104 protein-coding genes, 2 tRNA genes and 1 pseudogene are annotated in these 106,927 nt (G+C 66.0%); 48 read left to right on the forward strand and 59 right to left on the reverse strand.

Going from position 1 to position 106,927, the window contains the following annotated elements:
- From QMX85_RS04275 to QMX85_RS04285, 3 genes and pseudogenes are all read left to right on the forward strand, one after another.
- Positions 1-609: pseudogene (locus QMX85_RS04275) on the forward strand (aldehyde dehydrogenase (NADP(+))); the annotation flags it as partial.
- A 220-nt stretch (positions 610-829) separates the two neighbouring features.
- On the forward strand, positions 830-1,552 hold the full coding sequence (locus tag QMX85_RS04280; protein ID WP_282338963.1) for a hypothetical protein: 723 nt from the start codon (positions 830-832) through the stop codon (positions 1,550-1,552).
- Positions 1,549-2,457, forward strand: a complete 909-nt coding sequence (locus QMX85_RS04285) for a hypothetical protein (RefSeq protein WP_282338965.1) — start codon at positions 1,549-1,551, stop codon at positions 2,455-2,457. The genes QMX85_RS04280 and QMX85_RS04285 overlap by 4 nt, the downstream gene beginning before the upstream one ends.
- Before the next feature lie 76 nt (positions 2,458-2,533).
- Here the strand turns inward: QMX85_RS04285 and QMX85_RS04290 are convergent, their stop codons facing one another.
- A complete protein-coding gene (locus QMX85_RS04290; protein ID WP_282338966.1) occupies positions 2,534-3,538 on the reverse strand; it encodes an Ldh family oxidoreductase in 1,005 nt (334 codons plus the stop codon).
- Positions 3,539-3,679: 141 nt separating this feature from the next.
- Positions 3,680-4,564 carry a pseudouridine synthase gene (locus tag QMX85_RS04295; protein WP_282338968.1) on the reverse strand — a complete coding sequence of 295 codons (885 nt, stop codon included), beginning with the start codon at positions 4,562-4,564 and terminating at the stop codon, positions 3,680-3,682.
- A 183-nt stretch (positions 4,565-4,747) separates the two neighbouring features.
- Here QMX85_RS04295 and QMX85_RS04300 point away from each other — a divergent pair, with 183 nt between their 5' ends.
- Entirely contained in the window at positions 4,748-5,005 is a 258-nt protein-coding gene (locus tag QMX85_RS04300; RefSeq protein ID WP_090228731.1) for a hypothetical protein, read from the forward strand.
- A gap of 92 nt (positions 5,006-5,097) precedes the next feature.
- Positions 5,098-6,741 (forward strand): VRR-NUC domain-containing protein, encoded by a 1,644-nt coding sequence (locus tag QMX85_RS04305; RefSeq protein WP_282338969.1) that lies wholly within the window; start codon positions 5,098-5,100, stop codon positions 6,739-6,741.
- 188 nt (positions 6,742-6,929) lie between these two features.
- Here the strand turns inward: QMX85_RS04305 and QMX85_RS04310 are convergent, their stop codons facing one another.
- The 5 genes from QMX85_RS04310 to QMX85_RS04330 form a co-directional block, all read right to left on the reverse strand.
- The gene (locus QMX85_RS04310; RefSeq protein WP_282338970.1) at positions 6,930-7,919 is read right to left on the reverse strand and encodes an NAD-dependent epimerase/dehydratase family protein; all 990 of its coding nucleotides are present in this window, start codon (positions 7,917-7,919) and stop codon (positions 6,930-6,932) included.
- Between the two features lie 64 nt (positions 7,920-7,983).
- A complete protein-coding gene (locus tag QMX85_RS04315) occupies positions 7,984-8,799 on the reverse strand; it encodes a M48 family metallopeptidase (protein ID WP_282338971.1) in 816 nt (271 codons plus the stop codon).
- 91 nt (positions 8,800-8,890) lie between these two features.
- Complete coding sequence (locus QMX85_RS04320) at positions 8,891-9,505, reverse strand: SOS response-associated peptidase (protein ID WP_282338972.1); 615 nt, start codon at positions 9,503-9,505, stop codon at positions 8,891-8,893.
- 9 nt (positions 9,506-9,514) lie between these two features.
- The gene (locus tag QMX85_RS04325; protein WP_282338973.1) at positions 9,515-9,775 is read right to left on the reverse strand and encodes a DUF2007 domain-containing protein; all 261 of its coding nucleotides are present in this window, start codon (positions 9,773-9,775) and stop codon (positions 9,515-9,517) included.
- Positions 9,776-9,958, reverse strand: coding sequence for a CPXCG motif-containing cysteine-rich protein (locus QMX85_RS04330; RefSeq protein ID WP_282338974.1), 183 nt, complete (start codon positions 9,956-9,958; stop codon positions 9,776-9,778).
- A gap of 99 nt (positions 9,959-10,057) precedes the next feature.
- Here QMX85_RS04330 and QMX85_RS04335 point away from each other — a divergent pair, with 99 nt between their 5' ends.
- Positions 10,058-11,221, forward strand: a complete 1,164-nt coding sequence (locus tag QMX85_RS04335) for a 1-acyl-sn-glycerol-3-phosphate acyltransferase (RefSeq protein ID WP_282339055.1) — start codon at positions 10,058-10,060, stop codon at positions 11,219-11,221.
- Positions 11,222-11,285: 64 nt separating this feature from the next.
- Here QMX85_RS04335 and QMX85_RS04340 read toward each other — a convergent pair whose 3' ends face one another.
- Both QMX85_RS04340 and QMX85_RS04345 read right to left on the reverse strand, forming a co-directional pair.
- Positions 11,286-11,528 (reverse strand): hypothetical protein, encoded by a 243-nt coding sequence (locus tag QMX85_RS04340; protein WP_273233512.1) that lies wholly within the window; start codon positions 11,526-11,528, stop codon positions 11,286-11,288.
- Positions 11,529-11,869: 341 nt separating this feature from the next.
- Complete coding sequence (locus QMX85_RS04345; RefSeq protein WP_090228754.1) at positions 11,870-12,454, reverse strand: YajG family lipoprotein; 585 nt, start codon at positions 12,452-12,454, stop codon at positions 11,870-11,872.
- Positions 12,455-13,202: 748 nt separating this feature from the next.
- Between QMX85_RS04345 and mqo the strand changes: the two genes are divergently transcribed.
- Positions 13,203-14,720, forward strand: coding sequence for a malate dehydrogenase (quinone) (gene mqo, locus QMX85_RS04350; RefSeq protein WP_282338975.1), 1,518 nt, complete (start codon positions 13,203-13,205; stop codon positions 14,718-14,720).
- A gap of 356 nt (positions 14,721-15,076) precedes the next feature.
- Here mqo and QMX85_RS04355 read toward each other — a convergent pair whose 3' ends face one another.
- Positions 15,077-15,364: a PA4642 family protein gene (locus QMX85_RS04355; RefSeq protein WP_282338976.1), complete on the reverse strand. Its 288-nt coding sequence runs from the start codon at positions 15,362-15,364 to the stop codon at positions 15,077-15,079.
- Positions 15,365-15,506: 142 nt separating this feature from the next.
- Between QMX85_RS04355 and dauA the strand changes: the two genes are divergently transcribed.
- Complete coding sequence (dauA, locus tag QMX85_RS04360; RefSeq protein WP_282338977.1) at positions 15,507-17,234, forward strand: C4-dicarboxylic acid transporter DauA; 1,728 nt, start codon at positions 15,507-15,509, stop codon at positions 17,232-17,234.
- A gap of 222 nt (positions 17,235-17,456) precedes the next feature.
- On the opposite strand, the gene QMX85_RS04365 is transcribed toward dauA, so the two are convergent.
- Complete coding sequence (locus QMX85_RS04365; protein WP_273233519.1) at positions 17,457-18,014, reverse strand: hypoxanthine-guanine phosphoribosyltransferase; 558 nt, start codon at positions 18,012-18,014, stop codon at positions 17,457-17,459.
- 256 nt (positions 18,015-18,270) lie between these two features.
- On the opposite strand from QMX85_RS04365, the gene upp reads away from it, so the two are divergent.
- Together upp and QMX85_RS04375 are read left to right on the forward strand one after the other, a co-directional pair.
- The gene (upp, locus tag QMX85_RS04370) at positions 18,271-18,909 is read left to right on the forward strand and encodes a uracil phosphoribosyltransferase (RefSeq protein WP_090228767.1); all 639 of its coding nucleotides are present in this window, start codon (positions 18,271-18,273) and stop codon (positions 18,907-18,909) included.
- A 2-nt stretch (positions 18,910-18,911) separates the two neighbouring features.
- Positions 18,912-20,189, forward strand: coding sequence for a uracil-xanthine permease family protein (locus QMX85_RS04375; protein ID WP_282338978.1), 1,278 nt, complete (start codon positions 18,912-18,914; stop codon positions 20,187-20,189).
- A 45-nt stretch (positions 20,190-20,234) separates the two neighbouring features.
- Here QMX85_RS04375 and QMX85_RS04380 read toward each other — a convergent pair whose 3' ends face one another.
- The 4 genes from QMX85_RS04380 to QMX85_RS04395 all read right to left on the reverse strand — a co-directional run bounded on the left by QMX85_RS04380 (position 20,235) and on the right by QMX85_RS04395 (position 24,270).
- Positions 20,235-20,552: a YkgJ family cysteine cluster protein gene (locus QMX85_RS04380; protein WP_282338979.1), complete on the reverse strand. Its 318-nt coding sequence runs from the start codon at positions 20,550-20,552 to the stop codon at positions 20,235-20,237.
- Between the two features lie 190 nt (positions 20,553-20,742).
- Entirely contained in the window at positions 20,743-22,164 is a 1,422-nt protein-coding gene (gene phrB, locus QMX85_RS04385) for a deoxyribodipyrimidine photo-lyase (RefSeq protein WP_282338980.1), read from the reverse strand.
- 42 nt (positions 22,165-22,206) lie between these two features.
- The gene (locus tag QMX85_RS04390) at positions 22,207-23,175 is read right to left on the reverse strand and encodes a DUF523 and DUF1722 domain-containing protein (RefSeq protein ID WP_282338981.1); all 969 of its coding nucleotides are present in this window, start codon (positions 23,173-23,175) and stop codon (positions 22,207-22,209) included.
- 108 nt (positions 23,176-23,283) lie between these two features.
- Positions 23,284-24,270 (reverse strand): NAD(P)/FAD-dependent oxidoreductase, encoded by a 987-nt coding sequence (locus QMX85_RS04395; protein ID WP_282338982.1) that lies wholly within the window; start codon positions 24,268-24,270, stop codon positions 23,284-23,286.
- Positions 24,271-24,540: 270 nt separating this feature from the next.
- Between QMX85_RS04395 and hemH the strand changes: the two genes are divergently transcribed.
- Positions 24,541-25,557: a ferrochelatase gene (gene hemH / locus QMX85_RS04400; protein WP_282338983.1), complete on the forward strand. Its 1,017-nt coding sequence runs from the start codon at positions 24,541-24,543 to the stop codon at positions 25,555-25,557.
- Positions 25,558-25,693: 136 nt separating this feature from the next.
- Here the strand turns inward: hemH and QMX85_RS04405 are convergent, their stop codons facing one another.
- Both QMX85_RS04405 and QMX85_RS04410 read right to left on the reverse strand, forming a co-directional pair.
- Positions 25,694-28,756 carry an efflux RND transporter permease subunit gene (locus QMX85_RS04405; RefSeq protein ID WP_282338984.1) on the reverse strand — a complete coding sequence of 1,021 codons (3,063 nt, stop codon included), beginning with the start codon at positions 28,754-28,756 and terminating at the stop codon, positions 25,694-25,696.
- A 6-nt stretch (positions 28,757-28,762) separates the two neighbouring features.
- Positions 28,763-29,866 carry an efflux RND transporter periplasmic adaptor subunit gene (locus tag QMX85_RS04410; protein WP_282338985.1) on the reverse strand — a complete coding sequence of 368 codons (1,104 nt, stop codon included), beginning with the start codon at positions 29,864-29,866 and terminating at the stop codon, positions 28,763-28,765.
- 96 nt (positions 29,867-29,962) lie between these two features.
- Here QMX85_RS04410 and QMX85_RS04415 point away from each other — a divergent pair, with 96 nt between their 5' ends.
- The gene (locus QMX85_RS04415; RefSeq protein WP_282338986.1) at positions 29,963-30,610 is read left to right on the forward strand and encodes a TetR/AcrR family transcriptional regulator; all 648 of its coding nucleotides are present in this window, start codon (positions 29,963-29,965) and stop codon (positions 30,608-30,610) included.
- Here QMX85_RS04415 and QMX85_RS04420 read toward each other — a convergent pair.
- From QMX85_RS04420 to ppc, 9 genes are all read right to left on the reverse strand, one after another.
- A complete protein-coding gene (locus QMX85_RS04420) occupies positions 30,603-31,082 on the reverse strand; it encodes a carboxymuconolactone decarboxylase family protein (protein WP_282338987.1) in 480 nt (159 codons plus the stop codon). The two genes, QMX85_RS04415 and QMX85_RS04420, sit on opposite strands and share 8 nt — an antisense overlap.
- Before the next feature lie 136 nt (positions 31,083-31,218).
- Positions 31,219-31,995, reverse strand: a complete 777-nt coding sequence (locus QMX85_RS04425; protein ID WP_282338988.1) for a class I SAM-dependent methyltransferase — start codon at positions 31,993-31,995, stop codon at positions 31,219-31,221.
- Between the two features lie 160 nt (positions 31,996-32,155).
- A complete protein-coding gene (locus QMX85_RS04430) occupies positions 32,156-32,836 on the reverse strand; it encodes an extensin family protein (protein WP_282338989.1) in 681 nt (226 codons plus the stop codon).
- A 3-nt stretch (positions 32,837-32,839) separates the two neighbouring features.
- The gene (locus QMX85_RS04435; RefSeq protein WP_282338990.1) at positions 32,840-33,667 is read right to left on the reverse strand and encodes an isocitrate lyase/phosphoenolpyruvate mutase family protein; all 828 of its coding nucleotides are present in this window, start codon (positions 33,665-33,667) and stop codon (positions 32,840-32,842) included.
- A gap of 34 nt (positions 33,668-33,701) precedes the next feature.
- Positions 33,702-34,556, reverse strand: a complete 855-nt coding sequence (locus QMX85_RS04440) for a DUF72 domain-containing protein (protein ID WP_282338991.1) — start codon at positions 34,554-34,556, stop codon at positions 33,702-33,704.
- Positions 34,556-34,909 (reverse strand): hypothetical protein, encoded by a 354-nt coding sequence (locus QMX85_RS04445; protein WP_282338992.1) that lies wholly within the window; start codon positions 34,907-34,909, stop codon positions 34,556-34,558. The genes QMX85_RS04440 and QMX85_RS04445 overlap by 1 nt, the downstream gene beginning before the upstream one ends.
- A 152-nt stretch (positions 34,910-35,061) precedes the next feature.
- Positions 35,062-35,739 carry a tRNA (adenosine(37)-N6)-threonylcarbamoyltransferase complex dimerization subunit type 1 TsaB gene (gene tsaB, locus QMX85_RS04450; RefSeq protein WP_090228810.1) on the reverse strand — a complete coding sequence of 226 codons (678 nt, stop codon included), beginning with the start codon at positions 35,737-35,739 and terminating at the stop codon, positions 35,062-35,064.
- Positions 35,740-35,859: 120 nt separating this feature from the next.
- On the reverse strand, positions 35,860-36,507 hold the full coding sequence (gene adk / locus QMX85_RS04455) for an adenylate kinase (RefSeq protein WP_282338993.1): 648 nt from the start codon (positions 36,505-36,507) through the stop codon (positions 35,860-35,862).
- A 277-nt stretch (positions 36,508-36,784) separates the two neighbouring features.
- Complete coding sequence (gene ppc, locus QMX85_RS04460; RefSeq protein ID WP_282338994.1) at positions 36,785-39,421, reverse strand: phosphoenolpyruvate carboxylase; 2,637 nt, start codon at positions 39,419-39,421, stop codon at positions 36,785-36,787.
- 153 nt (positions 39,422-39,574) lie between these two features.
- Here ppc and QMX85_RS04465 point away from each other — a divergent pair, with 153 nt between their 5' ends.
- From QMX85_RS04465 to QMX85_RS04475, 3 genes are all read left to right on the forward strand, one after another.
- A complete protein-coding gene (locus tag QMX85_RS04465; protein WP_090228818.1) occupies positions 39,575-39,922 on the forward strand; it encodes a pilin assembly protein in 348 nt (115 codons plus the stop codon).
- 258 nt (positions 39,923-40,180) lie between these two features.
- Positions 40,181-40,585, forward strand: a complete 405-nt coding sequence (locus QMX85_RS04470; RefSeq protein ID WP_090228820.1) for a DUF4398 domain-containing protein — start codon at positions 40,181-40,183, stop codon at positions 40,583-40,585.
- A 36-nt stretch (positions 40,586-40,621) separates the two neighbouring features.
- The gene (locus QMX85_RS04475; RefSeq protein ID WP_282338995.1) at positions 40,622-41,404 is read left to right on the forward strand and encodes an OmpA family protein; all 783 of its coding nucleotides are present in this window, start codon (positions 40,622-40,624) and stop codon (positions 41,402-41,404) included.
- A 401-nt stretch (positions 41,405-41,805) separates the two neighbouring features.
- Here QMX85_RS04475 and groL read toward each other — a convergent pair whose 3' ends face one another.
- The 4 genes from groL to QMX85_RS04495 all read right to left on the reverse strand — a co-directional run bounded on the left by groL (position 41,806) and on the right by QMX85_RS04495 (position 45,325).
- Positions 41,806-43,449: a chaperonin GroEL gene (gene groL / locus QMX85_RS04480; RefSeq protein ID WP_282338996.1), complete on the reverse strand. Its 1,644-nt coding sequence runs from the start codon at positions 43,447-43,449 to the stop codon at positions 41,806-41,808.
- Between the two features lie 47 nt (positions 43,450-43,496).
- Positions 43,497-43,790, reverse strand: a complete 294-nt coding sequence (locus tag QMX85_RS04485; protein ID WP_273233547.1) for a co-chaperone GroES — start codon at positions 43,788-43,790, stop codon at positions 43,497-43,499.
- Between the two features lie 228 nt (positions 43,791-44,018).
- Positions 44,019-44,495, reverse strand: a complete 477-nt coding sequence (locus tag QMX85_RS04490) for an FxsA family protein (protein WP_282338998.1) — start codon at positions 44,493-44,495, stop codon at positions 44,019-44,021.
- 95 nt (positions 44,496-44,590) lie between these two features.
- Positions 44,591-45,325 (reverse strand): DUF2470 domain-containing protein, encoded by a 735-nt coding sequence (locus QMX85_RS04495; protein WP_282338999.1) that lies wholly within the window; start codon positions 45,323-45,325, stop codon positions 44,591-44,593.
- 98 nt (positions 45,326-45,423) lie between these two features.
- Here QMX85_RS04495 and QMX85_RS04500 point away from each other — a divergent pair, with 98 nt between their 5' ends.
- On the forward strand, positions 45,424-46,182 hold the full coding sequence (locus QMX85_RS04500) for an SDR family oxidoreductase (protein ID WP_090228836.1): 759 nt from the start codon (positions 45,424-45,426) through the stop codon (positions 46,180-46,182).
- Between the two features lie 182 nt (positions 46,183-46,364).
- On the opposite strand, the gene QMX85_RS04505 is transcribed toward QMX85_RS04500, so the two are convergent.
- Positions 46,365-47,375 (reverse strand): DUF481 domain-containing protein, encoded by a 1,011-nt coding sequence (locus QMX85_RS04505; RefSeq protein ID WP_282339000.1) that lies wholly within the window; start codon positions 47,373-47,375, stop codon positions 46,365-46,367.
- Positions 47,376-47,544: 169 nt separating this feature from the next.
- Between QMX85_RS04505 and QMX85_RS04510 the strand changes: the two genes are divergently transcribed.
- Positions 47,545-47,919, forward strand: a complete 375-nt coding sequence (locus tag QMX85_RS04510) for an MGMT family protein (RefSeq protein WP_282339001.1) — start codon at positions 47,545-47,547, stop codon at positions 47,917-47,919.
- Between the two features lie 33 nt (positions 47,920-47,952).
- Entirely contained in the window at positions 47,953-49,674 is a 1,722-nt protein-coding gene (locus QMX85_RS04515; RefSeq protein WP_282339003.1) for an AmpG family muropeptide MFS transporter, read from the forward strand.
- Between the two features lie 4 nt (positions 49,675-49,678).
- Here QMX85_RS04515 and QMX85_RS04520 read toward each other — a convergent pair whose 3' ends face one another.
- Positions 49,679-50,524, reverse strand: a complete 846-nt coding sequence (locus QMX85_RS04520) for a mechanosensitive ion channel family protein (RefSeq protein ID WP_282339004.1) — start codon at positions 50,522-50,524, stop codon at positions 49,679-49,681.
- Positions 50,525-50,631: 107 nt separating this feature from the next.
- Positions 50,632-51,111 (reverse strand): YajQ family cyclic di-GMP-binding protein, encoded by a 480-nt coding sequence (locus tag QMX85_RS04525; RefSeq protein WP_282339005.1) that lies wholly within the window; start codon positions 51,109-51,111, stop codon positions 50,632-50,634.
- Positions 51,112-51,258: 147 nt separating this feature from the next.
- On the opposite strand from QMX85_RS04525, the gene QMX85_RS04530 reads away from it, so the two are divergent.
- The 7 genes from QMX85_RS04530 (at position 51,259) to QMX85_RS04560 (ending at position 58,193) form a co-directional block, all read left to right on the forward strand.
- Positions 51,259-52,221 (forward strand): response regulator, encoded by a 963-nt coding sequence (locus tag QMX85_RS04530; protein ID WP_282339006.1) that lies wholly within the window; start codon positions 51,259-51,261, stop codon positions 52,219-52,221.
- A 13-nt stretch (positions 52,222-52,234) separates the two neighbouring features.
- Positions 52,235-53,146, forward strand: a complete 912-nt coding sequence (locus QMX85_RS04535) for a putative 2-dehydropantoate 2-reductase (RefSeq protein ID WP_282339007.1) — start codon at positions 52,235-52,237, stop codon at positions 53,144-53,146.
- Between the two features lie 44 nt (positions 53,147-53,190).
- Positions 53,191-55,206 (forward strand): ATP-binding protein, encoded by a 2,016-nt coding sequence (locus tag QMX85_RS04540; RefSeq protein ID WP_282339008.1) that lies wholly within the window; start codon positions 53,191-53,193, stop codon positions 55,204-55,206.
- Entirely contained in the window at positions 55,206-55,787 is a 582-nt protein-coding gene (locus tag QMX85_RS04545; protein WP_282339009.1) for a cob(I)yrinic acid a,c-diamide adenosyltransferase, read from the forward strand. The genes QMX85_RS04540 and QMX85_RS04545 overlap by 1 nt, the downstream gene beginning before the upstream one ends.
- A gap of 13 nt (positions 55,788-55,800) precedes the next feature.
- On the forward strand, positions 55,801-56,826 hold the full coding sequence (locus QMX85_RS04550; protein WP_282339010.1) for an ion transporter: 1,026 nt from the start codon (positions 55,801-55,803) through the stop codon (positions 56,824-56,826).
- A gap of 138 nt (positions 56,827-56,964) precedes the next feature.
- On the forward strand, positions 56,965-57,894 hold the full coding sequence (gene cbpA / locus QMX85_RS04555) for a curved DNA-binding protein (protein WP_282339011.1): 930 nt from the start codon (positions 56,965-56,967) through the stop codon (positions 57,892-57,894).
- Complete coding sequence (locus tag QMX85_RS04560; RefSeq protein WP_282339012.1) at positions 57,891-58,193, forward strand: chaperone modulator CbpM; 303 nt, start codon at positions 57,891-57,893, stop codon at positions 58,191-58,193. The genes cbpA and QMX85_RS04560 overlap by 4 nt, the downstream gene beginning before the upstream one ends.
- Before the next feature lie 43 nt (positions 58,194-58,236).
- Here the strand turns inward: QMX85_RS04560 and QMX85_RS04565 are convergent, their stop codons facing one another.
- From QMX85_RS04565 to secA, 4 genes are all read right to left on the reverse strand, one after another.
- Entirely contained in the window at positions 58,237-59,187 is a 951-nt protein-coding gene (locus tag QMX85_RS04565) for a Nudix family hydrolase (protein ID WP_282339013.1), read from the reverse strand.
- Positions 59,184-59,822 (reverse strand): glutathione S-transferase, encoded by a 639-nt coding sequence (locus tag QMX85_RS04570; protein WP_282339014.1) that lies wholly within the window; start codon positions 59,820-59,822, stop codon positions 59,184-59,186. Before QMX85_RS04570 ends, QMX85_RS04565 begins: the two co-directional genes overlap by 4 nt.
- 149 nt (positions 59,823-59,971) lie before the next feature.
- Positions 59,972-61,192, reverse strand: a complete 1,221-nt coding sequence (gene argJ, locus QMX85_RS04575) for a bifunctional glutamate N-acetyltransferase/amino-acid acetyltransferase ArgJ (protein ID WP_282339015.1) — start codon at positions 61,190-61,192, stop codon at positions 59,972-59,974.
- A gap of 113 nt (positions 61,193-61,305) precedes the next feature.
- Positions 61,306-64,050, reverse strand: coding sequence for a preprotein translocase subunit SecA (secA, locus tag QMX85_RS04580; protein WP_282339016.1), 2,745 nt, complete (start codon positions 64,048-64,050; stop codon positions 61,306-61,308).
- 223 nt (positions 64,051-64,273) lie between these two features.
- On the opposite strand from secA, the gene QMX85_RS04585 reads away from it, so the two are divergent.
- Complete coding sequence (locus QMX85_RS04585; protein ID WP_273233579.1) at positions 64,274-64,729, forward strand: DciA family protein; 456 nt, start codon at positions 64,274-64,276, stop codon at positions 64,727-64,729.
- Positions 64,730-64,845: 116 nt separating this feature from the next.
- Here QMX85_RS04585 and QMX85_RS04590 read toward each other — a convergent pair whose 3' ends face one another.
- From QMX85_RS04590 to hemA, 6 genes are all read right to left on the reverse strand, one after another.
- Positions 64,846-65,364: an acyloxyacyl hydrolase gene (locus tag QMX85_RS04590; RefSeq protein WP_282339017.1), complete on the reverse strand. Its 519-nt coding sequence runs from the start codon at positions 65,362-65,364 to the stop codon at positions 64,846-64,848.
- 94 nt (positions 65,365-65,458) lie between these two features.
- A complete protein-coding gene (murI, locus tag QMX85_RS04595) occupies positions 65,459-66,250 on the reverse strand; it encodes a glutamate racemase (protein WP_282339018.1) in 792 nt (263 codons plus the stop codon).
- Positions 66,243-66,998 carry a molybdopterin-synthase adenylyltransferase MoeB gene (locus QMX85_RS04600; protein WP_282339019.1) on the reverse strand — a complete coding sequence of 252 codons (756 nt, stop codon included), beginning with the start codon at positions 66,996-66,998 and terminating at the stop codon, positions 66,243-66,245. Before QMX85_RS04600 ends, murI begins: the two co-directional genes overlap by 8 nt.
- Positions 66,999-67,013: 15 nt before the next feature.
- Entirely contained in the window at positions 67,014-67,841 is an 828-nt protein-coding gene (prmC, locus tag QMX85_RS04605; protein WP_282339020.1) for a peptide chain release factor N(5)-glutamine methyltransferase, read from the reverse strand.
- A 52-nt stretch (positions 67,842-67,893) separates the two neighbouring features.
- Positions 67,894-68,976, reverse strand: a complete 1,083-nt coding sequence (gene prfA, locus QMX85_RS04610) for a peptide chain release factor 1 (protein WP_090228893.1) — start codon at positions 68,974-68,976, stop codon at positions 67,894-67,896.
- Positions 68,973-70,250, reverse strand: coding sequence for a glutamyl-tRNA reductase (gene hemA / locus QMX85_RS04615; protein ID WP_090228895.1), 1,278 nt, complete (start codon positions 70,248-70,250; stop codon positions 68,973-68,975). The genes prfA and hemA overlap by 4 nt, the downstream gene beginning before the upstream one ends.
- Before the next feature lie 209 nt (positions 70,251-70,459).
- Between hemA and QMX85_RS04620 the strand changes: the two genes are divergently transcribed.
- From QMX85_RS04620 to ychF, 8 genes are all read left to right on the forward strand, one after another.
- On the forward strand, positions 70,460-72,190 hold the full coding sequence (locus tag QMX85_RS04620) for a tetratricopeptide repeat protein (RefSeq protein WP_282339021.1): 1,731 nt from the start codon (positions 70,460-70,462) through the stop codon (positions 72,188-72,190).
- Between the two features lie 3 nt (positions 72,191-72,193).
- The gene (lolB, locus tag QMX85_RS04625; protein ID WP_282339022.1) at positions 72,194-72,829 is read left to right on the forward strand and encodes a lipoprotein insertase outer membrane protein LolB; all 636 of its coding nucleotides are present in this window, start codon (positions 72,194-72,196) and stop codon (positions 72,827-72,829) included.
- Positions 72,829-73,677, forward strand: a complete 849-nt coding sequence (ispE, locus tag QMX85_RS04630) for a 4-(cytidine 5'-diphospho)-2-C-methyl-D-erythritol kinase (RefSeq protein ID WP_282339023.1) — start codon at positions 72,829-72,831, stop codon at positions 73,675-73,677. The genes lolB and ispE overlap by 1 nt, the downstream gene beginning before the upstream one ends.
- 11 nt (positions 73,678-73,688) lie before the next feature.
- Positions 73,689-73,763 (forward strand) — tRNA-Gln (locus QMX85_RS04635).
- A gap of 96 nt (positions 73,764-73,859) precedes the next feature.
- Positions 73,860-74,801 (forward strand): ribose-phosphate pyrophosphokinase, encoded by a 942-nt coding sequence (locus tag QMX85_RS04640; RefSeq protein ID WP_090228905.1) that lies wholly within the window; start codon positions 73,860-73,862, stop codon positions 74,799-74,801.
- Positions 74,802-74,929: 128 nt separating this feature from the next.
- Positions 74,930-75,553 (forward strand): 50S ribosomal protein L25/general stress protein Ctc, encoded by a 624-nt coding sequence (locus QMX85_RS04645; RefSeq protein WP_282339024.1) that lies wholly within the window; start codon positions 74,930-74,932, stop codon positions 75,551-75,553.
- Between the two features lie 33 nt (positions 75,554-75,586).
- Entirely contained in the window at positions 75,587-76,171 is a 585-nt protein-coding gene (gene pth / locus QMX85_RS04650; RefSeq protein ID WP_282339025.1) for an aminoacyl-tRNA hydrolase, read from the forward strand.
- A 40-nt stretch (positions 76,172-76,211) separates the two neighbouring features.
- Positions 76,212-77,312 (forward strand): redox-regulated ATPase YchF, encoded by a 1,101-nt coding sequence (gene ychF / locus QMX85_RS04655; RefSeq protein WP_282339026.1) that lies wholly within the window; start codon positions 76,212-76,214, stop codon positions 77,310-77,312.
- A 90-nt stretch (positions 77,313-77,402) separates the two neighbouring features.
- On the opposite strand, the gene QMX85_RS04660 is transcribed toward ychF, so the two are convergent.
- A complete protein-coding gene (locus QMX85_RS04660; protein ID WP_282339027.1) occupies positions 77,403-78,101 on the reverse strand; it encodes a hypothetical protein in 699 nt (232 codons plus the stop codon).
- A gap of 346 nt (positions 78,102-78,447) precedes the next feature.
- Here QMX85_RS04660 and QMX85_RS04665 point away from each other — a divergent pair.
- Positions 78,448-78,524, forward strand: a tRNA-Met gene (locus QMX85_RS04665).
- Positions 78,525-78,548: 24 nt separating this feature from the next.
- On the opposite strand, the gene QMX85_RS04670 is transcribed toward QMX85_RS04665, so the two are convergent.
- The 6 genes from QMX85_RS04670 to QMX85_RS04695 form a co-directional block, all read right to left on the reverse strand.
- The gene (locus QMX85_RS04670) at positions 78,549-79,565 is read right to left on the reverse strand and encodes a tyrosine-type recombinase/integrase (protein WP_282339028.1); all 1,017 of its coding nucleotides are present in this window, start codon (positions 79,563-79,565) and stop codon (positions 78,549-78,551) included.
- The gene (locus tag QMX85_RS04675) at positions 79,562-80,803 is read right to left on the reverse strand and encodes a hypothetical protein (protein ID WP_282339056.1); all 1,242 of its coding nucleotides are present in this window, start codon (positions 80,801-80,803) and stop codon (positions 79,562-79,564) included. Before QMX85_RS04675 ends, QMX85_RS04670 begins: the two co-directional genes overlap by 4 nt.
- 91 nt (positions 80,804-80,894) lie before the next feature.
- Positions 80,895-81,260, reverse strand: coding sequence for a hypothetical protein (locus tag QMX85_RS04680; RefSeq protein ID WP_282339057.1), 366 nt, complete (start codon positions 81,258-81,260; stop codon positions 80,895-80,897).
- Positions 81,261-81,368: 108 nt separating this feature from the next.
- On the reverse strand, positions 81,369-81,758 hold the full coding sequence (locus QMX85_RS04685; protein WP_282339029.1) for a hypothetical protein: 390 nt from the start codon (positions 81,756-81,758) through the stop codon (positions 81,369-81,371).
- A complete protein-coding gene (locus QMX85_RS04690; protein WP_282339030.1) occupies positions 81,751-82,017 on the reverse strand; it encodes a hypothetical protein in 267 nt (88 codons plus the stop codon). Before QMX85_RS04690 ends, QMX85_RS04685 begins: the two co-directional genes overlap by 8 nt.
- Positions 82,010-82,291 (reverse strand): DNA-binding protein, encoded by a 282-nt coding sequence (locus QMX85_RS04695; RefSeq protein WP_282339059.1) that lies wholly within the window; start codon positions 82,289-82,291, stop codon positions 82,010-82,012. Before QMX85_RS04695 ends, QMX85_RS04690 begins: the two co-directional genes overlap by 8 nt.
- Positions 82,292-82,455: 164 nt before the next feature.
- Here QMX85_RS04695 and QMX85_RS04700 point away from each other — a divergent pair, with 164 nt between their 5' ends.
- The 6 genes from QMX85_RS04700 to QMX85_RS04725 all read left to right on the forward strand — a co-directional run bounded on the left by QMX85_RS04700 (position 82,456) and on the right by QMX85_RS04725 (position 90,150).
- Positions 82,456-82,728, forward strand: coding sequence for a DNA-binding protein (locus QMX85_RS04700; RefSeq protein WP_282339031.1), 273 nt, complete (start codon positions 82,456-82,458; stop codon positions 82,726-82,728).
- 54 nt (positions 82,729-82,782) lie between these two features.
- Positions 82,783-84,363: a hypothetical protein gene (locus tag QMX85_RS04705; protein WP_282339032.1), complete on the forward strand. Its 1,581-nt coding sequence runs from the start codon at positions 82,783-82,785 to the stop codon at positions 84,361-84,363.
- A gap of 744 nt (positions 84,364-85,107) precedes the next feature.
- Positions 85,108-86,043, forward strand: coding sequence for a LysR substrate-binding domain-containing protein (locus tag QMX85_RS04710; protein ID WP_282339033.1), 936 nt, complete (start codon positions 85,108-85,110; stop codon positions 86,041-86,043).
- Between the two features lie 161 nt (positions 86,044-86,204).
- Positions 86,205-87,659, forward strand: coding sequence for an FAD-dependent tricarballylate dehydrogenase TcuA (tcuA, locus tag QMX85_RS04715; RefSeq protein WP_282339034.1), 1,455 nt, complete (start codon positions 86,205-86,207; stop codon positions 87,657-87,659).
- Positions 87,646-88,803 (forward strand): tricarballylate utilization 4Fe-4S protein TcuB, encoded by a 1,158-nt coding sequence (gene tcuB / locus QMX85_RS04720; protein WP_282339036.1) that lies wholly within the window; start codon positions 87,646-87,648, stop codon positions 88,801-88,803. Before tcuA ends, tcuB begins: the two co-directional genes overlap by 14 nt.
- 45 nt (positions 88,804-88,848) lie before the next feature.
- Complete coding sequence (locus QMX85_RS04725) at positions 88,849-90,150, forward strand: MFS transporter (RefSeq protein ID WP_282339038.1); 1,302 nt, start codon at positions 88,849-88,851, stop codon at positions 90,148-90,150.
- Between the two features lie 120 nt (positions 90,151-90,270).
- On the opposite strand, the gene QMX85_RS04730 is transcribed toward QMX85_RS04725, so the two are convergent.
- Positions 90,271-90,522, reverse strand: coding sequence for a BrnA antitoxin family protein (locus QMX85_RS04730; protein ID WP_282339040.1), 252 nt, complete (start codon positions 90,520-90,522; stop codon positions 90,271-90,273).
- A gap of 450 nt (positions 90,523-90,972) precedes the next feature.
- On the opposite strand from QMX85_RS04730, the gene QMX85_RS04735 reads away from it, so the two are divergent.
- The 3 genes from QMX85_RS04735 to QMX85_RS04745 all read left to right on the forward strand — a co-directional run bounded on the left by QMX85_RS04735 (position 90,973) and on the right by QMX85_RS04745 (position 93,184).
- Positions 90,973-91,251 carry a hypothetical protein gene (locus QMX85_RS04735; protein WP_282339041.1) on the forward strand — a complete coding sequence of 93 codons (279 nt, stop codon included), beginning with the start codon at positions 90,973-90,975 and terminating at the stop codon, positions 91,249-91,251.
- A 200-nt stretch (positions 91,252-91,451) separates the two neighbouring features.
- Entirely contained in the window at positions 91,452-92,105 is a 654-nt protein-coding gene (locus QMX85_RS04740; protein ID WP_282339042.1) for a DJ-1/PfpI family protein, read from the forward strand.
- A gap of 86 nt (positions 92,106-92,191) precedes the next feature.
- Positions 92,192-93,184 (forward strand): GlxA family transcriptional regulator, encoded by a 993-nt coding sequence (locus QMX85_RS04745; protein WP_282339043.1) that lies wholly within the window; start codon positions 92,192-92,194, stop codon positions 93,182-93,184.
- A 3-nt stretch (positions 93,185-93,187) separates the two neighbouring features.
- Here the strand turns inward: QMX85_RS04745 and can are convergent, their stop codons facing one another.
- The 3 genes from can to otsB form a co-directional block, all read right to left on the reverse strand.
- On the reverse strand, positions 93,188-93,826 hold the full coding sequence (gene can / locus QMX85_RS04750) for a carbonate dehydratase (RefSeq protein WP_282339044.1): 639 nt from the start codon (positions 93,824-93,826) through the stop codon (positions 93,188-93,190).
- 77 nt (positions 93,827-93,903) lie between these two features.
- On the reverse strand, positions 93,904-95,313 hold the full coding sequence (gene otsA / locus QMX85_RS04755) for an alpha,alpha-trehalose-phosphate synthase (UDP-forming) (protein WP_282339045.1): 1,410 nt from the start codon (positions 95,311-95,313) through the stop codon (positions 93,904-93,906).
- Complete coding sequence (gene otsB, locus QMX85_RS04760; RefSeq protein WP_282339046.1) at positions 95,310-96,092, reverse strand: trehalose-phosphatase; 783 nt, start codon at positions 96,090-96,092, stop codon at positions 95,310-95,312. Before otsB ends, otsA begins: the two co-directional genes overlap by 4 nt.
- A 118-nt stretch (positions 96,093-96,210) precedes the next feature.
- On the opposite strand from otsB, the gene QMX85_RS04765 reads away from it, so the two are divergent.
- A complete protein-coding gene (locus QMX85_RS04765) occupies positions 96,211-96,744 on the forward strand; it encodes a phosphotransferase system, HPr-related protein (protein ID WP_282339047.1) in 534 nt (177 codons plus the stop codon).
- An 84-nt stretch (positions 96,745-96,828) separates the two neighbouring features.
- Here the strand turns inward: QMX85_RS04765 and rimI are convergent, their stop codons facing one another.
- Positions 96,829-97,284: a ribosomal protein S18-alanine N-acetyltransferase gene (gene rimI, locus QMX85_RS04770; protein WP_282339048.1), complete on the reverse strand. Its 456-nt coding sequence runs from the start codon at positions 97,282-97,284 to the stop codon at positions 96,829-96,831.
- 7 nt (positions 97,285-97,291) lie between these two features.
- Positions 97,292-98,086: an energy transducer TonB gene (locus tag QMX85_RS04775; RefSeq protein ID WP_282339049.1), complete on the reverse strand. Its 795-nt coding sequence runs from the start codon at positions 98,084-98,086 to the stop codon at positions 97,292-97,294.
- Positions 98,087-98,318: 232 nt separating this feature from the next.
- Between QMX85_RS04775 and mksB the strand changes: the two genes are divergently transcribed.
- The 3 genes from mksB (at position 98,319) to mksF (ending at position 103,193) form a co-directional block, all read left to right on the forward strand.
- On the forward strand, positions 98,319-99,557 hold the full coding sequence (mksB, locus tag QMX85_RS04780; RefSeq protein WP_282339050.1) for an Mks condensin complex protein MksB: 1,239 nt from the start codon (positions 98,319-98,321) through the stop codon (positions 99,555-99,557).
- Positions 99,558-99,711: 154 nt separating this feature from the next.
- Positions 99,712-100,389 (forward strand): Mks condensin complex protein MksE, encoded by a 678-nt coding sequence (gene mksE, locus QMX85_RS04785; RefSeq protein WP_282339051.1) that lies wholly within the window; start codon positions 99,712-99,714, stop codon positions 100,387-100,389.
- The gene (gene mksF / locus QMX85_RS04790; protein WP_282339052.1) at positions 100,386-103,193 is read left to right on the forward strand and encodes an Mks condensin complex protein MksF; all 2,808 of its coding nucleotides are present in this window, start codon (positions 100,386-100,388) and stop codon (positions 103,191-103,193) included. The genes mksE and mksF overlap by 4 nt, the downstream gene beginning before the upstream one ends.
- A 143-nt stretch (positions 103,194-103,336) precedes the next feature.
- Here mksF and QMX85_RS04795 read toward each other — a convergent pair whose 3' ends face one another.
- Genes QMX85_RS04795 through QMX85_RS04805 form a run of 3 tightly spaced genes read right to left on the reverse strand, consistent with a single transcriptional unit; the run spans position 103,337 to position 106,893 of the window.
- Positions 103,337-105,628 (reverse strand): MlaD family protein, encoded by a 2,292-nt coding sequence (locus tag QMX85_RS04795; protein WP_282339053.1) that lies wholly within the window; start codon positions 105,626-105,628, stop codon positions 103,337-103,339.
- The gene (locus tag QMX85_RS04800; RefSeq protein ID WP_282339054.1) at positions 105,621-106,244 is read right to left on the reverse strand and encodes a paraquat-inducible protein A; all 624 of its coding nucleotides are present in this window, start codon (positions 106,242-106,244) and stop codon (positions 105,621-105,623) included. The genes QMX85_RS04795 and QMX85_RS04800 overlap by 8 nt, the downstream gene beginning before the upstream one ends.
- Positions 106,231-106,893, reverse strand: a complete 663-nt coding sequence (locus QMX85_RS04805) for a paraquat-inducible protein A (RefSeq protein ID WP_282339058.1) — start codon at positions 106,891-106,893, stop codon at positions 106,231-106,233. Before QMX85_RS04805 ends, QMX85_RS04800 begins: the two co-directional genes overlap by 14 nt.
- Between the last annotated feature and the right edge of the window lie 34 nt (positions 106,894-106,927).

Raw genomic sequence — 106,927 nt, forward strand, 5'->3', positions numbered from 1 at the left:
CTGATGGGCGACCAGCCGGCGCAGACCATGCTCAATCCGGGCGGCCTGAAGAGCTACTGCCACGGCCTGGACAACCTGCACAAACATCCGGGCATCAGCCACCTGGCCGGCTCGACCCAGGAGGGCAGCCAGGCCCGGCCGCAGCTGTTCAAGGCCGACGTCAGCCTGCTGCTGAACGGTGACGAACTGCTCCAGGAAGAGGTCTTCGGGCCGACCACCATCGTCGTCGAAGTCGCCGACAAGGCCGAACTGGTCCAGGCGCTGCACGGCCTGCACGGCCAGCTCACCGCCACCCTGATCGCCGAGCCGGCGGACCTGGACGCCTACGGCGACCTGCTGGCGCTGCTGGAACAGAAGGCCGGGCGCCTGCTGCTCAATGGCTACCCGACCGGCGTGGAAGTCTGCGATGCGATGGTGCACGGCGGCCCGTACCCGGCGACTTCGGACGCGCGCGGCACGTCGGTGGGGACGCTTGCCATCGACCGCTTCCTGCGCCCGGTGTGCTACCAGAACTACCCGGACGCCTTCCTCCCCGAAGCGCTGCGCAACGCCAACCCGCTGGGCATCCAGCGCCTGGTGGACGGCACGCCGAGCCGCGAGGCGTTGTAACCCCCACGGCGGGCTGGGCAGAACGCCCGGCCCGCGCTGTTTCAACCGCATTGCCTTCGGGTTTCGTCCGATCCATTCGCGCTACACCTGCTGCGCGGAAGAACCGCTGGGCCAAATCCCGGCGGTTTGCGGTACTATCCGCCGCCGCGGCCAGCAATGTGCCATCAGCCGCATAGTCAGCGCTCCAGCGCTTATCAAGGATCGATAGAAGGAACGTCCAATGGACCGGATTCGCCGCGCCCTTTTTGCCCTACCCGTCATGTTCCTGCTCGTTCTCACCGGCTGCGCCACGCCGCAGGGACCGGTGCCCCTGGACCAGGCCTTCTGGGCCGATCAGCACGAACGCATCGGCATCGCCATCACCGAAGTACCCAAGCCACAAGCGCTGATGGCCGGCCAGCAGGGCCTGCTGGATGTCGCCATCAACACCGCCACTTCCGCCACGATGCGCAGCAAGGTCGAGACCTGGGACACCACCAGCCTGAAGGACTTTCCCAAGGAGGTCGCCAAGACGCTCACCGAGCGTGGCTACCAGGCGACGGTGCTGGAGCAACCGCTCAAGCTGGACGCACTGAAGCCCGTCAAGGGCGCCAAGCTGGGCTACTCCAAGCTCGACTACACCTCGTTCAAGGCCACGTATAACGTCGACAAGCTGGTGGTGTTCGCGGTGGCCAGCACCGGCACCTACCGCACCTACTACGGTTTCATCCCCACCAGCGCGCCGATTACCCAGGTGGTGGTTTCCGCCTACGTCATCGACCTCGACGACAACCGCCTGCTGTACTACCAGCCCTTCACCACCAATCGCGTCGTCGATGGCGAGTGGGACGAGGGCCCGGAATTCCCCAATCTGACCAACACCTATTACCAGGCGCTGGACCAGACGCAGCAGAACCTGATGCTGCCGTTCAAGGCGCAGCAGATTTCCGCCGTGCAACCATGAGCGCGCGCTGCAACCGCGGCCTCGCGCTGCTGATCGCCCTGACGCTGCTGGGCGGATGCGCGCCGTCCAGGTCGCTGAAGCCGAGCATGACCACGGAGCTGGCGAACAACCTCGACCAGCCCTTCCGCGTGCAGGTGGCGCCGGGCAGCGAACGGCTGGTAGGGGGCGAGCAGGCGCACGACGGCAGCGCCGCTGTCCAGAGCGGCCTGGGCACCGCCACCAGCATCGACATGGCCGCCCGCAACGCCGCAGCCAATGGCATGGCGGGCAATGGCAGCGGTGCCGGCGTGGCCGCGGGCGTGGTGCTGGGCAGCCTGATCGTCGCGCAGATGAACCAGAACGCGGTGCAGGGAAAGGCCAAGGCGGAAGCCGACAAGCGCGTGGCGGGCCTGCGCGAGGCGATTGCCGCGCAGAACCTGGAGGGCTGGTACGGCAATGCCTTCGCGGACGCGTTCGCCAACGCCGGGCGCCCCAGCAACCCGTCCGCGGCACTGACGCTGGACATCGCGCCCCAGGCGCTGCTCAGCCAGGACCTGCACAGCGTGCGGGTGATCAGCGAGGTACGGCTGATGCTCGGTCGCAGCGCGCTTTACCAGGGCCGCATCGAAGTGCACAGCGCCCCGCTCGCCTGTGAGGACTGCCTGGCCGACTGGGCCGCCGAGCAGGGCAAACCCTACCAGGCCGCGCTGCGGGCCGGCGTGGATGAAACCGTGCGGGTGCTGTTGCTGGACTGGAAGACCCGGCACTTCGCCAGCAGCAACAACCCGGAACGCACGCTGAGCTATCAGCTGGGCGACAGCCGCTACGTCGAGCGGGGACGCCTGGTGGATAGCCAGGCCGGGCGCAGCCTGTACCTGAGCTTGCGTGGCTGGGTGAAATCGGTGCCGGTGGCGATCGCGCCCTGATCGGCATCCCGCCCGGGAACCGTAAGGGGCGCCCTCGCCTGTCGGAGAAAGAACGCCTGCCCCGTCGGGGCGAGCCTTACGCCAGCAAGCCCTGCAAATCCTCGTAGAGCGCCTCGGGAATCTTCACGCCGTCTTGCAGACTGCGCTCGCGGGCCTCGTAACGGCGCTGCGAGGGCAGACGCGCGCCCTGGTCCTGGATGCCGTCGAACAACGCCTCGGCGCGGGCCAGGTGCTGGTCCACCGCGTCACCGAGGAAGCGCTTCGGGTCCAGGGCGATCAGCAGCTCGCCGTGGTAGGGCGAGGATTTGCTGCCGGCATCCCAGGCCTGCGATTCGACGCTGGTGAGGTCGCCGATCAGCGGCCCGGCGATCAGTTCCACCATCGCCGACAGCGCCGAGCCCTTGTGCCCGCCGAAGGTCAGCATGGCGCCGTTGAGTACGGCGCTGGCGTCGGTGCTCGGCTGACCGGCGGCGTCGATGCCCCAGCCCAGCGGAATCGCCTTGCCGGCGCGCTCGTGCAGCTGGATTTCACCGCGCGCGATGGCGCTGGTGGCGAAATCGAAGATGAATGGATGCTTGCCGGTGCGCGGCCAGCCGAAGGCGATCGGGTTGGTGCCGAACAACGGCTTGCTGCCGCCGGCCGGCGCCACCCAGGCGTGGCTTGGCGTGCAGGCCAGCGCCACCAGGCCGGCTTCGGTGAGCACTTCCAGCTCGGTCCAGAGCGCGGAGAAATGCACGCAGCGGTTGATCGCCAGGGCGGCGATGCCATTGGCGCGGGCTTTCTCCACCAGCACCGGCGCGCCGCACTCGAAGGCCACCTGGGCGAACCCGCCGCGGGCGTCGACGCGCACGATCGACGGCGCCTGGTCGATCACTTCGGGCTCGGCATCCGGCGAAACCTTGCCGGCGCGCAATGTATCGATACAGCCGAGCAGTCGCCAAAGGCCGTGGGAGGCGCATTCGTCGCGCTCACCGGCGAGCACCGCGCGGGCGACCGCGTGGACGTGGGGCTCGCTGAAACCATGGTGGCGAAGGATCGCCTCGGCCAGCTCTTGAACTTCCTGCAGGGACAAAGCGATCACGACGGGGCTCCTCTGGATGGGTTGCACGTGGGTAGGAAACCGCGCGACGGCGGTTCAGGAAAGCCTAACAGTGGCGTGTTCAGGCGCCGCGTTCTTGTCGGCAATCGGCCTGGGGGTCGACGAATTCGGCACAGCGATGCCTTACCAGTCGAGCCGCAGGCGACTCTCGAACGTCCGCCGCTCGCCGCTCAGCGGATCGTCGAAGGCCAGCGCCTGGGCCAGCAGCTTGAGCGGTCGGCTGTAGTCGTCGGTGGGGTACGGCGTGAGCTGCGGGTAGAACGGGTCGTTGTCGATGCCGGCGCCCAGCGCGGCGAGGTGCACGCGCAGCTGGTGCTTCTTGCCGGTCAGCGGATAGAGCCGGTAGCGCGCCTGGGCGCCCTTGCGTTCGAGCAGCTCAATGCGCGTCTCGCTGTTGGCTTCGCCTTCGCCCTCGCGCATCAGGAAGAACGGCTCGGCGGCGACCAGCCGGGTGCGCCGCAGCTGCGGAAACGCCACCCCGTCCGGCGCGGCGCCGATCGCCTCGTAGCGCTTGTGCATGCTGCGCTGGCGAAACAGCGCCTGATAGGCGGCGCGGCTGTCCGGGTTGGCGGAAAACAGCACCAGCCCGGCGGTCAGGCGGTCGATGCGATGGATCGGCACCAGCTGCGGATTGCCCAGGCGGCGGGTCAGCCGTGCCAGCAGCGTCTGCTCGACGTAGCCGCCGGACGGGATCACCGGCAGGAAATGCGGCTTGTCGGCCACCACCAGATGCTCGTCGACATGCAGCACCTGCTCCTCGAACGGAATCGCCACCTCCTGCGCCACCTCGCGGAAGTAGTGCACGCGCAGGCCCTCGCGATACGGATGCGCGGCGTCCAGCGGGAGTCCCTCGGCGTCCAGCACGCGGCCGCGGGCCATGCGCTCGAGCCAGGTCTGCCGGTCGATCGCCGGGAAGCGCTCGCAGAGACAGTCGAGCACGCTGCGCCAGGGGCCGGCCGGCAGATGCAGGACGCTGGAACCGGCCAGGGAAACGCGGGGAGCGCTCATTCGGGAAGCCTTGAACGACGTGGGCCGGCTATTAGGCCGCAGCCTGCCGCACCCGTCAAAACCAGGGTCCGGCACGACTCATCGGCGCAGCGATAACCACTATCGAACTGGATGATTTCTACCGCTTCGGAGCGGGCGTTAGCCTGTCACCACTCCAGAGACAGACCTTTCAGGTAAACCGCCATGAACGCATTCACTACTCCGCTTCTTCTGGTCGCCGCGCTCCTTCTCGGTGCCTGCAGCAGCCATCCGAACCCGGCCGAACGTCCCTACAGTGCCGCCGAAATCAAGCAGCTGGCACTCGAAGACCTGAGTCGCCGCAGCCTCTCGATGGAAGAGTACCTGCGCCGCTGGGACGCCATCATGAACCCGCAACCCGGCGAGACCTACAGCGCCGACGACCTTCGCGCCACGCTACGCCAGGCAGGTGGTTCGAGTTGATCGCCTCCGATCGGACCGGCATGGTCGAAGCGGACGAATGACTGTATAAACAGCCAGTCCATCGTCCACTTCGACCCTGTCCGTTCCGCCCCATGCCCACCCCGCTACCCGACCCGTTCTACTACCTGGCGAACTTCCAACGCGTGCTGGACTGGGTCGGCGCGCGCTATGCCGATCTGCTATGCAGCGCCGAACGGCACTTCATCGAAGCCTTCGCCGAACTGCCGCAGGCCTCGCGTGCGCTGCTGGTGCGCATGCTGATGCGCAAGGGCGAGCTGTTCCGCGCCAGCAAGCTGGCCTACGCCGAGATCGGCTGTCCGCACCAGGCCGCCGCACCGCTGCTCGGCCATGGTTGGCTCGACGACGCGCCCGTGCTGAGCCTGGAGCAACTGTTCGCCGTGCTGCGCAAGGCGGAGATCGCCGCGGCCTTCGGCGACTGCCTGCAGCGCGCGCACCTGATGAACAAGAGCGAGCTGCTGGCCTGCCTGCGCGAGCGCTTCGCCGACGAAAGCCGGCCGCTGCAGGCCTGGCATGCCGAAGCCAACGAGTGCGTCTACCGCGTGCTGATGGTCGAGCTGGGCGAACGCCTGCGGCTGATGTTCTTCGGCAACCTGCGCCAGGGCTGGTCCGAATTCGTCCTCGCCGACCTCGGCATCCATCGCTACGAGAAGGTCGAGTTTTCCACAGCCTCCCGCGCCTTTCGCAACCGCGAGGACATCGACGATTACCTGCGCCTGCAGCGTTGCCGCGATCACTTCGAGCAGGGCGAGGCGCTGGCCGAGGTCGTCGCCAGCCTGCCGGAACGACTGGATAATCCATGGATCGAGGCGCGCCGCGGCAAGCTGGTCTTCCGCATCGCCCAGCAATACGAGCGCCTCGGCGAGTTGCAGCAGGCGCTACGGATGTACGCCGGGTGCTGCCACGCCGGCGCCCGCCTGCGCACGATCCGCGTGCTGGAGCGCTGCGAGCGCATCGACGAGGCGCTGCAACTCGCCACGCACGCCAGCGAACAACCGGAAAGCGAGGCCGAGCGCCAACACCTGTCGCGCGTTCTTCCGCGCCTGCACCGCAAGGCCGGCTTGCCGGCCAGTCCCCGCCGCCCACCGCTGGCGCTGCAACGCCTCGACCTGCAGCTGGCGCCGCCGGCGATGCCGACCTCGGTGGAATTCGTGGTGCGCGATCACCTGACGCAAACCGACGCCCCGGTGCACTACGTGGAAAACACCCTGATCGGTTCGCTGTTCGGCCTGCTCTGCTGGCCGGCGCTGTTCGCCGCGCTGCCGGGGGCGTTCTTCCACCCCTTCCACGCCGCCCCGGCGGACCTGCTCGACGCCGACTTCGTGCGCCGCCGCCAGGCGCTGTTCGACGGCTGCCTGGCGCTGCTGGAGGACGACACCTATCGCCAGCGCATCCGCGACACCTTCGCCGCCAAGTTCGGCCTGCAGTCGCCCTTCGTCGCCTGGGGCCTGTTCGACGAAACGCTGCTGGAGCAGGCGTTGCAGTGCATACCGGCGCAGCACCTCAAACGATGCTTCGAACGCATCCTGCTGGACATCGGCGCGAACCGCAGCGGCTTGCCCGACCTGATCCAGTTCTGGCCGGCCGAACACCGCTACCGGATGATCGAAGTGAAAGGCCCCGGCGATCGCTTGCAGGACAACCAGATCCGCTGGCTCGACTACTGCCTGGCGCACGGCCTGCCGGTGGCCGTGTGTCATGTGCAATGGCTGGCGTAGCGCTGCTGCAGCAGACGAACGCAGTAGGGTGGGTTAGCGGCGAGTGCCGGATCGACAGATACCCCACCAGCCCCCCCGCCGCGTAGCCCCCCAGGCGGTGTTCGGCGATACCACGCCCGTCGGGTTGCGGCGCACGTGACACCGGCGCGCGACCGGCACATCGGGCGATGCGCCTGGCCCATCCTACGTCAGCCGCGCAGGTAGCCGTTCTCGCGGAACCAGGCGATGGCGCGGGCGAGGGATTTATGCAACGGCACGCGGCTCTGGAAGCCGAGCTCCTCGCGCGCCTTGCGGCCGTCGAGGAACTGCCCGCCGGCCATCACCGCGATGGCGGTATCGTCCAGCAGCGCCTCGTATCCGGTCAGCCGCTGGCGCAGCCGACCGAGACGGGCAATCGCCTTGGCGCGGACCAGCGACAGCGGCTGCGGCGCCTCGACACCCAGCGCAGCAGCGATCATCGCGGTCAGCTCGGCCATCTCGATGTCATGGCCGACGAGCAGGTAGCGCTCGCCGGCACGGCCCTTCTGCAGTGCCGCGAGAAGCCCTACGCCCGCCTCGCCGGCGTCGATCAGGTTGCGCCGGCCAGGAACGTACCGGCTCATCTCGCGGTTGCCGATGGCGGTGACGATGCGCCCGGTGGATGGGCCGAAATCGAACTCGCCGATGGCCATTCCGGGAATCCCGATGACCACCGGCAAACCGTTGCGCGCCTGCTCGCGGGCCTGTTCGTCGAGCGCCCATTTGCACATCAGATAAGCGTTGTGCCACGGCGGCAGCCCTTCGTAGAAGAGCCCTTCATGCCCGGGCAGACCCTGCGGATGCACCGGCATGGCGATCGCCGAGCCGACGTAGACGATGCGCGGCACCTGGACCTGGCGGCAGGCGGCGTAGAAGTGGCTGGTCTGGTCCAGCGCGCTGACCACCTCGTCCTGCCAGCGCCGCGGCCGTCCCGGATAGTGCCCGGCGCAGAAGATCACGCCGTCGAGATTATCCAGCGCGCGGCACAGCGCGGCGTGGTCGAGCAGCTCGGCGGAGCGCTGCTCCGGCTCGAGGTAGGCCACGCGCGCGGTGCGCGAGGACGGCCGGTTGATCACCACCAGCTCGTGGCCGGCCGCCCGTACCGCGCGCGCCGCATGGTGGCCGATCAGGCCGGTGGCACCGAAAATGGCGACTTTCAAGCGAACTCCCTTTCCCGCCGGGGACCGCGACGCGCGCGGTCCGGGTCGATGACCGTGTCGCGGCTTAGCCGCCCTTGGCCTGCTGATAGAACGGCATGACCTTCGGCACCGCGGCCTGCAACGAGGAGATCCGCGAGCTGGACGAGGGATGCGTGCTCATGAATTCCGGCGGCGCGCCTTCGCTGGCCTTGCTCATCTTTTCCCACAGGCTGATGGCGGCGTTCGGGTTGTAGCCGGCACGCGCCGACAGCTCCAGGCCGATCAGGTCGGCCTCGTTCTCGTTGGCGCGGCTGTTGGGCAGGGTCATCAGGTACTGCACGCCGGTGTTGGCCAGTTGCAGGCTGCCCTGGCCTACACCGAAGGCCGCGCCGAGCTGGCTGGCCATCTGCACGCCGTAGGCCTTGGACATCGCCTCGCGGCCGTGCTCGCGCAGCGCGTGGGCGATTTCGTGGCCCATCACCGCGGCGAGTTCGTCGTCGCTCAGCTTGAGCTGCTCCACCAGGCCGCTGTAGACGATGATCTTGCCGCCGGGACCGCAGTTGGCGTTCAGCTCGTCGCTCTTGATCAGGTTGATGTCCCACTGCCATTGCGCGGCATCCGGGCGGAACACCGGTGCCTGGGCGATCAGCCGCTTGCCGACCGCCTGCACGCGCTTGCCGATCGCCGAGTTGTTGTCCACCAGCCCCTTGCCCGACGCCTCGGTAAGGGTTTCCTGGTAGGACTGGGCATACATCTGGTTGACCTGCTCGGTCGACAGCATGCTGAACATGTACTGCTTGCGCTCGACGCCGACGGCGCCGCCGTTGGTGGTGTTCACCGCCTGGCAACCACTCAGCAGGAGCGCCGCGCACAGGCCGGAAAGGAAGAAGGGTTTGGTCATCGGGGTTCTCCAGAAAAGTGCCCGTATGCTAGGCCGCGGGTCGGTGCGCGGCAACCGAGCGGCATGTCGGTCGAGGGCGACATCGCCCGGTTCACGCAGGGGTCAGGCACTCGGGCGCGTCGACCTTCGGGTCGTTGACAATGCCGGCCAGGGCGCGTTCCCGCAGCGCCGTCGGCGGTTTGATCAGCAGCCCGCGCAGGGTCGTGTCGCTGCTCTGCGGATCGAGCCACTGCTGCTGCTCGGCGTCGTCCAGCAACAGCGGACGACGCAGGTCGGCGGCGGCCTGGGTGATCAGCGCCAGGCTCAGGTAGAGAATTTCGCCCACCGGATACGCCTCCCAGATCGCCGCCAGGTGCAGCACGCTGGCCTCGCCGGTGATCCAGTAGGGCCGCTTGCGCGCGCCACGCCACTCGTAGAAGCCGTTTGCCGGTACCAGGCAGCGGCGCTCGCGGAACGCCTCGCGGAACATCGGCTGCTCGGCCAGGGTTTCGCTGCGCGCGTGCGCCGGCGTGCGCGACAGGTCGGTGAGCCAGGCCGGCGTCAGCCCCCAGCGCGCCCGCGCCACTTCGCGCGAGCCTTCGCCCTGGCGCAGCATCAGCAGGTTGGCGCCCGGCGCCTGGTTCCAGTGCGGCCGGTGGTCGGCAGGAAAACCCGGAAGCGCCGCCAGCGCAGGCGTCCAGCGAAACAGGGCGATACGTCCAGACATGCGGTTATCTCAACACAACAGGGAGCCGGGAATGCTGTCCGGCTCGTCGGCAGCCAGCGGCTGCGCGGCATTGTACGCGGCGATCAAGGCCTGCGCGCGCAGCGCCTCGGCATCATCCACCAGCAGCCCAAGCAGGCCACCCAGGGGCAGCTCGCCGAGCGCGCCGACCAGATGCCGGCCGCTGAGGTGCACGGTGATGCCTTCGCTGGCGAGCATGCCGATGAGCATCTCTGCTTCGATCAGGTCCTGTGGTTCGTAGATTCGCCGCATTCATTCGTCCTCCCGCCGCACATCGAGACGCCAGTCAATGCCGTCGCTGCGCAGATCGAAAACAATCGGCCGGCAGCACACCGCGCAATCCTCGATGTATTGCTGGTCGCCCGCCGAGAGGTCGAGCAGCGACTCGACCGATTCGCCGCAGTAGGGGCACTGATATTCCTGGGATTCGAGCATCACGGTCTCCATGCGACTTGCAGGTATAATCGCCTTTTACTCCGGCAGCGCGACGCCTGCGCCAACCGTATTCCCATGACCCTTTCCATAGAGAACAAGATGGGCGAATTCGACGCCATCCGACCTTACGACGACGCCGAAGTGCCAGCAGTTCTGGCCCGCCTGTTCGCCGACCGGCAATTCCTCGACATCCTTACCCGCTTCCGCTTCCCGCGACTGGCCGGGCCGTTCGGCTGGGCACTCAAGCCGCTGATCGCGCGGCGCCTCAACAAGGAAGTGCGCGGCATCGAATCGGTCTCCGCGCTGCAGGACAAGATCGAGACCTACGTCGACCGCACCATCGAGCGCGCCACCGACGGTGTCACCTACTCCGGCGTAGAGCAGCTCAAGGCCGGTTGCAGCTATCTGTTCCTCGCCAACCACCGCGACATCGTGATGGACCCGGCCTTCGTCAACTACGCGGTGTACCACGCCGGCCTGCCGACCCCGCGCATCGCCATCGGCGACAACCTGCTGCAACGACCCTTCGTCAGCGACCTGATGCGCCTGAACAAGAGCTTCATCGTGCACCGCTCGCTGACCGGTCGCCGCGAGAAGCTTGCCGCCTACCAGTTGCTCTCGGCCTACATCAGTCACTCGATCCGCAACGACGGCCAGTCGATCTGGATCGCCCAGGCCGAAGGCCGCGCCAAGGACGGCGACGACCGTACCGATTCGGCGATCCTGAAGATGTTCCACATGAGCCGCAAGGACGAGGACTTCGCCGCGGTCATCGCCAGCCTGCGCCTGGTCCCGGTGTCGATCAGCTACGAGTATGACCCCTGCGATCAGGCCAAGGCGCGCGAGCTGTGCATTCGCGCGACCACCGGCGAGTACGTCAAATCGCCCGGCGAGGACGACACCAGCATCGCCCTGGGCATCACCGGCTACAAGGGTCGTGTGCACATCAACTTCGGCGAAGTAGTGGACAGCGGCTTCACCGACAGCAAGGGCCTGGCGCAGGAGCTGGACCGCCGCATCCTCGCCCATTACCGGCTGTTCCCGGTGCACTACCTGGCCTATTCGATGTGGGCCGAGCGCGACCCCGCGCTGGAAGTGCCCAGCGCCGAACAGGTGTTCCCGGCAGCGGAAGTGGCGCGCGCCCGGCAGGAATGGCAGAAACGCCTGGACTCCTGCCTGCCGGAGCAACGCCCGTACATGGTCCTGCAATACGCCACGCCGGTGCGCAACCAGTACCGCGTCAAGGCCGGCCTGCCGCTCTAGCGTCGGCGCGAGGCATGAAAAAAGGCGACCTCGGTCGCCTTTTCCTTGGTTCGCGGAGGCCGTGTTACAGACGTGTGCTTTCCCAGGAAACCACCAGCGCCACGCCCAGGCAGGCGCCGCCGAAGCGGTTGAAGAAGCGGTCCAGCCGCGCGCGCCGAGGCTCGGCCCCTTCAACGGCGGCGACCGGGCGCCACAGCGCACCGCGCAGCTGGGTGGCGATCAGCACCCAGCTGCCGGCCACGGCGAAGAACAGCGCCAGCAGGTTGATCGACTGCGCGGGATTGGAAAGCCAGAACGACAGGGACATCGAAACCTCGGCGAGAAAGCCACACGGGCATCAGCGAATACGGCGCAGGAGTCTACCCAACGCCACGCGACCGTAGCGGCTTTCCGACGAATGTCACAGCGCCAGCAGATCGCCGCTGGGTGCGCCGCAGCACCGCGCAGACCCGTGATGCGCATAGCGCACCGCGAAGGCGCCTGCCGATCACGGTAAAGCATCTGCCGCGGGTTGGTCCTTACACGCCCCCGCGCGCACCGTGGAGGCCCATGGTGCGCATGGCGCACCCTCCGCGAAGATCGCATCCCTGACCGGCAGGCGCCCACGAAAAAGCCCGGCGAACCGGGCTTTCTCGATCGACCGGGTGCTTACTGCGAAAGCATCTGGCCGATGGTCTGGTCCTTGAACACGCGGCTGAGCGCATCGCTCAGTACGTCGCTGACCAGCTTGGTGTTGGTCTGCTGGTTCGGCGCGCTGCCGAAACGCTGGTTCAGCGAAGCGCCGTAGCGACCGTTGTAGCTGCGCTGGCTGTTCTTCACTTCGGTGCGGAAGGTCGCGGTGATATCCGCCTCGGTGACGTACACGCCGTCCTTCGGCGACTGGTACTTCAGCTCGGAGAGGATGATGGTCAGCTGCGGCGCGTTGTAGGCGTTGGCCGACGGCGTGAAGCCGAGCAGGCGAACCGCGGCCTCGGCCTGGGTTTGCAGCTTGGGCACGACGCTGGTGCTCGCGACGCTGATGGTGCTGGTTTCGGCGTACAGGCCACCGCGGGTACCGAGCGACGGCGACGGACGCCCGTCCACCACGCGAACCACCACCGGCTGGCCGTGGCCAACGGGGTTGATCTGGGCATTGATCTTCGGATCCGGGTCGAGTTGCTGCGGGCTGAGGGCACAACCGGCAAGAGTCACGCTGGCGACAGCGAACAGACTCAGCAACAGGCGATTTCGCATGCTCTTCTCTCCTGGTGGGCATCGATGGGCGCGAGTATAACGAGCGTCGCGTGGCGCCGACAGCGGCCGGGAGCGGATTCTCGCGGGCCTTGGGCATATGACTGCGGGCGCGCCGATTCTATCGATCGAACGTCCCATCGTCCGACCTCGGAGCAGGCTTCAGGCGGGTGTCGCCGATCTGACCGGACGACGGAGGAAAGTCACAAGCGAGCAGCCACGATCGGGAATTCGCCGGTATAATCGCCCCCGATTATAAAAGGGCACCCCATGCCGACGGCCATCGCGCGACCCGCGCGCCACCGATCGGCGAGGAGAGTCGCCCAAGCGTGCTGCCCCGCCGCGCCGAGCTTCCACTAATTGCGTAGAGCAATTTGCCTGAAGGCGGCGTTTAATCGCCCCCGATCGGCGGAACCGGCAGCACCGACTTCGAGGTTCACGACTCCAAAAGAGCGTGGGATGACGGGTTTTCACAACTTCACGAGAGTGTGGCGAGCATGAACAGGTCTGTAACCAACAAGAAAGACAGCGCTTCCACCTGACCCACTGACGGCATTTGCGCCTTCCTCCTCGCGGAGACGGGCGAACAGCGCGCCGACTTGCCCCACTGGCCTTGCCTGGGCGATCGACGCGTGACCGGACAGGACGACCGGGTCGCGACTCCGATTGACGGAACTCGAGGCCCCTGCGGCTTTCAGCTTGAAAGGTCGTCTGCATTTCCTTTGACGATGCAGGTTTTGGAGAAGCGTTGATGGCGCAACACGAAAACGAAACGCTGGACGTGCTGCTGGTGGGAGCCGGCATCATGAGCGCGACACTGGCGGCCTTGCTCAAGGAACTCGACCCCAGCATGCGTCTGGAAGTCGTCGAGTCGATGTCCTCCGGCGCGGCGGAGAGTTCCAACCCCTGGAACAACGCCGGCACCGGCCACGCCGGCCTCTGTGAACTGAACTACACGCCACAGGCTGCCGACGGCACGATCAATATCGACAAGGCCGTGCACATCAACACCCAGTTCGAGGTGTCCAAGCAATTCTGGGCGCACCTGGTGGAGAAAGGCACCTTCGCCTCGCCGAAGTCCTTCATCAATCCGGTGCCGCACCTGAGCTTCGTCCAGGGCCAGGCGGGCATCGAGTATTTGAAGAAGCGCTTCGCCGCGCTGTCCGGGCACCACGCGTTTTCCTCCATGGAATACAGCGAAGACAAGGCCACCCTGGCGCGCTGGATGCCGCTGATGATGCCCGGCCGCCCGGCCGACGAGGCCATCGCCGCGACCCGCGTGGAGAATGGCACGGACGTCAACTTCGGCGCCCTGACCACCTCGCTGCTGGCGCACCTGGTCAGCCAGCCGAACAGCACTGTCACCTACAGCCAGAAGGTCACCGGCCTGAAGCGCACCGGCAAGGGCTGGACGGTCTCCATCAAGCACAACGAAAGCGGCGCCGAGCGTGAAGTCAACGCGCGCTTCGTGTTCCTCGGCGCCGGCGGCGCTGCGCTGACGCTGCTGCAGGCCTCGGGTATCGAGGAAAGCAAAGGCTACGGCGGCTTCCCGGTGAGCGGCCAGTGGCTGCGCTGCGACAACCCCGAGGTGGTCAGGCAGCACGACTCCAAGGTCTACAGCCAGGCGGCGGTCGGCTCGCCGCCGATGTCGGTTCCGCACCTCGACACGCGTGTGGTCGACGGCAAGAAGTCCCTGCTGTTCGGGCCTTATGCCGGCTTCACCACGAAGTTCCTCAAGCACGGCTCGTTCCTCGACCTGCCGCTGTCGATCCGCCTGGGCAACATCGGCCCGATGCTGGCCGTGGCGCGCGACAACATGGACCTGACCCGCTACCTGATCAGCGAAGTGCGTCAGTCCATGGGGCAGCGCCTCGACGCCCTGCGACGCTTCTACCCGCAGGCCAAGCCCGAGGACTGGCGCCTGGAGATCGCTGGTCAGCGCGTGCAGATCATCAAGAAGGACGCCAAGAAAGGCGGCGTGCTGCAGTTCGGCACCGAGCTGGTTGCCTCGCGCGACGGTTCCATCGCCGCGCTGCTGGGCGCCTCGCCGGGCGCTTCGGTGACCGTGTCGATCATGCTCGGCCTGATCGAGCGCTGCTTCGCCGAGCAGGCTCGCTCGGAGCAGTGGACGAGCAAGCTGCAGGAGATCTTCCCGGCTCGCGAGAAACAGCTGGAAAGCGACGCCGCGCTGTACCGCGAGGTCAGCGCACGCTGCAACGAACGTCTGCAGCTGGTCGCCCGTCAGGAAGTGGCGGAAGGCGTGATCTGAGCAGGCCCTGCGCAAACAAAAAACCGCCAGCGATGGCGGTTTTTTTATGGTCGCGGGCCAGGTCCGGAAGGCTTGGTAATTCGATGATCCCGCCGCTGGATGCGCCGCATCACCACGCGGTGCGCATGGCGCACCCTACGGCAACCAATCCGGCACTTCGGGGCTCAACGTAGGGTGCGCCGCGCGCACCGGCGAGATACGCTGCGTCGCCCGGCGGTGCGCATGCCGCACCCTACGGCGGTCAATCCGGCGCTTCGAGGCTAAACGCAGGGTGCGCCGCACGCACCAGCAGGGTCCACTGCATCGCCAGGCGGTGCGCATGTCGCACCCTGCGGCAGGCGGCTCGATGAAGAATCTCAGCGGCGCGCGGCTTCGATGATCTCGATATAGGCCTGGGCCATGCGCTGGTCGCGGATCAGCGCAACGAAGTCGTTGCCCTGTGCGTCCTGCGCGTCGAGGTCGTAGCCCGCCTCGACGAAGAAACGGACGAAGCGCTCGAAGTCGTCGACGCGCAGGCCGCGGTAGGCTTTGACCAGCTTGTGCAGCGAGGGCGGCGTGTCATCGGCCGGCTCCACCTCGAGAAACAGCTTGATCGGCTCGTCGCCGATTTCCTCACCAATCACCTGTTTCTTGTCTTTGCGCATTCTGGGCTCCAGCACAGCGAATTTCACGGGGCCGGCAGTGTACTCCGCGCGGCGCACGAGGCTCAACGCGGCGGACGCTTCAGGTCATGCGAAGCGCCTGGGACGCGCCGTATACTGGGCGGGCATCCGCCCTGGAGCCGTCATGTCGATTTCCTTTCCTCCGCTATTCGCCGCCTGGCGCCAGACCCGTCGCGCCGGTTATTCATGGAACGCCCTGCGCGGCGACATCGCCGCCGGCCTGACCGTCGGGGTGATCGCCATCCCCCTGGCCATGGCGCTGGCCATCGCCGTCGGCGTGCCGCCGCAGCACGGGCTCTACACGGTGCTGGTCGGCGCGCCGCTGATCGCGCTGTTCGGCGGCTCGCGCTTCAACATCTCCGGACCGACCGCCGCCTTCGTGGTGATCCTGCTGCCGATTACCCAGCAATACGGCATCGGCGGCCTGCTGTTGTGCACCCTGCTCGCCGGGCTGATCCTCGTCGCCCTCGGCCTGCTGCGCGCCGGGCGCCTGATCGAATTCGTGCCCTATCCGGTCACGCTGGGCTTCACCGCCGGCATCGGCATCGTCATCGCCACCCTGCAGATGAAGGATTTCCTCGGCCTGAGCCTGGACGGCCACCCCCAGCATTACCTGCAACAGCTCGGCGCATTGCTGCGCGCGCTGCCCAGCCTGCAACTGGGCGACGCGCTGGTGGGGATCACCTGCCTAGCGCTGCTGATCATCTGGCCGCGGGTCAGTCGCAAGGTGCCGGGCCACCTGGTGGCGCTGTTGCTCGGGGCGTGTCTCGGGCTGCTGCTTGAGCGCGTCGGTCTGCCGGTGGCGACCCTCGGCGAACGCTTCAGCTACCTGCAGGATGGCGTCAGTCATCCCGGGATCCCGCCGTTCCTGCCGGCCTTCGCCTGGCCCTGGAACCTGCCCGGCGCGGACGGCCAGCCGCTGGTGCTGAGCTTCGAGCTGATCCACCAGTTGCTCGCGCCGGCGTTCGCCATCGCCATGCTCGGCGCCATCGAATCGCTGCTCTGCGCGGTGGTCGCCGACGGCATGAGCGGCAGCAAGCACGACCCCAATGCCGAATTGATCGGCCAGGGCATCGGCAACCTGGTGGCGCCGCTGTTCGGCGGCATCACCGCCACCGCGGCGATCGCCCGCAGCGCCGCCAACGTCCGCGCCGGCGCCTTTTCGCCGCTGGCGGCGATCATCCACTCCGGCGTGGTGCTGGCGGCGATGCTGCTGCTCGCGCCCCTGTTCAGCTACCTGCCCATGGCGGCGCTGGCGGCGCTGCTGCTGATGGTGGCCTGGAACATGAGCGAGCCGCCGCACGTGCTGCACACGCTGAGAATCGCCCCGCGCAGCGACGTGCTGGTGCTGCTGACCTGCCTGGCGCTCACCGTGGTCTTCGACATGGTGCTGGCGGTGGGCGTCGGCCTGCTGCTGGCCGCCGGGCTGTTCATCAAGCGGATGAGCGAGCTGACCGACACCGCCGCCCTGCCGCGCGGCTTTCACCAGGCGCTGCAGGACCTGCCGGAACACGTCGCCGCCTACGCCATCCGCGGCCCGCTGTTCTTCGGCGCGGCGGAAAAAGCCCTCAGCGCGCTGCGCAAGTTCAGCCCCGGGGTGAAGGTGGTGATCGTCGAACTGAGCGCCGTACCGATGCTCGACATGACCGCGCTGGCGGCGCTGGAGAACGTACTGGGCGACTACCGCCGGCAGGGCATCGGCCTGGTCCTGGTCGGCACCCATCCGCGCGTGCGCCTCAAGCTGCGCCGCGCCGGCATCCATCGCCACGAAGGCCGGCTCGCCTACGTCCGCGACCTGCGCCAGGCGAGGGAGAAGGCGCTGCGCTGGATGGAGGGGGAGGTTCCACTGTAGCGATGCAGGGTGGATCGGGGCGCGTAGCTGACGCTCTTTTCACCCTCTGTCACACCGCCCGGTAGATCGGTAAGGCGCGATCCGCCCTACGCGGCGGACGGTGCGCGCGGCGCACCCTACAGATTCGCCACCGCAGGGTGCGCCATGCGCAACGAGGCAGTTGCTCGAGCCTCGAGGAGGTCATCCATCCCACTCGCTACGGTCGCGCGGCGCTTCCGTGCGTCAGAGTCCCTTCACCGCGTAGATGCCCGCCGCGTTGCGCCAGTAGCCCTTATAGTCCATGCCGTAGCCGAAGACGTAGCGATCGACACAGGACAGCCCGACGTAATCCGCCTTCAGATCCGGCCGCGCCTTGCGGTCGTGATCCTTGTCCACCAGCACCGCGGTGTGCACATTGGCGGCACCGGCATGGCGGCAGAAGTCGATGATCGCCGCCAGGGTGTGTCCCTCGTCGAGGATGTCGTCGATGATCAGCACGTCGCGGTCCATGAAGGAGATCTCCGGCTTGGCCTTCCAGAACAGCTCCCCGCCGCTGGTCTGGTTGCGGTAGCGGGTCGCGTGCAGGTACGACAACTCGAGCGGGAAGTTCAGTTTCGGCAGCAGCTTGCCGGAGAAGATCAAACCGCCGTTCATCACACAGAACACCACCGGATTGCGCTCCGCCAGCTCGGCGTTGATGGCCAGCGCCATCTTCGCGATGGCCGCTTCCACGTCGGCTTCGGTGTGCAGGCAATCGGCTTCCGCCATCACCTGGCGAATGTGGGCGAGCTCGGCGGACATGGCGGTTTCCTCTTGGGTGGGACGGCGAAGTTGATCAGGGCGTCAGCTTTGAAGGGCGGCAAAGGTACCTATCCGGCACCCGCCCCGCAAGCCCGCGGCGACATCGTTCGGCGCCGGGCCGCGGGGGATGGCGGCCATCATCGCGGGGAACTGACTCAGCGCAAAAATAGCCTATGCAAGATGCTGCGGAACGCGCGTTGAGCCAGCCAATGCAGTACTCTATCGCGATTTTTTTGCCCGCCGGAGACCAATTCCCATGCCCATCCGTGAGATCCGCCATCCGCTGATCCGCCACAAGCTCGGCCTGATGCGCCGCGCCGACATCAGCACCAAGAATTTTCGCGAACTGGCCCAGGAAGTCGGCGCGCTGCTGACCTACGAAGCGACCAACGACCTGCCGCTGGAAACCTGCGCCATCGAAGGCTGGTGCGGCGAAGTGCAGGTGGAGAAGATCGCCGGCAAGAAGATCACCGTGGTGCCGATCCTGCGCGCCGGCATCGGCATGCTCGACGGTGTGCTCAGCCTGATTCCCGGTGCCAAGGTCAGCGTCGTAGGCCTGGCGCGCAATGAGGAAACCCTCGCCGCGCACACCTACCTGGAGAAACTGGTAGGCGAGCTGAACCAGCGTCTGGCGCTGATCATCGACCCGATGCTGGCCACCGGCGGCTCGATGATCGCCACCATCGACATGCTGAAGAAGGCCGGCTGCAAGGAAGTCCGCGCGCTGGTGCTGGTCGCCGCGCCGGAAGGCATCAAGGCGGTCACCGAGGCGCACCCCGACGTGGCGATCTACACCGCCTCGATCGATTCGCACCTCAACGAGCAGGGCTACATCATCCCGGGCCTGGGCGATGCCGGCGACAAGATCTTCGGCACCAAGCAGAAGGACAACTGAGCATGCAGCAGTACAACGATCCGCTATGGAAGCAGATCATTTCCGGTGCACAGATGCTCTTCGTCGCCTTCGGCGCGCTGGTGCTGATGCCGCTGATCACCGGCATGGACCCCAACGTAGCCCTGTTCACCGCCGGCCTCGGGACCCTGCTGTTCCAGCTGGTCACCGGGCGCCAGGTGCCGGTGTTCCTCGCCTCGAGCTTCGCCTTCATCGCGCCGATCATCGTCGCCAAGGGTGAGTTCGGCCTGCCGGCGGTGCTCGGCGGCGTGGTCGCCGCGGGCTTCGTCTACACCTTCCTGGGCCTCGCGGTGAAGATCAAGGGCGTCGGTTTCATCGACCGCCTGCTGCCGCCGGTGGTGATCGCGCCGGTGATCATCTCCATCGGCCTGGGCCTGTCGCCGGTGGCGGTGAACATGGCCATGGGCAAGACTGGCGACGCCAGCGCGCAGCTGATTCCCTACGGCACGGCGATGCTGGTGTCGATGCCGGCGCTGCTGACCACGCTGCTGGTGGCGATCTACGGCAAGGGCATCTTCCGCCTGGTGCCGATCCTCGCCGGCGTGGTCGTCGGCTACGGACTGTCGTTCGCCTTCGGCCTGGTCGACACAGCCGGCATCGCCGCCGCGCCCTGGCTGGCCATGCCGCACTTCGTCGCGCCGGAATTCCACTGGGGCGCGATCCTGTTCATGGTTCCGGTCGCCCTGGCGCCGGCCATCGAACACGTCGGAGGGGTCATCGCGGTCGGTGGCGTGACCGGCAACGACTACCTGAAGAAGCCCGGCCTGCATCGCACGCTGCTCGGCGACGGCCTGGCCACTTCGGCCGCCGGCCTGTTCGGCGGCCCGCCGAACACCACCTACGCCGAAGTCACCGGCGCAGTGATGCTGACCAAGAGCTACAACCCGAAGATCATGACCTGGGCGGCCGGCTTCGCCATCGTCCTGGCCTTCATCGGCAAGTTCGGCGCCGGCCTGCAGAGCATTCCGGTCCCGGTGATGGGCGGCATTCTCTGCCTGCTGTTCGGTTCGATCGCCGTAGTCGGCCTGAACACCCTGATCCGTCACCAGGTGGACATGGCCGAGGCGCGCAACCTGGTGATCGTTTCGGTGACCCTGGTGTTCGGCATCGGCGGCATGGTCATCGGCAACGGCGACATCGGCCTGAAAGGCATCTCGCTGTGCGGCATCGTCGCCATTGGCCTGAACCTGCTGCTGCCGGGCGGCGGCCACTGGAAGAGCAAGCCGCTGATCGAGCCCCAGGAGCTCGACGCCAAGGAGTGATCTGCTCCTGCCGCCGTGCCCTCGGTGCGGCGGCGCCCTCCCCGCCTAGCGATAGGCGCCGACGATGCCCTCGCGCTCCTCCATGCACTCCGCCGAACCCAGCTCGAAGTCCCGACACACCTGCGGCCGGTTGGCGTAGATGGTGCAGCGCATGCTGTCCCGGTCCAGCGCCACGCACCAGCCGTCGTCTAGCCGGCGCATCACGTCGCCGCCCCACTCCGCGGTGTCGATGTAGCGTTCGGGCACGCCGGTGTCGCCGAGCAGCAGCACCTCCAGCCGACAGCAACAGGCCGCGCAGGTCGAGCAGGACACCGCGGGCTCGGCGATCTGGTGATGGGGAACATGGCGGGAGGAGTCGGACATGCCGCGCAGTGTACGCCGGTGGCGTGCGCGGCAGGCGATGGGCGGATGGCTGGCTTGAGCAGGACGCGCAGTTTGCGCAGGCGAGGCCTGCACGAACGTCACCGGTGCGCGTGGCGCACCCTACGGAGCGTGCGCCGCGGTCTCATGTAGGGTGCGCCATGCGCACCGCAGGCGGGCGCCCGGTCGACACCTAGCGCAGGCTCCTGAACGCCGCCAATGCGCGCTGGCGGCTTTCGCCGAGGTCGACGATCGGCGCCGGGTACTCCGCGCGGCCGAACAGGTCGCTGCCCTTGGCGCCGGGCGAGTGGACCTGCTTGCCCTTGATCCCTGCCAGCTCCGGCACCCACTCGCGGATGAAGTCGCCGTGCGGGTCGAACTTCTGCGACTGGCTGACCGCGTTGAAGATGCGAAAGTACGGCACCGAGTCGGTCCCGGTGGAGGCGCTCCACTGCCAGCCGCCGTTGTTCGCCGCCAGATCGCCGTCGATCAGGTGGCGCATGAACCAGCGCTCGCCCTCGCGCCAGTCGATCAGCAGGTTCTTGCTGAGGAACATCGCGCTGATCATCCGCAGGCGGTTGTGCATCCAGCCACAACCAAGCATCTGCCGCATCGCCGCGTCGACGATGGGAATCCCGGTTCGCCCCTGCTGCCAGGCTTCCAGGTCCGCCGGCGCTTGGCGCCAGGGCAGGCGCTCGGTTTCCGGCTTGAAGGCCCGGTGCATGGACACTCGCGGGTAGCCGACCAGGATGTGCTTGTAGAACTCGCGCCAGAACAGCTCGTCGATCCAGGTGGTGACGCCCGGATTGCCGCTGTCGAACTCGCCCCCGTTGCTGGCCAGAGCGGCGTGCAGGCACTGCCGCGGGGAGACCACGCCGGCCGTGAGGTAGGCGCCGATGCGGCTGGTGCCGGGCTGCGCGGGGAAGTTGCGTTCGACGTGGTAATCGCCGATGTCCTCGTCGGCGAAGGCATCCAGGCGTTTGCGCGCGGCTCTCTCGCCGGCCGGCCACAACTCGATCAGCGAACGGGAGGGCGTGGCGAAACCCTCGACCGTCGTTGGCAGCGAATCGCTGGCCAGCTTCATCGGCGCCTGCGCCCTGGGCACCGGCAGGCAATGTGGCAAGGCGGCGTGCAGGCGCTGGAGGCATTGCTTGCGGAACTGCCCGTAGACCTTGAAATAGCCGTCGGACTGGGTGAGCACGCTGCCCGGGGCGAAGAACAACTGGTCCAGGTGCCGGCGGAAGGCCACGCCGTCGGCCTTCAGCGCCTGCTCCACCGCCGCGTCGCGCGCGCTTTCGTTGACGCCGTACTCGTCGTTCACCTGCACCGCGCGGATCTCATGCTCGCGACACAGGGCCGCGAGCAGGCTCGGCGCGGCGCTCCAGTCGTCCGCCTGGCGAATCAGCAGCGGCACGTTCAGCGCGCCGAGCGCGCCCCGCAGTTCGGCCAGGTTGCGCAGCCAGAAGTCTACCTTGCAGTCGGCGTCGTCATGCCGGCGCCATTGCCTGGGAGCGATCAGGTAAACGGCGATGGTCGGCCCCGCGCCGAGAGCGGCATGCAGGGCGCTGTTGTCCTGCGCGCGAAGGTCGCTGCGGAACCAGATCAGCTGGGACATGGAGGTCCTTATCCGGTGAAGCGCGGCGCGATGCCGCGGGGTTCAGAGGGCGTTGCGCAGGCTGAGGGTCTCGGGATGCGGCTGCATGTAGGCCTGGCGCTCGATGTAGGGATGCGGGTGCTGACGGAAGTGATGCTTGAGCAGCGTCATCGGCACCACCAGCGGCACGATGCCCTGGCGGTACTGCTCGATCAGTCGCTGGATTTCCTGGCGCTGGTCGCTATCCAGGCTGCCGCGCAGGTAACCGCTCAGGTGCTGCAACACGTTGCTGTGGGTCCCGCGGGTGGCGCATTTGCGCAGCGCCCTCATCAGCGCGCTGAAGTAGCGCGAGCCGAGCACCTGCGGATCGTGCTCGCCGAGACTGCCGAGCAGCCGGCCGATGGCCTTGTACTGCACCGGGTCGGTGGCCATCAGCAGGTACTTGTAGCGCGAGTGATAGCCGATGATCGCGCCGCGTGTCAGGCCGTCACGCAGCAGCGCCCGCCATTCGGCGTAGGCGAACACGCGGGTGAGGAAGTTCTCGCGCAGCACCGGATCGTTGAGACGGCCTTCTTCCTCCACCGGCAGGTCCGGCAGCCGCTCGGTGATGGCGGCCGCGAAGATGCCGCGCCCGCCGCCCTCGACCGGGTTGCCGTTGTCGCCATACAGCTTGACCCGGTGCAGCCCGCAGGACGGCGACTTCTGCATGAAGATGTAGCCGCTCAGGCCATCCAGCTCTGCCGCCATACCCTGGCCGTAGTCGTGAAGCGCTTGGGTGTGATCGCGGGACGGATCACGGCTGTCCACCGCGCGTGGTCCCTGGGGATGATCGACCAGACGGATAGCCGCACGCGGAATGCCCAGGCCGATGGCGACCTCGGGACAGAGCGCGACGAACTCGACATGCTGCGCCAGTGCCTGGCTGCACAAACGCGACTCCTTGTGGCCGCCATTGAAGCGCACCTCGGAGCCCATCAGGCAGGCGCTGATGCCGAGCCGGGGCTTTGTCGATGCGGGAATAGCACTGGCCATATGCACTCTCCAAGGTTGTACAGGAAATTGATCGCGTACAACTTTGATCGTTCAAGAAAGCGTTCGCCAAGTCAATCTACGACGGCCTCGGCGCCCTGCGACAACGGATCAGCGGCGGTGCTCCAGCAGCTTGCGCGCGGCTTCCTGACCGCTCAGCCAGGCACCCTCGACGCGCCCGGACAGGCACCAGTCGCCGCAGGCGTACAGGCCGAGATCGACATCCGCCAGCGTCCCCCATTGATGGGCCAGCGACGGCTTCGCATACAACCAGCGGTGCGCCAGGGTGAACGTCGGCGCCGGCACCGCGCAGCCGATCATCTCGGCGAAGGCGCCGTGCAAGTGTTCGATGACCTGCTCCCTGGGCATGTCCAGGTGCTGCCGGGTCCAGGCGCTGGTGGCGTGCAGCACCCAGGTGTCGGGCTGGTTGTCGCGCCCCGGCTTGGAACGGTTGCGCGCCAGCCAGTCGAGCGGGCCGTCCTGCACGAAGCAACCCTCCAGCCCGGTTTCCAGCGGCGTGGCGAAGGCCAGCGCCACCGCCCAGGTCGGCTCCATCGCCACCGTGGCCGCGGCCCCGGCCAGCTTCGGCGCCGCCGCCAGCAGGGCCGTCGCCTGCGGCGCCGGGGTGGCGATGATCACCGAGCTGAACGGCCCGTGGCTGCGGCCTTCGGTGTCTTGCAGGGTCCAGTTCTCCTCGCCGCGGAAGACGTCGACGATGCGGCAGTTGAACTCCACCGGCAGCGCACTGAGCAGGGCGCGGGTGATCGAACTCATGCGCGGCGTTCCGACGAAGCGAACCTGCTCGTCCGGCGAGGCGCTCAGTTGACCGTTCTGGAACTGATAGAGGCTCGGCGACCATTCGGCGACCCAGCCGCGCTGGCGCCATTGCTGCACCACCTCGGCGAAGCGCCGGTCACGCGCGGTGAAGTACTGCGCGCCCATATCCAGCGCGCCCGCCTCGCTGCGCTTGCTGGCCATGCGGCCGCCGCTGCCGCGGCTCTTGTCGAACAAACGAATCTCTTGGCCGGCGTCCAGCAGCGCATGGGCCGCGGAAAGACCGGCGAGGCCGGTGCCGATGATGGCGATGGGAGTAGTCATGAATTACCTCGTGAGCCTTCGACTGCAGGCTGGCTCCTGTACAATTTCTTGCGCTGTACAGTTTGGACACGTCTTCGCGACACAGTTCAGCCTAGAGCCAACCCGGGAACACGTCACGCGTCCATTCGCGCGACCGGGGGAAATACCGACCCGCGACCTGCCTGCGGCCCTGTCCCGCAGTCTCGATCGCCCCGATGAATTTTCTCTAGCGGTGCGGCGCGCCGGTCGCTTCGTATAATCGACGCACGACGCCACGCCTAAGGATCACGCATGACCGATCACGCACTGCTGCTGGTCAACCTGGGTTCGCCCGCCTCCACCTCGGTGGACGACGTGCGCCGCTACCTCAACCAGTTCCTCATGGACCCTTACGTGGTCGACCTGCCGTGGCCGCTGCGCCGGCTGCTGGTCTCGCTGATCCTGATCCGCCGCCCGGAGCAGTCGGCGCACGCCTATGCCTCGATCTGGTGGGACGAGGGTTCGCCACTGATCGTGCTCAGTCGCCAGTTGCAGGAAGCCGTGCGCCCGCACTGGCCGCACGGCCCGGTGGCGCTGGCGATGCGCTACGGCGAGCCGTCGCTGGAAAACACCCTGCGCGAGCTGGCCACCCAGGGCGTGCGCAAGGTGACGCTGGCGCCGCTCTACCCGCAGTTCGCCCAGAGCACCACCACCACGGTGATTGAGGAGGCGAAGCGGGTCATAGCCCAGCACGGGCTCGATATCCGCATGGGCGTGCTGCAACCTTTCTTCGCCGAGCCGGAATACCTCGATGCGCTGGTGGAGAGCGCCAGGCCCTGCCTGGACGAAGGCTTCGATCACCTGCTGCTGAGCTTCCACGGGCTGCCCGAGCGGCACATCCGCAAGCTGGTGAAACAGCCCAAGCACGACCTGCGCGCACCGGACAGCAAGGGTGTCAGCGACGAAGTGCTCGCGGTCTGCTACCGCAGCCAGTGCCAGCGCACCGCCGAAGCCTTCGCCGAACGCCTCGGCTTGCGCCCGGACCAGTGGTCGGTGTCCTTCCAGTCGCGCCTGGGCCGGGACAAATGGATCGAGCCCTACACCGAAACCCGCCTCGGCGAACTCGGCGCGCAGGGCGTCGGCAAGCTGCTGGTGATGTGCCCGGCATTCGTCGCCGACTGCATCGAAACCCTCGAGGAGATCGGCCAGCGCGGCCAGGAACAGTTCGCCGAGGCCGGCGGCGGCGAGCTGAAGCTGGTGCCCTGCGTGAACAGCCATCCGCGGTGGGTGGAGGCGTTGGTCAGGCTGTGTGAGCGGGTGGTGGTCTAGGACCTCGGCCGTCGGCCTGACCCGTGTAGCCGCGCCGGAGTGATGTAAACCCTCGGACATGTAGGGTGGATGACGCTCTTTTCATCCACCGTTACACCGCCAGTGGATCGGTGAAGCGTGATCCACCCTACGCGCCCTACCGCTCCTCCTTCACCCTGAACCAGGCCGCATAAAGCGCCGGCAGGAACAGCAGCGTCAGCGCCGTCGCCACGATCAACCCGCCCATGATCGCCACCGCCATCGGCCCGAAGAATACGCTGCGCGACAGCGGAATCATCGCCAGCACCGCCGCCAGGGCGGTCAGCACGATCGGCCGGAAACGCCGTACCGTCGCGTCGATGATCGCGTCCCAGCGGCGCTGCCCGGCGGCGATGTCCTGTTCGATCTGGTCCACCAAAATCACCGAGTTGCGCATGATCATGCCCGACAGCGCGATGGTGCCGAGCATCGCCACGAAGCCGAACGGCTGATTGAACAGCAGCAGGAACAGCGTCACGCCGATCAGCCCCAGCGGCGCGGTGAGGAACACCATCAGCGTGCGCGAGAAGCTCTTCAGCTGCAGCATCAGTAGGCTCAGCACCACCACGATGAACAGCGGCACGCCGGCGTTCACCGAGTTCTGCCCCTTGGCCGAATCCTCAACGGTGCCGCCGACCTGCAGCAGGTAGCCATCGGGCAACTGCTCGCGGATCGGTTGCAGGGTCGGCTCGATCTGCTTGACCAGGGTCGCCGGTTGCTCGGTGCCGTAGATGTCGGCGCGCACGGTGACCGTGGGCAGGCGGTCGCGGTGCCAGATGATGCCTTCCTCGAAGCCGTACTCCAGGGTCGCCACCTGCGACAGCGCCACGCTGCGCCCGTTGCTGGTGGGCACCGCCAGGCTCGGCAGCAGGGCGAGGTCCTGGCGCTCGCGCGGGGTGCCGCGCAGAAGGATTTCGATCAGCTCGTTGTCCTCGCGGTACTGGCTCACGCTGGAGCCCGACACCGCGCTTTGCAGGAAGCTCGACAGGTCGGCCGTGGTCACGCCCAGCGCCCGCGCGCGTTCCTGGTCGACATTCAGGTAGACGACCTTGCTCGGCTCCTGCCAGTCCAGGTGCACGTTGGAGACGTGCGGGTTCTCGCGCACCTTGTCGGCGACCTGGCGCGCCAGGCCGCGGACCTCGTCGATGTGCTCGCCGGACACGCGGAACTGGATCGGGTAGCCCACCGGCGGGCCGTTCTCCAGCCGCGAGACGCGGGTGCGCAGGCTCGGGAACTGCTCGTTGAGGGTCTGGATCAGCCAGACGCGCAGGGCCTCGCGCTCCTCGATGGACTTCGCCAGCACCACGAACTGGGCGAAGCTGGTGGCCGGCAACTGCTGGTCCAGCGGCAGGTAGAAGCGCGGCGAACCGGTGCCGACATAAGCGACGAAGTTGTCGATGCCCGGACGCTCGGCGAGCATCTTCTCCAGCCGCCGCACTTCGGTTTCGGTCGCCACCAGCGAGGCGCCCTCGGCGAGCTTGAAGTCGACCATCAGCTCGAGCCGGCCGGACGCCGGGAAGAACTGCTGCGGCACGAAACGGAACAGGGCCACCGCGCCGACGAAGGCCGCCAGGGTCAGCACGATCACCGTCTTGCGGTAGCGCACGCACCAGCCGACCAGCCGCCGCACGCGCAGGTAGAAGGCCGTCGAGTAGGGATCGTGGGCGCCCTCGCCGTGCTTTTGCGCGTGGCGCTTGGCCAGGTCCGGCAGCAGGCGGTCGCCCAGGTAGGGAACGAAGACCACCGCGGCGAACCACGACACCACCAGCGCGATGGCCACCACCTGGAAGATCGAGCGGGTGTATTCGCCGGTGCCGGACTGCGCGGTGGCGATCGGCAGGAAGCCGGCGGCGGTGATCAGCGTGCCGGTGAGCATCGGAAACGCGGTGCTGGTCCAGGCGTAGCTGGCCGCCTTCAGCCGGTCGTAGCCCTGCTCCATCTTGATCGCCATCATCTCCACCGCGATGATCGCGTCGTCCACCAGCAGCCCCAGCGCCAGCACCAGCGCGCCGAGGGAAATCTTGTGCAGGCCGATATCGAAGTAGCGCATGGTGGCGAAGGTCATCGCCAGCACCAGCGGGATCGACAGCGCCACCACCAGCCCGGTGCGCATGCCCAGCGAGAAGAAACTCACCAGCAGGACGATGCCCAGCGCCTCGGCGAGCACGCGGACGAACTCGCCGACGCCGGTCTTCACCGCCGCCGGCTGGTCGGACACCTTGCGCAGCTGCATGCCGGCCGGCAGGGTTTCCTGGATTCGCGCGAACTCGTGTTCCAGCGCCTCGCCGAGCACCAGGATGTTGCCGCCGGGTTTCATCGACACCGCCAGGCCGAGAGCGTCCTCGCCCATGAAGCGCATGCGCGGCGCCGGCGGGTCGTTGAAGCCGCGCTTGACCTCGGCGACGTCGCCGATGCGGAAGCTACGGTCGCTGACGCGGATCGGGAAGTCGCGGATCTCCTCCACCGACTCGAACCGCCCGGTGACGCGGAGCTGCACGCGGTCGCTGGCGGTCTCGAAGAAACCCGCCGAGGCGACCGCGTTCTGCGCCTCGAGCGCCTGCTGCACCGCACTCATCGGCAGGCCGAGGGTGGCCAGCTTGACGTTGGAAAGCTCGATCCAGACCTTCTCGTCCTGCAGGCCGACCAGTTCGACCTTGCCGACGTCCTTGACCCGCTGCAGCTGCAGCTGGATGCGGTCGGCGTAGTCCTTGAGCACGGCGTAGCTGTAGCCGCCGCCGGTCAGCGCGTAGATGTTGCCGAAGGTGGTGCCGAATTCGTCGTTGAAGAACGGCCCCTGGATGCCGGCCGGCAGGGTATGCCGGATGTCGCTGACCTTCTTGCGGATCTGGTACCAGAGCTCGGGAATTTCCACCGAGTGCATGGAGTCGCGCGCCATGAAGGTGACTTGGGAAAGCCCCGGACGCGAGAACGAGACGATGCGCTCGTACTCGCCGGTCTCCATCAGCTTCTTCTCGATGCGCTCGGTGACCTGGCGCGACACCTCTTCGGCGCTGGCGCCCGGCCAGTTGGTCTGGACGACCATGGCCTTGAAGGTGAACGGCGGGTCCTCGCTCTGCCCCAGCTTGCTGTAGGACAGCGCACCAACGACGGCGATCAGCAACATCACGTAGAGCACGATCTGGCGGTTTTTCAGCGCCCAGGCGGAAAGATTGAAGCCCATCGCCGCTTACTCCTTGGCTGCCAGCTTGATCGCACGGTTGTCGCGATCCACCGGACGGATCTGCTGGCCTTCGCGCAACACCTGCACGCCGGCCGCCACCACCCAGTCGCTGGCCTTGAGGCCCTCGAGTACCGGAACCAGGGTTTCGCCGTAGGCGCCGATGCGCACCGGCGTGCGTTTCAGCGTGGCGGTCTGCGGGTCGACCCGCCACACGAAGGGCGCGCCGTTCTCCGCCGACAATGCCGACAGCGGCACCGCCAGGGCCTGGGCGGCGCCGGTGCTGGCGAACACCCGCGCGCTCTGGCCGAGCTCCGCGGGCACCGTGCCGACGTCGAAGGCGACCCGTGCCGGGAAGGTGCGCGACTGCGCGTCGGCGGCCGGCGACAGCTCGCGAATGTGCGCCGGGTAGCGCTGGCCGGGCTGCGACCACAGCTCCACCTCGATTGGCTGGCCGATGCGGAAGCGCTCGAAGGCGTGCTCGGGCAGGTTGATCGCCACCTCGCGCTCGCCATCCACCGCCAGGCTGAACAGCGTCTGCCCGGCGGAAACCACCTGCCCGACATCGAAGCGCCGGCTGGCGATCACGCCGTCCTGCGGCGCACGCAGCACCGCGTAGCCGGCCTGGTTGTTGGCGACGTTGAACTCGGCGCGAATCTGCCGCAGGCGGGCCTCGGCCGAAAGGAAGCCGTTATGCGCGCTGTCGTACTGCGAGCGGCTGACCATCTGCCGGTCGAGCAGGCGCTGGTAACGCTCGCGCTCGGCCTTGGCCAGTTGCAGGTTGGCCTCGGCGGCGGCGACCTGCGCGCGGCTGGCGTCCAGCTGCAGGCGCACGTCCTGCGGGTCCAGCTCGGCCAGCGGCTGGTCCTTCTTGACCCGCTCGCCCACTTCCACCAGGCGCTGGGTCACCTTGCCGCCGATGCGGAATGCCAGTTCCGGCTCGTAGCGCGCACGTACCTCGCCCGGAAAGCTCTCCGAGGCGGCACCCGCCGGCTGCGGCTGCACCACCATCGCCGGGCGCGGCGGAGCCGGTGGCGCCAGGGGTTTTTCGCAAGCGCCAAGCGCCAGCGCGAGAGACAGGACGGAAAGCGGAGCGAGGAAACGGGGTGGCATGTTCGGTGGCCCTTCGCAGACGGCGTTTTGGAATTCTTATACTGGCGGGTATAGTAAAAATAGAAAACTCACCAGTCCAGTATTTAAACGGCGAAAATGTCAGACAAATCTTTTCCCGGTAACGGCCCCGGCCGGCCCAAGGACCCCGCCAAACGCAAGGCCATTCTCGAGGCGGCGAAATGCCTGTTCCTGAGGCAGGGCTACGACGGCAGCAGCATGGACGCCATCGCCGCCCATGCCGGAGTTTCCAAGCTCACGGTGTACAGCCACTTCAACGACAAGGAGACGCTGTTCGCCGCCGCGGTGAAGGCCAAGTGCGAAGAGCAACTGCCCGAACTGCTCTTCGAACTGACCGAGGGCGCGCCCATCGAGGCGCAGCTGATGAGGATCGGGCTGGGTTTCCACGCGTTGATCAACAGCGCCGAATCGGTGGGCCTGCACCGCACCATGATCGCCCTGGCCAGTTCCAACCCACGGCTCTCGCAGCTGTTCTACGAGGCCGGTCCGAAGCAGGTGATCGAGGAGATGGCGCGGCTGCTGGCCGAGGTGGATCGCGCCGGGAAACTGCGCATCGCCGACCCGCACGGCGCCGCAGAGCATTTTTTCTGCCTGGTCAAGGGTGGCCACCACTTCCGCCACCTGATCGGCTGCGCCGAAGCGCAGAGCGCGGAAGACGAACAGGCCCACGTGCACGACGTGGTGGAGCTGTTCCTGCGCGCGTTCCGCCTCGATCCCCTCAGCTGAGGTTGGCCTTGTGCAGGCCGTAGAGCTTGTCGGCCGAGCCGGGCACGGCGCGGAAAGCGACGCTCAGGCGGTTCCAGCCGTTGATCGCGATGATCAGAAAGGACAGCTCGGCCACTTCCTGCTCGGAAAACTGCTCGCGCACCGCGGCGAAGATCGCGTCCGGTACGCCGTGCGGCGGCAGGTGGGTCAGCACCTCGGTCCATTCCAGCGCCGCGCGTTCACGCGGGGAAAACAGCGGCGATTCGCGCCACACGGCGACGTGATGCAGGCGCAGCTCGCGCTCGCCGTGAATCTTGGCTTCCTTGACGTGCATGTCGACGCAGAAGGCGCAGCCGTTCAGTTGCGACGCGCGTAGCGTCACCAGATGGGCGATCTCGGCGAGAAAGGGTTTCTTGTTCAGCAGAACGCTGAATTCCGCGTAAAGGGCGGCGGCGTCGGGGGACAGCTTGTAGTAGTCGAGACGTTGGCTCATGGTCGTGCTCCGCAGGGTCGGAGGGCCGTTACGGCGAATGCCGTGGTAGCCCGGTGGAGACGACTGTACGGGGCGATGGCCTAGTCATGTAGAGCCAAGTTCGACCTGTTTGACTGGGACATGAACGAGCGCGCGGTCAGTCGGCGGCGACCAGTTTCTTCAGCGGATAGATGTCGTAGCGGCTGGACTTGCCGTCCAGGCTGTAGCTCGGTTTCGCGCCTTCGATCGGCGGCGCCTTGCGCGGGCGCTTCACCACCACGCGGTGGCTGGCCAGCGCCAGCGCGGCCTGCAACAGCGCCGGCGCGTCCATGTCGTCGCCCACCAGCGGGCGGAACAGGCGCATCTCCTTCTTCACCAGGGCGCTCTTGTCTCGATGCGGGAACATCGGGTCGAGGTAGATCACCTGCGGTGCCTCGTCCTGCCAGGCGCCGATCAGCTCGATGGCGTTGCCCACCCGCAGGCGCATGCGCGCGACGATCGAACCGACCTCCGCATCGCCGGCGGCGCGGGCCAGCCCGTCCTCCAGCAGCGCGGCGATCAGCGGCTGGCGCTCGATCAGGCTGACCGTGCAACCCAGGGTCGCCAGCACGAAGGCATCGCGCCCCAGCCCGGCGGTGGCATCCAGCACCGACGGCCGAATTCCTGCACCGACGCCGACTGCCTTGGCGATCATCTGCCCGCTGCCGCCGCCGAAACGCCGCCGGTGCGCCACCGCGCCCTCGAGGAAATCCACCCGCACCGGCCCCGGCGCGGCATCGCCCAGTTCGACGAACTGCAACCCCTCGGCGCCCACCTGCACGGCGAACTCCGCGTCGCCCTGCAACGGCAGGCCGAGGCGCTGCGCCCAGCGCTCGGCGGCGGCGGAATGGACAGGAGAAAGCGCTTCGACGCGCAGGGACGGCAGGTCGGTCATGGTGCTCGGGGCAGGCGATTAGGGGCCGCCATTCTGCCAGAAGCCGCCGTGACGCGCGCCCGCAAGCCGGTCACGACAAAGCGCACGCGTACCAGCTGTTCCGTGTGTGCGGGCGGCAAAGGAGTGGTCAGCACCTGATTTCGCGCAACAGGGCCGGCGCTCAGCGGCACATCCGGTAGAGCCCCATGTCGACATGGAAATGGTCGTGATGGGCGGCGTTGTACTGCGGCCCGAGGGTGGTGTTGAAACTGCCGCAGGCGGCGTCGTGGACCAGGCGGAGGAAGCGCGCCGCGTCGTCATCGCCCTTCCAGTCGCGCGCCACGGTGATGCGCTGGCCATCACGCAGGCGGAAGCCGGCGATGTCGAAGGCATTCGCCGAGGCGTGCTGGCTGCGCCGCGTGCTGCCGGCGATGTTGCGGCAGGCGAAGCTGCCGAAGTGCTCGATGCGCGTCACCGGCTGGCCGAACACCGCCTGCGCGGCGGGCTGCAGGCCGTGCCGCTCGAACATCGCGTAGGCCACCGCCAGCGGACAGGTGGCGACAAAGGAGCCGCTGAAGGCCAGCTCCGAAGCCTGCACGCGCACAGCGTTCTCGATCGGACAACCGGACACCGGGCCATCGGCGACGGCGCTGTAACGCAGCGCGGAGCTTTGCAGCGCCTGTGCGCACAGCTCGCGGTCCTGCTGCAGGCGCATCAGCTTGAGCGGTGTCAGCAGGTTCGGCGCCAGGCGCACATCCAGCGGCGCCCAGGGATTCCACTGCGGTGGCACATCCCACCAGCCGCGCCAGATCGCCACGACCGGCGCGGCGAGGATCAGCACCAGCAGGAGGAATTTGCGCATCGGCTAACGAAAGGCCTCGTTGAGTTCGGCGAAGCTCAACCCGCGCGCGGCGTAGGCGAAGGTCCCGCTGTTGGCGATCTCCTGCGCCGCCTGGAAGAAGCCGCTGTAGGCCGCGCGCGCCAGCGACGAGCCGACGCTGATCCGCCGAACGCCGAGCCCGGCCAGCTCGTCGACGGACAAGGCGCTGCCCGACAGGCCCATCAGTACGTTCAGCGGCTTGGGCGCCACCGCGCGCACGGCGGCGGCGATGTCTTCGCGGCGGATGAGGCCGGGCGCGTAAAGCACATCGGCGCCGGCTTCGGCGTAAGCCTCCAGGCGGCGCAGGGTGTCGCGCAGGTCGTCGCGCCCGTGCAGCAGGTTCTCCGCCCGCGCGGTGAGCATGAAGGGGAAATCCAGGCCGCGTACCGCCTGCGCCGCCGCGCGCACGCGCTGCACGGCATCCTCGAACGGATGGATCGGCAGCGCCGCGTCGCCGCTGGCGTCCTCTATCGAGGCGCCGACCAGGCCGACCGCCGCGGCCCGGCGGATCGCCTCGGCGCAGCCCTCGGCGGTGGCGCTGAAACCGTTCTCCAGGTCGGCGCTGACCGGCAACGGCGTGGCCTCCACGATTCCGCGCGCATTCGCCAGGGTCTGCTCCAGGTCCAGCGCGCCCTCGCCGTCCGGGCGGCCGAGGGAAAACGCCAGGCCCGCGCTGGTGGTAGCCAAAGCCGGAAACCCCAATGCCGCGAGCAGCTTCGCCGAGCCGGCATCCCAGGGATTGGGGATGACGAACGCGCCGTCGCGCGCGTGCAGCGCCTTGAACGCCTGGCCGCGAGATGCCTGGGACGTCATCGAATAGCCCTCCGCAAAAAAACCCACCTTACCCTCAAAGCAGATCGAGCTGCGACGTGCGCAACTCCGGGAGCGCTTCCAGGCCGGGCAGGCGCCGGCGCAGTCGCTCGTGGAAGCGCTTGGCCTGCTCGCCGGCCAACCGGTTGTCCGGCGTGTGCAGGTAGATGTGCGGCGTCAGGCCCTGCTCGATCCACTCGGCGAGCTTCTCGACCCAGCGCGTCAGGTGCGCGTCGTTGGCGTCGAGATCCGGCCCGCCGATAAACCGCACCTGCGGCGAGGCGCTGAAGGACGTCGGCCGCACAGACGCCAGGCGCGGCTTGCGCCGCTGCGCATCGAGCACCGCCGGGTCGTCGCTGCGGCAGGCGAAGAGCGCGCGGGCGTCCAGGCAGATGCGCTCCACACCCCGATCGCGCAGCAGCCGATTGAGCGCCCGCTCGGCATCGCTGGCATCGAAGAACTGCGCATGCCGCACCTCGACCGCCAGCGAGCGCACGTCCAGTGCATCGATGAAATCGCCCAGCTCGGCCAGGCGCTGCGGCCCGAAGGCCGCCGGCAGTTGCAGCCAGAGCGGTTGCAGGCGCTCGCCCAGCGGCGCCATCAGCGCGAGGAAGCGCCGGGCGCTGGCCAGGTTGTCACGCAGGTCGCCCTCGTGGCTGATCTCCTTCGGCAGCTTGGCGCAGAAGCGGAAGTTCGCCGGCAGGGTCTGCGCCCAGCGGGCGACCTTGGCGGCATCCGGCCAGGCGTAAAAGGTCGTGTTGCCCTCAACGCTGTTGAACAGGTGGCAGTAATGGGCGAGGAAGTCTTCGGCGGCCGCCTCGCGCGGGAAAATCGAACCGCGCCAGGCGGCATCGTTCCAGGAAGGGCAACCGAGAAAGTACGGGAGCGGCACTAGGCGTAGAGGTCGAGGCCGAGGACTTCGTTGGCGTCCAGCTCGCTGGCGTAGCTGGCAGTAGTGCTGTAGCTGGCCAGGGCCTGGGCGGCGCGGCTGGTCACCGGACGTTCGTAGGTGTCGGTGTAGCGGACGATGGGCAGGCTGTCGTTGTTCGACTCGCGGACGGTCTTGCTCGGCTCGACCTGAAGCGGCTGCGCGACGCTCTCGAAGTCCTGGCTGGCGGCCGTCGAGGTGGGATCTTCCCGGCGCAGCTCATCCCCGCGCGAAACGTCGCGGTAGGGCGCGATCGCCGTTCCCTGCCGGGAGGAGCGATCCACTGTGTAGGGGGATGTATAACCGTCGATACGCATTGGATAACCTCAAGGTCGCGCCACTCTAATCGGTCGCCTGAAGGCTGGCAATCGTCGCCGGCACGGCGGCCGGGAGCGCGGATGAACGGCGCTCCACACCTGCTCCGACCGGGCCCGCGCAGGCCCCGTTCAGCCGCCCCGCCGAGCGGTTTCTAGAGCGGTGCCTTGGGCGTCGCCACGTTGTCGCGCAGATACACGGGCTGCGCCGCATCGGCTTCGACACCTTCGCCGCGCGCCCAGGCGAAACCGGCGAGCGCGAGCAGGTCTTCGGCGTGCGGCAACAGACTGGCGTCCAGTGCCTGCGGCGCCACCGGCAAGCGCGCCACGTACCCCCAACCCGTGCCCGCGCCGAACCAGTTGCCGGCGGCGTCGCGCGGCAGGCCGACGCGTTCAGGCGGCAGGACGGCCTCGGCGCCGAGCAGGCGCATCTCGCCAGCCTCCAGGCGATAGCAACCCCAGTACACCTCGTCCATGCGCGCGTCGATGGCCGCGGCGACCTGGGTGGCGGCGTGCTCGCGGTGAGCGCGCTGGGCAAGCACGGCGAGATCGGAGATCGGCAGCACCGGCCGCTCCAGGGCGAACGCCAGGCCCTGAACCACACCGATGGCGATACGCACGCCGGTGAAGGCACCAGGGCCCCGGCCGAACGCGATGGCGTCCAGCGCGCTCATGCCGATGCCGGCCTCGGCGAGGATCTCGCCGATCATCGGCAGCAGCCGCTGGGCATGCAGGCGCGGGATCACCTCGTGACGCACCAGCACCCGTTGCTCGTGGAGCAAGGCAACGGAACAGGCTTCGGTGGAGGTGTCCAGGGCCAGCAAGGTGGTCATCGGAGGGTCCGCAGTGAGGGAGGAAAAGGCCGCGCATTATAGCCGCAGCGTGCCGCTCGCAGCGGTGTGCGACACAAACGAAAACGGCCCGCGAGCGGGCCGTTCGGAACGCTCGATGGGTCAGCTCAGCGCGGCGAACACCTTGGCGGTGATGTCCTCGACCGAACCCACGCCCTGCACGGCGGTGTATTTCGGCGTGCCCTCGACGGCCGCGAGCTGCTGGTAGAAGTCCACCAGCGGTTTGGTCTGCGAGTGGTACACCGACAGGCGGTGGCGCACGGTCGCTTCCTTGTCGTCGTCACGCTGGATCAGCGCTTCGCCGGTGAGGTCGTCGACGTCCGCAACTTTCGGCGGGTTGTGCTCGATGTGATAGACGCGGCCGGAATCCGGGTGCACGCGGCGACCGGCGATGCGGCTGACGATTTCCTCGTCGTCGACGGCGATTTCCACCACGTAGTCGATCTTAACCCCGGCCTGCTTCAGCGCCTCGGCCTGCGGGATGGTCCGCGGGAAGCCGTCGAAGAGGAAGCCCTTGGCGCAGTCGGGCTGGGCGATGCGTTCCTTGACCAGGTTGATGATCAGGTCGTCGGACACCAGACCGCCGCTGTCCATCACGCTCTTGGCCTTGAGACCCAGCTCGGTGCCGGCCTTGACGGCCGCACGCAGCATGTCGCCGGTGGAAATTTGCGGGATGTCGAACTTCTCGGTGATGAAGCGAGCTTGAGTACCTTTGCCGGCACCGGGTGCCCCCAGCAGAATCACGCGCATCGCTTTGCTCCTCAAAGTAGTAAGTCGTCGGACCGGCCTCTTGGGGCCGATCTCTATACCGGTTGCGGCGGCAGCGCGGGCTACAGGGCCCGCCCAAAGGTTGACCAAGATACACAGCGCACCGAAGCGGCACAAGCCGCCCAAAGTCGGAGCCTTGACCGCCTTTCGCACGCCTGTGCCGGGCCCGGCGAGCGGTCGCGACGCACCCGGCGGACGGCCGTAAAAGCGACCACCTGGCGCTGAATTCCCCCTGCGTTCCGGCCCTCGGGCAACAGCACTAACCGGTGTTGCGCAGACCCGCGGCGATCCCTGCCACACTCACCAGTAGCGCCTGCTCCAGCGGTGCGTCGGGCTCCGCCGGGGATTGCCGCGAGCGCGCCAGCAGTTCGACCTGGAGCAGGTGCAGCGGGTCGAGATAGGCATCGCGCACGCTGATCGACTCCAGCGTCTCGGGACTGTGGCCAAGCAACTGGGACTGTCCGGTCAGGCCGAGCACCGCCGCGCAAGCCTGTGACAATAGGTCGCGCAGCTGCGCTCCGAGCGGGCGCAGCGAGGGTTCCACCAGGCGTTCGTCGTAGAGTCGGGCGATGTCGGCGTCGGCCTTGGCGAGGACCATTTCCAGCATGTCGATGCGGGTGCGGAAGAACGGCCAGGACTCGCGCATCTCGCGCAGCGTCTCGTCTTCGCCGCGCTCCAGGGCATTGCCCAGCGCGCGCTCCCAGCCCAGCCAGGCGGGCAGCATCAGGCGGGTCTGGGTCCAGGCGAATATCCACGGGATGGCCCGCAGGCTTTCGACGCCGCCCTGGCGACGCTTGGCCGGACGACTGCCCAGCGGCAGGCGACCGAGCTCCTGCTCCGGGGTCGCCTGGCCGAAATAATCGACGAACTGCGGGTTCTCGCGGACCACCGCGCGGTACGCGGCCACGCCATCGGCGGCAAGGCGATCCATCTGCTCGCGCCAGTGCGCCTGCGGCACGGGCGGCGGCAGCAATGTCGCCTCGAGAACGGCAGCCAGATAGAGGTTGAGGTTCTGCTCGGCGATCGCCGGAAGGCCGAACTTGAAGCGGATCATTTCGCCCTGCTCGGTGGTGCGGAAGCGCCCGTTCACCGAGCCCGGCGGCTGCGAGAGGATCGCCGCGTGCGCCGGGCCGCCGCCGCGCCCGACGGTGCCGCCACGGCCATGGAACAACAGAAGTTCGACCTGCTGCTCGCGGCATATTTCAACCAGCCGCTCCTGCGCGCGGTACTGCGCCCAGGCCGCCGCCGTGGTGCCGGCATCCTTGGCCGAATCCGAGTAGCCGATCATCACTTCCTGCGGCCCGCACAGGCGGGCGCGGTAGTCGGCGAGGCCCAGCAGTCGCTCGATCACCGGGCCGGCGTTGTCCAGGTCGGCGAGGGTCTCGAACAGCGGCACCACACGCAGCGCCCGGCGCAGGCCGGACTCCTTGAGCAGCAGTTGCACGGCGAGGATGTCCGAGGCGGCGCCGGCCATGGAGATGACGTAGGAGCCCAGCGATTCCGCCGGGGCCTGCGCGGCAACGCGGCAGGTGGCGAGCACTTCAGCGGTGTCTTCGCTGGCCTGGTAATCCGCCGGCAGCAGTGGCCGGGGATTCTTCAACTCCTCCTGCAGAAAGGCCAGGCGCCGCGCCTCGTCCCATTCGCCGTAGCGGCCCAGGCCGAGGTATTCGGTGATTTCGCCGAGCGCCGCGGCGTGCCGCGCAGCGTCCTGGCGCAGGTCCAGGCGGACCAGGAACAGGCCGAAGCTGGACACCCGGCGCAGGCAGTCGAGCAGCGCACCGTCGGCGATCATGCCCATGCCGCACTCATGCAGCGAGCGGTAGCACAGCTCCAGCGGCTCACGCAGTTCGTCGGTGTGCTGCAGCACCGCGGCACCGGGCGCCAGGGATTCGCGCAACGCCGACTGCGCCCAGCTGCGGGTCGCCCGCAGGCGTTCGCGCAGGGTCTTGAGCACCTGCCGATACGGCTCCGGGGTATCGCCGGCACGCGCGCGCAGTGCGTCGCTGGCCTGCTGCATGGACAGGTCGGCGGCAAGCCGGTCGACATCGCGCAGGTACAGGTCGGCGGCCATCCAGCGCGCCAGCAGCAACACTTCGCGGGACACGGCCGCGGTGACATTGGGGTTGCCGTCGCGGTCGCCGCCCATCCAGGAGGCGAAGCGGATCGGCGCGGCATCCAGCGGCAGCCGCTCTCCGCAGCAGTCCTGCAAGGTCCGATCGACGCCACGCAGCACGCGCGGCAGGGCGTGCCAGAGGGAATGCTCGATCACCGCGAAGCCCCACTTGGCCTCGTCCACCGGGGTCGGCCGGACGCGGCGGATTTCCTCGGTGTGCCAGGCCTCGGCGATCAGCCGCTGCAGGTTGTCGCGAACCTCGTCGCGCTCCGCCGCGCCGAGATCGTCGTGGTCCTGCACGGCGAGCTGGGCGGCCATGGCGTCGTACTTCTGGATCAGCGTGCGGCGCGCCACCTCGGTCGGGTGCGCGGTGAGCACCAGTTCGATCTCCAGGCCCGCCAACTGCTTCGCCAGGGCATCGCCGGCATGCCCGTCGCCACGCAGGCGCGCCAGCAGCTCGCCGAGCACGTGGATTTCGAACGGGGGCGCTTCATCGGCGCGGCGACGGCGGATGCGGTGGTACTGCTCGGCGATGTTGGCCAGGTTGAGGAACTGGTTGAACGCCCGCGCCACCGGCAGCAACTGGTCCTCGCGCAGCCCGTCGAGGGTCTCGCCCAGCTGCTGGGCGCCCTCCTCCGAGCCGCGCCGGGCAGCCTTGGCACCCTTGCGGATGCGCTCGATGCGTTCGAGGAAGTCCTCGCCGTGTTGCGCACGGATGGTGTCGCCCAGCAGTTCGCCGAGCAGATGAACGTCCTCGCGCAGTCGTGCGTCGATTTCCGCCATGCCGGTTCTCCTCCGATCGTTCGCGCCGGCGGTGGGCCGGCAATCAATCTGAACGAGCACGGGCGAAGTTGTTCAAAACCCATGAGCCCGCCATAGGGCGATCAAACCCAACCACCTGCTCCGGAGCGGTACATGCCGGGGAATGAGGTAACCATGAAGATTCGTGAACTGGCGAAACATTGGGAAGAGAACGCTAAGGGCCGACTGACCCGCGGCCAGTACAACATCAACCTGGACCTGGAATCCGCCGCACGCCTGGCGGCACTGTCGGAGATGTATCCCAAGCGCAACGTCGAGGAACTGCTCGCCGAACTGGTCGCCGCCTCGCTGGAAGAGCTCGAAGCCAGCCTGCCCTACGTGAAGGGCAACCAGGTCGTCGCCGTCGACGAACAGGGCGACCCGCTGTACGAAGACATCGGCCCCACCCCGCGCTTCTTGGCCCTGTCGCGTCGCTACCTGCAGGACCTCAGCGAAGAGCGCGAAAGCAGCAGTAACCACTGAGCGCAACTCCCCTCTGCCGTCTAAGCCGCCATCCAGAGCGGCTAGTCGGCGTTCGCCCGGCGTTTTCCGGGCATGTATCTGCTGACCATTCGGTCAGGGAAAACAGTTGGAACATTTGTCCGTTGCCACCAGTCGGAAAAGTATGTCGCCGCTGTCCCGGACGCCGCACAAGCCCCTTCGAGCCCGTGCCGGACCGTCCGGAGACAACGGCGAGATCACGGAATAAACGATCGTACGGAAATCCGGGAGGCACTTCTTATGAACTCAGGTAACGCCAAATCCGCTTCGTCCAGAAGCGGCTTCACGCTCGCCGCGCTGGCCCTCGGCAGCACCCTATTGCTCGCGGGCTGCGCCGGCAATCCGCCCACCGAACAGTTCGCCGTCAGCAACACCGTGCTGAAGAGCGCAACCGTGGCGGGCGCCACGGAGTACGCACCGGTCGAGCTGCGCACCGCGCAGGAAAAGATGGCCCGCGCCGAATCCCTGGCGAAGGAAAAAGACTACGAGCAGGCCCGTCGGCTCGCCGAACAGGCTGAATGGGACGCCCGCGTAGCCGAACGCAAGGCGCTCGCCGCGAAGGCCGAGAAGGCCTACCAGGACTCGCAGCAGGGTGTGCAAGACCTGCGCGAAGAAGGCCAACGCAGCACCATCATCGTCAAGTGATGGCCCGGCAGACGAACTCGAAAAGGATGACTCGTTATGCGTAAGACACTGTTGATACCTGCCCTTTCGGCGCTGACCCTGGCCCTCGCCGGTTGCGCCTCGAAACCCAACCCGAACCTCGACCAGGCCCGCGCCAGCTACAACCAGCTGCAGACCAATCCCCAGGCCGCCATGCTGGCGCCGGTCGAGACAAAGGAAGCCGCGGACATGCTCAGCCGCGCCGAACTGGCCTATTCCGGTGACAACGACCAGAAGACCGTCGACCAGTTGGCCTACCTCACCAACCAGCGCGTGGTCGTGGCGGAGGAAACCATCCGCATGAAGACGGCCGAGAAGAACCTCGCCGGCGCCGCCGCGCAACGCACCCAGGCTCGCCTGGACGCGCGTACCGCGCAGGTGGATTCGCTGCTCGGTACCTTGAAGCCGCAGCCCACGCCGCGCGGCGACATGATCACCCTGGGCGATGTGCTGTTCGAGGTCGACCGGGCTGAGCTTAAGCCGGCGGGTATGCGCCAGCTCTACAAACTGGGCGACTACTTGAAGAAGAACCCCGAGCGCCAGGTGGTGGTCGAGGGCTTCACCGACAGCACCGGCACCGCCTCGCATAACCTGGAGCTGTCGCAGCGCCGCGCCGATTCGGTGAAAACCGCACTGGCCAGCATGGGCATCGCGCCGCAGCGCATCACCACCCAGGGTTATGGCGAGAGCAGCCCGGTGGCGAGCAACGACACGCCGGATTCGCGCGTGCTCAATCGCCGCGTCGAGATCACCATCTCGCCGGATGCCCAGCCGGTCGCACCCCGGGTAATCACCCAGTAAGCGACCCGACCGCAAGACATGAACCCCGCCTCGGCGGGGTTTTTCTTTCGCAGGGCTCGCCATGCGCACCGCAATCCCCATTCGGGAGCCATTGGTGCGCGCGGCGCACCCTACGTAAACCGCGGCACGCAGAAACCTCGATGGCCTTTTGTGGGGGCTCCATGTGCACCGCAATCCCACTGGGAACCCCAACGGTGCGCACAGCGCACTCTACGTAGACCACGGCACGCAGAAACGTCGATGGCCTTTCGTAGGGTGCGCCATGCGCACCACAACCCCCACCCGTGAGCCATTGGCGCGCGCGGCGCAGCCTACGAAGGCGGCTCGGCAGGGCAGCCAATTCGCATGCATAAAAAAGCCCCGCTTTCGCGGGGCTCTCGATACAGCGGTGACGGGTCGGCTTACATCATGCCGCCCATGCCACCCATGCCGCCCATGTCCGGCATACCGCCGGCAGCAGGCTTGTCTTCAGCCACTTCGGCGATCATCGCTTCGGTGGTGATCATCAGGCTGCCGATGGAGGTGGCGGCTTGCAGCGCGGTACGGGTCACCTTGGCCGGATCGAGGATACCCATCTCGATCATGTCGCCGTAGGTGTCGGTCGCGGCGTTGAAGCCGAAGTTGCCCGAACCCTGCTTGACCTTGTCGACCACCACGCTCGGCTCACCACCGGCGTTGGCAACGATCTGGCGCAGCGGGGACTCGACGGCGCGACGCAGCAGCGCGATACCGACGTTCTGGTCTTCGTTATCGCCCTTCAGCTCGGAGATGGCCTGCAGAGCGCGCACCAGGGCAACGCCACCGCCAGGCACCACGCCTTCTTCGACCGCCGCACGGGTGGCGTGCAGGGCGTCTTCGACGCGGGCTTTCTTCTCTTTCATCTCGACTTCGGTGCCGGCACCGACCTTGATCACGGCAACACCGCCGGCCAGCTTGGCCAGACGCTCTTGCAGTTTTTCACGGTCGTAGTCGGAGGAGGTTTCCTCGACCTGCTTGCGGATCTGCGCAACGCGGGATTCGATGTCGCCTTGCTGGCCGGCGCCGTCGATGATGGTGGTGTTTTCCTTGTTCAGCACGACGCGCTTGGCGTTACCCAGGTGTTCCAGGGTGGCGCTTTCCAGGCTCAGGCCGACTTCTTCGGAAATCACGGTACCGCCAGTCAGGATGGCGATGTCCTGCAGCATGGCCTTGCGACGGTCGCCGAAGCCCGGAGCCTTGACGGCCGCGACCTTGACGATGCCGCGCATGTTGTTGACGACCAGGGTAGCCAGGGCTTCGCCTTCGACGTCTTCGGCAACGATCAGCAGCGGACGGCCGGCTTTGGCGACAGCTTCCAGCACCGGCAGCATTTCGCGGATGTTGGAGATCTTCTTGTCGACCAGCAGGATCAGCGGGCCGTCGAGTTCGGCGACCATGGTGTCCGGCTTGTTGATGAAGTAGGGGGACAGGTAGCCGCGGTCGAACTGCATGCCTTCGACGACGGACAGCTCGTTCTCCAGGCCCGAACCTTCTTCGACGGTGATCACGCCTTCTTTACCGACCTTTTCCATGGCTTCGGCAATGATGTCGCCGATCGAGGAGTCGGAGTTGGCGGAGATGGTGCCGACCTGGGCGATGGCCTTGGAATCGGCGCACGGCTTGGCCAGGTTCTTCAGCTCGGCGACGATGGCGATGGTCGCCTTGTCGATGCCGCGCTTGAGGTCCATCGGGTTCATGCCGGCAGCGACGGCTTTCAGGCCTTCGTTGACGATGGCCTGGGCCAGAACGGTGGCGGTGGTGGTGCCGTCACCCGCGGCATCGTTGGCCTTGGACGCGACGTCCTTGACCAGCTGCGCGCCCATGTTCTCGAACTTGTCCTTGAGTTCGATTTCCTTGGCGACGGAAACGCCGTCCTTGGTGATGGTCGGAGCGCCGAAGCTCTTTTCCAGAACCACGTTGCGGCCTTTCGGGCCGAGGGTGGCTTTGACGGCATCGGCCAGCACGTTCACGCCGACCAGCATTTTCTTGCGAGCGGAATCGCCGAATTTGACTTCTTTAGCAGCCATGGTGATTGATCCTCAATTCTTCAATTAGTGACGGGATTCGCGGGGAATCAGGCTTCGATGACGGCGAGGATTTCGTTCTCGCTCATCACCAGCAGGTCTTCGCCGTCGACTTTCACGGTGTTGCTGCCGGAGTAAGGGCCAAACACCACTTTGTCGCCGACTTTGACGGCCAGGGCGCGCACTTCACCGTTTTCCAGCACTTTGCCGGCGCCAACAGCGACGATTTCGCCGCGGTTCGGTTTTTCGGCAGCGGAACCCGGCAGCACGATGCCGCCTGCGGTTTTGGTTTCTTCTTCGCTGCGACGAATGACGACGCGGTCATGCAGGGGACGAAGCTTCATTGTCGATCTCTCCCAATTGAGTGTTTTCCGGCGCCGGCTCGATGCCGGCGGGTTAAATCCGGCGGTGCCGGTTGCGGCCCGCAGAGCGGACCGCAGAAGACAGCCTGTCGACGTGACAGGGACCTTGCGGTGTCCGCTAGATGCGGGCGTACAAGCGCATTTCAAGGGTCGCGCGCAAAAAAATTTCGTTATCGCGGCGCAGAGGGGCTGGCATACGAACGCATCCGATCACTGATCGCGGCGTTCGTACTCGCCCTCGATGACATTGGGTCGGGCCGCGTCAGGTCGGGCCGCGTCAGGCCGCGCCGCGCCGCCCGCCGGGTCATCGGAGAACGCGCGCTGGCGCTGCACCTGCGCCTCGATCCGGCGCCCGACGGCCCGCAGGATCATGGCGCGGGTGAAGGGGACGATGAACAGCAGGCCTATGATGTCGCTGAGAAAACCCGGCAGTATTAGCAAGGCACCGCCCAGGGCGACCATCAGCCCCTCGAGCATTTCCTTTTCGGGCAACTCGCCGCGCGCCAGGCGCTCCCGCGCTCGCCAGGCGGTGGCTACACCGGCGACGCGCAGGAGCAGGCCGCCGAGCAGCGCACTGCCCACCAGCAACAGCAGCGTGGGCAGAACGCCGATGGCGCCGCCGACCTTGATCAGCAGCGCCAGCTCGACAACCGGGAACAACAGAAACAGAAAGAAGAAAACGCGCATCGTGGAATCCTTGGCGGAAGAACGGCTTCCGAGGGTATGAGATGACGGTGGGCAGCCGGCATTTCAAGGCCGGCAGGATAGCGACTGTTACCGGATTATTCGTCGCCGGGACCTTCCGGGAACGGCCAGGCGTCGGCACGGGCCAGCGCGACCAGCGCCTGGCGCACCTCGCCGGGGTCGCTGCAGGGCTCTGCGAACGGCAGCCAGTGCAGCGCCGCACCGATGCGCAGGTGAAAGCCTTCGCTGTCGATGCCGACCATCTGTGCCGGTTCGTTGCCCGGCAGGCCGGCCAGCCGGACGTAGTGGGCGATGGCATCGGGGTGATCGTCGTTCATGTGTTCGACCATCGAGGTTTCGCTGGCGCCGGCGAAGGGGTTGGCGAGCTCGACCCGGTCCAGCCAGTGGATCGCACCGAAGCCGCCAATGTAGCGCCAGCGCACCGGCTGCAGCACCCAGAAGTCGAAGTCGTGGGCCAGGTGATAGTCCTGCGAGGCGGGAAAGTAGCGATAGAACCGCCGGGCCGCCGCTTCGATCTCTCCAGCGCCCTGCAACGGGCTGGCCTCGGCGAGCAGGGTCAGGCGCCCCGCCGCCTGCACGTCCTGCGCGCCACGCTCGCCCACCAGCAGCGAGCACTTCCCGTCGGCCTTGAGGTTGTGGGTATGCTGGGCGATGCGGCTGATGAGGATCAGCGGCCGGCCCGAGGCGTCGAGACAGAACGGCGCCACCGAGCCGAACGGAAAGCCGGGCATGGCCCTGGACTGGGTGGAAAGCACGCCGCGGTACTCCCGCAGCAGCAACCGGCGTGCATGCTGGCTCGATCGAACGCTCACCCAATGACTCCTTGGACGATTCCGTTGAGAATGGACGGGCTCAGCATAACGGGTTCGCCGTGGCGGCGACGACAACAACAATCAGCAGGGGATTCACGATGCAACTCAAGGACAAGGTCATCATCATCACCGGCGGCGGCCAGGGTCTCGGCCGCGCCATGGGCGAATACCTGGCGGCGAAGGGCGCACGCCTGGCGCTGGTCGATCTCAACCAGGAGAAACTCGACGAGGCCGTCGCCGCCTGCAAGGCCGCCGGGGGCGAGGCGAAAGCCTACCTGTGCAACGTTGCCAACGAAGAGCAGGTGACTCATCTGGTGAGCCAGGTGGCCGACGACTTCGGCGCGATCAACGGGCTGGTGAACAACGCGGGAATCCTGCGCGACGGGCTGACCATCAAGGTCAAGGACGGCGAGCTGACCAAGCTGAGCCTGGCGCAGTGGCAGTCGGTGATCGACGTCAACCTGACCGGCGTGTTCCTTTGCACCCGCGAGGTCGCGGCGAAGATGATCGAGCTGAAGAACGAAGGCGCGATCGTCAACATCTCCTCGATCTCCCGCGCCGGCAACATGGGCCAGGCCAACTACTCGGCGGCCAAGGCCGGGGTCGCGGCGGACACCGTGGTCTGGGCGAAGGAACTGGCGCGCTACGGCATCCGCGTGGCGGGCGTGGCGCCGGGCTTCATCGAGACCGACATGGTGGCGAGCATGAAACCCGAAGCGCTGGAGAAGATGACCTCGGGCATCCCGCTCAAGCGCCTCGGCAAGCCGGTTGAGATCGCCCACTCGGTGGCCTATATCTTCGAGAACGACTACTACACGGGGAGAGTGCTGGAACTCGACGGCGGCCTCCGCCTCTAGTTGGGTTTCGATCTCGGCGTTGAATGCCGGTTCAAGATGCTCATTTACAGGCGTAAATTCCGCTCTCTCGCCGGCATTCGCCTTGCCTGGCCTTAGCTCGCAAGATCGAGACCAGACATCGCCAAGAGCGCCGAAATGAAAAAGCCCCGCGATGCGGGGCTTTTTTCTTGCGAGCGGGGCTTTTACCAACCCACGCCGAAACCTACGGTGTAGCGGGTTTCGTTCAGCTCGCCATCGGAGTTGCCGCTGACGATGTCCTTCTCGGCCTTGAGGTTGAGCGAGGCCCAGTCGGTGACCTTGTAGCGCAGCCCGGCTTCGGAATCCAGGGCGTACTCGGCGACGCCGGACAGGGGTTTGCCGATCTCGCCATTGGTGAAGATTTCCACCGTCTTGCCGATCAGGTAGCGGTTGTATTCCCACTTCAGCGCCAGCGAGTAGAAGTTGTCCTTGTTGCCGTTGCTGTATTCGTAGTCGGTGCGGTTGACCAGCGAGGTGAGCGAGAAGGCGCCCAGTTCGTTGTCCCAGAACTGGTAACCCGGACCGGTACCCAGCGTGCGCTGGCGCGCGAGGTCCTCGATCTTGTCGTTCTTGTAGTCGACACGGCCCTGCCAGAACCACTGTTCGGTGAAGAAGCGGTCGAGCGCGTACTCCAGCTGATAGTTGTTGGTGGTGGTGACGCCGTCGCTGCTTTCGCGGTTGTACTCGCCGTCGCCGTTATGCCGCCACAGGCCGTGCCTGGCCTTGGTCTTGAAGGCCACGTTGTAGTCGTCGGTGTCGGTGTCCGCGCGCTTGTAGTCCAGTGCCAGGTCGATGTTGCCGCTCCAGGTGAAGTCCTGGATCAGTGGCTTGGGCTGAATCATCTGCTGGATGCTCGCCAGCTCGATGGTCTTCGGAGCCTCGGCGCTCCCCAGCACCACCTTGCCGTCGTCGCCCTTGTGCAGGGAGTTGGCCAGTTGCGGGTCCTCGAAGTCGTCCTGGCGAACCAGCATCGGGGTCTCGCTCTCCAGCGTGGCGACCTTCTTCCAATCCAGCGGGATGGAGCCGCCGTAGTCCGTGTCCAGCATCAGCTTGCCGCCATCCAGCACCTTGACCTTGCCGGTCAGGCGATCGCCGTTCTTCAACCATACGGTGTCGGCGAACGCCGAGGTGGTGACACAGCCCAGGGTCAGGCACAGCAGGTTTCTCAACAACATAGGCGTAGGTCTGCTTCCAGGGTTCGGGTAAGTCCGGGCATTATCCGGACGCACGGCAACTGAGCAACCAGACACACAGGCGGAGGGCAAGTTCAATGCAGGCTGCATGGCCCGTTTCAGGCGCTTCGGCGCCGTCCATGGCGGCGACGGGCGTGCGGGACGCCGCGCGATGAGCGACTCGACCGACGCTGACGAGGCGCACGCCTGGGCCTCGCCGAACGATCCGCAGGCCCGCCGCGAGGCGCTGTATCTGGTGCTCAGCCAGGTGCCGAGGGGCTGCGTGGTCAGCTACGGACAGCTCGCCGAACTGGCCGGCCTCGGCCGCGCGGCGCGCTGGGTGGGGCGAACCCTGGCGCAGTTGCCGGAGGGTTCGGCATTGCCCTGGCACCGCGTCATAGCCGCCGGCGGACGACTGAGCCTGCAGGCCGGCAGCGCCTCCGGCGACGAGCAGCGCGCGCGCCTGCGCGACGAAGGCGTGAGCGTGCGCAATGACCGTGTGGACATGCGTCGGCACGGCTGGCGCCCGACGGAGCAACGCGGTTAGAGTGCGCCCTTTGTCAGCCACCCGCGTACCCTCATGTCCCGTAAAACCTGGCGCGACGCACTCCGCGCCTACGCCACCCCGGCTTCCCTCGCCCTTCTGCTGCTCGGGTTCGCGGCGGGGCTGCCAGCGGTGCTGGTGTTCTCGACGCTGTCGGTCTGGCTGCGCGAGGCCGGGGTGTCGCGCGAAACCATCGGCTACGCCAGCTGGATCAGCCTCGCCTACGCCTTCAAGTGGGTCTGGTCGCCGATGCTCGACCAATGGCGCCTGCCGCTACTCGGTGCCCTGGGCAAACGCCGCTCCTGGCTGATCCTCTCGCAGTCGCTGATCGCCATCGGCCTGGTCGGCATGGCGCTGTGCGATCCGCGCGACCACCTGGCGCTGCTGATCGCCTTCGCCGTGGCCGTGGCCTTCGCCTCGGCGACCCAGGACATCGCCATCGATGCCTACCGCCTGGAAATCGCCGAGGACAGCTACCAGGCCGCCCTCGCCGCCTCGTACATGACCGGCTACCGCGTGGCGATGCTGCTGGCCACCGCCGGCGCGCTGTTCCTCGCCGACTGGCTGGGCTCGAGCAGCCAGCACTATGACCAGAGCGCCTGGGCCAGCACCTACATCGCCTTCGCCCTGCTGATCCTGCCCGGCCTGATGACCAGCCTGGCGATCCGCGAACCCGAGGCCACCACCCCGCTGCCGAACCGTACCTCGCTGTTCGGCTTCAACCACCAGCTCGCCTCGATCGGCCTGCTGCTGGTGATGCTGATCTCGGTGCCCGCGCTGATCAACGCGCTGATCGCCACCGCCTGGCCGCGTGCCGCGCTGTACGGGCTGTTCATCCTCGGCTGCCTGTCGCCCTGGGGCCGCGCGCTGCTGCTGCCGGTCGGCAGCACGCTGCGCCAGGCCTATCAGCGCAAGCGCACGCGGCACCTGGATTTCGTCAACCAGGGTGTTTCGGTGATCGTGCTGATCATCCTGATGGTCGCCTTCACCGGCGGTCTGCAGTCGTACTACGGAGGCTACTGGCCGCGCGGGACCATGTACCTGCTGATCTGCCTGGGCTGCCTGTCCGCCCCCGGCCGTCTGCTGATGGCGCCGGTGCTGACGCCGATCAGCGACTTCATCCTGCGCTACCGCTGGCAGGCGCTGATGCTGCTGGGGCTGATCGCCACCTATCGGATGTCGGACACGGTGATGGGCGTGATGGCCAACGTCTTCTACATCGACCAGGGCTTCAGCAAGGACCAGATCGCGGGTGTCAGCAAGATCTTCGGGCTGATAATGACGCTGCTCGGCGGGGTGTTCGGCGGCCTGCTGATCGTGCGTTTCGGCATCCTGCCGATCCTCTTCATAGGCGGCGCCGCCTCGGCCGGCACCAACCTCCTGTTCGTCGTGCTGGCGGGGATGGGGGCGGACCTGCAGATGCTGGTGCTGACCATCTCCTGCGACAACTTCAGCGCCGGGCTGGCCTCCACCGCGTTCGTCGCCTACCTGTCGAGCCTGACCAACCTGAAGTTCTCGGCCACCCAGTACGCCATGCTCAGCTCGCTGATGATGCTGCTGCCGCGCCTGCTCGGGGGCTATTCGGGGGTGATGGTGGAGAAGGTCGGCTACAGCGATTTCTTCCTCATCACCACGCTCCTCGGCGTGCCGACGCTGATCCTCATCCTGATGCAGTGGCGCCGCCTGCGCCGCGAGCCGCAACCGGTCGAGGAGCAGGCGGAAGCGGCGACGCAAACGCAGAACGATCGCCCAGCGTGATCGCTCAGACGGCCGGCTCGTCGCTCTTCATTACATGGATGACCCGTTGCGGGAACGGGATGCCGATGCCCACTGCTCCGAGACGGTCACGCACCACTTCGTTGAGCATGAACGTCACCGGCCAGTAGTCGCCGTTCCTGGTCCAGATGCGCAGCGACAGGGTGATCGCATTGTCGCCCAGCGCCGCCACCACCACCTGCGGCGCCGGCTCCGCGAGCACCCGTTCATCCTCCGCCAGCGCCAGCAGCACGTCCTTGGCCTTCTGCAGGTCGGCGGTGTAGTCCACGCCTACGTCGAACACCACCTTGCGGGTCTCCTGCCGGGAGACGTTGGTGATGATGCCGTTGGACAGGTTGCCGTTGGGTATCACCACCGTGCGGTTGTCACCGGTGCGCAGAATGGTGTGGAAAATCTGGATGCTGTCGACGGTGCCGGCCACACCTTGCGCCTCGATCCAGTCGCCGATGCGGAACGGGCGGAATATCAGGATCAGCACGCCGCCAGCAAAGTTTGCCAGGCTGCCCTGCAGTGCCAGGCCGATGGCCAGGCCGGCAGCGCCGATGGCGGCAATGAACGAAGTGGTCTGCACGCCGATCATCGAGGCCACACTGACCAGCAGCAGAATCTTCAGGGCAATCCCGCTGAGGCTGCCGATGAAGCCCTGCAACGCCGGGTCGATCCTGCGGACCGCGAGCAGCCCCACCACCCTCGCCACCAGCCGGTTGATCAGCCACCAGCCGATCAGCAGGGTGATCGCCGCCAGCAGCAGTTGGCCGCCGTATTCCAGCACCCGTGGCAACCAGGCCTCGGAGGCCTCTAGCAGGTGGTTCATTTCAGCACTCAGGTCCATCAAGGAGCTCCAGTAAGGTGTGAAGGGACGCGGGGGCGGCGCCCGGAAAAACATGGAAAATGCGACGCCCGGCGGAGGGCCGGGGTTCCGACCCGGGCGACAGAGGGTCAGTCGCGGAAGTTGTTGTACTGCAGCGGCATGCCCAGGTCCTGGGTGCGCAGCAGGGCGATGGCTTCCTGCAGGTCATCGCGCTTCTTGCCGGTGATGCGAACCTGCTCGCCCTGGATGGCGGCCTGCACTTTGAGCTTCGCGTCCTTGATCAGCGCGACGATCTTCTTCGCCAGTTCCTTGTCGATGCCTTCGCGCAGCGTGGCTTCCTGCTTCACCACCTTGCCGGAGGCATAGGCGTCCTTGAGTTCCAGGCACTGCACGTCGATCTTGCGCTTGACCAGCGACAGCTTGAGGATCTCGATCATCTGCTCGAGCTGGAAATCCGCCTCGGCGGTCAGGGTGACGACCTTTTCCTTGAACTCGAAACTGCCCTTGCCACGCAGGTCGTAGCGGCGTTCGAGTTCCTTCATGGCATTGTCCACGGCATTGGTGACTTCGTGCTTGTCCAGCTCCGACACCACGTCGAAAGAGGGCATGTGGCTTGCTCCAGATTGGTGGCGCGTTCGAACTCTCGAGCGGTTCGCGCCTGGCTTGACGGTTGAAAATGCCGGGTCATTATAACCGCACAACTATGCGGCGCCCCCCGGCTGGCAGGAAGTCGGCCCCTATTGCGAGTTCGCTAAATGCCCAACGCTTACCTCAGCATCCTGGTCGTGGATGACGCCAAATTCTCCAGCGCCATGATCGGCCGGGCACTCAGCCAGGCCGGTTATCAGGATGTGCGCTTCGCCAGCAGCGCGACGGAGGCGCTGCGGCAACTCGAAACGCGCGCGGCCAGCGTGCTGCTCGCCGACTGGCTGATGCCGGAGATCGACGGCCTTGAGCTGACCGCGCGGGTACGCCAGCTCGACGAGATGGCCGATCACTACACCTACATCGTCCTGCTCACCGGCAAGGAAGGCGAAAACGTGCTGCACGAAGCCTTCGACCGCGGCGTCGACGATTTCATCAGCAAGTCGGAAATGAGCGAACAGTTGCTGCCGCGCGTGTTCGCCGCCGACCGCCTGTGCAACACCCTGCAGCGGCTGCTCCAGGAAAACCGCCTGCTGACGCAGAACATCGCCAGCCTCGAACAGCGCAACCTGGTCGACTCGGTCACCGGCCTGGGCAATCCGCGCTACCTGCGGCTCAAGCTCGGCGACAGCCTGCGACAGGTGGAATCGCGTGGCGGCGCGCTGTGCTACCTGCTGATCGGGCTGCCGGAAACCGGCGAACTGCGGCAGAAGTATGGCGAGGATTTCCATGCCGAACTGCTCCACGGCATCGCCCGTCGCCTGCAACAGCTGGTGCGCCCGCTGGACGTGCTGGTGCGCCTGGACGACACCCATTTCGGCCTGATCACCCTCATCGACGACCTTCATGAATGCTCGCCGACCAGCTTCCGGCGCCTGCACGAAGGCCTCAACCTCAAGGCCTTCAAGACCAGCGAAGGGTTCATCACTTTGAAGGCCGGGATCGGCCTGGTCGGCGCGGATGCCAAGGCGCTGCCGCTGGATGCGCAGACGCTGATCGAGCACGGCCAGAACCTGCTGCCGGAGGCCTACGCCAGCGGCCGCATCGCCGCCCTGCGCCTGGGCAGCCGCTGATGCCGACGCACGCGTGAGCTGGCATGTACTCGGCGCGGGCAGCCTCGGCACCCTGTGGGCGGCGCGCCTGGCCCAGGCGGGGCTGCCGGTCACGCTGATTCTGCGCGATGAGAAGCGCCTGGCCGACTACCGCCGCGCCGGTGGCCTGAGCCTGGTGGAAAACGGCCAGCGCACCCTTCATCCGCTCCCCGCCAAAACCCTCGCCGATACGGCGCCGATACATCGCCTGCTGCTCGCCTGCAAGGCCTATGACGCCGCCTCCGCGGTCGCGGCACTGGCTCCGCGCCTGGCCCCGAAGGCCGAGCTGCTGCTGTTGCAGAACGGCATCGGCAGCCAGGAAGAAGTCGCCGCCCTGGCGCCGCACGCGCGCTGCATCCTGGTCTCCAGTACCGAAGGCGCGTTCCGGCAAGCCGACTTCGAGGTGATCTTCGCCGGGCACGGCTTCAACTGGCTCGGCGACCCGCTCGACCCCACTCCGCCGGGCTGGCTCGCGCAGCTGGAGCAGGCCGGAATACCCCAGCAGTGGACGCCGGACATCCTCACCCGACTGTGGCGCAAGCTGGCTTTGAACTGCGCGATCAACCCGCTGACGGTGCTGCACGACTGCCGCAACGGCGGGCTGGCCGAGCACCCGGCGGAGGTCGCGATCCTCTGCGCCGAGCTCGGCGAATTACTCGAAGGCTGCGGCCAGCCGGCGGCCGCCGAGCACCTGCACGACGACGTGCAGCGGGTGATCCAGGCCACCGCGGCGAACCATTCCTCCATGCACCAGGACGTCGCCGCCGGTCGCCGCACCGAGGTCGCCTACCTGCTCGGACGCGCCTGCGCGGTGGCCGAGCGCCACGCGCTGGATCTGCCGCACCTGCGCGCCCTGCACCAGCGGCTGCTCGCGCACCTCGCCGCGCGCGGATTGCCGGTGCACTGAAGCGCGGCTACCCTGCCGGTTCATTCCGCACGCTACGACCCGCCATGATCCTGCGTCAGCGTCTCGAAAATCTCCCGGTCGGCCGCAAGCTGCTCGCCGCCTTGCTGGTATTGCTCGCCACCGTGCTGCTGGTGGCCAACCTCGCCTTCATCAGCGCCGCGTACTGGATTTCCCAGGAAAGCATGGCGCCGCAAGCGCTGCAGACCCTCGGCCGGCTGATCGCCAACCCGGCGCTGAGCGCCCCGGCGCTGGCCTCGCCGGAAACCGCGCGGGAGCTGCTCGAGAACCTGCGCGACTACCCTCCCCTGCGCGCCGCGGCGATCTACGGCGGCGACGGCCGGCTCGTCGCGCAACTCGCCCGCGGCGAGAAGCTCGACCTGCCTCGGCGCCTGGACCGACTGGAGCGCTGGCGCACCGCCGAATTCCGCACCAACCAGCTGATCCCGCTGCCGCAGGCCGACGGGCCGCCCGGCAACCTGTTGCTGGTGGCGTCCAGCGAGCTGCCCGGCGCTTTCTACACCGGCACCCTCACCGCCAGCCTGGTGATTCTCGCCTTCAGCGTACTGTTCTGGCTGCTGGTGGCGCGGCAGATTCGCCGCCTGGTGACCAAGCCGATCCGCCGCCTGGAAGAGCTTTCGCGCCAGGTCACCCGCGAGGAGAACTACTCGCTGCGTGCGCGCCGCGGCAACCACGACGAGATCGGCAGCCTGGCCGAGGCCTTCAACACCATGCTGGCGCGCATCCAGGCACGCGAGCAGCAGCTCGAGCGTGCGCGCGACGATGCCCAGGCCGCTTTTTCCCAGGCGCGCAACCTGGCCGAGGAAACCCGCCACACGAACCTGCAGCTGGAACTCGAAGTGCAGGTGCGCAGCAAGATCGAGAAGAAGCTCACCGGCTTCCAGAGCTACCTCAACAGCATCATCGACTCGATGCCCTCGGCGCTGATCGCGCTGGACGAGCAGATGTACGTGACCCAGTGGAACAAGGAGGCCAGCCTGCTTTCCGGCACCGGCCTGGACGAGGCGATGAACAAACCGATCTTCCTCGCCTTCCCGCCGCTCAAGCCCTACCTGGAGGCCCTGCGACGCAGTGCCGAGCATTGCCGGGTCGAGGAAGTCGAGCGCGTCACCTGGCCCAAGGACGGCGAGTCCCGCCACTACGCGCTGACCTTCTTCCCGCTGATGGGCGGCAGCGGCAAGGGCGGCGTGGTGATCCGCATCGACGACATCACCCAGCGCCTGTCGCTGGAGGAAGTGATGGTGCAGTCGGAGAAGATGCTCTCGGTCGGCGGGCTGGCCGCCGGCATGGCGCACGAGATCAACAACCCGCTGGGCGCCGTGCTGCACAACGTGCAGAACATCCGCCGGCGGCTGTCGCCGGAGCTGGCGAAGAACCTCGAACAGGCGCAACTCGCCGGCATCGGCCTGGAGCAGATCAACGCCTACCTGCAGGCCCGCGAGGTACCGCAACTGCTCGACGGCATCCAGTCCGCCGGCAGCCGCGCGGCGAAGATCGTCAGCCACATGCTGTCGTTCAGCCGCCTGAGCAACCGTGAGCTGATGCCCTGCCTGCTGCCGACGGTGATCGACCAGGCGCTGGAAATCGCCGGCAACGACTTCGACCTGGCCGACGGCTTCGACTTCAAGGCGCTGGACATCCACCGCGAATTCGACGACGAGCTGGGCAAGGTGCCGTGCATCGCCAACGAGCTGGAACAGGTGCTGCTCAACCTGCTGAAGAACGCTGCCCAGGCCATCCACCAGCGCGAGGACGACGAGCCCGGACGCATCGTCGTGCGCACCCGGCGCAACCCGCCGTGGGCGGAAATCCAGGTGCAGGACAACGGCGTGGGGATTCCCGAGGCGGTGCGCAAACGGATTTTCGAGCCGTTCTTCACCACCAAGGAGGTCGGCCAAGGAACCGGGCTGGGCCTGTCGGTCTCTTATTTCATCATCACCAACAACCACAAGGGCCAGATGGACGTGCAGTCGAAGCCGGGTCAGGGCACCCTCTTCACCCTGCGCCTGCCGCTGCCCGCCACGAGTGACCAGGACAACTGATGGGAAATCGCCTGACCAGGATCTACACGCGCACCGGCGACGCCGGCGAAACCGGGCTGGCCGACGGTCGCCGGGTTGCCAAGGACCATCCGCGGGTGGAGGCGATGGGCGAGCTGGACAGCCTCAACAGCGCCCTCGGCCTGCTGCTCGCCGAACTCGCCGAGGCACAGACGGACTGCCCCGCCCTCGGCGAGCTGATCGAGGTGCTCGAACCCTGCCAGCACCGCCTGTTCGACCTCGGCGGCGAGCTGGCGATGCCGGTCTACCAGGCGCTCGACGAGGCGGAGGTCACCCGCCTGGAACAGGCCATCGACCGCTGGAACGAGGAACTCGGCCCACTGCAAAACTTCATCCTGCCCGGTGGCTCGCGCCTGATCGCCCAGGCTCACGTCTGCCGCAGCCAGGCGCGCGCCGCCGAACGTCGCTGCCAGGCGCTGAACGCCGAAGAGCCGCTGCGCCCGGTTGGCCTGGCCTACGTCAATCGCCTGTCCGACCTGCTGTTCGTCGCCGCGCGGATGATCGCGCGCCGCCAGGGCCGCGCGGAAATCCTCTGGCAGGCCGCGAAGAAGGCCGCCGAGTGAAGGCGCCGATCCGATGAGCGCGCCGGCAGCCGCCTCCAACCGCAACCTAGATGGCCTGCACGCCGCCTGGGAAGCGCTGGTGGTGCTGCTGGTGTGTGCCAACCTGGCGCTGATCCTGTTCGACGGCCTGTTCGCCCTGGCGCCGCTGAACCAGGCGCTGCAGAGCGTGCTGCCGGGCTTCCACGCCTTCTACGACCGCCGCATCCACGCGCACTTCGCCTTCATCGACCTGTGCTTCGTGGCGGTCTTCCTGTTCGACGTGCTGCTCGGCTGGGCGGTGGCGATCGCCGAACGCCGCTACGCGCGCTGGTACTACTACCCCTTCGCCCACTGGTACGACGTACTCGGCTGCATCCCGCTGGCCGGCCTGCGCTGGTTGCGCGTGCTGCGCATCGGCGTGCTGCTGATCCGCCTGCAACGCCTCGGATTGATCGACATGCGCCGCTGGGCGCTCTACGGCTTCCTCAACCGCTACTGGCAATTGCTGCTCGAAGAGCTCTCGGACCGGGTAATGGTCAAGCTGTTCTCGCGCCTGCAGCAGGAAATCGGCGCCAGCGACGACCTCTCGCGGCGGCTGATCAATGGCGTGATCCGTCCGCGCAAGCAGCGGCTGCTGGACGACCTGTCGCGACGCCTGCAGGGCATGTTGGAAAACGGCTACCGGAGCAACCGTGGCGCCATCGACGGCTATGTCAGCGCTCTGGTGCACCAGGCGCTGATGAACAACGAGGAACTGCGCAAGCTGCGCCGCCTGCCGCTGGGTTCGCAGTTCGCCGACAGCCTGGACGCCGCCCTCGGCGATATCGTCCGCCGCCTGCTCGCCGGCGCGGTGGAGGAGCTGCAGCGCGAGCAGTTCAAGGCGCTGGCGGCGAACCTCACCGATCAGTTCTTCGAGGCCTGGCTGTACGAGGACGAAAGCACCGACCTGGCCCTGGAAGAGCTGCTGGTGGACCTCATCGAAGTGCTCAAGCAGCAGGTGCTCGACCGTCGCTGGAGCCGTTTCGTCGGCCCGCCCGCGCCTTCCGACCTGCCGCGCTGAAGCATCGATCAGGCCCTTCGAGGAACTCGCCCGCCTTCGGGCTGCCCCAGTAACACCCGTGCGCCTGACCGGCGTCATCCGTGTGGCGCGGGAGAGGCCCAGACTGGCTATCAACGCATAACCGAAGGGTGACGTTGCATGGAGTTCAAGGACTACTACCAGGCCCTCGGCGTGGCGCCGGAGGCCGACGAGAAGGCGATCAAGACCGCCTACCGCAAGCTCGCGCGCAAATACCATCCGGACGTCAGCGACGATCCCGACGCCGAGAACAGGTTCAAGGACGTGGTCGAAGCCTATGAGGTGCTGAAGAACCCGGAGAAGCGCGCCGAGTACGACGAGTTGCGCCGCTACGGCAACCGCAGCCAGTTCGAGCCGCCGCCGGGCTGGCAACCCAGCGCCGCGCAGCATGAACCGCACCAGCGCTACGACGGCGACTTCTCCGACTTCTTCGAGTCGATCTTCGGCAGCGCCTCCGGGCGGGCGCGGGGCGGCCGGCGCGGCCAGGACGTCGAGCTGGAACTGCCGGTGTTCCTCGAGGAAACCCTCGCCGAGGAATCCAAGCAGATCAGCTTCAAGGTCCCGGCATTCGACGCCCAGGGCCGCCGCGAAGACCTGACGCGCACGCTCAACGTGAAGATTCCCGCCGGCGTGCTCGACGGCGAGCGCATCCGCCTCAAGGGCCAGGGCGCGCCAGGCGTGGGCGAGGCGCCAGCCGGCGACCTCTACCTGACGCTGCGCCTGGTGCCGCACCCGCTGTTCGACGTGGAAGCGCACAACCTGATCATCACCGTGCCGCTGGCGCCCTGGGAAGCGGCGCTGGGCGCGAAGATCACGGTTCCGACACTGGACGGACGCATCAACCTGAGCATCCCGCCGGACAGCCAGACCGGCCAGCGCCTGCGGGTGAAAGGCAAAGGCCTGCCCGGCAAGCAGGGCCGCGGCGACCTGTTCGCCCTGCTGAAGGTGGTGATGCCGGGCAAAACCAGTGATTCGACGCGCGGTCTATGGCAGGCGCTCGCCGAGAAGGCGGCCTTCGATCCCCGAGCGCAATGGAGTAAAGAGCAATGACCACGCTGATCGTGACCTTCGGGGTCGAGGAATTCTGCCGCAGCGCGAACCTGTCGCGCGAGGTGCTGATCGAGATCGTCGAACTGGGGATTCTCGAGCCCAGCGAAGCAACTGTCGAACGCTGGTCGTTCGACCTCGATGCGCTGCTGATGGCCAAGCGCGCGCTGCGCCTGAAACAGGATTTCGAACTGGACTGGCCGGGTATCGCCCTGGCCCTGCGACTGCTCGACGAGGTCGACCAGCTCAAGCGCGAGAACCAGCAGCTGCGTCAGCGCCTGGAGCGTTTCATCCAGCACTGAGGCGAGCGCCCGGAGCAACTCGCCGGCCCGGGCGCTTACGCGGTCAGTCCAACGCCCCCTTCCACAAAGCGCGAATCCCGGCGATGCCCTGGGCGCCGATCTGCCAGGCGCGCGGCAGGTCGTCTGGGCCGACGCCGCCGAGCAGGAACGCCGGCTTGTCGAAGCCGCGCAGCAGCTCGCTCGCCGCGTCCCAGCCCAACGGCTGCGCCTCGGGATGGGTGCGCGTGGCCTGCAGCGGCGAAAGGGTGACGAAGTCCACGCCCATCGCGCTGGCCAGGGCCAGTTCCTCGGCGTCGTGACAGGACGCCGCCAGCCAGCGCTCGGCGGGGAACGGGCGGCCCCGCGCCGCGTAGTCGCGCAGCTGTTTCGCGGTCAGGTGCCAGCCGGCCGCCGGGAAATCCCCCAGCCACTCCAGCGGCCCCTTGAGCATCAGCTGCGCCTTGCCGGCGCAGACGCCCTGGATGTCCACGGCGAGGTCGCGGTACTGCGCATCGAACATCCCCGGAGCTCTCAGCTGGATCAGCCGGATACCCTCGGCGATGGCCTGGCGCACGCCGGCGAGCAGGTGCTGCGGCTCCAGCTCATCGGGGGTGATCAGGTAGCGGTCCGGCAATCTGGCCGCCGCCACGATGGGCGCGTTGGCCGCGGGAAACGCGTAGTCCGCCAGGTGCCGCGGCGCGACCCAGGCCAGCGGCTGGCCCTCGGCACCATGCGCCTCGCCGGTGAAGGCGCCGACTTCCCAGACATCCAGCAGCACCTGCTTGTCCGGGTAATCGTGGCGCACCTGGATCAGCGGGCGCGCCTGCGTCACCGCGATGCCCAGCTCCTCGGTCAACTCGCGCGCCAGCGCCGTCTCGATTGATTCGCCGTCCTCGACCTTGCCGCCGGGAAACTCCCAGAGTCCGCCTTGATGCTTGTCGTCCGGACGCCGGGCGATCAGGACCCGGCCGTCCGCGGCGCGGATCACCGCCGCCGCGACATGGATGCGTTTCATGCAATGATCTCCGTTTCTTCGAGGGCCGCGCGATACCAGCGCTGGAAGGCCGGCCAACGGTAGATGGTTTCGACGTAGTCCGCCGCCACACGCGGCAGCGCGACCCGATAGCTGCGCAAGCGCGCGGCGATCGGTGCGTAGAAGGCATCGGCGATGCTCGGCTGGCCGAAGAGGAATTCGCCCCCGGCGCCGAAGCGCGCCCGGCAATCGTTCCAGATCGCGCACACGCGCTCGATGTCGGCAACGGCCGGATCGGGTATGACCGGCAGCGCCTGATCGCGCTTGAGGTCCATCGACAGGTGGCTGCGCAGGCCAACGAAGCCGCTGTGCATCTCGGCGCAGATCGAGCGCGCCAGCGCGCGGGCATATTCGTCGCGCGGCCACAGGCCGGCGCCGGGGAAACGCTCGGCGAGGTACTCGGCGATGGCCAGCGAATCCCACACCGGGCCGAGTTCGGTCTGCAGCACCGGCACCTTGCCGGTCGGCGATTGCGCGCGCAGCAACGTGCGGCTGTCGGCCTGGTACAGCGCGATGCGCAGTTCCTCGTAGGGCGCGCCGGCCAGTTCCAGGGCGAGGGCCGCGCGCAGCGACCAGGACGAGTAGTTCTTGTTGCCGATCACCAGCGTAAGGGACATGCGGGCTTCCTTGGTTTGCGTCTTGTCTGAAGGGACCATAAGAGGCGCGGAAGGAACAGGCAAATTCCCATTCGGCATGGGCGGATGAACGGCGGGAATGCCGCCGGGGCGGCCCCGCGCGCCAGCCGGCGCACGGAGCCCGACGCGGATCAGGTGCGGTATTCGGCGTTGATCTTCACGTATTCGTGGGACAGGTCGGTGGTCCAGATCGTTTCGCTGCAGTTGCCGCGGCCCAGTTCGATGCGGATGCCGATTTCCGCCCCGGCCATCACCGCCGAGCCCTGTTCCTCGGTGTAGCTCGGCGAGCGGCAGCCCTTGCTGGCGATGCAAACGTCGCCGAGGAAGACGTCGATCTTGCTGACGTCCAGCTGCGCCACGCCCGCGCGGCCGACGGCGGCGAGGATGCGCCCCCAGTTCGGGTCGGAGGCGAACAGCGCGGTCTTGATCAGCGGCGAATGGGCGACGGCGTAGCCGACGTCCAGGCATTCCTGCTGGGTGGCACCGCCGTTGACCTGCACGGTGACGAACTTGGTCGCCCCTTCGCCGTCGCGCACGATGGCCTGGGCCAGCTCCATGGCGACGTCCAGCACCGCCTGCTTGAGCGCGGCGAACAGCGCGCCGCTGGGCTGGACGATCTCGTCGAGCGCGGCCTGGCCAGTGGCAATCAGCATGCAGCAGTCGTTGGTCGAGGTGTCGCCGTCGATGGTGATGCGGTTGAACGACTTGTTCGCGGCATCGCGCAGCAGGTCCTGCAGCACGCCCTGGGCGACCTTGGCGTCGGTGGCGATGTAACCGAGCATGGTCGCCATGTTCGGCTTGATCATGCCGGCGCCCTTGCTGATGCCGGTGACCGTGACCGTGACGCCGTCGTGCACGAACTGCCGGCTGGCGCCCTTGGGCAGGGTGTCGGTGGTCATGATGCCGCTGGCGGCAGCGCCCCAGTTGTCGGCCTTGAGGTCGGCCAGGGCTGCCGGCAGCGCGGCCTCGATCTTCTCCACCGGCAGCGGCTCGCCGATCACCCCGGTGGAGAACGGCAGCACGCTGCCCTCCTCCACGCCCGCCAGCCGGGCCAGCTCGGCGCAGGTGCGGGTCGCCGCGTGCAGGCCGGGCTCGCCGGTCCCGGCGTTGGCGTTGCCGGTGTTGGTCAGCAGGTAGCGCACCGCGCCGCCGAGCACGCGCTTCTTCGACAGGATCACCGGCGCGGCGCAGAAGGCGTTGAGGGTGAACACCCCGGCGACGGCGGAACCTTCGGCGCAGCGCATCAGCACCACGTCCTTGCGCCCGGGGCGCTTGATACCGGCAGAGGCGATGCCGAGTTCGAAACCGGGAACCGGATGCAGGGTAGGCAGAGGACCAAGACCGACAGCCATGGATGCGCTCCTTCGTGGCAGTGATGAAATGCCGCAGCGACTACGGCGTAAAAACGCCGCGAGCGGCTGAGCCGGTCGCGGCGTGGGTAGCGTGGGTCATCGGAGCAGCGGTTTTACTGCACCTGACCGTGGCAATGCTTGTACTTCTTGCCCGACCCGCAGGGGCAGGGTTCGTTGCGGCCGATCTTCGCCTCGGTGCGCGCCGGCGCCTGGGCCACGGCCACGTCGTCATCGACGGAGGCGACTTCCGGCGTCTCCTCGGCCTCGATACCTGGCGCCTCGGCATGCTGGAACTGCATGCGTTCGGCCAGCGCCTCGGCTTCGCGACGCATGCGCGCCTCCTCCTCGGCCGGGTCCTCGCGGCGAACCTGAACGTGCGAGAGCACGCGGATCGAGTCGCGGCGGATGGAGTCGAGCAGTTCCTGGAACAGGGTGAACGACTCGCGCTTGTACTCCTGCTTCGGGTTCTTCTGCGCGTAGCCACGCAGGTGAATGCCGTGGCGCAGGTGGTCCATGGTCGACAGGTGGTCCTTCCACAGGTCGTCCAGCACGCGCAGGACGATCTGCTTCTCGAAGCTGCGCAGCGCGTCGGCGCCGGCCATTTCTTCCTTCTCGCGGTAGGCGACCAGCAGGTGCTCGTGAATCTTCTCGCGCAGGTTCTCTTCGTGCAGGTGGTCGTCTTCGTCGAGCCATTGCTGAACCGGCAATTGGATGCCGAAATCGCTGTTCAGCGCGGCCTCCAGGCCGGCGACGTCCCACTGCTCGGGAAGCGATTGCGGCGGAATGTGCTGGGCGACGGTGGCGGCCAGCGCTTCCTCGCGGAACTCGGCGATGGTGTCGCCGATGTTGTCCGCGGCCAGCAGGCTGTTGCGCATGTGGTAGATCACCTTGCGCTGTTCGTTGGCCACGTCGTCGAACTCGAGGAGCTGCTTGCGGATGTCGAAGTTGCGACCCTCGACCTTGCGCTGCGCCTTCTCGATGGCGTTGGTCACCATGCGGTGCTCGATCGCCTCGCCGGGCTGCATGCCCAGGGCCTTCATGAAGTTTTTCACGCGGTCGGAGGCGAAGATGCGCATCAGGCTGTCTTCCAGCGACAGGTAGAAGCGGCTGGAACCGGCGTCACCCTGGCGACCGGCACGGCCACGCAGCTGGTTGTCGATACGGCGGGACTCGTGGCGCTCGGAGGCGATCACGTGCAGGCCGCCGGACTCCAGCACTTGCGTATGACGCTTCTGCCAGTCGGCCTTGATCTGCGCGATCTGCTCCTCGGTGGGGTTCTCCAGCGCCGCGACCTCGACCTCCCAGTTGCCGCCCAGCAGGATGTCGGTACCCCGACCGGCCATGTTGGTGGCGATGGTCAGCGCGCCAGGGCGCCCTGCCTGGGCGATGATCTCGGCTTCCTTCTCGTGGAACTTGGCGTTGAGGACCTTATGCTCGATGCCTTCCTGGGTGAGCAGGCGGGACATGTGCTCGGAGGTTTCGATGGTGGCCGTACCGACCAGCACAGGACGCCCCTGGGCCAGGCTTTCCTTGATGTCGGTGACGATCGCCGCGTACTTCTCTTCCTGGGTCAGGTAGACCAGGTCGTTGAAGTCCTGACGCGCCAGCGGGCGGTTGGTCGGGATCACCACCACGGCCAAGCCGTAGATCTGGTGGAACTCGAAGGCCTCGGTGTCGGCGGTGCCGGTCATGCCGGCCAGCTTGGTGTAGAGGCGGAAGTAGTTCTGGAAGGTGGTAGAAGCCAGCGTCTGGCTTTCGGCCTGGATGTTCACCCCTTCCTTGGCCTCGATGGCCTGGTGCAGGCCCTCCGACAGGCGACGGCCCTGCATGGTGCGGCCGGTGTGCTCGTCGATCAGGACGACCTGGCCGTTCTGCACGATGTACTCGACGTTGCGCTGGAACAGCGTGTGCGCACGCAGGGCCGCATAGACGTGGGTCAGCAGGCCGAGGTTGTGCGCCGAATACAGGCTCTCGCCCTCGGCCAGCAGGCCTACCTGGGTGAGCATGTCCTCGACGTACTGATGGCCCTGTTCGTTGAGCTCGACCTGGCGGCTCTTCTCGTCGACCTTGTAGTGGCCTTCCTGGGTGACGACGCCCTCTTCTTCCTCGATGTGCTGCTTGAGGCGCGGAATCAGCTTGTTGATCTCGATGTACAGCTTGGAGCTGTCTTCGGCCTGGCCGGAGATGATCAGCGGGGTACGCGCTTCGTCGATGAGGATGGAGTCGACTTCGTCGATCACGGCGAAGTTGAGTTCGCGCTGGAACTTGTCCTCGACGCTGAACGCCATGTTGTCGCGCAGGTAGTCGAAGCCGAATTCGTTGTTGGTGCCGTAGGTGATGTCGCACGCGTAGGCGGCGCGCTTTTCTTCCGGCGGCTGAAACGGGCTGACGATGCCCACGCTAAGACCGAGGAATTCGTACAGCGGGCGCATCCAGTTGGCATCGCGGCGGGCCAGGTAGTCGTTCACCGTGACCACGTGGACACCCTTGCCTTCCAGGGCGTTGAGGTACACCGCCAGGGTGCCGACCAGGGTCTTGCCCTCGCCGGTACGCATCTCGGCGATCTTGCCTTCGTGGAGGGTCATGCCGCCGATCAGCTGGACGTCGAAGTGGCGCATGCCCATGACGCGCTTGCCGGCCTCGCGGGCCACGGCAAAGGCTTCCGGAAGCAGCTGGTCGAGGGTTTCGCCTTTGCTCAGACGAGCCTTGAACTCCTCGGTCTTGGCCCGCAGTTGCTCGTCGGTGAGAGCCAGCATCTGCTCTTCGAACCCGTTGGCAACCTGTACCGTCTTGAGCATGCGTTTGACTTCACGCTCATTCTTGCTTCCGAAAAGTTTTTTCAACAAAGGCGCAAACATATCGACAGGATCTTCCACGCGTATGGATTGAGGACGCCCTGAACAGGACGCCCGGGCAGCCTCATGGCTGCATGCGAAAGGACGCATTCTACTCGGAAACGAACATGAGGAAAGCGGCGTCGTTTCGCGGTGCCATCATGGCCCGACGCCAGCGACAGGCCGTCGGCGCTGCGCGCATCGGGGTTCTGCTACTATCGCCCACCCACCCTGCCGACGACCCACCATGTCCTTTCGCCCACTGCCAGGTCGCACGCCCGCCGCGCTGTTGCGCGAGGCGAAACCGCTCAGAGCGCTGCTCGGCGCGGCGCTTCGTCTCGACCAGTTGCAGCGTCTGCTGGAAAGCCAGCTGCAGCCGGCGGCGCGCGAGCACTGCAAGGTGGCGAGCTGGCGCGAGGGCTGCCTGCTGCTGATCGTCACCGATGGCCACTGGGCGACGCGCCTGCGTTACCAGCAGCGCCGCCTGCAGCGCCAGTTGCAGACCTACGAGGCGTTCGCCGGGCTGACCCGCATCCTGTTCAAGGTGCAGCCACCGGCCAGCGTCACGCCACCACGGCGCAACAGCATGGTGCTGTCCACTGCCGCCGCCGAGAGCATCCAGGCGACTGCCGACAACGTCAGCGACCCGAACCTGCGCGCCGCCCTCGAACGCCTGGCCAGCCACGTTCAAACCAAGCGCTGAGCCCCGCGCAGGGATGAAAAAAACCGGGCACATGGCCCGGTTTTTTCGCTCGCCCGATGCGGCAACCTGCTCAGGATATCGCGTGCCGGAGCCCGCGCGAGAGCCTGAGCAGACGCTTAGAAGGACATGCGGTAGTACAGCGAGTACGCCTCCACACCATCGTTGGGCTGGCTGATGCCGGCGTTGGAATAGTGGATGGCGCGCACGCCGACGTCGTGTCCGCCCGCGAAGCGCAGGCCGGCGCCGATGCGGTCCTCGAACTGGAACGAGGAACCCAGGTCGTTGCTTTCCAGCTCGGTGCTGGCGAACGCGGCGACGCCGATACCGGCCTCCACATAGGGCTTCACCGTATCGCCGGCGAACTCGTAGACGAATACCGGGGCGAAGGAAAGGCTGTGGTTGCTGGCAGTATCGTCGCCTTCCCAGTAGGAGTAGGCGGCGTCCCAGTATCCGGTGAGGCGACCGACGTCGCTCTGGAACCAGCTTTTGCCGAAATCGAACTGGGTGCCCAGGCGGTAAACCATGGTCGAGTCCCCGGTCACACCGACCGACAAGGTGACGTCGGCCGCCTGCGCGGTCATGGCGTGCCCCATGGAGAGAGCCATAGCAGCCGCCAGGGAGAACATTTTCTTCATCAGGAACGTCCTTAAAAGGTCTTGGAAATTATTAGTTAGCACGGCGTATAAATACTCGCGACGCCGACAAGAATCCAGCGCCAAACGAGACTTCCTAGGCAAATGTTTCAACTTCGCTACGTTCGCCCCACAGCACGGGTAGCAACGCCTCCAGCCTCTCCGGGTCGCCGCTGGTGAAGAACCTGGCGCTCGCCGCCCCCTCGGCGCGGCGCAAGCCATGCTCGTCCAGCAGGTGCTCCAGTCGCCGCGCCACCGCCTCGCCGGTATCCACCAGCGCCACCGAAGGCGGCAGCAACTGCGCCAGCAGCGGGCGAAGGAAGGGATAGTGGGTGCAACCGAGGATCAGCGTGTCGCAGCCCTCGGCCAACAGCGGCTCGACGTAGCGCGACAACAGCGCGCGGGTCGCCTCGCCCTGCAATTCGCCGGCTTCGATCAGCTCGACGAGCCCCGGACAAGGCTGCGTGACGACCCGTACGTCGGTGGCGAAGCGGTCGAGCAGCGCGGCGAACTTGGCGCTCTTCAGCGTGCCACTGGTCGCCAGCACGCCGACCACGCCGCTGCGCGTCGCCCGTGCCGCCGGCTTGACCGCCGGTTCCATGCCGACGATGGGCAGATCGGGATAGCGCTCGCGCAGATCGGCCACCGCCGCCACGGTAGCCGTATTGCACGCCAGCACCAGGGCCTTGGCGCCGCGGGCGAGCAGGAACTCGCTGATCCGCCGGCTGCGCTCGCGGATGAACTCCGGACTCTTTTCGCCGTAGGGAACGTGGCCGCTGTCGGCGACGTAGAGCAACGACTCGGCGGGCAGGCGCGCGCGAATCTCGCGCAGCACGGAAATTCCGCCGACGCCGGAATCGAAGACCCCGACGGGCGCCACGTCAGTCATTTCGTCCTCCGCAGACCGGACATTCGGAGTCGCGACGCACCTTGAGTTCGCGAAAGCGACTGCCGAAGGAGTCGATCAGCAGCAGGCGACCCACCAGCGGCTCGCCGAAACCGGCCAGCAGCTTCAACGCCTCCAGCGCCTGCAGGCTGCCGACCACGCCGACCAGCGGGCCGACCACGCCGGCCTCGCTGCAGGTCAGCTCGGCTTCGCTACCGTGGCCATAGAGGCAGTGGTAGCAAGGGCTGTCGGCCTGGCGGGGATCGAACACCGAGAGCTGCCCCTCGAGACGGATCGCGGCGCCGCTGACCAGCGGCCTGGCGGTCGCCACGCAGGCGGCGTTGACCGCTTCGCGGGTGGCGAAATTGTCCGAGCAGTCCAGCACCAGATCAACCGCCGCCACGGCGTCGGCCAGGCAATCCGCGTCCAGCGCCGTACGGTGCGCGAACAGCCGCACCTCGGGATTGAGCGCATGCAAACGCGCCATCGCCGAATCGACCTTGGTCCGGCCGATACTGACGCTGTCGTGGGCGATCTGCCGTTGCAGGTTGGTCAGGTCCACGGTGTCGAAATCCGCCAGGTGCAGCTCGCCCACGCCGGCCGCGGCCAGGTACAGCGCCACCGGCGAGCCGAGCCCGCCGAGGCCGACGATCAGCGCGCGACTCTGCTTGAGGCGCAGTTGGCCGTCGACATCGATCTGCTTGAGCAGGATCTGCCGGCTGTAGCGCAGCAGTTCGTCGTCAGTGAGCATCGCGCAGACTCCCGTTCATGCCCATCGCCCCAGGCTGATGCGTTCGTGGCCGGCAAGGTCGCGGCGGCTGTGCACCTCGGCGAAGCCTGCAGCGCAGAGTAGCTGGCGCACCGCATCCGCCTGCGCGAAGCCGTGCTCGAGCAGCAGCCAGCCGCCCGGCTGCAGGTGCGCCGGCGCCTGCGCAACGATCAGGCGGATGTCGTCCAGCCCGTCGGGACCGGAGACCAGCGCGCTGGCCGGCTCGAAACGCACGTCGCCCTCGCCCAGGTGGCGATCGTCGGCGGCTATATAAGGTGGGTTGCTGACGATCAGTGCGAACCGCCGACCGGCCAGCGCGGAAAACCAGTGGCTCTCGGAGAAGGAGGCGTTGCCCAGTTTCAGACGCTGTCGATTGCGCTCGGCCAGCGCCACCGCCTCGGCGATGCGATCGACGCCGACCACAGACCAGACCGGCCGCTCGCTGGCCAGTGCCAGGGCGATGGCGCCGCTGCCGGTGCCGAGGTCGAGCACCTGCTGCGGCGTCGCCGGCAGCAGGGCGAGGCTGGTTTCCACCAGCAGTTCGGTGTCCGGGCGCGGGATCAGGGTGTCAGGCGCCACGTCCAGTTCCAGGCTCCAGAAGCCCTGGCGGCCGAGGATGTAGGCCACCGGCTCGCCGCCCCTGCGACGCGTCAGGTCGCGGGCAAAGCGCTCGAAGGCCGCGGCCTCGACCTCCTTCTCCGGCCAGGTACGCAAATGGCTGCGCGGCTTGCCCAGCGCGGCGGCGAGCAGCAGCTCGGCGTCCAGGCGCGCGCTCGGCGAGTCGGGCAGGTCGGCGTTGGCGAGCAGGGTCTGGATGGTCGGCATGTGTCCCTCGTGGCGTGGATCGCGCGGCGCCGATCCACCATACGGCGTCCCGTCAGTCGCCCAGCGCGGCCAGTTGATCGGCCTGGAATTCCAGCAGCAGCGGTTCGATGACCTGCTCGAGGGTGCCGGCGATGACTTCGTTGAGCGAGTACAGGGTCAGGTTGATGCGGTGATCGGTGACCCGGCCCTGGGGGAAATTATAGGTACGGATGCGCTCGGAGCGATCGCCGGAGCCGACCAACAGACGCCGGGTGTCGGAGATTTCCTTGTGCGCGGCGGCGTCCTGCTGGTCCTGCAGCTTGGCCGCCAGCCAGGCCATCGCCTTGGCGCGGTTCTTGTGCTGCGAGCGCTCCTCCTGGCATTCGACGACGATGCCCGACGGCAGGTGGGTGATGCGGATCGCCGAGTCGGTCTTGTTCACGTGCTGACCACCGGCGCCCGAGGAGCGGTAGGTGTCGACGCGCAGGTCGGCCGGGTTGATCTCGATGGCGGCCTGCTCGTCGGGCTCGGGCAACACCGCCACAGTGCATGCCGAGGTATGGATGCGCCCCTGCGATTCGGTCTCAGGAACGCGCTGCACGCGGTGCGCGCCGGACTCGAACTTGAGCTTGGCGAAAACGTTGTCGCCCTCGACGCGGGAAATCACCTCTTTATAGCCGCCATGCTCGCCGACGCTCTCGGAGAGAATCTCGACGCGCCAGCCCTGGCGTTCGGCGTAACGCGAATACATGCGGAACAGGTCGCCGGCAAAGATCGCCGCCTCGTCACCACCGGTGCCGGCGCGCACTTCGAGGAACACGTTGCGGCCGTCGTTCGGGTCACGCGGCAGCAGCATGCGTTGCAGGCGCTCTTCGAGGGCGACCAACCGCTCCTTGGCCGAGGCGACTTCCTCCTCGGCCATCTCGCGCAGGTCCGCGTCGCTGTCCTTGAGCAGCGCCTGCGCGCCCTCCAGGTCGTCCTGCACCTTGCGGAACTCGCGATAGGCCTGGACCACCGGCTCGACCTCGGCATATTCGCGGGAATAGGCGCGGAAGCGGGTCTGATCGGAAATCACTTCGGCGTCGCCGAGCAACGCGGTGAGCTCATCAAAGCGGTCGTGGAGGATGTCCAGCTTGTTCAGCAGCGAAGCTTTCATTGCGAGCTCTTGTTCGGCGCGCCCTCGTCGAGGGCGAAGAGTTCCTGGGCCACGGTCAGCGCGTCGATGCGCCCTTCGGCGGAGAGTTTCTTCAGTTGCACGCTGGGTGCGTGCAGCAGTTTGTTGGTCAGCCCGCGCGCCAGCTGTGCCAGCACCTCCTCGGCGCTGCCGCCGTTGGCCAGCAGCCGCTGGGCCTTGAGCAATTCCTCGTCGCGCAGCCGTTCGGCCTGCTGGCGATAGGCGCGCAGTACGTCCACCGCGGCCAGCTCGCGCAGGCGCAGCATGAAGTCGCCGGCGCCCGAGCTGACCAGATCCTCGGCGGCCATCGCCGCGCCCTGGCGGCTCTTGAGGTTCTCCGCGACCACTTCGTGAAGGTCGTCGACGGTGTACAGGTAAACGTCGTCCAGTTCGCCGACCTGGGCTTCGATATCCCGCGGGACGGCGATGTCGACCATGAACATCGGCTTGTGCTTGCGCAGGCGCAGGGCGTTTTCCACCGCGCCCTTGCCGAGGATCGGCAACTGGCTGGCGGTGGAGCTGATCACGATGTCGCTGTTGATCAGCTCCTGCGGAATCTCCGAAAGCAGCACCGCATGGGCGCCGAACTGCTCGGCGAGGACGCTGGCGCGCTCCAGCGTGCGGTTGGCGACGACGATGCGCTTGATGCCCTGCTCGTGCAGATGGCGGGCGACCAGGGTGATGGTCTCGCCCGCGCCGATCAGCAGCGCCTGGCTGCGGTTGAGGTCACTGAATATCTGCTTGGCCAGGCTCACTGCGGCGAAGGCCACGGACACCGGGTTCTCGCCAATAGCGGTATCGGTGCGCACGGTCTTGGCGGTACTGAAGGTGGCTTGGAACAGCCTGCCGAGCAGCGGCCCGACGGTGCCGGCCTCCCGCGCGACGGCGTAGGCGGACTTCATCTGGCCGAGGATCTGCGGCTCGCCGAGCACCATCGAGTCGAGCCCGGAGGCGACGCGCATCATGTGCCGCACCGCCTCGTCGTCAGTGTGCACGTAGGCGCAGGCGCGCAGTTCGTCGAGACTCAGGCGGTGATAGTTGGCCAGCCAGGCGAGCACCGCGTCGGCTTCGAGCTGGTCCTGTTCCAGGTACAGCTCGCTGCGGTTGCAGGTGGAGAGGATCGCGGCCTCGCGGCTCGGGGTGATCCGACACAGCTGCTGCAGGGCCTCGACCAGTTGCTCGGGCGTGAACGCCACGCGCTCGCGCACGTCCACCGAGGCGGTCTTGTGGTTGATACCAAGAGCGAGGAAGGCCATGCAGGGTCGCTAAGCAGATCGGAAGGCGCGCAATTGTCCTACTTCGCCCTGCGCGGGACAACCTCCTCCGATGGATTGGCTCGATAGACGCCCGCCAACCCGTGCGCCGACGCCGTGGCAGCGCGTGCCGGCCGTTCACCGGCGGCCATGGGCTTGCCTGGCAGCATGTGTCATGATGCCCCGACCGCAGGTTAGTCGCATTTTCCTCTATGAATAGATCCTTCGCGTTGCTGGCCGCCCTGGCTTTCATCGGTGGCTGCCAGTCCATGGCTCCAACCTCGACCGACAAACCGTCGACCGAGGGTACCCGCAGTCCTGCCGCCGCGCCGGCCAAGCCGCAGGTCTACGGCTCGTTCGACGAAGAGACCCTCTACTCGCTGCTGGTCGCCGAGTTGGCCGGGCAGCGCAATCGCTTCGACCTGGCACTGGGCAACTACGTGCAGCAGGCGAACGCGACCCAGGACCCGGCCGTTGCCGAGCGCGCCTTCCGCATCGCCGAATACCTGGGCGCCGAGCAGGCGGCCCTGGACAGCGCGATGATCTGGGCCACCAATGCCCCGGACAACCTCGACGCCCAGCGCGCCGCCGCCATCCAGCTCGCCCGCGCCGGCAACTACGACGAGTCCATGACGTACATGGAGAAAGTCCTGCAGGGCCAGGGCGACACCCATTTCGACTTCCTCGCGCTGTCCGCCGCGGAAACCGACCCCGACACCCGCGCCGGCCTGCTGCAGAGCTTCGAGCGCCTGCTGACCAAGTACCCGGCCAACGGCCAGCTGCTGTTCGGCAAGGCACTGCTGCTGCAACAGGACGGCCGCCCGCAGGAAGCCCTGCAACTGCTCGAGGACCAGCCGGCGACCACCGACGAAGTCGCCCCGCTGCTACTCCGCGTGCGCTTGCTGCAAAGCCTGAAACGTGGCGACGAAGCCGTGCCGCTGCTGGAAAAAGCCCTGCGCCAGCATCCGGACGACAAGCGCGTACGCCTCACCTACGCCCGTGTGCTGGTCGAAGAAGGGCGCATGGACGACGCCAAGCGCGAGTTCTCCGCCCTCGTCCAGCAATTCCCCGATGACGACGACCTGCGCTTCTCCCTGGCGCTGGTGAGCATGGAGGCCGGCGCCTGGCCGGAGGCCCGCAGCTACTTGCAGGAGCTGATCGAGCGCGGTAGCCATGTCGACGCCGCGCACTTCAACCTGGGCCGCGTCCTCGAGCAGCTCGGCGACAGCGACAGTGCGCTGGTCGAGTATTCGCTGGTCGGCCCGGGCAACGACTACCTGCCGGCACAGGTGCGCCAGGCGGAAATCCTCTTCGACCAGAAGCGCTATGACGAAGCCTCCGCACGCCTGGCCAAGGCACGCGACGAGCAACCGGACTACGCCATCCAGCTCTACCTGATCGAGTCCGAGTCACTGAGCAAACGGCAGTTGCAGGATCGCGCCTGGACGCTGATGCAGCAGGCACTGAAGCAGTATCCGGACGACTCCGACCTGCTCTACACCCGCGCCATGCTCGCGGAAAAGCGCAACGACCTGGCGCAACTGGAGAAGGACCTGCGGCTGATCATCCAGCGCGAGCCGGACAACGCCATGGCGCTCAACGCCCTGGGCTACACCCTCGCCGACCGCACCACGCGCTTCGAGGAAGCCCGCCAGTTGGTCGAGCAGGCGCACCAGCTCAACCCGCAGGACCCGGCGATCCTCGACAGCCTCGGCTGGGTGAATTACCGCATGGGCAACCTCGACGAGGCCGAGCGGCTGCTGCGCCAGGCGCTGCAGCAGTTCCCCGATCACGAAGTCGCCGCTCATCTGGGCGAGGTGCTGTGGGCGCAGGGCAAACAGAAAGAAGCGAAGAAAATCTGGTCCGATGCGCTGAAAGCCCAACCCGACAGCCCGTTGCTGCGCGAAACGCTGCAACGCCATTCCGGATCCGAGACGCCCTGACTTATGCCTGCCGTTCGTTTATTCCTGATCGCCAGCCTGATCGCCCTGCTCGCCGGCTGCGCCGGCCTGACCTCCCGCGAAGCCGTAGAAGGCAGCGGTGACGCCGCCACCTGGAAAGCCCACAAGGAACGCGTGACCCGCCTCGACGGCTGGCAGATCGACGGCAAGGTCGGCATTCGCGCACTGCGCCCGTCCGCTGGCAGCCAGAGCGGCAGCGGCACGCTGTTCTGGCTGCAACGCCAGGACTACTTCGACATCCGCCTGTCTGGCCCGCTCGGCCGCGGCGCCGCCCGCCTCACCGGACGCGAAGGCGCGGTGACGCTGGAAGTCGCCAACCAGGGTCGCTATCAGGCCGAGTCACCGGAAGCGCTGCTCGAACAGCAACTCGGCTGGCGCCTGCCGGTGTCCCACCTGCTCTGGTGGGTTCGCGGCCTGCCCGCCCCGGACAGCAAGAGCCGCGTGACCCTGGACGGCAACAGCCACCTGGCGCGCCTGGAACAGGACGGCTGGCAGGTGGAATACCTGAGCTACGCCGAACAGGACAGCTACGCATTACCGGAGCGGATCAAGCTGCACGGCAGCGACCTCGACGTCACCCTGGTGATCAAGGACTGGCAACCGCGCCAGCTCGGCCAGTGATGCACGACCGCCTGACCCTGCCCGCACCGGCGAAACTCAACCTGATGCTGCATATCCTTGGCCGCCGCGCCGACGGCTATCACGAGCTGCAGACGCTGTTCCAGTTCCTCGATTACGCCGACGAGCTGAGCTTGCGGGTTCGCGAGGACGGCGAGATCCATCTACATAGCGACATTCCCGGCGTCCCCCATGACAGCAACCTGATCGTGCGCGCCGCCCGCCAACTGCAGCGCGACAGCGGCACCTCGCTGGGCGCCGACATATGGCTGGAGAAACGCCTGCCGATGGGCGGCGGAATCGGCGGCGGCAGCTCCGATGCGGCCACCACCCTGCTCGGCCTTCACCACCTCTGGCGGCTCGACTGGAGCGTCGATCGCCTCGCGGCGCTGGGCCTGAGCCTGGGCGCGGACGTGCCGGTGTTCGTCCGCGGCCATGCGGCATTCGCCGAGGGCGTGGGCGAAGCGCTGACCCCGGTCGAGCTGGAAGAGCCCTGGTTTCTCGTCGCGATTCCGCAAGTCGCTATCAGCACAGCAGAAATTTTCAACGACCCGGAGTTGACACGAAATACTCCCGCCATTACAGTGCGCACCGTTCTCGAACAGGGCGGTCGTAATGACTGTCAGCCGGTTGTTGAGAAGCGTTACCCGGATGTTCGTAACGCTTTGATCTTGCTAAACAAATTTGTTTCGGCTAGATTAACAGGCACTGGTTGTTGCGTGTTTGGGTCCTTCCCAAGCAAAGCCGAAGCTGATAAAGTCGCGGCCCAACTTCCAGCCTCCCTGCCAGGATTTGTAGCGAAAGGCAGTAACGTTTCGATGTTGCAGCGCAAGCTTCAGAGCCTGTCCTGAGAAGCAGATACAGGGGCGTCGCCAAGCGGTAAGGCAGCAGGTTTTGATCCTGCCATGCGTTGGTTCGAATCCAGCCGCCCCTGCCATATTTTATGAAGCTGTTCAAGATCGCCGCTTCGGCAGCCAGATTTTGAACAGCTTTTTAATTCATCAGGTCCACCCTCAGCCGGCAGGTACTGCGCGTGTCCAAGATGATGGTCTTCACGGGGAATGCCAACCCCGATCTGGCGCGTCGCGTCGTACGTCAACTGCATATCCCCCTTGGTGACGCCTCCGTAGGCAAGTTCTCCGATGGCGAAATCAGTGCGGAAATCAACGAGAACGTTCGCGGTAAGGACGTCTTCCTGATCCAGCCGACTTGCGCTCCGACCAACGACAACCTGATGGAGCTGGTGGTGATGGCCGATGCCTTCCGCCGCTCCTCGGCTTCTCGTATCACCGCCGTGATCCCCTACTTCGGCTATGCCCGCCAGGATCGCCGCCCGCGTTCCGCCCGCGTGGCGATCAGCGCGAAAGTCGTGGCCGACATGCTGACCGTGGTGGGGGTCAACCGCGTCCTCACCGTCGACCTGCACGCCGACCAGATCCAGGGCTTCTTCGACATCCCCGTGGACAACATCTACGGCTCGCCGGTACTGGTCGACGACATCGAAGACCAGCGCTTCGAGAACCTGATGATCGTTTCCCCGGACATCGGCGGTGTCGTCCGCGCCCGTGCGGTCGCCAAGACCCTCGGCGTCGACCTGGCAATCATCGACAAGCGTCGGCCGAAAGCCAACCAGTCCGAAGTCATGCACATCATCGGCGATGTCGAAGGCCGCACCTGCGTGCTGGTCGACGACATGGTCGATACCGCCGGCACCCTCGGGCATGCCGCCAAGGCCCTCAAGGACCACGGCGCCGCCAAGGTCTACGCCTACTGCACCCACCCGGTGCTGTCCGGCCGCGCCATCGAGAACATCGAAAATTCCGTGCTCGACGAGCTGGTGGTGACCAACACCATCCCGCTGTCCGCCGCTGCACAGGCCTGCTCGCGTATCCGCCAACTGGATATCGCGCCGGTCGTGGCTGAAGCGGTTCGCCGCATCAGCAATGAAGAATCGATCAGTGCGATGTTCCGCTGAGGGCTCTCTGCCCACCGCGAACATTCACCGAACGAAATGTGCCCCGCCTCCGTGCGGGGCTTTTTGCCCAACCGCCCGAGCGCTGGTCGCAAGCGTCGCGGGCGGTTTGGTTTTATTGGAGAACTGCAATGACTGATTTCACTCTGAATGCCGAAGCGCGTTCCGACCTGGGGAAAGGTGCGAGCCGCCGCCTGCGTCGTAACGCCAGCCAGATTCCCGCGGTGATCTACGGTGGCGAGAAAGCGCCGCAATCGATCAGCCTGGTAGCCAAGGACCTGGCCAAACTGCTGGAAACCGAAGCCGCCTTCAGCCACGTCATCACCCTGACCATCGCTGGCGCCAAGGAAAGCGTTCTGATCAAGGCCCTGCAACGTCACCCGGCCAAGGGTTTCGTTCTGCACGCCGACTTCCTGCGCGTCGTTGCCGGCCAGAAACTGACCGCTCTGGTTCCGCTGCACTTCATGAACCAGGAAACCGCAGTTGGCGTGAAAACCGACGGTGGCGAAATCTCCCACACCCTGAGCGAAGTGGAAGTTTCCTGCCTGCCGAAAGACCTGCCGGAGTTCATCGAAGTCGACATGGCCAAGGTCGAAGTCGGCCAGATCGTTCACCTGTCCGACCTGAAACTGCCGAAAGGCGTCGAGCTGGTTGCTCTGGCCCACGGCAGCGATCTGCCGGTCGCCAACATCCACATGCCGCGCGTCCAGGCGGCTGAAGAAGGTGAAGGCGCAGGTGAAGGCGCAGCCGAATAAGGCTGAGTCCGCACCAAGCGAAGGGCTCCCGTCGTGACCGCCGTGCAACTGATCGTTGGCCTGGGTAATCCAGGCCCCGAATACGACCAGACCCGGCATAACGCGGGGGCCCTTTTCGTTGAGCGCCTGGCCGCCCAGAAAGGCGCCAGCCTCAGCGTCGATCGCAAGTATTTCGGCCTGGTGGGCAAATTCAGCCATCAGGGTCGCGACGTCCGTCTGCTGATCCCAACCACCTACATGAACCGCAGCGGCCAGGCCGTGGCGGCCTTGGCGAATTTCTTCCGGATAGCTCCGGACGCGATTCTGGTGGCGCACGACGAACTCGACATGCCTCCTGGCGTCGCCAAGCTCAAACAGGGCGGCGGCCACGGCGGCCACAACGGCCTGCGCGACATCATCGCCCAGCTCGGCAACCGCAACGATTTCCACCGGTTGCGCCTCGGTATCGGCCATCCTGGCCATGCCAGCCTGGTCTCCGGCTATGTCCTGGGTCGCGCCCCGCGCAGCGAACAGGAAATGCTCGATACCAGCATTGATTTCGCGCTCGGCGTCCTGCCCGATATCCTCGACGGCAACTGGACCCATGCCATGCAGCAGCTGCACAGCCAGAAGGCTTAACCTCCACTTCGCTCCGCGACCATTTCGCGAGGGACACACCATGGGATTCAACTGCGGCATCGTCGGCCTGCCCAACGTCGGCAAGTCCACCCTGTTCAACGCCCTCACCAAGTCCGGTATCGCCGCGGAGAACTTCCCGTTCTGCACCATCGAGCCGAACAGCGGCATCGTGCCGATGCCCGACGAACGCCTCGCCGCGCTGGCGGAGATCGTCAAGCCCGAACGCATCCTGCCCACCACGATGGAGTTCGTCGACATTGCCGGCCTGGTGGAAGGCGCCTCCAAGGGCGAAGGCCTGGGCAACAAGTTCCTCGCCAACATCCGCGAGACCGATGCCATCGCCCACGTGGTGCGCTGCTTCGACGACGACAACGTGATCCACGTGTCGAACTCGGTCGACCCCAAGCGCGACATCGAGATCATCGACCTGGAACTGATCTTCGCCGACCTCGACAGCTGCGAGAAACAGCTGCAGAAAGTGACCCGAAACGCCAAGGGCGGCGACAAGGACGCCGTGGCGCAGAAGGCGCTGCTGGAAAAGCTGATCCCGCACTTCACCGAAGGCAAGCCGGCTCGCACCCTGCTGCGCGGTCTGGGTGACGATGAGAAGGCACTGGTTCGCGGCTTCCACCTGCTCACCAGCAAGCCGGTGATGTACATCGCCAACGTCGCCGAGGACGGTTTCGAGAACAACCCGTATCTCGACGTGGTGAAGGCGATCGCCGACGCCGAGGGCGCCCTGGTGGTTCCGGTGTGCAACAAGATCGAGGCGGAAATCGCCGAACTCGACGACGGCGAGGAGAAGGACATGTTCCTCGAATCCCTCGGCCTCGAGGAGCCCGGCCTGAACCGCGTGATCCGCGCTGGCTACCAGATGCTCAATCTGCAGACCTATTTCACCGCCGGGGTGAAGGAAGTCCGCGCCTGGACCATCAAGGTTGGCGCCACTGCACCGCAGGCCGCCGCCGTGATCCACACCGACTTCGAGAAAGGCTTCATCCGCGCCGAAGTCATCGCCTACACCGACTTCATCCAGTACCGCGGTGAAGCCGGCGCCAAGGAAGCCGGGAAATGGCGCCTGGAAGGCAAGGAGTACATCGTCAAGGACGGCGACGTGATGCACTTCCGCTTCAACGTCTGAGCCTTGCTCGACGACGAAAACGCCCGGCCTCATGCCGGGCTTTTTTATGGAAGGCATTCGCCGCGTCTGGGCACCGATAGGTGCGGCCGATCACCAGGCCAGCGGCTGGTCGACCTTGCGCTGGTTCGGCGTCAGCAGGCCGAAATCGCTGCCCAAGCGCGACAGCGAGCTGCCCGGGACCAGTTCGCCCTTCACCAGGCCACGCGCGGTTTCCAGGTCGAGCTGGAACGACAGTTCGTGCTCGCCGCGGCGGACCAGGTCCAGACGCACCGGATATTCGTCTGCACAATCCAGGCGGAAGCGCGCCGCGCCCAGCGTCATCGGCGGAAAGGCTACCGCCGCATTGCTGGTCTGCAGTTCACCACTGGATGCGGTGCAGCCATCGGTATTGCCGCGCAGGCTCAGTTGCCCGCTGAAACGCCCCTGCAGCAGCCCCAGCTGGCCGTTCTGCGCCCACAGCAGATCGCCGCCGGAAACCTCCAGCCACCAGGCCGGCGGCCAGCCGCCCAGGCGCAGGTTCCACTCGCCCTGCCCCAGCGCGCCCAGCCGCAGGTCGACCTGGTCCGCGCCGGTCATCCGCCACGTCCACGGCCCGAGCGGCTGCCCGCGCCAATACAGACGATCGCCGGCGCCCTTGATCAGCGAACCGCTGACACCCTCGACGCGCATGTCGTCAGGCAGCACCCTAGGCAGCCACTGCGCCGCCGGCCAGAACAGCGCGGCCAGCACCAGCAGCAGGACGACCACCAGCACGCCGATCAACCCACGCAACAGACCCGAAACGCTCATGGCCGCACGCACCCTGCCCCGGCACCCCTCGACACGCAATGCGCCCCCAGCCATGGCCGGCAGACGACCGGCGCGCAGTGATAGGGACGGTGGGTGTAAAACGCGGGCATCGAAGACTCCTCATTCATGGCGAAACGCGCACTAAGTGCTGCGCCGGATAGCTAACAAGACAGCGCCACAGGGCAAAAACGCCAGCGAGACACCGAAAAAACCCTCCTCGCCCATGCCTCCGCAGATCATTTGCCCGCAACGGACGCAGCTGAACGCTAAGCGCTTGATAGCACTTCGAAAAAAACGCTCATGGGGTTGACAGCAAGGAGCTAGCTGAGAATAATGCGCGCCACTTGGCTACGTAGCTCAGCTGGTTAGAGCATAGCATTCATAATGCTGGGGTCCGGGGTTCAAGTCCCTGCGTAGCCACCATACAAATCAAAGGGTTAGCTTCGGCTAGCCCTTTGTCGTTTCTGGCACTGTCCCAGCAACGTCCCGATCCTGTCTCAGTAAAGCCAGCGGCGAAAGCGTCAGCGCCGTTGCGAAGTGGTCAGGTGCGAGGTGCGAGTAACGCATCGTCATTTTGATATCACCATGCCCAAGAATCCGTTGCAGGGTCAGGATGTTTCCCCCTTGCATCATGTAGTGGCTGGCAAACGTGTGTCGCAAGATATGAGTTAGTTGCCCTGGCGTATGCAGCCCGGTTCGCTCATAGGCTTTACGAAACGCAGAGCGGCACGACGAGAACAGCCGACCCGATCCAGGGTATCCGCGCTCAAGTATCAGGGCTTCCAGATCGGCAGGCACAGGCACCGACCTCCCCTTGCCATTCTTTGTCCGAGAGAAGCGAACCAAGCCGTTTACCAGCTCCGGCCGGGTGATTGACTCTGCCTCATCCCATCGCGCGCCTGTCGCCAAGCAAAGCTGGGCCACAGGTAACGTGTGGCTGTTGCTCGATGCAGAGCACTCAGCAAGCACCAGACTGCATTCGGGCAGCGTCAGGAAAGACCGCTCGGTCTCGTCGACCTTGAGCTGGCGAAGACCTGCAACAGGGTTAGGTTCGTTCCACACGCCAAGGCGGATTAGCTCGTTGAAAACGGACCTTAAATACCGATGCTCATGATTCACCGTTGAGGGTGCGCAGGTCTTTAGTCGTTCCATCCGGTAGCGGCCAAAGTCCAGGGACGTGAACGACGAGGCAACCGGATTCCCCAGCGCTTCGACTATGGCAAGAGTCCTAGGGAGACGATACGGGTCTTTCAATGTGCAGCCATGCAGCTCATGCCACACATGAACGAGGTCAGCCAGACGTTCGCCGGGGTCGCGGCCACGTCGGGAGTATTCCCGCTTGAGATCGGCTATCCAGCGCTCAGCCTCGGACTTGGTTCGAAAACCTTTGCGCCTCTTACGTATGCCGGCAGAACGGTCGAGCCAGAAATCGGCATCCCAACCGGTAGGGCCCTTGGAGATCATACGGCCCTACCCCATCGCACCGTTCGTTCGGCCAGAAGCTTCTGGACGTGCTTGTAGATATCGCGCTCAGTCTTTCCCTTGTCGGCGTAGTGATCTCGGATTACCGGCCAGCACTCCCATCCCTGGAGGCTGGCGAACGCCTTTTCCGCGCCGATCCGCTCCCTTGAAACCAGGCTGATGAAGTTGCCCAGGAACAGCTCGACGTTCTTGCCGCTGAAGCCCTTGGACGTCTTGAAGTGGCGTTTGTAGTAGGTCTGGCCCAGCAGCGATTCCACCGGCACGGAGACATGCACGTCGTGCCGCATCAAGGTCCAGAAGGCATCGAATACACCCTTGCTCGAGCACAGGCGGAACGACTCCAGACCGTACTGGAACAGCCCGTCGAGGTGGCCGGCGAGTTCGGCATAGGTGGAGCTTTCCAGCACACGGCCAGCGCATTCGGAGCCGTCAGCGAATTGCTGGACAATGGAGTGATGGAAGCGCAGTTCGATCCGCCAGACAGGCGCGTCAGGGTCGTAGTTCTGCGGGTCTTCGGCGTCGAATGGGTTGTCCAGGCTGGCCCAGGTGGTGCGCCAGTAGTCGAGCTTGTCGATGGCATACGCTTGCAGGGTTTTGTTGTAGATCGCCAGTTGGATGCCAGAGGCAGAACCGAACAGGAAGGATTGCCCACGACCGTAGCTGACGGCTTCGCCGTCGTAGTGAATCTCCTTGATGCCGGATAGATCCCGGCGCGTTCGGGCGCGGCACAGCAGGCGGTCGATCAGATCCGCGGGGGGCGTCCAGCCTTGCACGTCCAGGGCGAGATGGACGGCGCACTGATTGGGCTCGACAAACTCCAGGGCTTCGGTCGCAAAGCGATCCATCCACTCTTGCAGCACGGCCGGCGTGCAGGACTGGATAGCGTGCGGGCTCACTTCGATCTTCATGTGGGCGCCGATCACATCAATCTTCACGTTGAAGTTCTTCAGCAGCAGGACGAAGCCGAGGTCGGCGTTCTGCAGCTTGAATTGGTAGCCGGAGTCACGGCCAACGCGCCCGGCGTGCCACTGGTGACCGGCAAACTCGACGAGGCCCGGTTCTTCGACCAGGGCGAGTACATCGGGACGGATGCGGCCCCGGTAAAGCTGGCGAACGGTATCGACGCGACAGCCCAACAGCCGAACCCTGGAGAGATCGGTCATGGCGGAGGATTTAGGATCAACGAACAAGCGACCTTCGCGGGTTTCCTTAGCGGTCATGCAATCCAGGCGAAGCTGATCAATAGCCTTTTTCACGAAACACCCCACATTGAAATCAAATGACACTTTCAAAAGCTATTTATAAGACGTGCTACAGGGACGTCCCGCGGCGCGGCGAGTCGCGCGCCGCTTCGCTCTGGACCGAGCCACTCCGCTGCGCGCTCCCGCCGCTCGCCGCCGTCGCAGGTTCGCGTCCTTCGTGCCTCAGGACGTGAATCCGCGACGGCCGCGCGCACCATTCGGTTTCAATACGGATAGCCAGGTCAGGGAACACATCGGGCAGGTCGCGCGGGCAGGCGTGCTCCTGGATGAATCCCGGCAGGGAGAACGGCGCGCCGGGCGGCAGGCTGGCGGCCCAGGCTTTCCAGAGGCCAAGAGCGATCAGCAGCAGCGGCAGGAAGACGGTTTCGAGGACGAGAGGGGCGGGGCGCCGCGCGCCGGCAGGAGGGAACAACACCAAGGGCGCTGCCCTTGTCATCCCGCTCTTGCCGCCGAGGGCTCGGGAGCGCGGGGCGGTGAAGCTACCCCACACTCCCGCTGATAGGCTGTTCATGAACGTGCAGGGTCAAGGGTGCGCTGCGCCCGCGCTTCCGTTCGACGGAACGATGGAGCCGTTCCGACGAGCCGGGAGCGCGGCCCCTGACCCAGACCGATTAGGGAGGGCGATGCGGCCCAGTACGTTGCCGGAACCCTGCCGGTCGCGGTGCCGCATCACCCTGATGGTGCGAATGTCCGAAAAAAACACTTCGTTCGGGTACTTGTCATCGCCATTCATGCTCAGCGTCATGAAGTACGCATGTTCATAGACGCCGCTAAGAGGTAGCACCACGCCGACAATATGGAAACACCGCCAATAGCCGACTGGCTCCTCATCCCAAGCCAGCTCGACAAGAGCGGTTTGGCCAACATAGCTAAAAGCCTCGCCGGTATTGAGGGTTACGCCGTAGCTACTCATGGCTGTAATCCCCCTCGGAGAATGTCTCCTTGCCGTTGAGCAAGTCGGCGCGCAGCTTGCCCACATCAACCATGCGAAAGTCGGCCATGGTCACGCTGGGCAAGGTGCCGTTGTCGATCCACTCAACAACCTCATCCACCGGGATACCACTGGCAGAGGCGAAGGTGACGATGCTGCACAGGTCGCCAATACCCCTGCCGAGCGGAACGACATTACCCCCGGTTTTTAGCTGCTTCTGATCCCCCTTCGCCTTATTCATCTGTGTAATCCCCTTGAGCGAAAACCGTCTTGCCTTTTGCGAGGTCGGTTCGGATTTGTGCCAAATTGACCACGCGCGGGCGGCCCATCTTCACACTGGGAATGGTGTTGGTTTGAAGCCAGGAGATGACCGTATCAACAGAAACCCCCATCATGGCTGCGAAGGTTTCCTTGCTGCACATGAGGGCGTTTCGGCAATCGAGGTAGACCACCCGCTTGCCGTCCAAGTCGAAGCTAACGTCGAAAGGTGGTTCGTTCAGATGCTGCGTACTCATCGCCTATCCCTGCCTCTGAAATGCTCATTAACTGTGGTTAAAAGGGATTTCGAAGCAGTACACTCAGTAACCGCTTAAAAATCACTAAGTACTCATTACTCAGTGAGAGCAAGAATACTGTGTACTTTTTACTGAGTACATACTACTGAGTAGAATATTTAGGCATGATAAAAGATCGCCTTATAAGCCTTTTCGATAAAACCCGGACTAGCGTTTGGTTTGAAAAACAGACGGGGATCAATCGCTACCGTTGGGGGAATATCCGGACCGGAAAGGCTCGGTTGAGCGACGCAGAAATCGAAGCCGTCGTCGAGGCCTTCCCGCAATACGCGTTGTGGTTAGTCACGGGTAAGGTTGCGCCGGAGTGCGGGCAAGTCTCTCCTGCGTATGAAGAGGCCAACCTAAAATTGGAAGAACAAGAAGCGGGCAGCAGATAACAGCAGAAGTGGCCCGGCGATGGTTTAGTCGAATTCCTTGACATGGAAAAAACAATGATTCAAGACCCAAAAGTCATGGGCGCAGTGTCTCGCATCATGCAGCGCTCAGAGCGGCAAACTGATACCGATAAGTTGATAAGTACTTATGTGGATGTGGGCTTATTACCACAGCTTAATAATAATAATCATCAAATATTTTATGGTCGCCGTGGGACTGGAAAAACCCACGTAATGAAGGTTTTGGAAAGTTCTTTTAAGGAAAGAGAAAGAACTTCAGTGCTGTACGTAGACTGCAGGATGCTAGGTAGTACATCACAATTTGCAGACAGAACACTCCCCATCGGCAGGCGATGCATTGCACTGTTTAGGGATTATTTGCTTCTGATTAGTGGGGCTTTGCTTGAGTATATTATTGAGAATCCAAGCGACTCAGCCGAGGAAGCTTTAAAGGCTCTTGATGACTTTAATGCCGTTGTTACTGATCCTGTTGTTAGAAAATTTGCTCAAAGCGTTTCAGAGACCGAGAGAGTCAAGCAAGAACGAGGGGCAGAATTTTCGCTGCTGGGGAACTTAGGGGCTGAGGGTATACATGGGGAGGGTGGGCTTAAAACAAACTTTGGAGATGAGAATGAATCTACAATGCAGGTTGAGTACGCTGTAGACAGTCAAGACAAGATTGTTTTCCCTGATCTGCATCGATCCTTAACGAAAGTTCTTGAATTGGCAAAAGGACAGCTTGTCATCCTCATAGATGAATGGTCTTCGCTACCTTCGGATGTGCAGCCTTATCTGGCTGAATTCATCAAGAAGGGAGTGCTTCCCATTAGTGAGGCAACTGTAAAAATATCTGCCCTTGAATACCGGTGTAGATTTAGTGAAGTAGTAGGTTGTGACTTGATCGGGTTTGAATTAGGGGCTGATATTGCGACAGCGCCTGATCTTGATGATTATTTTGTATATGACAGAAATCCAGAGTTTATTGCTAGAACATACGCAAATGTTCTCTATAAGCACATGAATGTTGAACTGGATACGGGATACCTTGAAGTTAGCCATGGTGTCACCTGTGGCGATACTTTGATGAATCATCTTTTTACGGGTTATGAAACTTTTGTTGAGCTAAGTCGTTCATGTGAAGGGGTTGTTAGGGATCTTATCAATATTTTTACTAAGGCTTTCTTCGACGCGCAACGGAGAGGACGGGCCAGTATTGATAGGGTTTCAGTTCTGGAAAGCGCGAGGCAGTGGTTTGAGCAAGATAAAGCCCAGTATCTCGGGGATGACCTGCAAAATGCTTTAAGAGCTATGGTTGATGAAGTTATCGGCCAGAGGAAGGCTAGGTCTTTCTTACTGCCGAGAGAGCTGGAAAGGCACCCCATAGTTCAGCGACTTTTTGATGCTCGTGTGATTCATCACATGCAACGGGGATACGCTGACAAAGATAACCCAGGGGCAAGATATAATATATATACGATAGATTACGGAACTTACGTTGATTTGATAGGAACATCTAAGCAGCCCCAGCTTGATTTGCTAGATGAGCCTGCGGAGATCGATATAGTTGTTCCTTTTGATGACAAAAGGAGTATTCGTAGAATCATTCTTCGACAAGATGTGTTAGATAGATATCTATAGTGGACCTGCAGTTTGCAGGTGTCCCAAAAACAAATCGAACCGGCCTTTAACGGCAGATAATGGAGCGGTAGAGACACCTAAACGCCCGTCTTTACAGGCTTCCGGCTTTTACCGAGGGATGTGGCGCTTTTTCATAATGCTGGGGTCCGGGGTTCAAGTCCCTGCGTAGCCACCATACACATCAAGGGCTTACCGAAAGGTAGGCCCTTTTTGTTTTGGGGTGGCGACTACCGGCTGTCCAGGCTCATGCGAAACTTCTCCCGGATGGATGCCATTGGGTTGCCATGGCGCGCCCCCTCGGGGTAGTCAACGATTTGGACGTTCCGCGACCCTGAATCAGGCCACACGCAGCGAATCCGCCATTGATCGTCGATCCGGCTGCGCGCAGGTCTAACCCGCTTCCCGACGGGAATCGCACGTCTCTCGATGCGCTGGATTGAAGCTGGCTTCTTGAGCCATTTATTTGCCCTCCTCCCAGCGCGGCCGGCAGCCGGCCAGTTAGCACGCAGATACCTATGGCTGTTGAGCGATCTTCGGCATCGGATAAGCGCTGCAAAATCGCTTTACCGACGTCCGCCCGAAACGTAGGGTCCCTCTCGGATGGTTTCCCTATCGGGTGAGCGGTGAACACGGGGATGCATTTCGCCCAGGATCGGCAGGCAGAAGCCGGCCCGGAACAGGCACTCGACAGGCCCGCGCCTCCGTTCAGGCAGCCGGACAACAGACTCGCAGGAAGCAGCCACCTTGGAATTGAGACAACTGCGCTATTTCGTGAAGATCGTCGAGCTTGGCAGCCTGGGGCGTGCGGCGCTTGAGCTGGAGGTTGGCGTGTCGGCCCTCAGCCAGCAGGTTTTCAAGCTGGAAAGCGAACTCTGCACCCGTCTGCTGAACAGGACCTCCACCGGCGTCACGCCCACCAGCGCCGGGTTCGCGTTTCTGCACCATGCCCAACTCACGCTGCGCCAGGCTGAAAACGCGATCATGGCGGCCCATCGCGGGCGAATGAGCGGTTATGTCAGTGTCGGCCTGCCACCGACCACCGCGACGGTGCTCGCCTTGCCGTTGATCAACGCCATGCGCGCGCGTTATCCGGACATCCAGCTGCATATGGTGGAGATGCTCTCCGGCCACCTGGCGGCGCAGCTCAACGCACGGCAAATCGACCTCGCCATCCTCTTCCATCTCGACGGGGGAAAACGCTGGAGCGTGACGCCACTGCTGGACGAAAAGCTGTTCGTCATCGCTTCGCCCGAGCTGCCTCAGGCGCCGGCGGGTGACAGCGTGCAGTTGGCCGAGTTGGGCGGCCTGCCGCTGGTGATGCCCAGCGCCCAGCATGGATTGCGCTCGGCATTGATGAGCGCGTTCGAGCGGGTCGGACTGACGCCGAATGTCATCATGGAGGTCGACGGCCTCGCCGTGTTGATGAACGCCGTTCGGGCCGGTCACGCGGCGACCATACAACCGGGCGCGGCCGCTGCACTGAAAGACGGGTCCGGACTCTCGCTGATCCGGATTGCCGATCCGCATGTGGGCCGGCGCAACCTCCTGGCGACGCTGGCCGATGATGAACTCTCGCCGGCGGCGCTGGCCGCGCGGCTGGTCATACTCGACGTGGCGCGGCAGCTGGTCGTCGACAAGCAATGGCCTGGCGCTACCTGGCTGGAGGGAGTCGAAGCGTAACCCTCTTCACGCGTAGAGGACATTCCCTGCCGACAAGCCTTTAGAAAAACTAAACACCCCGCGTCAAAAGCCGCCTTTCGACCCCCTTAGTCCCCGCCCTATCGTTCACCCCGCTCGCAAGGAGCACTCGTTTCCGCCTCCTTGCACATCGAGGAACGGTAATGATCGACGTCTTAGTCATAGGGGGTGGCAACGCTGCCTTGTGCGCCGCTCTGATGGCGCGAGAAACAGGCGCCAGCGTAATGCTGCTGGAGGCTTCTCCGAAAATCTGGCGTGGAGGCAACTCCCAGCACACCCGCAACCTGCGCTGCATGCACGACGAACCGCAGGACGTGCTGGTCGATGCCTACCCGGAAGAGGAGTACTGGCAGGACCTGTTGAAGGTCACCGGCGGCCTCACCGATGAAAAGCTCGCCCGCATTGCCATCCGGGCGTCATCCTCCTGTCGCGACTGGATGCGCTCACACGGCGTGCACTTCCAGCCGCCGCTGTCCGGCGCGCTGCACGTGGCGCGGACCAATGCCTTCTTCATGGGTGGCGGCAAGGCGCTGGTCAATGCGTACTTCCGCAGCGCCGAGCGCCTGGGGGTAAAGATTCGCTACAGCGTGCCTGTGACCGACATCGAGCTGGATGACGGCAGGTTCGTCGCCGCCCATGTGGGCGAACGTGAGGTCGACGGTCAGCGCTTCCCGGCGGAACGCATCGAAGCCCGCGCCTGCGTGCTGGCGGCCGGCGGCTTCGAGTCCAACCGTGAATGGCTGCGCGAAGCCTGGGGCCAGAACGAACGCGGCGAATGGCCGTCGGACAACTTCCTGATCCGCGGCACCCGATTCAATACCGGCATCCTCCTGCGCCGCATGCTCGACCTCGGCGCCGATGTGATCGGCGATCCTACGCAAGCGCACATGGTCGCGATCGATGCCCGCGCGCCCCTCTACGACGGCGGCATCTGCACCCGAATCGACTGCGTATCCCTGGGTGTGGTGGTCAATCGCGACGGCGAGCGCTTCTACGACGAGGGTGAGGATTTCTGGCCGAAGCGCTACGCGATCTGGGGGCGTCTGGTGGCCGGGCAGCCCGGTCAGCAGGCGTACTCGATCATCGACCAGCAGGCCATCGGCCGCTTCATGCCGCCGGTGTTTCCCGGAACCACCGCCAACACCCTGCACGACCTCGCCCGCCTGCTGAAGCTGCCGCAGGAGCGATTCGTCAAGACCGTCGAGGACTACAACGCCGCCTGCCGCATCGGCACCTTCGATCACACGGCGCTGGACGACTGCCACACCCAGGGCCTGCTGCCCGCCAAGACCCACTGGGCGCGGCCACTGGTGAAACCGCCGTTCTACGCCTACCCACTCAAACCGGGCGTCACCTTCACCTACCTCGGCCTCGCCACCGACGAAACCGCCGCCGTGCACTTCAACGGCAAGGCGAGCCCCAACCTGTTCGTCGCGGGAGAAATGATGGCCGGCAACGTCCTCGGCAAGGGCTACACCGCCGGCATCGGCATGGCCATCGGCACCGCGTTCGGCCGCATCGCCGGCGTGCAGGCGGCCGCTTCGGCCGGCTGTGGCATTTCATCTGCACACACGGAGCCTCGCCATGCAGCTGTTTGATCCACACATGTCGGGCGGTCTGATCCCGTTGCTGAATCTAGACGAACGTGAAGTCCAGCGGCAGATGACCATCTGCAATGCCTGCCGCTACTGCGAAGGCTTTTGCGCGGTGTTTCCGGCGATGACCCGTCGCCTGGAGTTCGCCCAGGCAGACATTCATTACCTGGCGAACCTGTGCCACAACTGCGGTGCGTGCCTGCACGCCTGCCAATACGCCGCCCCCCACGAGTTCGACGTCAACGTACCCAAGGCCATGGCCAAGGTGCGCCTGGACACCTACGCCGAATACGCCTGGCCGCGGGCGATGGGTAAGCTGTACAAGCGCAACGGCCTGACCCTGGCGCTGGCGTCCGGCGCAGGACTGGCGCTGTTCCTGTGCCTGACCCTGATGCTCATGGGCAACCTGTTCACGGTCGTTCCCGGCGGCGACTTCTATCGGATTTTCCCGCACAACACCCTGGCGCTCATGTTCGGCTCGGTGTTCGGCTTCGCGGTACTCGCACTGACGCTGGGTGTGCGGCGCTTCTGGCGCAACGTTTCACCGCCGGCGGCGCCAGTGCCGCTGAAAACCTCCGCGGCTCTTGAAGCCACGGCCAACGTCGCGACGCTGAAGTACTTGGATGGCGGCCACGGCGAAGGCTGCAACAACGCCGACGATCGCTTCACCTTGTGGCGCCGCCGGTTCCACCACCTGACCTTCTACGGCTTCATGCTGTGCTTCGCCGCCACCGGTGTCGCCACGCTCTTCCACTACCTGCTGAAGTGGCCGGCGCCTTACCCGATCTTCAGCGTGCCGGTGATGTTAGGTATCGCCGGCGGCATCGGCCTGCTGATCGGTCCGGCGGGTCTCCTCTGGCTGAACCTGCGCCGCGACCCCGCGCACGGCGACGAGAAGCAAAAACCCATGGATCGCGGCTTCATCGCACTGCTGTTTCTGGTCAGCGCAAGCGGCCTGGCGCTACTCGCCCTGCGCGACACCAGCGCCCTGGGCGCGATGCTCGCCCTCCATCTCGGCCTGGTCATGGCGTTTTTCCTGACCATGCCCTACAGCAAGTTCGCCCACGGCATCTTCCGCAGCGCAGCGCTGCTCAAGCACGCCATCGAAAAGCGTCAACCCAACCCGATCAACGCCGCAAGCGACTGACGGTCAAGGCACTCATTTCAAAAACAATAGTGAGCAACGGTAGCCATGATGAAAACGACAACGGCAACAACCCCGTCCCGCGGGTCCAAACTGGGCGCCATCCTGCGGGTCACCAGCGGCAACTTTCTCGAGCAGTTCGACTTCTTCCTGTTCGGCTTCTACGCCACCTACATCTCCCAGACCTTCTTTCCTGCCACCAGCGAGTTCGCCTCGCTGATGATGACCTTCGCGGTCTTCGGTTCCGGATTCCTGATGCGTCCGCTGGGCGCCATCGTGCTGGGGGCGTACATCGACGAAGTGGGCCGGCGCAAGGGGCTGATCGTGACGCTCTCGATCATGGCCAGCGGGACCGTACTGATCGCCCTGGTGCCGGGCTATGCCAGCATCGGCGTGGCCGCGCCGATCCTGGTGCTGTTGGGCAGGCTGCTGCAGGGCTTTTCCGCCGGCGCGGAACTGGGCGGCGTCTCCGTGTACCTGGCGGAAATTTCCACGCTCGGTCGCACCGGCTTCTATACCAGTTGGCAATCGGCCAGCCAGCAGGTGGCCATAGTCGTCGCGGCGGCCTTGGGTTACACCCTCAACGCTACGATGCAAACCACCGAAATCGCCGCCTGGGGCTGGCGTATTCCGTTCTTCATCGGCTGCCTGATCATCCCCTTCATCTTCATCATTCGCCGTTCGCTGGAAGAAACCGCGGCCTTCAAAGCCCGTAGCCATCGTCCCACCACGCGCGAAGTCTTCCGCTCGATGCGGGACAACTGGAGCACCGTGTTGGCCGGCGGCCTGCTGGCCTCCATGACCACCACCACCTTCTACCTGATCACGGTCTACACCCCGACCTTTGGCAGGACCGTGCTGAATCTGAGCGCGACCGACAGCCTGATGGTCACGCTGCTGGTCGGCGTCAGCAACTTCATCTGGCTGCCCATCGGCGGCACCCTCTCCGACCGCCTCGGCCGCCGTCCACTGCTGCTGGCGATATCGCTGCTGTGCATCTTCACCGCCTACCCCGCCATGCACTGGCTGGCGGAGGCGGCGAGTTTCGAACGGCTGCTCGCCGTCCTTTTGTACTTCTCGTTCTTCTTCGGCATCTACAACGGCGCGATGGTCGCCGCGCTCACCGAGGTCATGCCGCAGAACGTGCGGGTAGTCGGGTTTTCATTGGCGTTCAGCCTGGCCACCGCGGTGTTCGGCGGTTTCACCCCGGCGATCTCGACGCTGCTCGTCCAGGCGACGGGCGACAAGGCGTCCCCGGCCTGCTGGCTGATGTTCGCGGCGATGTGCGGGTTCACGGCGACGACGATTCTGTATCGTCGGCAAAAAGCGCTGGCGGTCGGGGCCGTCTAGTTGTCCGGCCGCCTGTCGCCAGCCGGACAGGCGTGAACCGAGGTCCACCCGGACAGATGCAGGGCTTGCCGAAAGGCAGGCCCTTTTCGTTGGGGCGTTGCCGAGGTGGTCAGCGGGCGTTCACGCGCGGCTCAATTCCTTCGGATCATGCTCGGCCAGCCAATGGGCGAGGGCCTTGTTGATGCGGGTTTGCCAGTCGGTGCCGGTTTCCTGGAAGGCGGCGAGGACTTCGGTGTCGAGGTGCAGGCTGACTTCCCTGCTAGGGGCTGGCCTTGCGCCGATATCGGACTCCTCGCCATCGGCGCTACCGAAGAGTTCGGCCAGCAGGCGTTCGGTAGCGAGCTCCCTGGCCTGTTGCCGCGCGAGCGGCATGGGAGCTTCGGTTGGTCGGTTTCTTCTGTCCATCTGCTCTGCTCCAGTTTTCTTTGCGCTACCGGTTCGGACAAGCCGGAGCGGCGGGGAATTCCCTGGACCGCCAAATTCGCGGCTTTCGAGGGTGACAAGCCCGTCCGGGGAGATGCCGTTGGCAGCGCCAACGCGTTTCACGAATCCTTCACACTGCGCCCTGTAACGTCTCTTTCTGACGCAAGTAACTCCTTTGTGTTTGTTACGGCTTGAGCCCGCCCTCCCGCGGGCTTTTCTTTGCCCGCCAGTTGGCGATCCGCCCGTTTACCTCGCGAAGTTTGCTGCCGCACCGTGGCCGGCGCGGCATAATTGCGGGCCTACGGCTGACCGGCCGGATACCGCGAAGAGATCAGGATGCAAGCAGAAAAAAACGACGCCCCCTCGCACCTGCGTCGAAGAAAGAGCGCCCCCTGGGGTTTGATCGCCGCCCTGGCACTGGGAGTGGCCGCCGGATGGGTCTTCGTCTCGCATTTCGCCGGCCAGTTGCCGCCGACCTTCAACGAATTCCTGCAGTCGGTGCGCTTCAACGGCAAGCCGGTCTTCGGCAGCGACGCGCCGCCGCCCGCCCCGGCGTTCGCGCCAGCACCGATCACCCCGCCCGCGCCGGGTTCGGCGCCGCCCACCGCAACGCATTACGAATTCCAGGAAGAAACGGTGAAGAGCATCCAGCTCGGCAAGCCGGCAGAGAAAAAATAGCCCGGCGACCGTGACCAGCTGTTGAAAGGGCTTCCGAGGAAGCCCTTTTTTATGCCCGCCGTTCGGCTCGGGGATGGTCCTTCATTCGTCGTCGTCCCTGTTCGCGATGAGTGAATGGCCATTTCCGTGGGCCTATTGTCATTCTCGCCAACCGCAGGCGAAGGGATGATCGCAGCCATGAATCTTCTGCGGAGCTGCCCATGCACAATCCACACGAATCCCTAGCCCAAACCGTTACCGGTCGTCCTCTGGAGGTCGGCATCCTGCTGTTCCCCGGTGTCGAGGTGCTGGATTTCGCCGGTCCGTTCGAAGTGTTTTCCGTGGCGTCCCGCGTCGCGGCTCGCGACGGGTTGCTCGGCCACCCGGCGTTCCGCATGACCACCGTCGCCGCGACCTCGGAACCGGTCGCCGCGCGGCATGGCCTGCAGGTGGTGCCCGGCGCGGCGTTCGGCGAACACCCGGCGCTGGACCTGTTGATCGTGCCCGGCGGCGTGGTCAGCCAGCCGCTGGAGGATGCCGCGACCCTGGGCTGGATCGGCGAGAACGCGGGCCGCGCGGCGATCACGGCCTCGGTCTGCACCGGCGCGTTCCTGCTGGCCAGGCTCGGCCTGCTCGACGGCCTCACCGCGACCACCCACTGGGAGGACCTCGACGACCTGCGCTCGAGCTTTCCAGCGCTGGAGGTGGTCGGCTCGGTGCCCTTCGTCGACCACGGAAAGCTGCTCACCTCCGCCGGAATCTCAGCCGGCATCGGCATGAGCCTGCACCTGGTCGGTCGCGTACTCGGGTTGGCGGCGGCCAAAGCCACCGCGCGGCAGATGCAGTACGACTGGAACGCCGACGCGCGCAGCTAAAGGGACATGAAAGTGGCGATAATCGTGGACTGTCCGCAAATATGGCCACACGCCATACTGGGTCACCGTTCATGAGGAAACCTGCGATGAATCCGCCGCGACAGATTGCCTGCCTGATCTTTCCCCAGGTGGTCGGGCTGGACGTCACTGGCCCGCTGCAGGTGTTCGCCTCGGCCAACGAGGAGCGTCGTCGCCACGGCCTGCCGCCGGCCTATGCCCTCAGCCTGCTGGGCGCCGACCTGCAGCCGGTCGCTACGTCCGCCAGCCTGCGCCTGTGCGTCGACCGCGCCTGGCCCGAGGTCGACCCTGGCGAATTGGACACCCTGCTGGTGCCCGGCGGCATGGACATCCACGCGCCCTGCGCCGACGCTGCCCTGCTCGCCTGGCTGCGGCTTGCCGAAAGCCGGGTGCGGCGGCTCGGCTCGGTGTGTTCCGGCGCGCTGATCCTCGCCGCCGCGGGAGTGCTCGACGGCCATGCGGCAACCACCCACTGGGACGACCTCGACGCCCTGCGCCAGTACCCGGGCGTGCGCGTGCAGGGCGAGCGGCTGCACACCTACGACCCGCGCAACCGCGACGGCGATGGGCATATCTTCACCTCGGCCGGCATCACCGCCGGCATCGACCTGGCGCTGGCTCTGGTGGAGGCCGACCTCGGCCGGCCGCTGGCCCTGGCGGTGGCGCGAAGGCTGGTGATGTTCCTGCGCCGGCCCGGCGATCAGGCGCAGTTCAGCCCGCTGCTCGCCGAACAGAACCGCACGGTGCCGCGCCTGGCGGCCCTGCTAGAGTGGATTCCGGCGCACCTGGGCGAAGACCTCTCGCTGGAGGCGCTGGCCGACCGCGCGAGCATGGCGCCGCGCACGCTGTCGCGGGTGTTCGTCCGCGAGCTGGGCATGGGGCCGGGGCGTTATGTGGAGAAGATTCGCCTGGAGGCGGCGCGCGCGCTGTTGCAGGACGCCAGTTGCTCGATCGGCAGCGTGGCGCGGCTGACCGGATTCGGCCACCCGGAGAACCTGCGCCGCACCTTCCAGAAGCACCTGTCCGTCAGCCCGCAGGCCTACGCGGAGCGCTTCGCCTAGCCGTCAGGCTTGCGGGCGCAGGCGGTATTGCGAGGGCAGTTGTTCCAGACCGGCGACGGTCACGTTGAGGTCCTTCCAGCGCCCGTCCTTGATTCCGTAGATGCAGCCGTGCACCGACAGGCTCTGGCCGCGGTGCCAGGCGTTCTGGACGATGGTGGTGTGGCTGACGTTGGCCACCTGCTGGATCACATTCAGCTCGCAGAGGCGGTCGACCTTCTGTTCCTCGGTGGGGAACTGGGCGATGTGCTCGCGCTGTTCGTAGTAAAGGTCGCGGATGGTGCGCAGCCAGCCGTCGATCAGACCCAGCTGGTCATCGCGCATCGCCGCACGCACGCCGCCGCAACCGTAGTGGCCGGTGACCAGGATATGTTTCACCTTGAGCACGTCGACCGCGTACTGGACCACCGAAAGGCAGTTAAGATCGGTGTGCAGCACCACGTTGGCGACGTTGCGGTGGACGAACAGGTCGCCGGGCAGCAAACCGACGATCTCGTTGGCCGGCACGCGGGCGTCGGAACAGCCGATCCAGAGGTACTCGGGCGCCTGCTGCTTGGCCAGCTTGGCGAAGAACTGCGGGTCCTCCTCCTTGATTGCCTCGGCCCAGCGTTCGTTGTTGTCGAACAGCTGCTTTAGATCGCTCATCGTCGCTACCCCTGTCGTCGCCGGAGTCGCATCTTGCGAACCGGTCGCGGGCTTTGACAAGCCACGGCCGGCAGGCGTCACACCGCGCGGGCGGGCGTCTGGCGCAGCAGCACGGGGCGCGAGGCGGGGCCGCGCAAGTCGCGTAGGAAATTGTCGCGCCAGCCGGCCAAGTCGTTCTCCCGGATCACCCTCATCATGCTTTCGTAGCGGTCCTTGCGCTCCTCCAGCGGCATGCGCAGCGCGCGGTCCAGCGCCTCGGCCATGCCGACCCGGTCGTATGGGTTGACGATCACCGCCGAGCTCAACTCGCGCGCCGCTCCGGCGAAGCGCGATAGCACCAGCACGCCGGGGTCATCCGGGTTCTGCGCGGCGACGTACTCCTTGGCGACCAGGTTCATGCCATCGCGCAGCGGCGTGACCAGGCCGATCCTCGCCGCGCGGAACAGCCCCATGAGGATCTTCCGCTCGTGGCTCTTGTTCAGGTAGTGCAGCGGCATCCAGTCGAGGTCGGCATAGCGGCCGTTGATGTGCCCCGCCTGGGTCTCGAGTTGCTGGCGGATATGCTGGTAGGTCTTCACATCGGATCGCGAGGTCGGCGCGATCTGCAGGAACTGGACCTGGCGCCGGTGCTGCGGGAAGCGGTCGAGCAGCTCTTCGTACGCGCCGAAGCGTTCCACCAGCCCCTTCGAATAATCCAGGCGGTCGACGCTGATGATCGTCTCGCAGGGCTCGCCGGACTCGCGCCGACCGATCATATTGCGGCGGCCACGGTAGGACTCGGCGGTCTTGCGGATCTCGTCCGGCATCACACCGATCGGGTAGTGCTTGGCGCGGAAATCGTGGCCGTAGGCGGTCATGGCGTTGTCCGCGCCGATCAGACCGCGCACCTCGCGGGCGATGTAGTCCTCAAAGGCCTGGCGGTCGACCTCGGTCTGGAAGCCGATGAGGTCATAGGAACAGAAAGTCTTGAGCAGCTCGTTGTGCGGCGGGATCGCGGTGAGTATCTCCGGAGCGGGGAAAGGTATGTGCAGAAAGAAGCCGATGCGGTTGCGAATGCCCAGCTGGCGGCATTCCTCAGCAAACGGAATCAGGTGGTAGTCGTGGATCCAGAGCACATCGTCGGGCTGCAGCAGCGGCTTGAGCTGTTCGGCGAGCATGCGGTTGACCCGCCGGTAGCCTTCGTATTCATCGCGGTTGTAGCGCGCCAGATCGATGCGGTAGTGGAAGATCGGCCACAGCGTGGCGTTGGAAAAGCCCCGATAATACTGGTCGTAATCGCGCTTGTTCAGGCCGATCGTGGCGTAGGTGATGCTGCCCACGGTCTCGCAGACCAGCTTGGGCTGGCTTGTGACTTCGCCATTCCAGCCGAACCACACGCCACCGGAATCGCGCAGGGCGTCGAATACGCCCACCGCCAGACCGCCGGCCACGGCCTTGCCTTCCTTGATCGGGGCGACCCGGTTGGATACCACCACCAGACGACTCATAACCGTTTCTCCGAATAATTCTTGTCGATGTCGCTAAGGGGTTGGGTAAGGCGTGCGGCGATCCACTCGCCGACCGCGGCGACCGAGAGCAACCGCCGCTGCGCCACGCTGGCGCCCTCGCCGACCTTGATCGACAGCCCGCCCAGCGCGTTGACCACGGCGAAACCCGCCTCGTCGGTGAGGTCGTCGCCGACGAACACGGGCACACGGCCGCGGAAGGGCTCCTCGTCCAGGAAGCGCCGGATCACCTCGCCCTTGTTTGCGCCCTTCGGCTTGAGTTCGTACACGCACTTTCCCGGCTGCAGGCTGAGCAGGCGTGGATATCGGGCGACGAAGGACTCGGCGATCTGCCGGGCGACGTCCTCCAGCTCGGGGGCCTCACGGTAATGCAGGGCGAAGGCGATGCCTTTGTTCTCCAGGCGCAGGGCCGGGTACTCGCTGCAGGCCGCTTCCAGCTCGCCCTCGACGCCGTCCAATGCCGCCAGGTCGAGATCCGACGCCTGCAACTCACCATCGGCCCGCCGCCGCTCGGCGCCGTGCACACCGGCGGCCGGCAACTCGAGCGACTGCAGAAGCTGATCGATCTGCGCCAGCGGGCGGCCGGAAATCACCGCCACCGCGGCGCCGCGGCGCTGCAGTTCGGCCAACGCCTCGAGGGTGGTTTCGGGAATGAAAACGAGCTCGGGGCGGGGCTGAATGTCTGCCAGCGTGCCGTCGACGTCGAAGAAAAAAGCCCAGCGATCAAGGTCCGATCCGCTGCTTGGGGAAAAATCGTTCATGTGGGTGTGACTGCCCGCAAGCCCGGGTTGTTCCGGGGCTCGCCGTCCGGCTGGCTGCCTGAATCTTCACCGCCCCTCCCGGTCACACCCTCGACAGCGCCAATCCGAGGAGACCGCCATGAGTACCGAGCGCAAACCCTACGTCCCCCAGGAAATCGACGATACCGAGGACCGCATGGGATCCGTCCACCCGCTGGACTTCAACGATGACGATCAGCACGAAGGCCGCGCCGGCGACACTCGACCCGCCGCCGAGCTGGAACGCGAATTCCCCGACAAGCGCGTCCGCGAAGCCGGCATGAGCGGCGGCGAGGCGCTCGGCCCGGACGAGCACGAAGACGGCGTGACGATGGACGACCTGAGCCCGGAAACCCTGCTCGACGAAACGGCCGCCCGTGATGCCGGCGAGCCGGGCAGCGGCGACGCGGCCGACTATGACCTGAGCATCGTCGACGAAGCGGAGATCGGGGCCGGCGGCGGGCTCGACGAAGCCCAGGAAGCACGCGTCCATCCCCTCGATGGCAAACCCTGGAAACCCAGTGAACCCCTGCGCAGCGAACGCGACGAGCGCACCGACGAGCTGGGCATGAGCGACGAGGAACTGGCCGGCGAAGCGCCGCTGGACTCGGCGCGGGACGTGAAACCGGAGTGACGATCCCGCGATGCAAAAGGGCCGCTTAGCGGCCCTTTTTCGTTTTCTGCTTCTGCGCCTGCGCGAGGCGGAAGACGGCCTCGCTCACTCGAGCAGCGTGCAGGCCATCACCAGCGCATCTTCGCGCCCACCGCCTTCGGCGGGGTAATACCCGCGGCGGCGGCCGATCTCGTTGAAGCCGTAGCGCTCGTACAGGCGATACGCCGGCAGGTTGGAGGCGCGCAGTTCGAGGAAGCACTCGTTGGCCGAGCACTCGCGGGCGCGCCGCATCAGTTGCTCCAGCAGGTGCAGGCCAAGGCCGCGGCCCTGGAATTGCGGGCCGATGGTTATGTTCAGCAGGTGCGCTTCATCGAGGATCATGTTGATCACCCCGTGGCCCACCTGGCGGTCGCCCTCGAACATCATCCAGCACTCGTAGGACTTGATGCTGTCGAGGAAGATGCCGCGGGTCCAGGGATGGCTGAACGCGGCGTTCTCGATGGCCAGCACGGCGTCGAGGTCCGCCTCGGTCATCCGGCGGAAGGTCAGCGTGTCGCTCATGACGCTCTCATTCAGGCTGCGACAGCCAGCGCGGCATGAGCCGGCGCATGGCTTTCCACAGTTCACCCTTGCGGGCCGGTTCGTCGATCAAGAGTTCCAGCCCCGGCAGTGCCCAGAGCACGCCGAGACCGTCGACCTGCACCTCGCGGTTGTACGCGGTTTCGTCCACTTCGCCGGCGAAACGCAGTGCCGGCGTGCCGATCAGCCAGGTGCAGCGCCCGCCCTGCTCGAGTTCGCCGGCGAGTACGCCCTGCACGTAGTCGCGCGCGGCTTCCGGGCCCTGGTCCATGCCGCCGCGCACCAGCAGCGGCCAGCGGATCGGTTCGCCGTCGCCGACCTGCAGCGGGCTGTCCGGCAGGCCGGCGGCGCGCAGCATGTCCCGAAGCAGCAGGTAGGCCGGGTCGCGACTCTGGAACGGCTCGCCGGTGGGCAGTTCGACCAACAGCAAACAGTCGCCAGCGCGCAACAGTTGCAGGGCGAAACGCGGCGGCGGCAGAGCGGCGGGCGCGCTCGGCGTTTCGCTGCGGGTTTCCACCGGCGCAACGGCCGGACGCGGCATCTCCACGCGGGGGCGCGGCGCTTCGCTCGGCGCCGGCGCGGCAGTGGGAGGCGTGACGGGCGCCGCGGCGCTCGGCGCAACACCCACCGCTGGCGCGGCCTCCTCGCCCAGTTCCACCGGTTCGTCCCCGGGTTCCAGCAGCGGCAGGCGCGACGGCGCGGCGAACGGCAGCTCGACACGCGGCAGCCAGACGCCCACCTGCATGGCGCTGAGGTAGGCGCGGCGGCGCTGCTCGGCGATCACGGCGCGGGCACCGGGCGGAGGGAAAGAGGACGGTTGCAGCTCATGGCGAATTCCTGGCGGTCGCGACGCGGCCTGACACGGGCGGCGATTGTCGCCGGAAACCCTGGCGCGCGGAAAGTCCGCGGCATGGACGGTCGCCCAGAACGCCCGCTTTTCGTCATCGGCGTACCGACCCGGAGGGTGCATTGCAGTACAATCGCCGGCCTTATCCGTGACGACCGAACCGCTTTCGATGATCGATCCCAAGCGCGTGCTGCGCGCCCTCGCCGAACACTGGACGTTGCTTGAGCCGCTCTGCGAGCGCTTCGATGCCGGCACCCTGAGCCTGGTCGAGCTGCGCCTGCAGCTCACCGCGCAACTGCCCGAAGGCACGCCCACTGACGTCACCGCCCTGCTCGACCAGTGGATTCGCCTGGACATCCTGGTGCCGGTGGCCAAGAGCCCGAACCGCTTTGAGCTGAACGCGCAGATCCACGACTTCCTCGCCTACCTGCGCCGCGAGCACCGCCTCGGCCTGTGCCTGGAGATCGAGGCCTACCTGCGCCATCTGGAACGCCTCGCCGGCTACATCCAGGATGCCTTCGAAGTGCGCGACGGCCAGGACCTGGCGCGCCAGCTGCGCCTGCTCGACATGCGCGTGCGCGACGTACTGAAGAAGCTCGCCAACGACGAACAGGCGCTAATCGGCGTGGCCGACCGGGCGAAGACCAGCGACCGGCAGATTCCGCTGCGCCAGCGCTATGCCGAAGTGCTGGCGACTTGGGACGAGTACGTCGAACCGATGATCCAGCTGGTCGCCGCCGATGGCGCCTTCGAGCAGGGCGTGCGCCGCGTCGAGCAGGTGCTGCTGCGCCTGCTCGGCGAACAGCAGCGCCTTGGCCAGCTGGTCGACGACGACCTGCTGCTGCGCACCCACGCACGCATCCTGGAGATGCAGACCACGGCCCAGCTGACCCTGCGCCGCGCCCGCGAACTGCTACTGCCGCTGCGCGAGGAAGCACGCCGGCACAACGCGGTGACGCGGGGCGCCGCGCTGGCGCTGTCGGCGATCCGCAAGAAAGGCCTCGACGCCGTGCCGCAGGCCTCGCTGCCGCTGCATAGCCGGCCGCAGAGCACCTTCCTCGGCAGCGCATCGCAGGTCGAGGCCTACGTCTATGCGCTGGCGCGATTCGAGCCCAAGCCAGCGCAGTTCCCCCGGGCCAGCGGCACGCGCAAGGGGGACTCGCCGCGCGCGCCACGCACCGCGCGGGAAATGCTCGAGCGCTGCGAGGACGCCCTGCCGCTGCCGGACCTGATGCTCTGGCTGCTGGAACAGGAACCCGAAGGCGCCACCGACGAGTTGCTCTACTGGTTCTCGCGCCTGTCCCGCGACGCGCGCTTCCAGCGCGAACGCCTGGAGCGCCGCGATTACCTGACCGCCGAACACCGGGTCAGCCTCAGCTCGTTCGCCCTCATCGGAGCTGCGCCCTGAGCACTCGACCGAATCGACCGACCGCCAGCGGCGCCACCCGCGGCTGCACGGTGCGCACGGCGCACCCTACGCAGCCCGTAGGGTGCGCTGTGCGCACCGCAACCGACGACCTGATGCGCACCGCGCATCCTACGACTGCCCGTGAGCATTGCGTATGAACATCGATCTGAAAGAAATGACCCAGCTGGCGCCGATCTTCCGCGAGCTGTTCAAGGGCTACCATGTCAGCCGCCGCGACCCGGAGCTTTACGCCCAGCTGTCCAACCTGCAGGACCAGTACCGTGCGCTGTTCAAGGCGCTCGGCTTCGAGCTGGTCTGCGATACCCGTGGCTTCTACTACTTCGTGCCCGAGCAGATGGGCGCGCAGGTGAACAAGACCGCCCAGCGCCTGGCGCTGTTCACCTTCATCCTCGTCGAGCACCTCGCCGACGGTGGCCGAGACCCGCTCGCCGTGCTCGACGGCGGCAGCCTCGGGCGCGACGAGCTGCCGCCGCTGCTGGAGAAGTACAAGGACCTGTTCCTTCAGGCCGAAGTCACCACCCAGGAAGAGCTTGAAGAGAAGGTCATGCGCCGCCTGACCCAACTCGGCTTCGCCAGCGAGGACAACGGCGTGTACCGCTTCCTCGCGCCTATGCACCGCTTCCTCGACGTGTGCCTTGCCGTGCAGCAGGACCGCGACCTGGCCGCCGCGCTGCACAGCGACCTGCCGCTGCCGACGCCGGTGCTGGTGGCCGAGGAGGAAGACGAGATCCTGGTCATCGAGACCGCGGAAGAATCCGAAGAAGAAGCGCTGGCCCGCGCCATCGCCGCAGAACAGGAGTTTGAAGCATGAGCCAGGAACGCTACGGCATCCGCCGCTTCGCCCTGCTGAACACCGCCGGCTACAGCCTCGGCCTGTTCCCGCTGGAAAACCCACTGTCGGTCTACGGCGCCAACAACCTCGGCAAGTCGGCGTCGATCAACGCGTTGCAGTTCCCGATCCTCGCGCGCATGTCGGACATGAGCTTCGGCAAGTACAGCCTGGAACAGTCGCGGCGCTTCTACTTCGCCTCCGACACCAGCTACATCCTCGTCGAGGTCGCCCTGCCCCACGGGCCGCACGTCATCGGCGTGGCCGGACGCGGGCCGGGCGGCGGCTTCGGCCACCAGTTCTTCGCCTACGCCGGCTCGCTGGACCTGGCGCACTACCAGAAGGACGGCACCTGCCTGAGGCAGCGCGAGCTGTTCAACGCGCTGGAGCGCGAGGGCATCAAGGCCTACGAACTCAAGCCTGAGGAGCTGCGCCGGCTGCTGGTCGGCGGGCACACCTCGATTCCGCTGGACCTCACGCTGATCCCGCTGCGCTCCACCAGCGAGCAGAGCCTGAAGACCTTCCGCGCGCTGTTCATCAACCTGCTGCACATGCGCGAGATCACCGCGGCCAAGCTCAAGCAGCTGTTCCTCGATGCCTTCGAGCACAGCCTGCGTTCGGGCAGCGTCGATTACATCGCCGCCACCGAGGAGGCGTTCCGCGACGTGCGCCGCATGGAGGGCGACTACCAGGCACTGGTGGCTGCCGGCCCGCTGGTCGAGGCGCTGGCCGCCGGCGTGGCGCAACGCGAGCTGCTGCGCGGCAAGCTGCACCGCGTCTCGCCGCTGCTCGACAACCTGCTGGGCGCCTGGCACGACTATGCCGACGCCCGCAAGGAGGAATTGCTGATCCAGGCCGAGCACTATCGTGGCGAGCAGGACAACCTGCAGCACGCGCAGCGCGGCGACACCAGCGAACTGATGCGCCTGGAGCGCGAGATCAGCGAGATCCAGCGCTGGCTCGGCGAACTGGCGGTACTGAAGAACCGTTTCGCCCTGGTGGACAGTGCCGCGCCGCTGGAACAGCAGCTGCTGGCCGCCAAGGACGCGCATGACGAGCTGGCCGGCGCACTGGCGCAGGCGCGGCAATTCAGCAGCGAGGATCTGGTGGAACGTCTCGCCGACCTGGAGAAACGCCTGAAGTCGGTGAAGCAGCAGCTCGACCATGCGGACAACAACAGCTATTCGCGGCTGCGCGAGGAGTTCTCCCAGGCCGATGTCGATCGCCTGATGCGCCTGTTCAACGGCCAGCTGTTCAGCCTGCCGTTGGGCGAAAAAGGCATCCGCGTGGACGATGGCGAGGCCTGGGTAAAATCCGTCGAGGCGGTGCTGGACGCCTTCAAGGGCGAGCGCTTCGAAGTGCCCGGCCTGTCCATCGACCTCTCGCACATCGAACCGCCGGCGTTGCAGGCGCTGGCCGACCGCGCCGCCCTGCGCGACCAGAAGGATCGCCTCGAGCGCGAGCTGAAGCAGCTCAAGACCCAGCAGGCCGTCGCGGCCGACCGCGCCGCGAGCAAGGCGCAGGCCGAGGCGCTGTACCAGGCGGTGCTGGATGCGCAGAAGGCACTGGAGGATTTCCGCCGCAGCCAGACGCTGGCCGCCGAGGAGCAGACCAAGCTCGAGCAGCTCGCCCAGCACGAAGCCGCGCAGGACGAACTCAAGCGCTCCAGCGATGCCTTCACCGAGCGCGTCCAGCAGCTGTCGGCCAAGCTGCAGCTGATCGGCCGCCAGCTCGGCGACCTGGAAGCCAAGGAGCGCACCCTGGAAGACGCGCTGCGCCGCCGCCAGCTGCTACCGGCCGACCTGCCGTTCGGCACGCCGTTCATGGACCCAGTGGACGACTCGCTGGACAACCTGCTGCCGCTGCTGGGCGACTACCAGGACAGCTGGCAGGCGCTGCAGCGCATCGACGGCCAGATCGAGGCGCTCTACGCCCAGGTACGCCTCAAGGGCGTGGCGAAGTTCGACAGCGAGGACGATGTCGAGCGACGCCTGCACCTGCTGATCAACGCCTACGCGCACCGCCAGGACGAAGCCCTCACGCTGGCGAAGGCCAGACGTGCGGCGGTCACCGACATTGCCCGCACCCTGCGCAACATCCGCAGCGACTACGACAACCTGGAACACCAGCTGGCGCTGTTCAACCGCGAGATCAACAAGCGCCAGGTCTCCAACCTGCAGAGCTTCCGCATCGTGCTGGCGCCGAACAAGGACGCCCTCCGGCACATCGACCAGATCATCCACAGCGCCGGGCAGTACGAGGAAGGCGAGACGCTGTCGGTCTTCGACCTGCAGCACAGCGGCGACCAGGATGCGAAGAACGAGGAAGCCAAGGAGTACCTGGCGCGGCTGGTGGCGGCGAATCACAACCAGCTCGGTCTCAAGGACCTGTTCGAGCTGGCGTTCGAGATCACCAAGGTCGGCGGCCAGCCGGTGATCCACACCGACATCGACGGCGCGGCGTCCAACGGTACCACCATGACCATCAAGGCGCTGACCAACATGTACCTGCTGCTGCACCTGATGGACCGCGAGCAGGCCGGGCGCGTGCGCCTGCCGTACTACCTCGACGAGGCGGCGGACATCGACGAGCGCAACCAGCAGGCGCTGATCGAGACCAGCCTGCAGCTCGGCTTCGTACCGATTCTCGCCTCGGTGAAACCGCAGGTCTCGGCGCACTGCGCCATCGACCTGGAAGGCGGCAGCGGCCCCAACGGCATCTACATCGACGAAGCCGACTGGAAGTTCATCGCCCGCCGCGAGCCGGTGGCTGCCGAGCCGGCCTGATCCGTTGCTCGACCGTAGGGTGGGCTTCAGCCCACCCTCCCACCACCTGACGGACCTCCAGGCGACGGGCTGAAGTCCATCCTGCAAGCGTGATCCGACATCGGCCCCACGCTCGCTGCGTTACGACGGATCGTTCGGCAGCCCTACTTCTCCAGCTTGATCTTCGGCGCCCACTGCAGCCAGGCGTCCTCCGCACCATCGAACAGCGCGAAGGTCTGTCCCGGCCTCGCCGGTCCGCCCATCTCCGGATTGTTCGGCGTGGCGAAGGCGATACCGCTCTCCAGCATCGCCTCGAAGGACTCCGTGCGCACCTGCACGCCCTTGAACAGGCTGGCGTCGACGCCGAACCCGCTGGCATTCCAGAAGCGGCTCCCGCTGCGAACCAGAGGCGCATAGCGCGGCTCGATGAGCGCGTGGATCAGTACCCGGTCAGAGGTCGGGCCCAGCTCGAAGTCGGTCACCTTGCCCACCGGCACCTGGCGATAGCTGATGATCGCGCCCGGCTTCAACGAGCCGCGCCGTGCGGCGCTGAGCACCAGGTGCAGGCCTTCCTCGCGAACCGCGTCGAGCGACGGCGCCTTGCTCAGCGTGAAGCGCATCTGCGGTGCACCGGGGCGCTGGGCGGGCTGCACTTCCAGGTACTGGCCGCCGATCAGCGTATCCAGGTTGGCCGTGCGCGCCAGGCCGAACTCCGGCTTGACCACCCAGAACTTCGTACCCTCGCGGGCGATACGCGCTTCGGCCTCGGTGATCCGCGCCTTGAGCAGGACGCCGCTGAGGTCCTTGTTCAAAGTCAGCGATTCCACCTTGCCGACCTCGAGCCCCTTGAAGCGGATCGGCGTACCTTCGCGCAAGCCCTCGGCGCTCTCGACACCGATCTCCAGCACGGTGCCCACCGCCAGCGCCTTGGCCTCGTCCTCGAACAGGTCGAAGCGCCGCACACCGGTCACCGCCTTGGCCTTGGAGTCCGGGGTGGCGAAGGCGATGCCGCCGGTGACCAGCGTCTGCAGGGACTCGCTCTTCACTTCGATCCCGGACAACCCACCCTTGAGCGAAACCCCGCTGGCGTTCCAGAAGCGCGTGGACTCGTTGACCAAGTGCATGTATTCGGGCTCGATGTGCACGCCCACCACCACGCGCTGCTGGTCCCGCGACAGCTGGTAGCTCTGCACGCTGCCGACGCGCATCTGCTTGTAGAGCACGGCGCTGCCGATATCCAGCGAACCGAGGCGGTCGGTGGTCAGCACCAGATGCAGGCCGGGCGCATCGGTGTTCAGCGGCGGCGCCTTGGCGCGGATGGTGAACTCGCGCGACGGCGAATCACCCTTGCCGAACCGCACAGCGATGTAATTGCCCTTCACCAGCGCTTCCAGGCCGGTGATCCCGGCGAGGGAGATCGAGGGTTTCACGCCCCAGAACTCGGTGTTCTCGTTGAGCATCTCCTCGGTGCGCGGGTCCATGCTCAGCTCGGCGGTCGCCTCGGTGAAGTGCTCGCCCATTTCCAGTTTCTTCAAGGTGCCGACCTGTACGCCATTCAGCATGACGGCGGTACGACCTTCCTGCATGCCGCTGACATCGCGGATGTGCAGCTTGACCTTGACGCCAGCCTCGGCGGCCTCGTAGTCCTCGTACAGGCGGAACGGCAGCCGCGGGTCGGTGGGCGGGCTGTCCTGGCGATGGTCAGGCGTGGCGAAGGCGATGCCACCGGCGGCGATGCTGAGCAGCGACTCGGTGCGCACCTTGAAGCCCGACAATCCTCCCGAGACCGTTACCCCACCGGCATTCCAGAAGCGCGTGTGCTTGCGCACCAGTTGCGCGTACTCGGGATCGATGTGGACCTTCACCTCGATGGTCTTCTGGTCCGCCCCCAGGGCGTAACTCTTCACCTGGCCGACCTGGATCTGCTTGTAATAGACCGGGCTGCCCTGCTCAAGAGACCCGAGGCGCTCGGCCTTCAGGGTAATGTGCAGGCCGGGCAGGTCATCGGACATTCCCGGCGGCTCCTTCAATGCGACGAACTCGCGCTCCGGCTCGCCCTGGGCCGGCTCGATGGCGATGTAAACGCCGGAGACCAGCGTCTCCAGCCCGGTCACGCCGCCCAGGGAGATACGCGGCTTGACCAACCAGAAGCGCGTGCCCTTGCTGAGGTAGGGCTCGGCCTCCTTCTTGATCTCGATGGTGGCGATGACGCCCTTCATGTCGTCCGCGATATGCAGGTCGGTCACCGTGCCCACCGAAATGCCGCGATAGATCAGCTCGGTCTTGTTGGCCTGGATGCCGTCGCCACTCTCGAAGTGGACCTTGATTTCGATGCCGGCCTCACTGAAGGCGCGGTAGGCGAGCCATCCGCCGATCAGCAGCGCGATCAGGGGCAGCACCCAGATCACGGACCAGTTGGAGGCGGGGCGAATCCTGGCTTTGGGCAGATCACTCATGGTCTTGGTACGGCTCCGTGTTATCCCAGATCAGGCGAGGGTCGAAGGTGATCGCGGCGAGCATGGTCAATACCACGACGCAGGCGAAGGCGACCGCGCCCGGATTGGCTTCAACCCGCGCGAACGCGCCGAAATTCACGGCCGTGACGAGGATGGCGATGACGAAAATATCCAGCATCGACCAGCGGCCGATCCACTCGATGAAGCGATACATCAGGATGCGCTTGCGCGCCGAAAGCGGTTGGCGGCGCTGCACCGAATAAAGAAGCAGCGCGATGCCGACCAGCTTGAAGGTCGGCACCAGGATGCTGGCGATGAACACCAGGGCGGCAATCGGGAACATGCCGTGATGCGCCAGCTCCACCACACCGGACATGATCGTCGAGGGCGCGCCATTACCGAAGGTGCTCACCGTCATGATCGGCAGCACGTTGGCGGGGATGTAGAGGATCGTCGCGGTAACCAGCAATGCCCAGGTACGCGCCAGGCTGTTGATCCGCCGCGGGGTGACGTGCGCGCCACAGCGTGAGCAGTACTGCCGCTCCTGCTCGTCATCACGCGCATTCAAGTGATGACACTCGGTACAGACGAGGATTCCGGCATCAAGCGCGCGCATGGCCGTCCTCCTCGCCCGCCAGGGCTTCCCATATCTGGTGTGGCGACATCACGACCTCCAGCCAGACCTGCAGCAACAGCAGCGAAACGAAGCACACGAGCCCAGTGCCTACGGCCAGGTGCGCGATATCGCCAAGCTTGACGATCGCCACCAATATGCCCAGCAGGTATACCTCGAGCATCCCCCACACGCGCAGCTCGTGGTAGATGCGATACAGCACCAGGCCATGGCTGCGTCCCATCTTCAAGCGAATGCTCAGTAGCACCAGTAGCTGACAGAGCAGCTTGAGCAACGGAACGCCCATGCTGGAGAGGAACACCAGCACCGCCACTTCCGGCATGTCGGCGCCGTACAGACCGAGCACGGCGCCCCACATGGTGTCGATGCTCGATTGGCCGAGAAGATCCAGCCGCATGATTGGCAGGAAGTTGGCCGGGAAGTAGAGGAGCAGCGCTGCCAGGACCAGCGCCAGGCTGCGCGACACGACGGCGTGGCGGTGGGTGTAGAGCTCGTAGCCGCAACGCGGACAGATCGCCTTCTGCCCCAGCGCCAGGTTGGGCTTGAGCATCAGCAGATCGCACTCGTGGCAGGCGATCAGTTCGTCGAGCGGGCGCTCGGCAAGAGACCGGGAATCGGCCGTATCAGGCATTGGCAAGGCTCGGCAGTCCAGCATCCAGTTTCGG

This window comes from Pseudomonas sp. PS02288 (assembly GCF_029959715.1).
Lineage (GTDB): Bacteria > Pseudomonadota > Gammaproteobacteria > Pseudomonadales > Pseudomonadaceae > Pseudomonas_O > Pseudomonas_O kuykendallii.

Coding starts and splice junctions, on each gene's coding strand:
- QMX85_RS04690 (WP_282339030.1), bottom strand. CDS start 82,017: ATGAATAAGGCGAAGGGGGATCAGAAGCAGCTAAAAACCGGGGGTAAT.
- murI (WP_282339018.1), bottom strand. CDS start 66,250: ATGACTGACGTGGCGCCCGTCGGGGTCTTCGATTCCGGCGTCGGCGGA.
- groL (WP_282338996.1), bottom strand. CDS start 43,449: ATGGCTGCTAAAGAAGTCAAATTCGGCGATTCCGCTCGCAAGAAAATG.
- tsaB (WP_090228810.1), bottom strand. CDS start 35,739: ATGACCACCTTGCTGGCCCTGGACACCTCCACCGAAGCCTGTTCCGTT.
- QMX85_RS04795 (WP_282339053.1), bottom strand. CDS start 105,628: ATGAGTGATCTGCCCAAAGCCAGGATTCGCCCCGCCTCCAACTGGTCC.
- hemA (WP_090228895.1), bottom strand. CDS start 70,250: ATGGCCTTCCTCGCTCTTGGTATCAACCACAAGACCGCCTCGGTGGAC.
- QMX85_RS04435 (WP_282338990.1), bottom strand. CDS start 33,667: ATGACGTCCCAGGCATCTCGCGGCCAGGCGTTCAAGGCGCTGCACGCG.
- QMX85_RS04765 (WP_282339047.1), top strand. CDS start 96,211: ATGAGTACCGAGCGCAAACCCTACGTCCCCCAGGAAATCGACGATACC.
- mksE (WP_282339051.1), top strand. CDS start 99,712: ATGAACATCGATCTGAAAGAAATGACCCAGCTGGCGCCGATCTTCCGC.
- QMX85_RS04670 (WP_282339028.1), bottom strand. CDS start 79,565: ATGATCTCCAAGGGCCCTACCGGTTGGGATGCCGATTTCTGGCTCGAC.
- argJ (WP_282339015.1), bottom strand. CDS start 61,192: ATGGCTGTCGGTCTTGGTCCTCTGCCTACCCTGCATCCGGTTCCCGGT.
- QMX85_RS04405 (WP_282338984.1), bottom strand. CDS start 28,756: ATGGGCTTCAATCTTTCCGCCTGGGCGCTGAAAAACCGCCAGATCGTG.
- QMX85_RS04540 (WP_282339008.1), top strand. CDS start 53,191: ATGATCCTGCGTCAGCGTCTCGAAAATCTCCCGGTCGGCCGCAAGCTG.
- tcuB (WP_282339036.1), top strand. CDS start 87,646: ATGCAGCTGTTTGATCCACACATGTCGGGCGGTCTGATCCCGTTGCTG.
- otsA (WP_282339045.1), bottom strand. CDS start 95,313: ATGAGTCGTCTGGTGGTGGTATCCAACCGGGTCGCCCCGATCAAGGAA.
- QMX85_RS04285 (WP_282338965.1), top strand. CDS start 1,549: ATGAGCGCGCGCTGCAACCGCGGCCTCGCGCTGCTGATCGCCCTGACG.
- QMX85_RS04445 (WP_282338992.1), bottom strand. CDS start 34,909: ATGCGTATCGACGGTTATACATCCCCCTACACAGTGGATCGCTCCTCC.
- QMX85_RS04585 (WP_273233579.1), top strand. CDS start 64,274: ATGTCCTTTCGCCCACTGCCAGGTCGCACGCCCGCCGCGCTGTTGCGC.
- QMX85_RS04380 (WP_282338979.1), bottom strand. CDS start 20,552: ATGTCCGACTCCTCCCGCCATGTTCCCCATCACCAGATCGCCGAGCCC.
- QMX85_RS04410 (WP_282338985.1), bottom strand. CDS start 29,866: ATGCCACCCCGTTTCCTCGCTCCGCTTTCCGTCCTGTCTCTCGCGCTG.
- QMX85_RS04620 (WP_282339021.1), top strand. CDS start 70,460: ATGAATAGATCCTTCGCGTTGCTGGCCGCCCTGGCTTTCATCGGTGGC.
- QMX85_RS04330 (WP_282338974.1), bottom strand. CDS start 9,958: ATGCTCGAATCCCAGGAATATCAGTGCCCCTACTGCGGCGAATCGGTC.
- QMX85_RS04365 (WP_273233519.1), bottom strand. CDS start 18,014: ATGTCCGCCGAGCTCGCCCACATTCGCCAGGTGATGGCGGAAGCCGAT.
- QMX85_RS04725 (WP_282339038.1), top strand. CDS start 88,849: ATGATGAAAACGACAACGGCAACAACCCCGTCCCGCGGGTCCAAACTG.
- QMX85_RS04700 (WP_282339031.1), top strand. CDS start 82,456: ATGATAAAAGATCGCCTTATAAGCCTTTTCGATAAAACCCGGACTAGC.
- QMX85_RS04335 (WP_282339055.1), top strand. CDS start 10,058: ATGGGCGAATTCGACGCCATCCGACCTTACGACGACGCCGAAGTGCCA.
- QMX85_RS04685 (WP_282339029.1), bottom strand. CDS start 81,758: ATGAGTAGCTACGGCGTAACCCTCAATACCGGCGAGGCTTTTAGCTAT.
- lolB (WP_282339022.1), top strand. CDS start 72,194: ATGCCTGCCGTTCGTTTATTCCTGATCGCCAGCCTGATCGCCCTGCTC.
- QMX85_RS04730 (WP_282339040.1), bottom strand. CDS start 90,522: ATGCCGCTCGCGCGGCAACAGGCCAGGGAGCTCGCTACCGAACGCCTG.
- QMX85_RS04645 (WP_282339024.1), top strand. CDS start 74,930: ATGACTGATTTCACTCTGAATGCCGAAGCGCGTTCCGACCTGGGGAAA.
- secA (WP_282339016.1), bottom strand. CDS start 64,050: ATGTTTGCGCCTTTGTTGAAAAAACTTTTCGGAAGCAAGAATGAGCGT.
- otsB (WP_282339046.1), bottom strand. CDS start 96,092: ATGAACGATTTTTCCCCAAGCAGCGGATCGGACCTTGATCGCTGGGCT.
- QMX85_RS04740 (WP_282339042.1), top strand. CDS start 91,452: ATGCACAATCCACACGAATCCCTAGCCCAAACCGTTACCGGTCGTCCT.
- QMX85_RS04570 (WP_282339014.1), bottom strand. CDS start 59,822: ATGTCCCTTACGCTGGTGATCGGCAACAAGAACTACTCGTCCTGGTCG.
- adk (WP_282338993.1), bottom strand. CDS start 36,507: ATGCGCGTGATTCTGCTGGGGGCACCCGGTGCCGGCAAAGGTACTCAA.
- hemH (WP_282338983.1), top strand. CDS start 24,541: ATGACCGATCACGCACTGCTGCTGGTCAACCTGGGTTCGCCCGCCTCC.
- QMX85_RS04520 (WP_282339004.1), bottom strand. CDS start 50,524: ATGGACCTGAGTGCTGAAATGAACCACCTGCTAGAGGCCTCCGAGGCC.
- QMX85_RS04390 (WP_282338981.1), bottom strand. CDS start 23,175: ATGGCCAGTGCTATTCCCGCATCGACAAAGCCCCGGCTCGGCATCAGC.
- QMX85_RS04745 (WP_282339043.1), top strand. CDS start 92,192: ATGAATCCGCCGCGACAGATTGCCTGCCTGATCTTTCCCCAGGTGGTC.
- QMX85_RS04345 (WP_090228754.1), bottom strand. CDS start 12,454: ATGCGAAATCGCCTGTTGCTGAGTCTGTTCGCTGTCGCCAGCGTGACT.
- ppc (WP_282338994.1), bottom strand. CDS start 39,421: ATGGCGGAAATCGACGCACGACTGCGCGAGGACGTTCATCTGCTCGGC.
- QMX85_RS04675 (WP_282339056.1), bottom strand. CDS start 80,803: ATGACCGCTAAGGAAACCCGCGAAGGTCGCTTGTTCGTTGATCCTAAA.
- QMX85_RS04545 (WP_282339009.1), top strand. CDS start 55,206: ATGGGAAATCGCCTGACCAGGATCTACACGCGCACCGGCGACGCCGGC.
- QMX85_RS04695 (WP_282339059.1), bottom strand. CDS start 82,291: ATGAGTACGCAGCATCTGAACGAACCACCTTTCGACGTTAGCTTCGAC.
- mqo (WP_282338975.1), top strand. CDS start 13,203: ATGGCGCAACACGAAAACGAAACGCTGGACGTGCTGCTGGTGGGAGCC.
- QMX85_RS04660 (WP_282339027.1), bottom strand. CDS start 78,101: ATGAGCGTTTCGGGTCTGTTGCGTGGGTTGATCGGCGTGCTGGTGGTC.
- QMX85_RS04525 (WP_282339005.1), bottom strand. CDS start 51,111: ATGCCCTCTTTCGACGTGGTGTCGGAGCTGGACAAGCACGAAGTCACC.
- ychF (WP_282339026.1), top strand. CDS start 76,212: ATGGGATTCAACTGCGGCATCGTCGGCCTGCCCAACGTCGGCAAGTCC.
- QMX85_RS04395 (WP_282338982.1), bottom strand. CDS start 24,270: ATGACTACTCCCATCGCCATCATCGGCACCGGCCTCGCCGGTCTTTCC.
- phrB (WP_282338980.1), bottom strand. CDS start 22,164: ATGTCCCAGCTGATCTGGTTCCGCAGCGACCTTCGCGCGCAGGACAAC.
- QMX85_RS04530 (WP_282339006.1), top strand. CDS start 51,259: ATGCCCAACGCTTACCTCAGCATCCTGGTCGTGGATGACGCCAAATTC.
- QMX85_RS04315 (WP_282338971.1), bottom strand. CDS start 8,799: ATGACCAAACCCTTCTTCCTTTCCGGCCTGTGCGCGGCGCTCCTGCTG.
- tcuA (WP_282339034.1), top strand. CDS start 86,205: ATGATCGACGTCTTAGTCATAGGGGGTGGCAACGCTGCCTTGTGCGCC.
- QMX85_RS04510 (WP_282339001.1), top strand. CDS start 47,545: ATGAGCGACTCGACCGACGCTGACGAGGCGCACGCCTGGGCCTCGCCG.
- QMX85_RS04425 (WP_282338988.1), bottom strand. CDS start 31,995: ATGACCGACCTGCCGTCCCTGCGCGTCGAAGCGCTTTCTCCTGTCCAT.
- QMX85_RS04375 (WP_282338978.1), top strand. CDS start 18,912: ATGCAGCAGTACAACGATCCGCTATGGAAGCAGATCATTTCCGGTGCA.
- QMX85_RS04475 (WP_282338995.1), top strand. CDS start 40,622: ATGCGTAAGACACTGTTGATACCTGCCCTTTCGGCGCTGACCCTGGCC.
- QMX85_RS04305 (WP_282338969.1), top strand. CDS start 5,098: ATGCCCACCCCGCTACCCGACCCGTTCTACTACCTGGCGAACTTCCAA.
- QMX85_RS04515 (WP_282339003.1), top strand. CDS start 47,953: ATGTCCCGTAAAACCTGGCGCGACGCACTCCGCGCCTACGCCACCCCG.
- QMX85_RS04500 (WP_090228836.1), top strand. CDS start 45,424: ATGCAACTCAAGGACAAGGTCATCATCATCACCGGCGGCGGCCAGGGT.
- QMX85_RS04805 (WP_282339058.1), bottom strand. CDS start 106,893: ATGCCTGATACGGCCGATTCCCGGTCTCTTGCCGAGCGCCCGCTCGAC.
- QMX85_RS04550 (WP_282339010.1), top strand. CDS start 55,801: ATGAGCGCGCCGGCAGCCGCCTCCAACCGCAACCTAGATGGCCTGCAC.
- mksF (WP_282339052.1), top strand. CDS start 100,386: ATGAGCCAGGAACGCTACGGCATCCGCCGCTTCGCCCTGCTGAACACC.
- upp (WP_090228767.1), top strand. CDS start 18,271: ATGCCCATCCGTGAGATCCGCCATCCGCTGATCCGCCACAAGCTCGGC.
- rimI (WP_282339048.1), bottom strand. CDS start 97,284: ATGAGCGACACGCTGACCTTCCGCCGGATGACCGAGGCGGACCTCGAC.
- QMX85_RS04415 (WP_282338986.1), top strand. CDS start 29,963: ATGTCAGACAAATCTTTTCCCGGTAACGGCCCCGGCCGGCCCAAGGAC.
- QMX85_RS04590 (WP_282339017.1), bottom strand. CDS start 65,364: ATGAAGAAAATGTTCTCCCTGGCGGCTGCTATGGCTCTCTCCATGGGG.
- dauA (WP_282338977.1), top strand. CDS start 15,507: ATGTCGATTTCCTTTCCTCCGCTATTCGCCGCCTGGCGCCAGACCCGT.
- QMX85_RS04465 (WP_090228818.1), top strand. CDS start 39,575: ATGAAGATTCGTGAACTGGCGAAACATTGGGAAGAGAACGCTAAGGGC.
- QMX85_RS04560 (WP_282339012.1), top strand. CDS start 57,891: ATGACCACGCTGATCGTGACCTTCGGGGTCGAGGAATTCTGCCGCAGC.
- can (WP_282339044.1), bottom strand. CDS start 93,826: ATGAGCGATCTAAAGCAGCTGTTCGACAACAACGAACGCTGGGCCGAG.
- QMX85_RS04355 (WP_282338976.1), bottom strand. CDS start 15,364: ATGCGCAAAGACAAGAAACAGGTGATTGGTGAGGAAATCGGCGACGAG.
- QMX85_RS04505 (WP_282339000.1), bottom strand. CDS start 47,375: ATGTTGTTGAGAAACCTGCTGTGCCTGACCCTGGGCTGTGTCACCACC.
- QMX85_RS04430 (WP_282338989.1), bottom strand. CDS start 32,836: ATGCGCAAATTCCTCCTGCTGGTGCTGATCCTCGCCGCGCCGGTCGTG.
- QMX85_RS04600 (WP_282339019.1), bottom strand. CDS start 66,998: ATGCTCACTGACGACGAACTGCTGCGCTACAGCCGGCAGATCCTGCTC.
- QMX85_RS04800 (WP_282339054.1), bottom strand. CDS start 106,244: ATGCGCGCGCTTGATGCCGGAATCCTCGTCTGTACCGAGTGTCATCAC.
- cbpA (WP_282339011.1), top strand. CDS start 56,965: ATGGAGTTCAAGGACTACTACCAGGCCCTCGGCGTGGCGCCGGAGGCC.
- QMX85_RS04470 (WP_090228820.1), top strand. CDS start 40,181: ATGAACTCAGGTAACGCCAAATCCGCTTCGTCCAGAAGCGGCTTCACG.
- QMX85_RS04705 (WP_282339032.1), top strand. CDS start 82,783: ATGATTCAAGACCCAAAAGTCATGGGCGCAGTGTCTCGCATCATGCAG.
- mksB (WP_282339050.1), top strand. CDS start 98,319: ATGATCGATCCCAAGCGCGTGCTGCGCGCCCTCGCCGAACACTGGACG.
- QMX85_RS04300 (WP_090228731.1), top strand. CDS start 4,748: ATGAACGCATTCACTACTCCGCTTCTTCTGGTCGCCGCGCTCCTTCTC.
- QMX85_RS04320 (WP_282338972.1), bottom strand. CDS start 9,505: ATGTCTGGACGTATCGCCCTGTTTCGCTGGACGCCTGCGCTGGCGGCG.
- QMX85_RS04325 (WP_282338973.1), bottom strand. CDS start 9,775: ATGCGGCGAATCTACGAACCACAGGACCTGATCGAAGCAGAGATGCTC.
- QMX85_RS04485 (WP_273233547.1), bottom strand. CDS start 43,790: ATGAAGCTTCGTCCCCTGCATGACCGCGTCGTCATTCGTCGCAGCGAA.
- prfA (WP_090228893.1), bottom strand. CDS start 68,976: ATGAAAGCTTCGCTGCTGAACAAGCTGGACATCCTCCACGACCGCTTT.
- QMX85_RS04295 (WP_282338968.1), bottom strand. CDS start 4,564: ATGAGCGCTCCCCGCGTTTCCCTGGCCGGTTCCAGCGTCCTGCATCTG.
- QMX85_RS04280 (WP_282338963.1), top strand. CDS start 830: ATGGACCGGATTCGCCGCGCCCTTTTTGCCCTACCCGTCATGTTCCTG.
- QMX85_RS04490 (WP_282338998.1), bottom strand. CDS start 44,495: ATGCGCGTTTTCTTCTTTCTGTTTCTGTTGTTCCCGGTTGTCGAGCTG.
- QMX85_RS04420 (WP_282338987.1), bottom strand. CDS start 31,082: ATGAGCCAACGTCTCGACTACTACAAGCTGTCCCCCGACGCCGCCGCC.
- QMX85_RS04565 (WP_282339013.1), bottom strand. CDS start 59,187: ATGAAACGCATCCATGTCGCGGCGGCGGTGATCCGCGCCGCGGACGGC.
- ispE (WP_282339023.1), top strand. CDS start 72,829: ATGCACGACCGCCTGACCCTGCCCGCACCGGCGAAACTCAACCTGATG.
- prmC (WP_282339020.1), bottom strand. CDS start 67,841: ATGCCGACCATCCAGACCCTGCTCGCCAACGCCGACCTGCCCGACTCG.
- QMX85_RS04340 (WP_273233512.1), bottom strand. CDS start 11,528: ATGTCCCTGTCGTTCTGGCTTTCCAATCCCGCGCAGTCGATCAACCTG.